We start from the raw sequence: 115,343 nt of genomic DNA, 5'->3' as shown, positions 1-115,343 counted from the left end.
TGGCAATTCTACACCAGCTTCGGCGGTCTCATGGAGGACGATGGCGAGCTCGTCTTCGACAAGGCGGCCATGAAGCGTGCCTACCAGTATTTTGCCGATCTCGTCGCAGCCGGCGTCACCAAGAAGAACCACATCGGCACGCCGGGCGACCAGTGGTGGAAGGAAGTCGCGACCGGCAAGGCGGGCATCTGGCACGGCGGCACCTGGCACTATGCGCGCCTTGTCAACCAGGAAGGCCTCAAGGACTTCTTCGACAACGTTCAGTTCACCTTGATCCCGGCCGGCGAGGGCGGCAAGGCCAACACGCTCACTCATCCGCTGACTTATCTGCTGATGGCCGGCCACGATGAGGCGACGACGCAAATCGCCGCCGATCTCGTCAAGATCGCCTCCGAGCCGCGCATCAACGCGCTGCATGCAATCAAGTCCGCGCATCTCGGTATCTCGCAGGCCGAAACCAAGGTCGACCTCTACGCTTCCGACCGCTGGGCGAGCGAAGCGACGGAGCGTCTTCTGCCGCACGCGAACGCCATGCCCAACAATGCCGAGTTCGGTAAGTATTGGACGATCATGTGGAAGAACCTCGAAGCGTCCTGGACAGGCGCGAAGACGGTCGACGCGGCGGTCAGCGACGCGGAGACCGAGCTGAAGGCGACGCTCGGCGACGCGATCGTCATCCGCTGATCCCAGGCGAACATCGCTCTCCGGCGAGCGGCGCTGGCTCCGCCGCTTGCCTTACCTTCGAGGCCCCGCCATGAGAACGTCACGAACGCTGGGACTGATCATGATCGCACCGGCGGCGATCATGATCCTCCTGTTCTTCCTGATGCCGGTCGTCCTGACCGCCGTCTTCTCGTTGACCAATATGAGCACGGCGACCGGCATTTCCGGTGGCGCCTACCAGGTGACGCAGGCTGCCGTGAACCGGCTGACGACCGATATGCCCGAGCTGGCCGCGGCGATTTCCGAACCGCGCTTCGTGATCGATGGGGAAGGGGTAGCGGCGCTCGAGGCGCTCCAGTTGAAACCCCACTCCGCCGCCGAACTGCGCTCAGAGCATCTGGGTGAGGTCTTTGCCTCGCGGCGCGAGGCGGAGCGGGTCATCAAGGCGCTCAAGGAGCGGCCCTCCACCCGCGAGGTCAAGCGGATCTCCGACCTCTTCAACCGTTCGGTTCTCAACACCCGCTTCGAGACGCGCGAGGCGCTCCTGGAAAGCCTCCGCAAGCTCGGTTTCGACCTTACGTCCGAGGAGCAGGACGCGGTCGCCACGGCGACCTATACCGGCTGGGTGTGGACTGCCGACAATTTCCGGATCATCGGCAATTCGCCGGATATGGCGCAGGTCTTTCTCAACACTGCCTTCTATGTCGCGGTGACGCTGCTCCTCTTCAATGTCGGTTACGCGCTGTTCCTTGCCGTCACCACCCACTACATGACGGCCTCGACCGCCTCGATCTTCCGCGCTGTCTGGCTGCTGCCGCGCATCACGCCGGTCGTCATCTACGTCCTGATGTGGAAGTGGCTCACCTGGGACAATGGTTTCCTTTCCCTGTTCATGGGCCAGTTCGGCTATCCCGCGAAGAACTATCTCCTGGACAATGCCCGAGACGCCTGGTTCTTCGTGATCCTACTCAACGGCTTCATCGGCGCGTCCATGGGCATGCTGGTCTTCTCCTCGGCGATCAAGGCGATCCCTGAGACGCAGTTCCACGCGAGCGAGATGGATGGCGCCAGCCGCTGGCAGCAGATCCGCTACATCATCCTGCCGCAGCTTAGATGGCCGATCCTGTTCGTCACCTGCTACCAGACGCTCTCGCTGCTCGCCTCCTTCAACGAGATCCTGCTTTCGACCCGCGGCGGGCCGGGGCGGGCGACAGAAGTGTGGTCGCTCGCCGCCTATCACACCGCCCTACAGAACTATACCGGCAACCTCGAATACGGGCTCGGCGCCGCCATGGCACTGGTGCTGGTGGTGATCGGGGTGATCCTGTCGCTGATCTATCTGCGCGTCTTCCGCTACGACACGCTGATCTCCAAGCCGTTGATCGAGGACTGACCATGATCGGGAAGACGAGAGTTTCCGCGAATTTCTCGAGCGTCCCGGTCGTGCTGCTGCTCGGGCTCCTGAGCCTGCCGCTGGTGCTGATGTATGCCTATCTCTTCATCGACACGATCAGCAATTCCGACGCCGGCTCGTTGATTCCAAGCGAGTTCACGCTCCAGCATTGGAGCTTCCTCTGGGAGACGAAACCCGGCAAGCCGAACATCTGGCTGGTGACGCTCAACACCTTCGTCTTCACTTCCGTTATCACCGCGGTGATCCTTCTCGTCTCCTCGATGGCCGGCTATGTGCTTTCGCGCCTCAATGTCCCCGCGCGCGGCTTCTTTCTCGCCGGCGTCATGGTGTTGCACGCCTTTCCGTCCGTGACGCTGATCATCGCGATCTTCATCGTGCTCCAGTATCTCGGCCTCTACAATTCGCTGCTCGGGGTCATCCTGGTGAAGGCGGCAATCGACCTGCCGCTCGGCATCTGGCTGATGAAGGGCTTCTACGACACAGTGCCGTGGGAGATCGAGATGGCCGGCATCGTCGATGGCGCCTCCCGCTTCACCGTCTGGCGCCGGCTCGTCCTGCCGCAGATCCGGCCGGCCGTTATGGCGCTCGGCCTCTTTTCCTTCCTCTCCGGCTGGAGCGAATTCATCCTACCGCAGGTGCTGGCGCCCCGCGCTCAGGTCCAGGTGCTCTCCGTCTATCTGGCGAGCCTGATCGCCGACGACAACAATTTCGATTTCGCCACCTTCAAGGCCGTAGGCGTCTTCTACGTCATTCCGGTCCTGATCCTCTACGTCTTCTTCCAGAAGCATCTCATGAACATCTACGGCGGAGGCACGAAAGGCTGATGCGTATCCTGCTCGACAAGTTTTCGAAGAGCTTCGGCACCACCAAGGTCATCGAGGGCATGGACCTCGAAGTGGGTTCCGGCGAAATGCTGGCGCTGCTCGGCCCCTCCGGCTGCGGTAAATCCACGACGCTTTTTGCCATTTGTGGCATCCACCGGCCGACATCGGGCCGCATCCTGTTCGGCGACAAGGACGTCACCGGCCTGCCGAGCCAGGAGCGCAATGTCGGCGTCGTCTTTCAATCCTATGCGCTCTATCCGCATATGACGGTGGCGGAGAATATCGGCTTCCCGCTCACGGTCCGGCGCCTGGCTGCCGCCGACATCAGGAAAGAGGTGGCGGAGATCGCAGCGCTTGTTCATATCGACAATCTGCTCGACCGGCGCCCATCGCAGCTTTCTGGCGGCCAGCAGCAGCGCGTCGCCCTTGCCCGCGCGCTCATCCGCCGCCCGGACGTCCTCTTACTCGATGAACCGCTCGCCAACCTCGACGCCAAGCTCAGGCTCGAAATGCGCTCGGAGATCCGACGCCTGCAGAAGGAGACCGGCATCACCGCGATTCTTGTCACGCACGACCAGGTCGAGGCGATGTCCATGTGCGACCGTATCGCAATCATGAAGGCCGGTGAGATCGTACAGATCGCCACGCCGTCCGGGATGTACAACGATCCTCGCTCGGCCTTCGTCGCCGGCTTCCTGGGCAATCCGCCGATCTCCTTCCTGAAAGGCAGGGCGGAACAGGGCGCCTTCGTATTCGCAAACGGCATCCGGTTGTCGCTTGCCATCCTCGGCGGAATTCCGGACGGCACCGTGCTTACACTCGGCGTGCGGCCGGAGCACTTCGGGACATCAGGAGATATTGCGGTGGAGGGCAAGATTGCCTTCGCGGAGACGCAGGGCCGCGAGAACCTCTATGATGTCATTTTGCCGGACGGTTCGGTGCTGCGCTCCATCCAGTCGGTGCGCAACGACGTGGCAGTCGGCGATGCAGTTCGCTGGAGCCTCGACAGCAAGGCGGCCCTCGTCTTTGCCGAAGACGGCCGGAGACTTTGAGCATGCGGGACTTTTCAGCCTTCTTCGGCCGCTTCGGCTGGCCGACAAACAGGGGCAGGCTGCCGTTGTGTATCGGCCATCGCGGCGCAAGCGGGCACGAGCGGGAAAACACCCTCGTCGCCTTCCGCCGGGCTGCGGAACTCGGCGCCGAGATGTGGGAACTCGATACCCAGATGACGATCGACGACGTCGTGGTCGTTGCGCATGACGACCATTTGGAGTGCGTTTTCGGCAAGGACCTGCACATCTCCCACATGACGTTTGCGGAGCTGCGCGCCGCCGTTCCGGATGTGCCGAGCTTCGAGGAGGTCTCAGCGCTCGGCCGCGAGACGGGCTGCGGGCTCTACGTCGAGCTGAAGCGGCCGGGCACCGGGCCGCTCTGCTGGCAGCACCTGAAGGCGATGAACCAGTCTTTCGCCTGCCTCGGTTCGTTCGATGTGGCGCAAGTGCGGGAATTGCGCAACATCGGCTGCGACTACCCGCTCTCTGTGCTGGTCCGGATCGGCGCCGATCCGCATGCGCTCGGCGAGGCGTCCGGCGCCGATATCCTCCATCTCTGCTGGGAACGGGCGAGCGACACGCCGCAGGACCTCGTCACTGCGGAATTGATCGGGAAGGCCTTCGGCGACGGCAAGGAACTGGTGCTCTGGCACGAGGAGCGGCCAGAGGTGCTCAAGGATCTGATGGCGCTGCCGGTGCTCGGCATCTGCACCGACCTGCCGGACCTGATGCGCCCGAGGGAGACGAGCGGTGGCGCTCGCGAGCTGCGCCGGGTGACCTCCTTCGACGTGGCGCGTGCGGCGGGTGTTTCCCGTGCCGCCGTCTCGCGCGCCTTCACACCCGATGCCAGCGTCTCGAAGAAGACCAGGGAGAAGGTCTACCAGGCGGCCAAGGAACTTGGCTACCGGGTGAACTATCTCGCGCGAAGCCTGACGAACAAACGTTCCGATCTCGTGGGCCTCGTAGCGGCGGGTCTCGACAATCCGTTCCGCACCCGCCAGCTCGACCACCTCGCCCGTGCATTGATTGCCCGTAACTACCGGCCGATCCTGCTACCGACATCCAAGGAGGTGGATACTTCCACCGTGATCGGGCAGCTGCTGCACTACGCCGTTTCCGGCGTCATCGTCACCTCCGACGCGCCGCCCTCACATATCTGCGAGGAATGCGCCGCCGAAGGCGTCCCGATCGTACTCGTCAACAAGGGCGAGGATTTTGCCTTCGTCGATCGCGTCGTCTCCGACGATCGAATGTCGGGCTACACCGCCGCCGAGCACCTCTTGGCAGCCGGTGCGAAAAGGCTGGGCGTCATCGCCGGCACCGCCGTTTCCTATACCGCCCGCCGCCGGGCCGAAGCGTTCCGGAGCCGCTGCTCCATGCTGGGTGCCGAGACGCAGCTGATCCCCGTTGCGCTCAACGACTACCAGCACGGCCGTGACGTGGCGCCGCAACTGCTCGACCTCGGCATCGACGGCGTCTTTTCCGTAAACGACTACATGACCTGCGGCGTTCTCGATGGACTTGTTAGCGCCGGCAATGGCGATGGTTCGGTCAAGGTCATCGGTCATGACGACATCCCGCAAGCAAGCTGGTCGGCCTACGAACTCACCACCTTCCTGCAGCCAGCCGATCTGCAGGCGGAGCAGGTAGTCGACCTGCTCATCAGCCGCATGGCCGAGCCCGATGCGGTTGCACGCGTGGAGTTCACGCCGGTGACCTTGATCAAGAGAAGAAGTGCTTAAATGTCAGCTCCGTTCGACATCTCCTCCTTGCGGGCCCGCGCCGAGGCCGCGATCCGTGTCGCCCGCCGTGTCGGCAGGGAGGCGGCTGCTTTCAGGGCGGAGGCCCCGCCCGAGATGCTGGCTGTCGAGAACAAGGGCTTGCAGGATTTCGTCACCGCTGCCGACAGGCGCGCCGAACAGGCAATCCGTACGACGCTCGCCGGTGAGTTCCCCGATGACGCGGTCATCGGCGAGGAGGGCGGTGGTCACGCCCGCGACAGCGGCACCTGGGTGGTCGATCCGATCGACGGCACCACGAATTTCATCCGCGGTTTCCGCCACTGGGGTGTGTCGATGGCTTTCATCGCCGGCGGAGAGCTCCTGATCGGGGTGATTTACGACGCCACACAAGACAAGGTGTTCCACGCGATCCGCGGGGAGGGCAGTTTCAAGGAAGGTCAGCCGATTGCGGCCGCGAAGACCAGCGATCCGGCCCAGGCGATCGCCATGCTGGGGCATTCCCGCCGCACGGATTTCGAGGACTATCTGGCCGTCTCGCGCAGGCTCTACGAGCGCGGCATCGACTACCGCCGCATGGGCGCTGCCGCGATCGGACTGGTCCGTGTGGCCGAGGGTATCGCGGACCTTTACTACGAGCGGCATCTGGCCGCGTGGGATATGCTGGCAGGGGCCCTGATCGCAAGGGAGGCGGGAGCAATCGTCGCCATGCCGCCGCTTGAGCAGCTTCTCGAGCGCGGCGGGCCGGTCGTCGTCTGCGCGCCGCTGATTGCCGATGAGTTCGCGTTCCTGGGGGAGATGGAACGTCTTCCCACCGGCGGTTAGGTTTCAGCCAGCCTCCACCCGCCGAAGCCAGGCACGTTCGATGGCAGGAGCGACATCCGTGGTGATCTGGTCGGGCCTTCGCGCCATCAGGGACGAGAATTCCTGCCATTCTTCTTCGGCGAAGCCAGCGTCGGGCTTATCGAGATTGTAGGTCCAGGCGTCGACGCGTGTTCCCTTGTCGTGGCAGAGACCAATCAGGTCCAGACCATTCCGCGCCGCCTGCAGCACCAACCCCCAGGCAAGATAGATGGTATCGGGCTCGGTCGGGCCGTCGAGGTCGGCAATCAATTCCCGTTCCACCGCTGCCAGGCCGGCGTAGCTATGGATCTCGATCAGCCTGTCGGTTGGGTCGATGCCGCGCTTGAGATCCGGAAGTCGTCGTTTGATGGCGAGGATGAGATCCAGGTCCGCGCCGCTGACGATGATCTGCCGGCCAACGTCGCGGAAGTGGAGGCTAAGATGCTCGACGCCGCGTTCGCCGACAGTCGCGAAGTCGTCCTTCATGTCGAATTGCAGAAGTGCATCCGGGTGTGCCTCTGTCAGCATCGTGGCCAGATCCTCGCTGAGCGTGATGGCATGCCCGCCTGTCTTCATTCTCAGGGGACGAAGATCCGCTGCTGCCATGCGATGGACGGGCCCCGAACCGGTCGTTTCGCCGTCCAGCACATCGTCGTGAAGAACGGCGAACCCGCCGTCCGCCCGCACCCGCAGGTCGATTTCCATCGATGCTCCCAGCCGAAAACCCTCTGTCATCACCGCGGGCGAGAACAGCGGGTCGCCGCGATGCCTGCGCAGGCGGTGCCACTTGAGCCGGGTTATGTGCCCCAGGTGGGTCAAGCTGAGGCCGGAGAATACATTCATGAGGCACCGGATGGAATGGATGGAACATAGGGGACGCCGAGGCTCGTCGACTTGCACCTCGTTCGGCTTGCCTCCCCTAAAGCGGAAGGATGTCAGGGATATAACAAACGAACGGCGGGGGATGTCATGTCTGTTGCGCGACCTCCCGAACCACGCCCCGAAGCCACTGGTGGCCGGGATCTGCGTCATGACGCGCGTGCCAAGCCTGAACGACCCGAAAGGGAGGAATATCGATCGGGGGCGGAAAGAACCGAAGCGGCAGCCGACTGGCGCAGGTCCCGAAAAGGCGGCGGGGTTCGGTGGCCAGGAGATCCGAGGAATCAACCAGCAACGGCGCCATCAGGAAGTGGCCGACGGTGACGGCGACGCTTCTCTTTAGCCCGCGTTCTGCGAGGACGGCATCGACATAACCGTGCGGATTGCCACTCGTCGACACCTGGAGATGCCGAAGGGACAGGTAGCCGTCGAGGTCGAGGGGAGTTGCAAGGGCAGGGTGATCGCCCCGGCCAGCACAGACAAAATCCTCTTCGTAAAGCAATTCCTCGCGCATGTGCGAAGGTGGTCCGGGAAAGTTGCCGGCGATGAGTTCGACGGATCCCTCATCCAGCATCGGCAGGCCGACACCGTGACTGGTGTTGCGGATCACAAGCGATATGTTCGGCGCTTCGCGTTCTATCCGCGCGGTCAGCCGCGGCAGGAGCACGAAGGCGGCATAATCGGACAGGCCAAGGACGAATTGTCGTCTGCTCTCTTCTGGCTCGAACGCCCGACCACCGCGAAGCACGCCTTCAACCTGCTCGAGGATCGACCGGATGGCCGGCGCGGCGTCCAGTGCAGCCGGCGTCGGCACCATGCCGCGCGGAGAGCGGACGAAGAGCGGATCTCCGAACAGGGCGCGCAACCGATTGAGCGCGTGACTGACTGCCGGCTGAGTGAGTCCAACCCGCCCGGCGGCGCGGGTGGCATGCCCTTCGGCCACCAGAGCGTCGAAGATCACCAAAAGGTTGAGGTCGATGGTCGCGATATTAATCGTTTTCATGATGATAATACTAACTATTCATTGGATTTATCGCAACCGCTCGGCAATCAATGTCTCAGCCTTCGGTCGCCCGTGGCCGAACAGGAAATCGCTCTCGGGCGGCCCAAAGTTGATCACGTTCTGAAGGAGAAGAAACAGTGCTCCGCCATGCCACAATTTCCGGTCGGATGAAGACCACGACCGCCGCGGTGATGATTCATCTGGCTGTCTTTATGGGCTCCACCGTCAACCTCGGGGTCGTCTCCCCTGCGGCTGCGCAGATGAACGCCGGTGCGGTTCCTCCGGAGGCGATCACCGCAGCAAGGACCAGCGTGACGGATGCGCTTGAAGCAGGCCGGCGTGTCTTGCTAGTGGAGCTCCATGGCACCACGCTTTACGTCTTCAACGCCAGCAACAACGTTGGCGGACCCGTCTTGCGTGTTCTCGAAGAACTGGGGTTCACGCCCGTTCTGCCGGAAGGGATCGATGTCGGCGCTTCAGGCGTGACGTCCTTGTCCATCGATCAGCTGCAGGGCGCCAGCGCCGATCACGTTTTCTTCCTTAATTTCTCGACTTCCATGGAGACCGTACGGGAAGTCGAGGGCGCGCTGCGGCGTATTTCGAGCGGCCGCTTCCATCGACTGGACACGACCACCTCCGTCGCGCTCTCGGAGGACTGGACCGAATCCTATCTGGTCCCTCGTGTGGCCGACGCCATCCAGGCGGACGGCTGACGTCTTGCATAGAGGCATCAGCGATCTAGGCGCCATGCCAGTCACCTGCCCCCGGATAGACCGGACCTTGCTGCCAATCTGCAGACGGTCATTCGGCCTCGTCAATCAAAGGGAATGAACTGATGAAGACACGTAAACTCGGCCCTGATCTCACGGTTTCGGCAGTCGGGCTCGGCTGCATGGGCATGAGCCACGCCTACGGCGGTCAGGACGAACAGGAGTCGATCCGCACCCTTCATCGTGCCGTCGATATTGGCGTCACCTTCTTCGATACGGCCGAGATCTATGGTCCGTTCGAGAATGAAATCCTTCTGGGCAAAGCGTTGAAGCCCCATCGGGACAAGGTGGTCATCGCGACGAAATTCGGCTTCCGGATCGATGCCGGCAAGCAGGGTGTGGAAGCCATGTCCGGGGTAGACAGCCGGCCGGAACATGTCCGCGAAGTGGCCGAAGCATCATTGAAACGGCTTGGAGTCGACGTCATCGACCTTTTCTACCAGCACCGCGTCGACCCGCAGGTACCGATCGAAGACACCGTCGGTGCCATGGCCGATCTTGTGAAGGAAGGTAAAGTGCGTTCGCTCGGCCTCTCCGAGGCGGGAGCCGCCATCATCCGGCGAGCCCATGCCGTTCATCCGATTTCCGCTCTGCAGAGCGAATATTCGCTCTGGACCCGCGACCCGGAAGGCGAGATCCTCGACACCTGCCGGGAACTTGGCGTCGGCTTCGTGCCGTTCAGCCCACTCGGCCGCGGGTTCCTGACCGGCAAGATCGAGAAGCCGGAGGACTTCGCTGCCGGCGACTTCCGCCGGACGCTTCCCCGCTTCAGTTCCGAGAATATGGCGGGCAACGTCCTGCTCGTGAAAAGGCTGGAGGAGATGGCGGCGGACAAGGGCGCGACGGCCGCCCAGCTTGCGCTTGCCTGGGTCCTCAACCAGGGAGAATTCATTGTGCCCATTCCCGGTGCACGGAAGATCCCGCATCTGGAACAGAACGTCGCCGCCGCGGACGTCACACTGACGCCAGAGGAGCTTGTGTTGCTCGGCGACATGCTGGCGCCGGAGAAATTCGCCGGCGCCCGCTACGGCACCGCCGGCGCTTGGGTCAGCAACAAGTGAGTTGCCCCGACGAAAGCTAAGACTTGCCGCAATAGACGAAGGACACTCTGGACATGACCAAGACATGGAAAGATGCCGCGCCCGCTGCGGACGGCACAACAGATCAGGACAGGCGAACCATGCTCAAGACATCCATGGGACTGATGACCGTTGCCGCCCTCGGCCATTCCGCGTCTGCCCATGCGGCCGGTGCGCCAGCCGATGATCGCCGCGCACGGGGCCTCGAAGCACTCAGGGCCGTCGGCGGCGGGGACTTCGGCCGGATCCTGGATCCGCTTTTGGCGCCGCCGCTTTCCGGCAGCGCGATCGCTTTGTTCTGAGATCTTAAGCTGGAGCGCGGCAGAGATGCGAGCGAGGTTTGTTCAAAATTGCCGCCGCCGCCGCTATACTCGGCGTTATAGCCGGGAGGGAGTTCATGCCTCGACTAGCCCAGTGCCAAGCGTTGCTGGCCGTGGTTCTCGCGAGCGCAGCCGCCATGGTTTCGACGTCCGCGCCCGCTCAGGACCGCTTCGCTGAGCGTGCGGCCATGGTCGAAACGATCAAAGGGCACGCCCGCTCAGCGCCGTCAGCGGTCGAGGGGCAAGGCATCGATCCGGCGGTGCTGGAGACGATGGGAAAGGTGCCGCGCCACCTTTTCGTGCCCGAGGAGCAGCGCGGCGCGGCCTATCGAGATCGGCCACTGCCGATTGGATACGGTCAGACCATCTCGCAGCCCTTCATCGTTGCGCTGATGACCGACCTGATCAACGTCGGGCCTGGCGATGTTGTCCTCGAGATCGGTACCGGCTCGGGCTATCAGGCAGCCGTCTTGTCTCCGTTTGCAGCGAAGGTTTACTCGATTGAGATCATACCGGAACTGGGCGAAAGGGCGGCCGCCCGCCTCGCGGAGCTCCGCTTCGACAATGTCGAGGTGAAGGTGGGCGACGGTTACTATGGTTGGCCTGCGCACGCACCTTTCGACGGCATCGTGGTGACTGCCGCTGCCAGTCACATCCCGCCGCCGCTGGTCGAGCAGCTCGCCAAAGGTGGCCGGATGGTCGTCCCCGTGGGAGGTCCCTTCGCGACCCAGTTTCTCATGCTGGTCGAGAAGCGACGGGACGGAAGCATCACCACCCGGCAGCTGCTGCCGGTGGCTTTTGTGCCGCTGAGGGGAGGTAGGGCCCGATGAGAGCGGGGCGCCTGCTGCCGATTGGTCTCATATCGGCGGCAACCCTTGCCCACGAAGTGCTGCTGATAAGGCTCTTTTCGATCATTCAGTGGCATCATTTTGCCTATATGATGATAAGCATCGCGCTCCTGGGCTTTGGCGCGAGCGGTACATTCGTTGCGTTGGCCCGCCGCCCCCTGGTGGAACGGTACCCGGTCGCCTTCGCAGCGTCGGCAGCGCTGTTCGGCATTGCTGCGGTTGCCAGCTTCGCCTGTGCCGAACGCCTGCCGTTCAACGCGCTGGAGATCGTCTGGAACCCGCGGCAGCTCGGTTGGCTCGCGGCCATCTATGCTCTCCTGATCCTGCCGTTCTTTTTCGGTGCAACCTGTATCGGCCTTGCCTTCTGCCGCCATCCTGGCCAGATCGGACGCGTCTATGCCTTCGACCTGGTCGGCGCTGGGGTCGGTGCACTGGGCATCGTCGGACTCTTGTTCCTGGTCTCTCCCTCCGAGGCGCTGCGCTTCGTCGCGGCGTTGGGATTCGTGGCGGCTGCCCTCGCCGCGACGGGCATGGCTCGCCATCGGTGGTTCGCCGCGGGCAGCCTCGGGCTTGCAGCCGCGGTCATAGCCGTGTGGCTGCCGCCGTCCTTTACGGCTACCGGCCCGCACATGTCGCAGTACAAGGGCCTGCGCATGGCTCTCGAAGTGCCGAACGCGCGGGTGGTCGAGGAGCGATCGAGCCCGCTCGGACTACTGACGGTCGTCGAGAGCCCGACCGTCCCTTTCCGGCACGCGCCGGGCCTCAGTCTCGCCAACACCCAAGAGCCGCCCGTGCAACTCGCCGTCTTCACCGATGGCGACGGTATTACGGCGATCACCGCCTATGGCGGCGACCCGGCGACAGTCGCCTATCTCGACCGGACAACGGCGGCGCTCCCGTATCGCATCCTTGAGCGGCCGCGAATGCTAATCCTCGGTGCCGGCGGGGGCGAGCAGGTGCTGCTGGCGCTGCGCGCCGGAGCCGATATCGTGGATGTTGTAGAGGTCAACCCGCAGATGATCGACCTGGCTCGAAACCGCTTCGCGGACTTCGTCGGCGGCATCTTCAGCCGACCGAACGTGCATCTGCGTTTAGCCGAGGCGCGCGCCTTCGCAGCGTCTACTGGCGAGCGTTACGACCTGATTCAGATGCCGCTCCTTGACTCCTTCAGCGCGGCCGCGGGCGGCGTGCAGAGCATGCATGAGAACTATACCTACACCGTCGAGGCACTGCGGGATTACTTAGCGGTGCTGAGACCAGATGGAGTCGTCGCGATCACGCGGTGGCTGCGGGTGCCGCCGCGCGACGTCCTCAAGCTGTTCGCCACTGCTGCCGTTGCGCTTGAAGCGAATGGCGTGGCCCAGCCAGGCCGGCACCTGGTGCTGATCCGGAGTTGGAACACTGCGACCCTGCTCGTCGCCAAGTCGCCGTTCACGGGCGAAGACGTCGCAGCCACCCGCGGCTTCGCGGCCGAGAATTTCTTTGACATCTCCTGGGCGCCGGGTATCTCCGCGAGCGACGTAAACCGCTACAACCAGCTCGACCAGGAATATCTCTACGAGGGGGCCCTCGCTCTCCTCGGCCCTGATCGCGCTGACTTCACCGAGCGCTACAAGTTCGATATTGCACCGGCCACTGACAATCGGCCCTATTTCTTCGACTTCTTCCGCTGGCGCGCGCTGCCCGAACTCCTGACGCTGCGCACCCAAGGTGGGGCGGCGATGCTCGACTGGGGCTACCTGATCCTGGTAACGACGCTCGTCCAGGCCGCGACCCTCAGCGCCGTCCTGATCCTGCTGCCGCTCTGGCTTCGCCGACGCGCACTCGGGAGAGCCGTACACCGGTTGCGCTTCGGGCTCTATTTCCTTGCCTTGGGCCTGGCCTTCCTCTTCATCGAGATCGCCTTCATCCAGCGCTTCGTGCTGTTCCTCGGCCATCCGCTCTACGCTGTCGCTGTCGTGCTTGCGGGTTTCCTTGCCTTCGCCGGTCTCGGTAGCGCCATGGCTGCACGCTGGATGGCGGCGGTCGGACGTGGATCACCGGTGCGCGGCATTGCCCTCGCCGTCGTGGTGATCGCATTCCTGGCTGCGATGTACCTACTCGCGCTGCCGTTAATATTCGAACGGCTGCTGGCGCTCCCGGATGCCGCGAAGATCGCGATCACACTCCTCCTTATAGCGCCGCTCGCCGTCTTTATGGGTATGCCGCTCCCCCTCGGCCTCGGCTACGTCGGTGCACGCTCGGACGAGTTTATTCCTTGGGCGTGGGGGATCAATGGCTGTGCGTCGGTGCTGGGCGCGATCCTCGCCGCACTGCTTGCGATGCATGCCGGGTTCACAGGCGTCGTGACGATCGCCACCATCCTTTATCTTGTCGCCCCGGCCTTACTCGCAGGGGTGTCGGATCGAGATCGCAACCCTTCGCCAACCGCCTGAAAGCCCGACGCGGCTATCGGGCGCGCCGGGTGGCGGATTGCGGTCGCCAGGGTCGGCGCGCGGGTCATCAGCAAATGTTTGCTTTGCGATCAGGGCTTTCCCTCCAAATATCTGTCGGGGAAGATCCGAGAGGGGGCGGTTTCCTTTCACGGGGCGCCATCCATTTGCCTCTGCCTTCTCAGTCCGGCTTCGCGCACGATGTCGGCGATCCGAGTGAACTGCGTCGACAGTGGATTGGTCTTTCGCCAGACCATCCCGATCGTTCGGGTGGGGCGGGGGCCGGCAAGCCGGGACACGCAGACCGAAGAGGACCGCGTTTCGGTCTCGATGGCCATCTGCGGAATAAGCGTCACACCTATGCCCGCACCCACCATCTGAACGAGCGTCGAAAGCGAACTCCCCTCCATTACATCGCGCGTCGATGCGGTCGTGATGTTGCAGACGGACAAGGCCTGATCCCGGAAGCAATGCCCCTCCTCCAGCAGAAGCAGGCGCATCTCGTGAAGCCTCTCCGACGCCGGCACCGGCTTTCCCGCATCCTCCAGCGGCCGCACCAGCACGAATTCCTCGTCAAAGAGTGGGATTTCCTCCAGGGCAGGCTCCGAAATCGGCAGAGCGACGATGGCGATATCCAGTTTCGCCTCCGCCAGGTCCTCGATCAGTCTTCGCGTGATCGCCTCGCGCGGCCGCGGATCGAGCCCCGGATAGAGCTGTGTGAGCGCCATTATGATGCTTGGTAGCAGATACGGCGCGACCGTTGGAATGATGCCGAGGCGAAGGCGGCCCGCGAGCGGGCCGTGCGCAGCCCGTCCGAGGTCTTCCAGTTCGTCAACAGCGCGCAGGATAGCGCGGGTACGGCCAACGAACTCCTCGCCGAGACCCGTCAGCCGTATGCTGCGCCCACCTCTTTCCACAAGCGGCGCGCCGAGCAGTTCCTCCAGTTCCCGTATCTGCACGGACAGCGCGGGCTGCGAGATGGCGCAGCTCTCCGCGGCGCGGCCGAAATGGCCGATCCGGGCAAGGGCGTCAAAATAGCGGAGATGTTTCATGGTTAGGCCATTCATAACCTCAGCATATCGCAGCCTTTAGAATATACAATTGGAAATTATGGAATGGGCTTGCTAATCATTGGCCACTTGGAAGACACTTTCCCGTGGCGCTGACCCAAGAGGCGTGCCCGCGAAGCTCTTCTAGTGTCCGTAGATTGAAGAAAATCCATTGGAGGACCAAATGGATACGAAGACAACGACGACCGGCAAGTGTCCGGTCATGCACGGCGGCGCCACGGCTCTCGGCAACTCCGTCATGGAATGGTGGCCCAACGCGCTCAACCTCGACATCCTGCACCAGCACGACAGCAAGACCAATCCGCTGGGCAAGGGCTTTAACTATCGCGAAGAACTCAAGAAGCTGGACGTGCAAGCGCTGAAGGCGGACCTGCGCGCCCTGATGACGGACAGCCAGGAATGGTGGCCGGCCGACTGGGGCAGCTATGTCGGCATGATGGCGCGCGTCACGTGGCACGCGGCCGGCTCCTACCGCGTCGCCGACGGCCGAGGCGGTGCCAACACCGGCAACCAGCGCTTCGCCCCGCTCAATTCCTGGCCGGACAATGTCAACACCGACAAGGGTCGTCGCCTGCTTTGGCCGATCAAGAAGAAATACGGCAACAAAATCTCCTGGGCCGACCTGATCGCGTTTGCCGGCACCATCGCCTACGACGTCGCCGGCCTGAAGACCTTCGGCTTCGCCTTCGGCCGCGAGGACATCTGGGCGCCGGAAAAGGACGTCTACTGGGGTGACGAGAAGCAGTGGCTCGCCCCGAGCGACGGCCGCTACGGCGACGTCTCCAAGCCCGAAACGCTGGAAAACCCACTTGCCGCCGTGCAGATGGGCCTCATCTACGTCAACCCGGAAGGCGTGAACGGCAAGTCCGATCCGCTGGCGACCGCCGCGCAGATGCGCGAGACCTTCGCGCGTATGGGCATGGACGACGAGGAAACCGTCGCACTCACCGCCGGCGGCCACACCATCGGCAAGTCCCACGGCAACGGCAACCCGGGCGATCTCAGCCCCGATCCGGAAACCGCGGGCCCGGAATTCCAGGGCCTCGGCTGGATGAACACCAAGGGCCGCGGCATCGGCCGCAACACGGTCGTCTCGGGCATCGAGGGCGCCTGGACCTCCGAGCCGACGAAGTGGGACAACGGCTTCTTCGACATGCTGTTCAAGCATGAATGGACGCTGACGCGCAGCCCCGCGGGCGCCTCTCAGTGGGCGCCGATCACCATCGCAGAGGAAGACAAGCCGGTCGACGTCGAGGATCCCTCGATCCGCACCATTCCGATGATGACCGATGCGGATATGGCGCTGAAGGTGGACCCGATCTACCGCGAAATCTCGCTGCGCTTCAGCAACGACTTCACGGCCTTCTCGGATGCCTTCGCCCGCGCCTGGTTCAAGCTGACGCATCGCGACATGGGTCCGAAGTCCCGTTATCTCGGCCCGGACGTGCCGGCCGAAGACCTCGTCTGGCAGGATCCGATCCCGGCCGGCCGCAAGGACTATGATATCGGGGGCGTCAAGGCGAAGATCGCGGCGTCCGGTCTTTCCATCTCGGATCTGGTCGCCTCGGCGTGGGACAGCGCCCGCACCTTCCGCGGTTCGGATTTCCGCGGCGGCGCGAACGGCGCCCGCATCCGCCTTGCCCCGCAGAAGGACTGGGAGGGCAATGAGCCGGCGCGTCTGGCCCGTGTTCTTTCCGTTCTGGAGCCGATCGCCGCGGCGTCGGGCGCCAGCCTCGCCGACGTTATCGTGCTCGCCGGCAACTACGGCGTCGAGCAGGCGGCAAAAGCTGCAGGGTTCGATATCGAAGTGCCCTTCGCCGCAGGGCGCGGCGATGCGACCGCCGAGCAGACAGACGCGGGCGGCTTCGCCCCGCTCGAGCCGCTGGCCGACGGTTTCCGCAACTGGCAGAAGAAGGACTATGTGGTGAGCCCGGAAGAGTTGCTGCTCGATCGCGCGCAGCTCATGGGCCTGACTGCGCCGGAGATGACAGCACTCGTCGGCGGTCTGCGCGTCATCGGCACGAACCACGCCGGCACGGCGCACGGCGTCTTCACGAGCCAGGTCGGCGCGTTGACGACGGACTTCTTCGCCACGCTGACCGACATGAGCTATTCGTGGGTGCCGACCGGCAACAACCTGTACGAAATCCGCGACCGCAAGACCGGCGCGACCAAATACACGGCGACCCGGGTCGACCTCGTCTTCGGCTCGAACTCCGTTCTTCGCGCCTATGCGGAGGTCTATGCCCAGGATGACAACAGGGAGAAGTTCGTCAAGGACTTCGTTGCGGCCTGGACCAAGGTCATGAACGCCGATCGTTTCGATCTGGCTGCATGACCCCTGGGATTTCCCAGCAACGCCTTCCCCCGTCAAACGGGGGGAGGCTGTCCGGTTCGCCGTCTCTGGAGATCGGCTCATCCGCACTCAGATCACGGCAAACCCTCGAATGGACTATCGGGTGGCTGCCGGCACGACCGATTTGAGCTGCCAGGCGCGATCCGGGATGGCCGGGCTGTGCTGCTCGAACAGGTGATCGGCCGCGCACGCCATTGCCGTTGGAAGGCGGTGTTAGAAGCGCACACTGACACCCACTCTGCCGCCCGCGGACTGTTCGCCATCTTCCTCGATGTTGAAGAGCAAGGCCGCGTCCAGATTCCAATTGATGTCGTTGGACAGATCGATGCCCGCGGAGAGCGCGCCGAAGGCGCCGCTGTTGTCGAGTGCAGCAAATCCGACGCTGGCTCCCATCCGTGGGGTGAGCGTCAATCCGCTTTCAAGCTCGTATCTGCGCTCGATTTCCGCGCCGCCGCTGAGACGCCATTGCTGCTCGGTAAAGCCCTCGAGCGATACCGTTCCGCCGGTGGCGTTGGAGACGGCATAGTCATCGACCTTTTCGTTGAAGAAGACCGCTCTGAGTTTTGGTGTGAGGATGGTCTCCTCATCGATCAGCCATTGCCCCTGCAGCTTGGTATCCCACAGCCAGCGGGTCGTATCGAAGGAGCCGTCGAAGAACGCGGTGTCGATGTCGTTCCACGAACCGCCGTAGAGCAGGCTTGTGTCGAGGAACACGCCCTTGCCGATCTCGAAGGAGGCGTAGGGGCCGGCGAGCCAGCCGTTGCCCGTTAGCTCCGCATCTTCATCTGTGGGGTCGCTCATGCGGTCGAAATGGAACGACAGACCGACCAGCGCCTTTTCGTTGATGAGGTAGTCGGCGCCAGCTGAAAACAGCCCGAAGTTGCCCCATTGGCCCTCGTTCTCATCACGCTTGTGCATCAGGAATGTGCCGTCGATCCAGACGTCGAACGGCGAGAGAGTGGGATCCGCTTGCGTTCCACCCCCTTCGGCAGTCTTGCGCGCCGCGTCGATCTGCGAAAGGCTGGCGGCGAAACCGAGGGTAACTCCATCGGCAGAGGGCGACACGCGGGTGGTGACGGGTTCGTTGCTCGTCGCGTTTCTCCGTCGATCGAGCAGACCCGGCACCTTAAGCGTCGAGGAAATAAGGTTCTGCCGCGTTTCGACGAACCCACGCACGAGGCCGTCGATTTCGTCGGCGACTTGCTGCGCATCAAAACCGATGCGGTAGGAAATGCTGGCGACGTTCGACGCGCCGGTGGCGCTCGTCAGCGTGTAGCCGACGACGGCGGTGCCGGAGAAGGCGGGATTTGGCGTGAATTTCAGGTAGAGGCCGACGGGTGTGAAACTGCCTGTTGCTGCAAGTTCGCCTTCGATGATCTCCGCCGTCCCCGCGTTCGGCGGCTGCACGAATGCAACGGCGCCTGAGGCGAACGGTCCGCCGGTCGCGCCGTTGTTCAGATAGACATTCGGCGGCGCGGAGCCGGCGGGAACGTTGACCGTCCTGTCGGGCGCCGTCACTTCGCGCGCCTTGACCGTTATGGAGTATGACGCCGTGCCGCTGTTGCCGGCAGTGTCCGTTGCCGTGATCCTGAAGCTGTGTTCACCGATGGTCGCATCCGCGTCGAGCGGGCCGGTCAGCGCGCCGGTCGAGACGTTCAGGATCATTCCTTTGGGCAGACTTCCGGCGCTGATGCCGTAGAGTGTCGCGCCAACACCCCCGTTTGCCACTATGCCGACGCTGTAGTTCTCGCCGGCCATGGCTGCCGGGAGGGCTCCCTGCGCCGGCGCGAAGGACAACGCGATCGGTGCCGGATTGATCACCAGCGCGTATGTGGCGGATCCGCTTGCCCCATATGCATCGGTGGCTGTGATGGTGAAGCTGGTGCTGCCGGCGGCAGCCGGGGTGCCGGACAGGGTTCCGTCGGCCGCCACAGTGAGACCCGCCGGCAGCGCGCCCGATGTCAGCGAATAGGAATAGGGAGCCGTTCCGCCGCTGGCGGTGACCGTCTGGCTGTAGGCGGCGCCGGCTGTTCCGTTGGCAAGGCTTGTCGGTGTGAGCACGATCGTCGGGGTATCGACGGACAAGGTGTAGGTCTGCGCTCCGGTGCTTCCGAAGGCATCGGTCGCCTGGATGCTGAACGTGAAGTTTCCGCTTGCCGTCGGCGTGCCGGACAATGTCCCATTGGCCGCAAGGTTGAGACCTGCCGGCAGCGTGCCGGAGGTCAGGGAATAGCCGTACGGCCCGACCCCGCCGCTGGCGGTGACCGTCTGGCCATAGGCAGCGCCCAGCATCCCTGATGCAAGGCTTGTCGGCGTCATCACGATCGTCGGGGCGTTGACGGACAAAGCGTAGGTTTGTGCTCCGGTCCTTCCGAAGGCATCGGTCGCCCGGACGTCGAACGTGAAGTTTCCGGCTGCAGTCGGAGTGCCGGACAATGTCCCGTTGGCGGCAAGGTCGAGACCTGCCGGTAGCGTGCCGGAGGCCAGGGTATAGCCGTAGGGGCTGACGCCGCCGCTGGCACCAAGCGTTTGGCTATAGGCCGTGCCCGTCGACGCGGAAGGCAAAGTCGCAGGCGAGAGCGTGATCGTGGGCACACCGATCACCAGCGCATAGGCGCGATCGCCGGAATAGGGGCCGGTTCCGCTGGAACTGTCGGTGGCTCGAATGGTGACGTTGAAGGTCCCGCTCGCCGTCGGGGTGCCGGACAAGGTGCCGTTGGCGGCCAGGGTGAGACCTGCCGGCAACGCGCCCGATGCCACCGAATAGCTATACTGCGCGGTTCCGCCACTGGCCGTCATCGATTGATTGTAGGCGACACCGATTTCCCCTGTCGCGAGGCTTGCCGGAGAAACGACGATCGCTGGCAGGTCGACGGCGAGCGTATAGGCCTGGATACCCGTGCTGCCGAAGGCATCGGTCGCTTGCACGCTGAACGAGAAGCTCCCCCCGGCCGTTGCGGTACCCGACAACGTTCCGCCGACCAATGTGATGCCGGGTGGGAGCGCGCCTGATGATATTGCATAGGTGTAGGGTCCGGTTCCACCTGTAGCCGCGATCGTCTGGCTGTAGGCGGCGCCAGTCGAGGCGGCCGGCAAAGTCGCAGGCGAGAAGGTGATCGTGGGCACGCCGATCACCAGCGTGTAGTTCTGCTCGCTGAAATACGGGCCGGTGCCGCTGGAACGGTCGGTGGCTCGAATGGTGACGTTGGAGGTTCCGCTCGCCGTCGGCGTGCCGGACAAGGTGCCGTCTGCGGCGAGCGTGATCCCTGCCGGCAGTGCACCCGCCATGACCGCAAAGATGTGGGGGGTCGTTCCACCGCTGGCCGAAATGGTCTGGCTGTAGGTCGCGCCGACGGTGCCACCTGCAAGGCTCGTCGGAGACATGGCAATAGCCGGAGCGTTGACGTTCAGGGTGTAGGCCAGGGTCCCGGTGCTGTTGAACGCGTCGGTCGCCTGGATCGTGAACGGGAAACTTCCTCCGGCCGTTGCCGTGCCCGACAACGTCCCGTCGCCAGCCAAAGCCATGCCCGCCGGGAGCGAGCCAGATGTGACCGCAAAAGTGTAGGGACCGACCCCGCCGCTGGCGGCGATCGTTTGGCTGTAGGACGTGCCTACGATGGACACAGGCAAAGCCGCTGGTGAAATCGCAATCGCCGGTGCCACGATTTCAACGGAGTATGCCGTCGGGGCGGTATCGTTGTGGCCGTCCCTTGCCTCAATCGAGAACGAGAAGGTACCGGCTGCCGTCGGCGTGCCCGAGAGCACACCCGCCGCCGAGAGGGTCAATCCGGTCGGAAGCGCGCCGGTCGAAACGGAATATGTATACGGCGACAATCCCCCGGAGGCGCTGAAAGACAGGCCATAGGCCGAGCCGACGGTGCCGCCCGCCAAGGTGCCGGCCGGAGGCGATAGGGCCAATGGCGTGCCGCGGGTTACGGCGACCGAATAGGTCTTTTGAGTGGAACGGTCCTGCGCGGTGACGGTGACGGAGACGGAATTCGAGCCGACACCCAGAGAGATTGCGCCTGAAGGCGAGCCGCTTGCGACCGGATTGCTATTGACTGAGACGGTCGCTCCGCTGTCGGTGGTCGTGGGGGTGACGGTCAGCGACGAGACGCTGTTGGGAACAGTGACGGAATAGTTCGTTGTCGTTGACGCGAACGAGGGTGAAAGTGATCCCGTGCTCAGCGACAGGAGGCTGAGCGTTGCGTCGGTTGATGGCGCGATGTAGGTGAACCCACTGGTAAGCGTTCCTGAACCTGCCGGGTTGGTGACGACGATGTCGACGGCGCCAGCCGCATGCGCCGGTGTGACGGCCCTGATCTGCGTTTCGTTGACGACCGTGACCGACGTGGCCGCAGCGCCGCCGAAAGTCACGCTCGTCGTCCCGGTAAAGTTGGAGCCGTCAATCGTCACGTCGGTCGTGTCCAATGTCAGGCCGGAAGCAGGCGAAATCGACGAGATCACCGGCGGCAGCAGCGTGGAACGGCACGTAACGGTGACCGTAGCGACGCCACTCTCGTAGCCGCCCATGACATACATCCAATATGTCTGCGCCGGATCGAGCGTGATGCTCCCGGACCGCGTGAAGTCGTTCGGCTCGGTCGGGCCGATGGAGTGCTCTACGACCGTTATGTCATATTGCCCGCCTTTTGAGACGCCAAACGAGGCGCCGGCATAGCCACCGCTTTTCTCCAAGGCACTGCTGTTGGTCGTGGTGACCGTGTAGGAGAGTTCCTCGCCTTGCTCGAACGACGCATAGTAACCCTCGAACCATGCGTTCTGCACGCCACGCGAAATATTCGACCAGTTGGCGTTGATTTCATTGCAGGCGTTCGAAAGGGCGTAGGCGTTGCCCGCCATCAACAACGCAATGAGGAACGTTGCGAACCGCATGGCGATCGCCTTGCTTGAGCGCGCCGGGCCCGCCAGCGCTAGCAGGCGGGAAATGGGATGAAATGCTGGAGAACTGTCGTGTGTTGCAATGACGTCTTGCTCAGAGTCACGACAGAAATACGTCATCGGAAAAAGCCCCACTACAAAATCCCGGGCGCAAACGTACCCGCCGAAAAGGCAGGGCCTTCGGCGCGCGCTTCTTGCGTCTGGATTGTCCCCCGATTGCCACGGCCCTCTTGCCACCAACAGAACCAAAGCAAATATAGTGATACTTATTGCCGGTTCGGCCACGTAAGGCTGTGGCCGTCCTGCAACACACGCGCAGATTTTATGATTTCGCCCAGGGCATTTGCGCTTGTCGGTAGAATGCGGAATCGGGGGCGGGGCGCTACGGCGAGTGAAGCACGACGATCCCGGAAACATCGCGCCTGATAATTTGTGGCTAACACAAGGTTGCACCGAAGACGACGGCCTGAACATGGAATCAGGCCGTCCCCTCCTGGCGGTCGGTTGATGTCTGGTTCGGCAAAAAGACTGTCGTCATGCCTCGGGGGCGTAGCCGAAGACGACGGCCGGATTTTCTGATGTCTCAACCCATACGCTTTTCGTCTGCGTATAGGCCAAAAGCGCATCCCGCCCGCTGGAGCGGCCATAGCCGGAGCGGCCGAAACCGCCGAAGGGCGACATGACGCTGATCGTCTTGTAGCCATTGATCCAGAACGTGCCGGCGCGTACGCGCGCCGCCATGCGGTGGGCGCGCCCGACATCCTTTGTCCAGACCGCGCCGGCGAGGCCATAGGGGTTGTCGTTGGCAAGCGCCACGGCTTCGTCCTCGTCCTCAAAGACGGTGACGCCGACGACCGGGCCGAAGACCTCCTCGCGCGCGATGGTCATGTCGGGTTTGACGTTGTCGAGGATCGTCGGGGCGAAGAAGAAGCCGCCGGAGGAGGAAAGCGCCTCCGGTTTCGTGCCGCCGGTTGCAAGCGTCGCGCCCTCGGCAACGCCCTGGCGCACCATCTCGTCGATCTTTGCCCATTGACGGGCATTGTTGATCGGGCCGATCTGGGTGGCGTCGAGATAGGGATCGCCGACGGGGATGCGCTCGGCGGCGCGGGCATAGCGCTCGACGAATTGCTGGTGCACCGAGCGGTGGATCAAGAGGCGGGAACCGGCGACGCAGCTTTGGCCGGCGCCCGAGAAGATGGCCGACTGCGCACCGACGATCGCACGGTCGAGATCCGCGTCGGCAAAGACGATGTTGCCGGACTTGCCGCCGAGTTCGAGAATGCAGGGGACGACATTTTTCGCAGCTGCGGCCGCAGTGGCAGAGCCGGCCTCAGCAGAGCCGACGAAGACGACGAGGGCCGTTTTCGGGTGGGCAACCATGGCAGCGCCTGCGGTCAGGCCCTGGCCGGCGATGACGTTGACGAGGCCGCGCGGTGCGCCGCCCGCTTCGCAAAGCGCGCCGAGGACCAGCGTGCTGAGCGGCGTCAGTTCCGACGGCTTGATGACGACGCCGTTGCCGGCGCAGATCGCCGGCGCGATCTGCCAGCCGCCGGTGAAGAGAGGTGCGTTCCAGGGCGTGATCTGCGCAACGACGCCGACCGGTTCGTGCCTGATATAGTTCAGGTGCGACGTTGGCACGGGAATGACGTCGCCGTGCAGCTTGTCGCACCAGCCGGCATAATATTCGAACATCTCGGCGACACGCAGCGCTTCGCCGCGGATGTCGCGGATCGGCCGGCCGGCGGAGCGGCTTTCAAGCTCGGCCAGTTCCGGTGCGCGCTCGCGGATCTTGCGGGCGATCTCGTTCATCACGCGGCCACGCGCCGACGCCGTCATCGCCATCCATTCGCGCTGGGCGCGCGTCGCCGCTTCCATCGCCGCATCGATGACGTCGTTGCCGGCGTCCTTGAACGTCGCGAAAACCTCGCCCGTTGCCGGATCGGTCAGATCCTGCTCAGGCCCGGAGCCCGCCACCAGCGCGCCGTCGACATAGCTGCCGATCTCGCTGCCGGGCAGGAAACCATGAAACAGCGTGCGGATGCGCTCGGCCTTGGCGGCCGGCATGGTCATGTCGTTCATCGTCTTCCCCTTGTCTTGTCAGTTGTCGTTGGCCGCGGCGCGGAAGGCGCCCATGCGGGTGAAATCGTCGGCATTGTCGAGCGGGCTTTCGGCCCAGAGCCGGGCGACGGCGGCCGAAAGCGGTAGTGCTGCGCCGGTGCGCGCGGCGAGCTCGCTTGCAAGCCGCACGTCCTTGCGCATCAGCCCCATGGTGAAGCCGCTGTCGAAGCGGTCGTTCATCACCCATGTCGGAAAATGCACTTCGCTGATCATCGACTTGCCCGAAGCGGCGTTCAGCACCTTCAGCGCCTGTTCGGGCTCAAGCCCGGCCGAAAGCGCAAGCTTCAGGCCCTCGCCCGTCGTCACCATGTGGGCGGCCGCAAGCAGGTTGTTGACGAGCTTGGCGACATTGCCGGCGCCGCTCTGTCCGACATGCAGGGCCTTGGCCGACATCGCATCGATCACCTCTGCCGCACGCGCGACATCGGCGTCGCTGCCGCCGATCATCATCGTCAGCTTGCCGCTTGCCGCTCCCGCCGGCCCACCGGAAACGGGTGCATCGAGGAAACCATGGCCAAGCGCATTCAAGCCGGCGGCGAGATCGCGCGAAACGTCGGGCTCAGACGTGGAGGTGTCGATGATGACGACACGCTCCTTGGCACCCTTCAGGGCGTCGAGATTGGCTTCGACGACGGCTGCGACGTCCTTGGCCGTCGGCAGCGAGAAGACGATGAAACCGGTATCGACGAAGACATCGCAGAGCGTTTCGCAAGCCGTCACGCCGCCTTCGCCAGCCAGTCTGCGTCTGCTGTCGGAGAGGTCGAAGCCCTTCACGGCAAAGCCGTGGCTTGCGAGCGTGGTCGCCATTCCGAGCCCCATGGCTCCAAGCCCGACCACGCCTATCGCTGTCTCTTTCGTCGTCATGTCCGGTGTCACCCTCAGCGTTTGTTTTGGTGCTGTGAAGGTGGCACGGGGTATCCGGGGCGGGTAGACGGCGGGTCCGGTACACTGCGTTGCTTGCTCCGCAACGTCGGTGTTTCGCCGGAGACCGACCCGAGGCATCGCGTGTTTCCGGTTTAGATAAAGTCGCAGCAACGCTCGATCTCTTTGTTTTACGCATTACCGTCAGACCGTCACGACGATCTTGCCGAATTGTTCGTTCGTCTCGAGATAGCGATGCGCCTCGACGATCTGCTCGAACGGAAAGGTCCTTGCGATCGTCGGCTGCAACGAGCCCGAGGCGAGGCCGTCGAGAATGAAGGTCTTGGCCGCCTGCAATCGCTGGGGATCGGCAATGATCTCGTGGACGAGGTAGCCTCGCAACGTCAACGTCTTGCTGAGGACGGCAAACAGCGGAAAAGGCGTGGGTTCGGGGCTGAGGCCGCCATACTCGATCAGGATGCCGCCACGCGACATTGCCGCCGTCAACGGCTCGAATATCGGCCCGCCTATGGGGTCAAACACCACACGGATTCCTTGCGGGCCGGCAATCTCCTTCAATCGGGCTTCTAGGTCTTCCTCGGTTGAGGCGACCACATGCGCGGCGCCGAAATCGAGCAGGGCCTGCTTCTTGGCGGAGGTCCGCGTGACCGCGATCGCCGTTGCGCCGACCATGTTGGCGATCTGGATGGCCGCCAGTCCGACGCTGCTCGAGGCTGCGGTGATCACGACCATATCCCCCTTACCGAGCTTGGCGATGTCGATCAGGGCGCCATAGGCCGTCAGATACTGCATCCAGACCGCTGCGGCCGCTTCCCAACCGAGCGTCGGCGGGTGTTTGACGACCTGGGAAGCAGGGAAGGTGGCAAGCTCGCCATAGGCCGGCCAACGGACCATTGATATCGGTGGGATGACGCTGACGGCGTCACCGGGCTTGAGGTCGTCGACCCCGTCGCCGACCGCCTCGATGGGGCCTGCAGCCTCAAGGCCGAGACCGGAAGGCAGCGTCGGCGTCTCGATATACCGGCCCGAGCGCAGCAGCGCCTCGGCGCGATTGAGGCCGAGCGCCTTGACGCGAATGCGGACCTCGCCGGGGCCGGGGGCGGCAACATCCCGATCCTCGATGCGCAATACCTCGGGACCACCATGCTCATGAAAACGAACGACGCGTGCCATCAGCCGTAAACTCCGTATTGATTGAACTGAATAAGCTATGCGCGTCCGCTTCTTTTCGATAAATGACGGATTTGGCAGAGTAGCAGGAACCAGGAGTTTCGAATATGGATCGCCTTACGAGCATGGCGGTGTTCGTCAAAGCCGTGGATCTCGGCTCGTTTGCAGCCGCATCGGTCGCTCTCGATCTTTCCGGGCCGATGGTCGGCAAACATGTCCGGTTTCTGGAAGAACGGCTCGGCGTGCGTCTGATCAACCGCACGACCCGCCGACAGAGCCTGACCGAATTCGGACGCGCCTATTATGACCGCTGCCGCGTTATCCTTGCGGAAGCGGAAGCGGCGGATGCACTTGCGGCCGACCAGCTTTCCGAGCCGCGTGGCCGGCTGCGCGTCACCATGCCGGCTCTGCTCGGCCGGCGGTGCGTCGCACCCATCCTCATGGAGTTCGCGCGGAAATACCCAAGGCTCGAGCTCGAGCTCTCGTTCGGCGATCGCATCGTCGATCTCGCCGAGGATGGCTACGACCTTGCCATCCGCACCGGCACTCTGGAGGACCGGTCCGGCCTCATCGCCCGTCGCCTCGCCAGCCACAGCATGGTCGTTTGCGCATCGCCGTCCTATGTCGCGAAATACGGCGCCCCAAGGCAGATCGACGACCTGAGTGGCCATCATGCAGTGACGTATAATCGACCGGGATGGGTGCATCCCTGGCTGTTCCCGCGGGACGGCCAGCCGGCACGGGAAGTGACGCCCGCCAATCGGATGCGCCTCGACGACCTCGAGGCCATCGCCGATGCGGCGACCGCCGGGATGGGGCTGGTGTGGCTGCCGTCATGGCTCGTTCGCCATCGCATCAAGGCTGGTGTCCTTGTCGAAGTTTTGCAAGGCGAGCCTGAATATGTGTTCGACAACTATGCCCTGTGGCTGCGCACGCCGCATTTGCCGCTGAAAGTCCGCCTTGCAGCCGATGCACTGGCGGCGGCCCTGCCCAAGGCGATGATCTAGGCCGTGAACCCATAAACCGGATGAGGAGTGGGGTCCGGTCCGTCCGCTTGGTCAAAGGTTTCCGGTCGGCGAAGCTGAGTGCAGAAGTGGCCCCACTTGTAAGCCCGTTTGGGAAGCGTCAGTCTCGAAAAGACTGCATTTCCAGCGCGAGATGCTGGCCGAGTTTTTCCACCGAGAGCGGCAAACGGCGATGGGCCCGCACCATCAGATGGGCACTCGCCTCGCGCAGCAGCGGATCTTCGAGGTCGACTGCCTGCATGATGCCGCGACCGATTTCGCCGGAGACGGCGGCGCGGGGCAGGAAGGTGACGCCAAGACCGGAGGCGACGAAGCGGCGCAGCACTTCGATCGAGTGGGTTTCGAGCAACGGCGCCAGCGCCATGCCGGCGTCGGCGGCGACGCGGGCGACGAGCTGGGTCACGCCATTGCCCTTGCCGAGCAGGGCTGAGGGCGCGGTCAGACAGTCCGCCAGTTTCAGATCGGTACGGTTGGAGAGGGCGTGCCCGTTCGGCACGATGACGCAAAGCGGCTGCCGGGCGATCGCCAGCGCCCGGATGCGCGGATCGGTCAACGGCGTGTAAGCGATGCCGATATCCGCGTCGCTGTTGGCGATGGCATCGACCACGTCCTCGGTGCTGCCGAGTTCGACGATGTAGCGGACATAGGAATGCGCCTTGGAGAAGGACGACAGCCCGTGTTCGACAAGATCGGCCATGAAGCCTTCGCCGCAGCGAATGCGGATGCGCGTCTGCTGTACACCGCGGATCTGGTCGAGCTGTTCGGCAAGCAGGCCGTTGTCTTCCACGACTCGTTTGCCGTGTTCGAGAACGAGTTCGCCGGCATCCGTCAACACTGTGCCGCGCGCGGTGCGCTCGAACAGCGCCAGGCCGATCTCGCGTTCGGTGTCGGCGATCTGGCGGCTGACGACCGATGGCGCCAACCCCATATGTTCGGCAGCGCCGCGGATCGAACCGATACGGGCGACTGCCATAAAAATCTTGAGCGCTTTCGCGTCGAGCACGTCCATGGCGGTCATGGTTGCGATGGAAATCGTTTGAGGTCAACGACCAAGAGAGGTCGCGATCAGTCGTGTCCAGAGGTTGACACCTTGCGCGATGATCGCATCGTTGAAGTCGTAGTGCGGCGAATGCAGGCCGGGATTGGCGCCGTCGCGGCGGGCGCCAAGCCAGAGGTAGCAGCCGGGGCGTTCCTCCAACATGAAGGCAAAATCTTCCGCGGCCATGCTGGGCGCGGCATCGACGACCGAAAGCGCGTTGTCTTGGGCTGCGACCGAACGCACGAAGGCCGCCGACGCCGCATCATTGATCGTGGCGGGGTAGCGATATTGATAGTCGAGATCGGCGCTGCAGCCGAGACCTTCGGCGATGGCCGCCGTCAGCGTCCGCATGCGCTTTTCGAGGATGTCGCCGACCTCTTTCGCGAACCAGCGTGTGGTGCCGCGAATGACGGCATCCTGCGGGATGACGTTCCAGGCGTCGCCGCCGTGGATCTGGGTCACAGAGACCACGGCTGCGTCGAGAGGCGAGACGTTGCGGCTGGCAATCGTCTGCAGCGCTGAAACGATCTGGGCTGCGGCAACCAGTGGATCGGCGCCCTCATGCGGCATGGCGCCGTGGGCGCCCCTGCCGGTAACACGGATTTCGAACACGCCGAAGGCGGCCATCATCGCTTCGTCGCGGGCAACGCAGGAGCCGACGTCGAGTGCCGGCCAATTGTGCAGCGCATAGACGGCGTCGGCTGGAAAGTCACGGAACAGACCGTCGGCAACCATGGCGCGCGCGCCGCCCTCGGCTTCTTCGGCCGGCTGGAAGATGAAGTGGACCGTCCCGTCGAAATCGATCTCGCAGGCCTGTCGCGCGGCGGCGAGAAGCATCGAGACGTGGCCGTCATGGCCGCAGGCATGCATCTTGCCCGGGGTTTTCGACGCGTAGGCGACGCCGCTTGCCTCGACGATCGGCAGCGCGTCCATGTCGGCGCGGATGGCGATGGTTCGGGGCGAGGTACCACGCGAGAGCGTGCCAATGAGGCCGGTGCCGCCATAGCCGCCTTTGACGGCGATGCCCCACTCAGTGAGCCTGCCGGCGATGAAGGCTGACGTTTCCCGTTCCTCGAAGGCGAGCTCCGGATGGGCGTGCAGATGGTGGCGCCAGGCGATCGTTTCCGCGATGCGGTCGGGGCTGATGTCGTGGCGGCACATCTCATTCATCCTGTATCTGCAAATTGAGGGCCGGCCGCAAAGGCGGCCGGCCCGGTTCTGTTCTATTCTATCCTACTGGCCGAGCCTCAGGAACAGATCGGCGACGACGACGGAGCCCATATAGGTTCCGATCATCACGCAGATCGCCACGATCACGATCTTCCAGCCCGAGCGGCGGGCGATCGCAAATTCGCTGGCCGTCAGTGCAAGGCCGCCATAGGCGAGCGCCGGCGTGGCGAGCGCCAGGAAGTTCAGGTGTTCGACCTGTTCGCTGACCCAGGCAGCGCCCGGGACGCCGGGGATAGTGATCAGGATCGCGATCAGCGAGACCCAGGCGACGCTTGGCAGATAGAAAGGCACGAAGCGTGCAAAGCCGAGGCCGATGATGCAGGCGACATAGAGTACCGCCATGCCAGGCAGGGCGACGAGCGGCGAGGTTCCCGTTCCGACCCAGTTGGCGACCAGGCCGATCGCGCAGGCAATCAGCAGCAGTCCGGAGTGGCGGACGAGATCGATCTTGCGCTCGTCTTCCGCATTCAGCGGCAGGTCGTCGGCAAGATTTGCGGTGGTGTTGATTTGGTTGGCCATTGTTCCGGTCTCCCCGATCAGGCTGTTGCGCGTTCGGACGGGCGGGCTTTGTTGTAAAGCCATTCCGTCAGCGGCAGGGCGACGAACATGCCGACATAAAGGCCGGTCGCGTAGGTCAGGATGTTGCTGGCTGCGGCCAGCGCCAGGATGATGTCCTTCTGGTCAGGAACGACGGCGACGAGACCGCCAGTACAGGCGGCAAGCATCGAGCCCGAGCCGACGCCACAGGACATGGCGAGCGCGCGCACGTCGAAGATGCCGAGACCATGGACGAGCGGCGGCATGATGGCAAAGACGAATGTGCCGATCAGCGTGCCGGTGGCATAGACGCCCATGGCGCCAGCGCCTTCCGGCGAGTTGAGGCCGTATTTGTCGGCGATCAGCGCGAGGTTAGGCTCGCGGTCGATCGAGTAGGTGGCGCCGACGGCTTCGCGGCCCATCTTCAGAAGGAACACGGCGACCGGGAAGGCGATGAGGATCGTGCCGAGATTGCCGATTTCCTGCAGCACGAGCGCCGGTCCGGCCTCGATGATCTTGGAGATCTGCGGTCCGACCGTCGTGCCGAACTTGGCGATGAAGGGCATGATCGCAATGGTGATCATGGCGCCGGAGAGCTTGACCGCATCCTTGGAAAGGAACTTGGCGCTTGCCTTGAAAATGGCGGGATTGAGCAGGATGCCGAGCGCGAAGGCGTAAAGGATCGGCAGGAAGATCACGGTGCCGAGGCCGATCGACAGGCGTTGGATGCCGATCAGCTCGCAGGCGATGACGATCGCGAGCACAAGGATGTGCAGATAGAGCCCGCCCGTGGCGGCTCCGGGTTTTCCGGTCATGATGTTCTCCTCTGGTTGGGGACCAGTTGTTGTTCTTTGCCCAGATTTCACACTATGGGGTGAGGGCAAATTCCGGCTAGCCGGTCGGCGAGCAACGAAGTGTTGCCGTTCCAGCAACAGCCACCGAGCTGAAGGCGGCCTTCGCAAAGCCGCTCGTCGCGTTTTGTCATTTCATCGTCACAGTCCTGCTCGGGTCGAGTGCGGATGCGAATCGCGCTTTCGCTTTGTCCTGGCTTTTGCATGTGCAGCCTCGATGGCCAAGGCCACATCCGACCAAGTCGGGGCGAGCGACAGGGAAAGCGCCAGCTTTCCCCAGCAAACCCGCCGATCGGCCCGGCCAACTCCGGGCATTTGCAGATTCGATATGTAGATCTGAAAAACCCTTCAGAAATCACTGAAAATCAGCATTGAAATCGATTACATTTTCTGGCTTCATAGCCCTCGCAAGATTTTGGGAGGATCTTATGAAGAAGCTTATCGCCATAGCACTCGGCACCGTCGCATCCATTGCCATCTCCGCTTCGCTCGCCAATGCAGAGACCTTCAAGATTGGTCTGTCCAATGGTTGGGTCGGCAGCGAGTGGCGCACGCAGATGATCGATGAGGCCAAGGCGGCTGCGGAAAAATGGAAGGAAAAGGGCGTCGACGTCGAAGTCTCCGTCCAGAGCGCCAATGTGGATGTGCCCGGGCAGATCGCCCATGTGCGCAACTTCATTGCCGAGGGCGTCAACGCCATCATCGTCAACCCCAACAGCCCGACGGCCTTCGACCCGATCTTCGCGCAGGCGAAGGAAGCCGGCATTCTGGTGATCGCCACCGATGCCGAAGTCTCGTCGCCGGATGCGACCTATGTTGGTATCGACCAGACGGCGTGGGGTGCGGCCGGCGCCAAGTGGCTTGCCGAAACGCTCGGCGGCAAGGGCAAGGTCGTCGCCATCAACGGCGTCGCGGGCCACCCGGCAAACGAGATGCGCGTCGCCGGCTACAAGCAGGTCTTCAAGGACTACCCGGATATCCAGGTGGTCAACGAGGTCAACGCCAACTGGGATCAGGCGCAGGGCCAGCAGGCCATGCAGAACATCCTGGCGACCTACCCTGATGTCAACGGCGTCGTCGTCCAGGACGGCATGGCTGCCGGCGCCTGGAAGTCGATCATGGATGCAGGCAAGACGGGCCAGATCGCTGCAACCGGCGAGATCCGCAAGGACTTCATCGATCTCTGGAGCAAGGACAAGCTGAACTCCGGCGCGACCGTCAATCCGCCCGGCGTCATGGCAAGCGCGCTCAACGTCGCTGTCCTCATGCTGCAGGGCAAGGAACTGAAGGAGCCGGCGACGGCTGGCCAGTACAAGAACGCCATGTACCTGCCGATCCCGTTCATCGACTCGAAAAACCTGGCGGACGCCGCCAAGCAGGTCGACGGCAAGCCCGGCTACTATTCCTACACCAGCGCTCTTTCGATCGAAGACGCCGAAGCGCTCTTCAAGTAAGCGCTTGAGCCGAGCGGATGTCGTCATCCGCTCGGCGCCCCGGACCCGATTTTACGGACGACACCCCATGTCGAAACTCAAACTGAACGGCGTAAGCAAGGCTTACGGCGCCACCCTGGCTTTGCGCCGCGGCGACCTCGAGATCGCCGCCGGCGAAGTTCATGTGCTCATGGGCTCGAACGGCTCGGGCAAGAGCACATTGTGCAAGATCATTGCCGGCAGCGTGCGGCCCGATGGCGGGGAGATCCTCATCGACGGCCGGCCGGTTACGATTTCCGGTCCGCAATCGGCGCGTGCGCAGGGCATTGGCATCTTCTACCAGGAGCTCAGCCTGGCCGGGAACCGCTCGGTCGAGGAGAACATCTGCCTGGCCATGCTGCCGGTGAAAGCCGGGCTCTTCATCGACCGTGCCGCCCTGAAGGCGCGCGCCGCGCGCTACATCGACCTTTTCTCTGGAGTTTTCGGTGACGGATTTGCGGCCGAGACGCTCGTCGGCAATCTGCGTGCCGATCAGCGACAGCTTGTCGAGATCATGAAGGCACTGGCCAGCGAAGCCCCGATCCTGATCTTCGATGAGCCGACCTCGGCACTCGATCGGGCGCAGGTCGACCGCTTCTTCGATATTCTGCGCGGGCTGAAGCGCGACGGCCGCGGCATCATCTTCATTTCGCACCGCATGGACGAGATCACCGCGATTGGCGATCGGGTGACGATCATCCGCGATGGCGAGACGATCAAGACGCTCAACCTGAACGAGACCGATCCTGCGGCGGTCATCCGGCTGATGGTGGGCGGCGCTGGCGACATGCCGGCTTCGCGGTCGTCCGCGCCTGCCGTGGCGAGCTTTGCCACCGGTGCCGCCATGACCGTCGACAAGCTTTCCGGTGCCGGTTTCCGCAATGTCAGCTTCGAGGTCGCCAAGGGCGAGATCCTCGGTCTCGGCGGCCTACACGGCCAGGGGCAATCGGCGATGTTGCGTGCAATCTTCGGCGCAGGTGCCATAACATCTGGCGGGATCCGCATCGGTGGCGATCATTTCGATGCCAGGAGCCCGCGCGACGCCATCCGGCGCGGCTGCGCCTATGTCTCGGGCGACCGCGGTCGCGACGGTGTCATTGTCGGCAGGCCGATCATCGAGAATGTGACGCCCATCCACTACCTGCGCGATCGGCTGATGATTGCGCATCCGCGAAGCCTTAAGGAAAAGGCGATGCCGGCGCTCGCAGTCATGCACACGAAGTTCGCGAGTCTCCTGCATCCGATCAACTCGCTTTCCGGCGGCAACCAGCAGAAGGTGATCATTGCCCGCTGGCTGATCGACCGGCCGGATGTGTTGCTGCTCGACGATCCGACCAAGGGCATCGACCTCTCGGCCAAGGCCGATCTCTTCGCCCTCATTCGCCAGCTGGCGGCAGACGGGCTCGGCATTCTGCTCTACTCCTCGGAGGACGCCGAATTGCTTGGGAACGCCAACCGCATCCTCGTCTTCAACGGCGGGTCGGTGACGCGCGAGCTCACCGGCGAGGATCGCACCCGCTACAATCTCTACCAGGCTGCATACGAGGCCGCGTGATGACACCGACCACGACAGAAACTCTATCTTCGCACGCTGGCGGCCTGAAGCTGTGGCTTGAACGCTATCCGTTCCTGCCGGCGCTGATCATCGTCGTCGCGCTTCTGGCGCTGAACGGCGCGTTCTCGCCGAACAGCCTCGGCTACCGCTCGTTGACGGGCCTCCTCAGCACCTACATGGCGCTGATCATGCTGGCGATCGCCCAGACCTATGTCGTCTCGGCCGGGGACATCGACCTTTCGGCCGGTGCGACGCTGTCGCTCGTCAATGTCGCGATTGTCGTGCTGATGGAGAAATGGGGTGGCGGCGCCGGCGCCGTTGTCGGCGCCATGCTATTAGGCGTTCTGCTCGGACTCGTCTGCGGCGTGATCAACGGCATCGTCGTCGCAGCGCTGCGATTGCAGGCGATTGTCGCCACCTTTGCGACCAGCATCTTCTTCACCGGCGTTGCGCTCTATGTCATGCCGGTGGCCGGCACACCGGCCCCGGCACTGTTCTGGCGCACCTATGGTGGCCGGTTGCTCGGCCTTCCCTTTGTCTTCTATGTCCTTGCAGCACTCGCCCTTCTGCTCTTCCTGTTGTCGCGCACCCGTCTCGTCACCCAGCTTCTGGCCGTCGGCGACGACCAGCAGGCGGCCTACCAGACCGGCCTTCCCGTGGTTCTGATCCGCATCAAGGGTTATGCGCTGTGCGGTCTGTTTTCGGCGCTCGCAGCGTTCTGCCTGACCGGCGACACCGCCAGCGGCGACCCGCTGGTCGGCGGCAAGATGACGCTCTACAGCGTCGCGGCCGTCGTGCTCGGGGGCAGCGCGCTTGCGGGCGGCTGGACGACCGTGGTCGGCTCGCTGCTCGGCGCGCTGACGATCGGTCTCGTCAATTCGCTCGTCTTCTTCATGGGCACGCCGTCGGAGTGGCAGAACTTCGTCCAGGGCCTCGCCATCCTTTTCGTCTTGATGGCAGGCGTGCTTGCCGGCCGGAGGGCACGCGCATGAACGTCGCCATTTCCTTCCTCAAGAAGCCGCTGGTCATCGCGCTGCTGTTGATCGTCGCGCTGCTCTATCTCGGCGAGGGCCTGTCGCCGGGCTTTGCCTCGGCCGACCAGATCCTGCGCCTGCTGATCGTTGCTTCGCTGCTCGGCATTGTCGCTGCCGGCCAGAATGTCGTCATCCTCGGTGGCCGCGAAGGCATCGATCTTTCGGTTGGCGGCGTCGTTTCCCTGTCGGCGATCATTGCCGGCAATGTCATGAACGGCGCTGACGGCGGCATCCTGCCGGCGGTCCTTGCCTGCCTTGCGGCCGGTGCCTTCTTCGGCCTCCTGAACGGGCTTGGCGTCACGCTGCTGCGCATCCCGCCGCTGGTGATGACGCTCGGCATGCTCGGCGTGCTCCAGGGCCTGCTCGTCGTCATCCGCAACGGCATTCCCTCCGGGCGTGCAGCGCCTGGTCTCTCCGCCTTCGTCACGCAGCCGCTGGTGCTCGGCATTCCAGGCATCATCTGGCTCTGGATCGCCATCGGCCTGTTCATGGCCTTCATGCTCAGCCGTACCGTCTTCGGCCACCGCATCTATGCGATCGGTTCCAACGAGCATGCGGCCTATATGGCCGGCGTGCCGGTGCGGCGCATGCGCATCGGGCTGTTCATGATCTCCGGCATGTTTGCGGCCGTCGCCGGCCTATGCCTGCTCGGCTATTCCGGCTCGTCCTTTGCCAATGTCGGCGAGCAATACATGCTCTCCTCGATCATCGCTGTCGTCTTCGGCGGAACGTCGCTTGCCGGCGGCAAGGGCGGGTACACCGGCACCATGGCCGGCGCGCTGTTGCTGGTGATCCTCCAGGGCATCCTGACCACCGTCAACATCGACGAATCCGGCCGCCAGATGGTGTTCGGCGCGACGTTGCTACTGCTGATGCTGTTCTATGGACGGGGAAGGGCGATGCGCGCATGAGCGAGCGGCCGAAGATCAAGGATATCGCCGAGCGGGCCGGCGTTTCGGTTGCAACCGTGTCGCGGGCGCTGAGCGATTCCGGCCTGGTAACGGCCGAGACGCGCCAGCGCATCCATGCTCTTGCCCGTGAACTCAACTATCGGCCGAATGTCAGCGCGCGCAACCTGCGCACCCGCAAGTCGATGTCGGTGCTGCTGGTCGTGCGCGACGTCGGCAACCCGTTCTATCTCGACATTCTCAAGGGCGTCGAGGCGACGGCGCGCGAGGCCGGCTATTCCGTGCTGATGGGCAACACCGAGAATGACCCGGATCGCGAGACGGAATATTTCAACATGCTGCGCGACGGTCATGCCGATGGCATGATCCTGATGACCGGCAAGCTGCCGCCGGCGGGGCATGATGCTGGTGTCGACCTTGCGCGCCTGCCTGTCGTCGTCGCACTGGAAATGATCGAGGCCGCGGGGCTGCCGCATGTGCAGGTCGACAACCTTGCTGCCGCGAAGGCCGCAGTCGAGCATCTGATCGCGCTTGGCCACCGCAGGATCGCCCATATCGCCGGGCCGCTGCCCGAGGTCATGGCCATTCACCGCCGCGACGGCTATCGCGCCGCCATGCACGATGCCGGCCTTGCGATCCCGGACGGCTACGAGGTCCGCGGCGACTACCTGCTCGAAACCGGCCAGCTCTGCTGCGGTCAACTGTTTGCCCTATCCGAACCGCCGACGGCGCTTTTCGCCGCGAACGACGAAATGGCCTATGGCGCCATTCACGAGTTGCGTCGCCTCGGTCGCGACGTGCCGGGTGACGTTTCGGTCGTCGGTTTCGACGATCTCTACCTGAGCAAGGCCTTCTATCCGCCCCTGACCACCGTCAACCAGCCGCGCGCCGACATCGGCCGAACGGCAATGTCGTTGTTGCTGCGCATCCTTTCTGGCGAGGAGGTGGCCCTTGCCGCGCCCATCGTGCTGCCGACGGCCTTGAGCATCCGGGCCAGCACCGCCTCGCCACGTCACTTTTAAGTCGAGCATGATGTCGACCGAAAACCGCCTACACTTTTCGGCATCATGCTCCAGCCGAAAATCTGGGAGAAGAGAATGACACAGCTACCGAAGCAGACGCTGCGCGTGGGATTCGTCGGAACCGGCTTCATCGCCCATTTCCACCTGAAGTCGATGATCGGCGTGCGCAACGTCGAGGTGACGGGTGCCTTCAGCCGCAAGGCGGAAAACCGCGAGAAATTTGCGCGCGAAGTGGAAGCACTCGGGCTCGGCATCTGCCGCACGCATGAGAGCCTGGAAGCGCTGCTTGTCGCCGATGACGTCGACGCGATCTGGATCCTTTCGCCGAACTATACGCGCCTCGAGGTCATGCGCTCGCTGCACGGGGCAATCAAATCCGGTCGGAGCAAGGTGTTTGCGGTCGCCTGCGAGAAGCCGTTGGCGCGCACGGTGGCGGAAGCCCGCGAGATGCTGACGCTGGCCGAGGATGCCGGCCTCAACCACGGCTATCTCGAAAACCAGGTGTTCTGCACGCCGGTATTGCGCGGCAAGGAGATTATCTGGCGTCGCGCCGCATCCACCACCGGCAGGCCCTATCTCGCCCGGGCGGCAGAGGAGCATTCCGGCCCGCACGAGCCCTGGTTCTGGCAGGGCGACAAGCAGGGCGGCGGCGTTCTCTCCGACATGATGTGCCACAGCGTCGAGGTGGCGCGCTATCTGCTGACTGCGCCCGGTGCGCCGCGCAATTCGCTGAAGATCAAGGCCGTCAACGGCACCGTCGCCAACCTGAAGTGGACGCGCCCCAACTATGCCGAACAGTTGCGCAAGCGTTTCGGCAACGACGTCGACTATCGCAACCGTCCTTCGGAAGACTTTGCGCGCGCGACGGTGACGCTCGAGGACCAGGACGGCAACGAACTGATGATCGAGGCGACGACCTCCTGGGCCTATGTGGGCGCCGGCCTGCGCATCCAGCTCGAATTGCTCGGCCCGGAATATGCGCTCGAATACAATTCGCTGAGTACCGGTCTGAAGATCTTCATGTCTCGCGAGGTCACAGGTTCGGAAGGCGAGGATCTTGTCGAGAAGCAGAATGCCGAGCAGGGCCTGATGCCGGTGCTCGAGGACGAGGCCGGCGTCTACGGTTATACCGACGAAAACCGCCACATGGTCGAATGCTTCCGCAAGGGCGAGAAGCCGCTCGAGACCTTCGAGGATGGTCTTGCCGTGGTCGAGATGCTGATGGGGCTCTATCGCTCCGCCGAGATCAACGCCACCTTGCAGTTCCCGGCGCCGGAACTCGAACATTACGTGCCCGTCGTCGCGCGCAAGGGCGCGTAACAGGGCACGCCCGAGATCGGCGGGAGAGCGGCAAGGCCGGCTCCCGCCACCCGCTCCATGACGAGCTGGCCTTTCGCCATGGTTCCAAAGGCAGCCGCGGGATCTGTCGAGCCGCGCTCCCGGGCAACCGACGCCGACAAATTCGGTGCTTTCGAACCGTCGTCGGGAATAAACCGCGACGGCTGCCGTTATGCCCCATCGAGAAAACGCAACGACCGGATGACACAGGCGACATTCGCCACGAACCGGTCGAGAAGAAGCAAAGGATTGGGCCATCATGACCAGCGTTCGAGCACTTGCACCGGGCAAGGACATCGTCATCTCTTCCGACAACGAAGTGGGCGATTTCGGCGGTCAGATGCCGCTGCGCCAGGTGCGGCTGTTGACCGGGTCGATGCTGCTCACCTTCGAGGCGATCCTGATCTTTCTTGCAGCCGATGGGCTGACCATGCCGATGCGCGTGGCGCTGATGGTGTTTGCGACAACACTTGTCTGCTGGACGATCTTCGATCTTCCGGAAACGCCGGTGGCGCTTGCCGGCGCATTGGTCCTCGGCGCCACGGGCACCGTCAGCGAAGAGGCAGTGTTCGCAGCGCTCGGCAACGATATCGTCTGGAGGACATAGCGTTGGTTTCCCGCTATCCAACGCTAAGGGGGATCAAATCACGAACGCGAAGCAGAAGGCGCCTAACGTCGCATTTGAGTGTAGAGAGAGGAAGTCGAACCGCATACCCGGACGGCGGCTTGGCGGACACGGCCTCGATTTCAAGCCACCGCTCGGTAGAAATGACAACGGTCGAGTAGCAAAGTGTTGGTCTGACACTGGCTACGATTTCCGCCCCCTTCGGAATGATCAGAATGTTGGGCACCATCATGGGGACTTGGCAGATCGTCGAGCGCTTGGTCATGACAGTTAATCGCCGTTACATCGACCGCCCATTGGAAAGATCGCGCCCATTGGAAAGGATATCGATCTGTAATGGTACGCGTGACGCTACATCTGAAAGTTGCGTGGTGACAGCTTTGCCGATCTGTCCGAGACCCCAGAAACCTGAGAGCTCATGCACTCGCCTTTTGCGCAAATCGGATAGACAATGCCAAGACCTGATGCCCGGTTGGTTCGGATGGGAGCTGATGTCGAACAAGTACTGAGGAAAGATTGCCGGCCCTCGCCTTCATTTCAGGCGCCGCCGCAACATGCTAGCCTGCGAAGGTCGGGGCGTGTGTGCCGGGTAGCACAGGGACATTGATACAGAGATAGGGGCGAGGGGCATTTTGGATGTTCGCCAGCCCGGAATTTCTACTTTGGGTATTGGTACAGCTATACGTTGACCGGTGACAATCATCAACGAACTGTTCTTGCGCGAAATGCCGGACAAACCGCTGAGCAAGGGGGAGACAGGACTGATGGACAAGAACGCTGATAACAAGGCCGGTCATATCGGCCCAAAGGGGTTTACGCGACGGGCAATGCTCACGACTGGCGGCTCGCTGGCGGCGGCGCAACTCGCTGGCAGGATTGGTGTGCGCGGATTGGCCGCCGCGCTTGCTTCCGGAACTGCCGCGTTGGCACAGTCGGCCAAGCCCAATATTGTTTTCATCCTGGCCGACGATTTGGGCTGGAAGGATGTCGGATTTCACGGCTCTGACATAAAGACGCCAAACATCGACGAACTGGCGGAGAAAGGCGCCCGGCTTGAGCAATACTACGCCCAGCCCATGTGCACGCCCACCCGGGCAGCGTTCATGACGGGCCGCTACCCGTTCCGCTACGGCATGCAAACCGCCGTCATTCCCCAGGGCGGTACCTACGGTCTGGCGCTCGACGACTATCTCTTGCCGGAACTACTGAAGGAGGCAGGCTATGCCACCGCCGCGAGCGGCAAGTGGCACCTCGGCCACGCGAAGGCGGCGTTCTGGCCGCGCCAGCGCGGATTCGATTCATTCTATGGTGCTCTGCTTGGCGAGATCGATCACTTCACGCACAAGTCGGCAAACGGTAATGCCGACTGGTACCGGAACAACGGCGCTCTCGAGGAGGAAGGGTTCGACAACATCCTCTTCGCTAGCGAAGCCGTGCGAGTGATCAACGAGCACGATCAGTCAAAACCTTTGTTCCTGTATCTGGCCTTCACGTCGCCGCATACGCCCTTCCAGGCGCCGAAGGAATATCTTGAACGCAACAGCCATATCACCGACGAGAGCCGGCGAAACTATGCAGCGATGATCTCGGTGATGGACGATGGCATCGGCAGAGTCGTCGATGCTCTCGAAACGCGCGGCATGCGCGAGAATACGCTCATTCTCTTTCACAGCGACAATGGCGGCGTGGTCAATGCTTTCTTTGCGGGGGAAAGCGATGTCAAGGGCAAGCTTCCGGCCGACAACGGTCCTTACCGGGAGGGCAAGGGGACGACCTATGAAGGAGGTACGCGCGTCGTTGGCCTGGTCAACTGGCCGGGAAAGATCGAGCCTGGCACTGCCGACGGAATGATGCATGTCGTTGACATGTACCCGACCTTGGCGGCTCTGGCCGGCGCTGAGCTCGGCAAGAATAAGCCGCTGGACGGGATGGACATGTGGCCGATGCTTGGCGAAGGAAAGCCATCGCCACGCACCGAGATCGTCTACAACATCGAACCAATGACGGCCGCCGTGCGCCAGGGCGATTGGAAGCTTGTGTGGAAGACGACGTTGCCGCCGAAAGTCGAACTCTTCGATCTTTCGAAGGATACGTCCGAGACCACAAACCTTGCCGATCAGAACCCCGAAATGGTGCAGAAACTGCAGGCGCGGGTCATCGAGCTCGCCTCACAGATGTCTCCTCCTCTCATCCTGCAGGACGCCGTGCGATTGCTCTTGCACTCGGACACCGTACTGCCCGACGCGGCCGAAATGTTCAATGTTGGAGATTGAGTGATTTGGCGGCTCATTCCGAGGACGAGCGGCGTGCCGGGGCCGTTCGCCTGCCGGAATGCCGGAGGCTGGCAGACGCAACTGGCTATCGTGATGCCGGAAAGCGGCGAAGGTTTCGCGCCGGCCTCGTCGCTTGAAACCGTCGACGCCTATCTGACATCGATCGGTGCCGGTGCTCCATTGGAGGCTGACGCGGAGAAGAAGGCGCTTGCCGGCCGGCAATAGTGTTCAACGCGGCCTCTCCACCGGCACGGAAAGGCCGACCTTGACGCGATCCATGGTCACGAAGGTTCTAAAGCGCCGGATGTTGGGGTTGCCGAAGAACATGCGCCGAGTGAAGGCCTCGTAATCGCCCATCGTCGGCACGATCACGACCAGCATGAAGTCCACATCGCCCGTGACGTAGTAGCATTGCTGTACCTCGGGAGCGGCCGAAAACGCCGCCTTGGCGGCGTCGAGCAGGTCGATCTGCTCGCTTTCCACCTCCACTTCGACAAGGATCGTCAGGGCCTGGTTGACGCGGGCCGGGTCGATCACCGCCACATTGCTGCGGATGACGCCGGTTTCTTCCATGCGCTTGATCCGCCGTTGCACGGCCGGGGCGGACAGGTTGACGGCCTCACCGATCTGCCGCTGCGGCGTCGTGTTGTCCTTCTGCAGGATTGAAAGGATTGCCAGATCGAAGCGATCGAGCTCTGCCGGTGCGGTCTTTGAAGCGGCCATCGTCTCCTCGTCATTGTTTACAAACTTGCATTCGAAGTCGCCATTTAGAGCGCATTTCTCTCGTGCAGTGAAATATAACTTCATCGAACAGGGAGATTGCCGACATGCTCATTCGCAACCACCATGCCGATTTCGGATCGTCGCTGCTGCCGGAAGATGCCGAGATACTTTCGATACCGGCGGCTGCCGAGGTCGAGCGTCAGCTTTCCCGCCGCGACGACCACCGGCCGACGCCGCTTCATTCCTTGCCGGCGCTTGCAGGCGAGCTTGGGGTCGGCGCGATCTTCGTCAAGGACGAGGGCCATCGGCTCGGGCTCGGCAGCTTCAAGGCGCTCGGCGGATCCTATGCGGTGATCCGGCTGGTGCTCGACGAGGCTCGAAAGCAGACCGGCCTTGACGTCGACATCGACGATCTCGCGCGCCCGGACGTTCGTGCGGTCGCCCGCGAGATGACGTTCGGCTGCGCCACGGACGGCAATCATGGTCGATCGGTGGCAATGGGGGCACAGCTCGTCGGGGCGAAGTCGGTGATCTTCGTACATTCCGGCGTCAGCCAGAAACGCATAGAGGCGATCGCGCATTACGGCGCCGAGATCGTCCGGGTCGAAGGAACCTATGACGACTCGGTCGAGTTTGCGGCGAAGGTCTGCGCAGAGCGCGGCTGGACGGTCGTCTCGGACACGTCCTGGCCGGGATACGAGTACATTCCCGGCCTGGTCATGCAGGGCTATACGGCACTCCTGTGCGAGGCCCTGCGGGAGGTCGGCGTACGGCCGACCCATGTCTTTGTCCAGGCCGGCGTCGGCGGTATCGCCGCGGCAACGGCTGGCCATATGGCGCTGCGCTACGGCCGCGACCGGCCACGCTTCGTCGTCGTCGAGCCGGCCCGGGCGGCCTGCCTGCTCGAAACCGCAAAGGCCGGGCGACCGGTGAAAGTGGCGCATGGCGAGCCGACCGTCATGGCGATGCTCGAATGTTACGAGCCTTCGCTTGTCGCCTGGCGCATCCTGTCGCGCGTCGCCGACGCCTTCATGACCGTCGACGAGGAGGACGCCGTATCGATCATGAACCGCCTCGCCCGCCCAACGGGCGGCGATCCGGCAATCATTGCGGGCGAAAGCGGCGGCGTCGGGCTGGCCGGCCTTGTCGCAGTCGCTGGAGATCCGAACAAGCGTGCTGCCCTCGGCCTTGATGCCAATTCGCGGATCCTGGTGATCAATACGGAAGGCGCCACGGATCCTGAGCGCTACGAAGAACTGGTTGGTCTCGCACCGGTGCACGTCGCCGGGGCTTTGAACGCGGAGGGGGTGTGACGCGGATGGCAAGCACGGATGTCGACAAGCTTGTGGCGGAGATGAGGGCGTGGCGTCATGACCTGCATGCCCATCCGGAATTCGGCTTCGAAGAGAAACGAACGGCCGCCTTTGTTTCCGCCAAGCTGCGGGAGTTCGGCCTGGACGAGGTCACCGAAGGCATCGGTGGCACCGGGGTGGTCGGCACGCTGCGGCGTGGAACGGGAAACCGCGCCATAGCGCTGCGGGCCGATATGGATGCGTTGCGCATTGCGGAACAGGGCACGGCTTCCTATTGCTCCACCCAGCCCGGTACGATGCATGCCTGCGGCCATGACGGCCATACGGCAATGCTGCTCGGCGCGGCGAAGCTGCTGGCCGAGGAGGGCGGCTTCGATGGGACGGTGCGCTTTGTTTTCCAGCCTGCTGAAGAATGGGGGAAGGGTGCTCTTGCCATGCTTGCCGATGGCCTGCTGGAGCGCTTTCCCTTTGACGAGATCTATGGCCTGCACAATATGCCGGGCCTGCCGGTCGGAAAATTCGAGACACGTGTGGGCGCCATCATGTCGGCTGAGGACAATTTCGAGATCACGCTCAAAGGCGTCGGCGGCCATGCCGCCCGCCCCCATTGGGGGAATGAGACGCTGGTCGCTGCCTGTGCCACGGTCGTCAGTCTGCAGACGATCGTCTCGCGTCGCCTGTCGCCGACGGATATCGCCGTTGTCTCCGTGACCGAATTGGTCACGGACGGCACGCGCAACGCCTTGCCCGGTCTGGCACGCATTCTCGGCGATGCCCGCAGCTTTCGACCCGAGGTGAGCGCCAGGATCGAGCAGCAGATGCGCACCATCGCCAAGGGGACGGCGGATGCCTATGGCTGCGAGGTCGATGTGAACTATACGCGCGAATTCGTGCCATTGCTCAATGATCCGGCTGTCGTCGATCAGGCATTCGCTGCGGCCGGCGTGGTGTTCGGGGCGGAGAACGTCGCTGTTGCCGCCGAGCCGATGACCGGCTCGGAGGATTTTGCGCGGTTTCTCGCGCATGTGCCGGGCTGCTTTGCCTTTATCGGCAACGGCAGGGATTCCGCGCCGCTGCACAATCCGCATTACGACTTCAATGACGACGCATTGATCTTCGGTGCCCGGTTCCACGCCGAAATTGCCCGGCAGCGACTGGCCGCGCCGGATGCCGGGTTATGACTGTCGTGATGCCCCGTATCAGCACAATCGAAGGCGACGCCGTCATGTCTCATCCTTCCATCAATGCCGAGCGCCTGCTTGCGCGCATCGGCGAACTCGGCGCGATCGGGCGCGACGATCGGGACCAGTTGACACGGCTTGCAGCGTCCGACGCGGAAAAGCTGGGGCGGGACCGTCTGGTCGGCTGGATCGAGACGGCGGGGCTGGATGTCGCTGTCGACCGCATCGGCAACATTTTCGGCATCTGGTCCAATCGGGATAACGCCGAGCAACTACCGCTTATGCTCGGTTCCCATATCGACACGGTGATCAATGCCGGCATCTACGATGGCTGCTACGGCGTGCTTGCCGCGCTTGAAGTCATCGAGACCCTGAAGGAGCAGGGGTCTATATCGGAACGCCCGATCGTTGTGGCGGCCTTTACCAACGAAGAGGGCGTCCGCTACGCACCCGATATGCTGGGGTCGCTGGTCCATGTCGGCGGTCTTGCGGTTGAGGCGGCCCTTGCGACCCTCGGGACTGATGGCACGACGCTCGGATCGGAACTCGTGCGCATCGGCTACGCCGGCAGCGTCGAGCCCGGCTCCTTGAAACCCCATGCCTATGTCGAACTGCACATTGAGCAGGGACCGGTGTTGGAGCGCGAGGCGACAACGATCGGCGCCGTCGAAAACCTGCAGGGCATCTCCTGGCAGCGCGTCACGATCGACGGGGTTGCCAATCATGCCGGCACGACGCCGATGGCGATGCGCTGCGATGCCGGCCTTGCGGCCGCGCGTGTCGGCCTGTTCCTGCGCGAGCACATCGCGCGCTCGAACGCGCCGAGCGTGGCGACGATCGGGACCATGCGCTTCGAGCCGAACGCGATCAACGTCATTCCTTCGCGTGCGGTCTTTACCGTCGACCTGCGCGACCCGGACGAGGATCGCCTGCGGATGCTTGAGGCGGCGCTTTCCGACTTTCTCCGCCGCCTTGAGCAGGAGGAGCATGTGAAGATATCTGTCGAGCGTCTCGCCCGGTTCGAGCCGGTCATCTTCGACAGCGCGATCGTCGAGGCGATCGAAGTTTCGGCGACGGCCCGTGGGTTGAGGAGCCGGCGGATGACCTCCGGCGCCGGCCACGACGCCCAGATGATCGCGCGCATCGCGCCGGCGGCGATGATCTTCGTTCCGAGCCGTGACGGGATCAGCCACAATCCGCGCGAACATACGGATCCGGCCGACCTCGTCGCAGGAGCCAATGTTCTGCTCGATGTTGCTACGCGGCTTGTAGGTAGCCGCTAGAGCGCCGGAATAGAGGCATCCTCTCCACCGTCATGCTCGGGCTTGACCCGAGCATCCAGCCGCCATCTTTGCGGCCGCGTGTCGACAAGTTGCGGCCCCAGACGTGGATGCTCGGGTCAAGCCCGAGCATGACGGAGGGAGAGGGGGGCCTTCAGTTAATACAGAGCCGAAATCCTACGCCAGAAGGGGCGGTTCGCCGCCCCTTCTGGCGTGGTCGTTATCGCTGCACTACGGCGTCGTCGCCGACCGGCAGATAGAGATCGCCGCCGTCGCGATACTTGGCTGCCATCGCCTGCAGACCTTCCTTCTGCGCCTCGGCGCGGATGTCGTGCGAGATCCGCATCGAGCAGAATTTCGGCCCGCACATCGAGCAGAAATGCGCGACCTTGTGCGCCTCCTTCGGCAAGGTCTCGTCGTGGAAGGAGCGCGCGGTCTCCGGGTCGAGCGACAGGTTGAACTGGTCCTCCCAGCGGAACTCGAAACGGGCGCGCGACAGGGCGTCGTCCCGGGTGCGGGCCGCCGGATGTCCCTTGGCGAGATCAGCTGCGTGGGCTGCGATCTTGTAGGTGATGACCCCGGTCTTGACGTCGTTGCGATCCGGCAGGCCCAGGTGCTCCTTCGGCGTCACGTAGCAGAGCATGGCCGTGCCGAACCAGCCGATCATCGCAGCACCTATGCCCGACGTGATGTGGTCGTAGCCGGGCGCGATGTCGGTCGTCAGGGGCCCAAGCGTATAGAACGGCGCCTCGCCACAGACGGCGAGCTGCTTGTCCATGTTTTCCTTGATCTTGTGCATCGGCACGTGGCCCGGCCCCTCGATCATCACCTGGCAATCCTTGGCCCAGGCGATCTTCGTCAACTCGCCCAGCGTTTCCAGTTCGGCAAATTGGGCGGCGTCGTTGGCATCGGCGATCGAGCCCGGGCGCAGGCCGTCACCGAGCGAAAACGAGACGTCGTAGGCACGGCAGATATCGCAGATCTCTTCGAAGTGCTCGTAGAGAAAGCTCTCCTTGTGATGGTGCAGGCACCACTTGGCCATGATCGAGCCGCCGCGCGAGACGATGCCCGTGACCCGGTCGACCGTCAGCGGGATATAGTGAAGCCGGACACCGGCATGGATTGTGAAGTAGTCGACGCCCTGTTCCGCCTGTTCGATCAGCGTGTCGCGATAGACCTCCCAGGTCAGGTCCTCGGCGATGCCGTTGACCTTTTCGAGCGCCTGGTAGAGCGGCACGGTGCCGATCGGCACCGGCGAATTGCGGATGATCCATTCGCGGATGTTGTGGATGTTGCGGCCGGTCGAAAGGTCCATGACCGTGTCTGCGCCCCAACGCGTTGCCCAGACCATCTTTTCGACTTCCTCGGCCATCGAAGAGGTGACGGCGGAGTTGCCGATATTGGCATTGATCTTCACCAGGAAGTTCCGGCCGATGATCATCGGTTCGCATTCCGGATGGTTGATGTTGGCGGGCAGGACGGCGCGGCCGCTGGCGATTTCCTGGCGGACGAATTCGGGCGTGACGTGATCGGGAATATGGGCGCCGAAGCTTTCGCCGTCGCGCTGCGTGGCGCGCGCGGCGTCGCGGCCGAGGTTTTCGCGGATGGCGACGAACTCCATCTCGGGCGTGATGATGCCGGCCCGTGCATAGGCAAGTTGCGTCACGGCGCGCCGGCCGGTGGCACGCAAGGGCGCATGACGGACGGGAAAGGTTGGCGTCAGCCGGTCTCCGGAGGCAAAGCCGTTGTCTTCCGGCCGGACGCTGCGCCCGTCATAGGCTTCGACATCGCCACGTGCGATGATCCAGTTGCGGCGCGGCCGTGGCAGCCCTTCCTCGATGCGGATGTTGGCGTCTTCCACGGTATAGGGCCCGGAGGCATCATAGACCGTGACCGGCGGCTCGCCCGACGTGGGGTGCAGGGCGATTTCGCGCATCGGCACGCGGATATCAGGATGGATCGTGCCTGGTTTGTAGACCTTCTTCGAGGCGGGAAGCGGGCCTTTGGTGACCGTGAGGTCTGCGGGTTTGGTGACAATATTCATGATGAGGCTCCAAGTTTGCGGTTGGAGACCCAGTTCTGAAGCCGGAAGGAAAAGACAGGTCCGCCCGGATTTCCGCGCGATTGACGGACCCGTGGCGTCGATGTCTGCACCGTCCCTACGCCAGTATGAACTGGATCAGGTTCAACGGGTCACTGCGCCTCGGTCGGCAAAGCCGATCCGCCCAGCAGTATCTCAGCCCCTTGACGGGACCCCCCTGGTGAATGCCTAGAGATAGCCATCGATCCGGATGCGCAGTCAAGCGCTAATCCGAAGGTCGCGTGTCAGGCCTGTTGATCGCTTACTAGCGGCCCGGCTTTTCGACTGACGGGCGATCGGCATAATCCGCCCGGTTGATGCCGTGCCGCTGCAGCTTGTCGTAGAAGGTCTTGCGCGGAATGCCCAGTGCCTCGATCGTCGCCTTGACGTCGCCGCGCTGCGCCCGCAGCGCTTCTTTCAGAATTTCTGCCTCGTAGCGCTCGAGTCGTTCGGGCAGGGCGGCACCGGTTGGCACTGCGGCGGCGGTCGGCTGTCCGAGCGCCCCTTCGACGCCAAGGGCGACGCGCTCGGCGAAATGCGAGAGTTCGCGCACATTGCCGGGCCAGGAATGGGACATCAGATAGTGGTGCACCGCCGGCGAAACCGTCGGCACGTCGCGCTTGAACCGCTCGCCCGCGCGCGTCAGGAAATGCGAAAAGAGAAGCGGGATGTCGTCCCGGCGTTCGCGCAGCGGCGGGATCGACAGGGTGACGACGTTCAGCCGGAAATAGAGATCCTCGCGAAAGTCGCCCCGCTGGGCCGGGTCACCAAGGTCGATCTTGGCGGCGGCGATCACGCGGATATCCACCGGTCGCACGACATTGGTGCCGAGCGGCGTGATTTCGCGGGCTTCGAGAACACGCAGCATCTTGACCTGCGTTGCCGGCGGCATCGCTTCGATTTCATCGAGGAAAAGCGTGCCGCCACTTGCATGCTCGATACGGCCGATGCGCTTCTTCAAGGCGCCGGTAAAGGCGCCCTGCTCGTGGCCGAAAAGCTCGCTTTCGATCACCGTTTCCGGCAGTGCGCCGCAGTTGAGCGCCACGAAGTTGCCGTCGCGGCGCCGGCTCCAATTGTGCAGCAGCGTCGCCACCACCTCCTTGCCGCTGCCGGTTTCGCCGGCAACGAGCACATCCACGTCGGTGTCGGCGATATGCTGCAAGGTCTGGCGCAGCCGTTCCATGACCGGCGTCTGGCCAATCAGCGGCAGGCTTTCGCCGGCGACTTCCGCTGCACGCTTCAGGGCACGGTTTTCCATCACCAGCCGGCGCTTTTCCAGGGCGCGGCGCGCGCTCTGCACAAGACGGTCGGCGGCAAAAGGTTTCGGAATGAAGTCGTAGACGCCGTCCTGCATGGCCTGAACGGCCATCGGAATATCGCCGTGCCCGGTCACCAGAATGACCGGCAGGTCGGGGTCGAAATCGGCGATGCGGCGAAAGAGTGTCAGGCCATCGATCCCCGGCATGCGGATATCGCTGATGACGATGCCGTCGAAGCCCGGGCCGAGGAGTATGAGCGCTTCCGCCGCGCCGGGAAAGGCGGAGACGGTGAGGCCGGCAAGCTCCAGCGTCTGCTTCATCGCCTTCCTGAGCTCGCTGTCGTCGTCGACGAGGCATACGGATTGTTGCATCGCTCAGGCCCTCTTCAAGCGAACGGTGAAGACGGTACCGTCGGGGCCGGTCTTGACCTCGATGTCGCCGCCATAGTCGACGACGATTTCCTTGGAGATGGCAAGGCCGAGACCGAGGCCCTCATCCTTGGACGTGTTGAACGGGGTGAACAGATCCTCGAGGATATCGGGCCTGATGCCCGGGCCATTGTCGGCGACAACAAGGGAAACAGTGTCGGAGGCGCCTATCTCGCACCGCACACGGATCTCCGCGTCTGCCCGGTCGCCAAGGGCTTCCAGGGCATTCTGCAGCAGGTTGATCAGCACCTGTTCAATCCGGATACGGTTGCCGAGCACGCTGAGCCCGTTCTCCGGCAGATCGATGACGATCGCGTCCATGCGGCCGGCAAAGCGGCTGCGCAGCAGCATTCGTGCGCCTTCGATCACCTCTGGCACGGACGTCGGTTCGGCGACGAATCGTCCCTTGCGCGCAAAACTGCGCAGCTCGTCGGTGATGGTGCCGACCCGCTCGGTCAGCGCGGCGATGCTTTCGAGGTTTTCGACCGCTGTCTCCTGCTGGCCGCGATCGAGGAAGGTGCGCGCATTGTCGGCATAGGCGCGGATGGTCGCGACCGGCTGGTTGATCTCGTGGGCGACGCCGGCTGCCACCTGGCCGAGGATCGCCAGTCGGTTGGCCTGGACCAGTTCCTGCTGCACCGTCTGAAGCCTTTCGCCCGTGCGCCGGTGGTCGGCGATTTCGGTTTCGAGGTGATCGCGCGCCAGGCTCAGGTCGTGCGTGCGCTCGGTGACGCGTCGCTCCAGTTCGTCGCGCGCGGCGCGCTCGTTGGCCGCGACCAGCGTCAGCGCCTGGCGCCGGCGAAGGAGGAATGCGGCAAGCGCCAGCAGCGGCACAATGACGGCAAGCGCCAGCAGCCGTGCCTCACGGCTCGCGGCACCAAGGGCGGCGTCCAGCGGGGCCAATTGCTCCAGCCGCCAACTGGTCGAGGGAACCATGGTCTCGACCCTGAGGTATTGCTTCTCGCTGCTGCCGGGCAGAAGTGCTGTCAGCATGCTCGACCCATCGCTCATCGGTTCGATACGGCGGAACGGCAGGGGCAGCAGCGAAGCATCGCCGAACTGCAGGCTGTCGCGGATGGCGGCGAGACGATCCCCGGGGATGTTGCGGGTCGTCATGAAGCGCCAGGACGGGAAGCTGGTGATCAGCACGATGCCGCGCCGGTCGGTGACATAGACCGGCTTGCCGGAGGCAAGCCAATCGGCCTCGACACCGTCGAATTCGAGTTTTGCGACCACGACACCGATGGGGCCGTCAGGACCGTCGACACGTCTTGATATGTAGAGGCCCGGCCGCTTGCTGACTGTGCCCATGGCGAAATGCTCGGCCTTGCCGTCGCGCATCGCCATCCGGAAATATTCGCGGAAGGCGTAGTCATTGCCGACGAAGCTGGTCGGCTCGCGCCAGTTGCTGGCCGCGATCGCCACACCGTCGAGGCCGATCGCGTAGATCACCGCCGCATCAGTATTGGTGGCCAGCGCCTCGAGCTTTTGATTGAGCCGCTGCAACGGCTGGTTGCCACCTCGCTCGAGCGCGGCTTTCACCTCGACGTCGTCGGCCAGCACCAGGGGCAGCGCGCGCTGCCGCTCCAGCACCGCCCTCAGCAGCGAAGCCTTGAGATTGGCATCGATGCGGCTTTGGATATCGACGGATTCGAGCGCCTTGTTTCGCCCATATTCGCCGGCGACAAAGAGCCCCGCTACCAACAGCCCCAATGCGACCGCGGCAAAAATCAGCCAGGCGCGGCGCATCTGCCGGTGAAGATCCGCTGGATCGATGGGGGTGGGGGCGGGCATGGACATGGCCGAATTGTGCATTATTCCGCCCAGATTTCCAGACGACCTGTGCGGATATCCGCTCAAATATTTGTGTGCCCGACCCGGGTTCTCTTGAAATGTGCTGATATTTCAATAGCCTGATGAGCCGTGCTGCGATCTGGCACGCCTATTGCAAATGACATCCTCATGACAGCCCGAGCTGTCGCGCTTCGGAAATATGGCCCGGGAGGCCCGGCATGACGCCGGACTGGGCCGAGTGGAGGATATCATGATTATCGACCAATCCGCGGAACCGCGCGGCAAGACACCTTTCTATCGTCATCTCTATGTCCAGGTTCTGGCGGCGATCGCCGCGGGCATCCTGCTCGGACATTTCTATCCGGAAATCGGCACGCAGCTGAAGCCGCTCGGCGATGCCTTCATCCGGCTCGTCAAGATGATCATTGCTCCGGTCATCTTCCTGACCGTTGCCACCGGCATCGCCGGCATGACCGACCTTGCCAAGGTCGGGCGGGTCGCCGGCAAGGCGATGATCTACTTCCTGACCTTCTCGACGCTTGCGCTCATCATCGGCCTGATCGTGGCCAATGTGGTGCAGCCGGGCGCCGGCATGCACATCGATCCCGCCTCACTCGACGTCAAGGCGGTCACCTCCTACAGCGAAAAGGCGCATGAGCAGTCGATCACCGGCTTCCTGATGAACATCATCCCGACCACGCTCGTCGGTGCATTCGCCGAGGGCGATATCCTGCAGGTGCTGTTCATCTCCGTCCTGTTCGGTCTCGCGCTCGCCATGGTCGGCAAGAAGGCGGAGCCCGTCGTCGACTTCCTGCACGCGCTGACGCTGCCGATCTTCAAGCTGGTGGCGATCCTGATGAAGGCCGCGCCGATCGGCGCATTCGGCGCCATGGCCTTCACCATCGGCAAGTATGGCGTTGGTTCGATCGCCAACCTCGCCATGCTGATCGGCACCTTCTACGTCACCTCGCTGCTCTTCGTCTTCGTCGTGCTCGGCGCCGTCGCCCGCTACAACGGCTTCTCGATCGTCGCTCTCATCCGCTACATCAAGGAAGAGCTGCTCTTGGTTCTCGGCACGTCCTCCTCGGAAGCAGCGCTTCCGGGCCTGATGAGCAAGATGGAGAAGGCCGGCTGCAAGCGCTCGGTCGTCGGACTGGTCATCCCGACCGGTTATTCCTTCAATCTCGACGGCACCAACATCTACATGACGCTCGCGGCTCTCTTCATCGCCCAGGCGACCGACATTCCGTTGTCGCTCGGCGACCAGGTGTTGCTGCTACTGGTGGCGATGCTGAGTTCCAAGGGTGCGGCCGGTATCACCGGCGCCGGCTTCATCACGCTCGCGGCCACGCTATCGGTCGTTCCGGCCGTACCGGTCGCCGGCATGGCGCTGATCCTCGGTATCGACCGTTTCATGTCGGAATGCCGGGCGCTGACCAACTTTGTCGGCAATGCCGTCGCGACCATCGTCGTTGCGAAGTGGGAAGGCGAACTGGACGAGACCCAACTCGCCACGACCCTTGGCGGCCGGGCGCTGCCGGAAAGCTCGGTTCAGGGCCTTCAGCCGGCCGAATAGAGCTGCCTCCCAGGGCAAGACCGCATCTTGGTGCGGCAAGGCGTGGTTCACCTTCCGGTGGGCCACGCCTTTTTCTTTTTGGGGATTCGCCTCGTGGCGTTGCCGCCCTACTGCATAATTCCTTAAATCGGAATCGATTTAAGGAATTATGCAGCAACTCAAAGTGTTACAGCGACCTTTGCGCGTCTAAATAGACGCGCGGCGCTGTAAGTCAAATAGGCCGGTGGCCTGTTGCCGGCTTGTCGAGGATGTTGTGATTTTCTCGTTTACCCCACTTTACTGTACCGTCTGGACGGTATAGTAACTTGTCATCGCTGATCGAGGCAAAACGTTTTCTGGGGAGGAGACGAGAATGCATTGGACGAAGTGCGTGAAGGCGGCCGCCTTGGCCACCGCGGCGTTTGCCGCATTTCCGGCGGCTGCGGCCGAAGTGTCGATTTTCTGCAGCTCGGCCGGCGCCGAGCTTGAACTCTGCCAGTCGGCCTCCGAGGCCTGGGCCAAAGAGACCGGCAATACCGTCAAGATCAACAAGATGCCGGCCAACTGGGGTGAGGCGCTGCCGCTCTACCAGCAGCTGCTCGCCGGAAAATCCGGCGACGTCGATGTCCTGACCCTCGACAATATCTGGGTCGGCACGCTCGCTTCGCACCTCGTCGATCTCCGGCAGAAGGTGCCGGCCGACGAGGTTTCCAGCCACTTTGAATCGTCGCTTGCCGACGCGACGATCAACGGCCAGCTTCTGGCAATGCCGTGGTTCGTCGATGCCGGCCTGATGTTCTATCGCAAGGATCTTCTGGAGAAGCACGGCAGGGCCGAGCCGAAGACCTGGCAGGAACTCACGGAGACGGCGAAGTTCATCCAGGACAAGGAGCGGGCATCGGGCAGCCCCGATATGTGGGGCTATGTCTGGCAGGGGCGGGCCTATGAGGGCCTGACCTGCGACGCGCTCGAATGGGTGTCATCCTTCGGCGGCGGAACCTTCATCTCGCCGGAGGGCGAGATCACCGCCAACAATCCGAAGGCCGCTGAAGCGCTCGATCTTGCCCGGTCCTGGATCGGTGGCATCAGCCCGGAAGGCGTGTTGAACTACGACGAGGAAGGCTCGCGCGGCGTCTTCGAGGCCGGCAACTCGGTCTTCCATCGCAATTGGAGCTACGTCTGGGGTACGACGCAGGCCGACGGATCGTCGCTCCGCGGCAAGATCGGCGTCATGGCGCTGCCGGTCGGGGCCGAGGGCGGGAAGTCGAGCGGATGTTATGGGGCGGGCCTTCTCGGCGTGTCCAAATATGCCGACGACGTCGACGCGGCCGTCAGCCTGGTCCGCTACCTGACCGGCGCCAAGGAGCAGAAGCGCCGCGCGCTTCAGGCCTATAGCCCGACGCTGAAGGCGCTCTACGAAGACAAGGACATTCTGGCCGCCAACCCATCGCTGCAATTTGCCGAGAAGGCCTATGCCGAAAGCGCCTCGCGTCCATCGCAGGTGACCGGCGCGTCCTACAACCGTGTGTCCCAGCGGATCTTCAATGGCGTGCACAATGTGCTGAGCGGCAAGGAAAGCGCGGGCGATGCCCTGGCCAAGGTCGCGAGCGACCTGGAACGTCTGAAGGCGCGGGGCTGGTAAGCCCCGCCCATCTTCTAGAGCGTTTCCGGTTTAAATGAAGTCGAAGAAACGCTCTAGCTCATTGTTTTTTACGCATTTCCTGACGGAAAACCGCTTCGCACTTTTCCTGAAAATGCTCTGGAGATCGAGGACATCACCCGTGAACATTGCGATAGCACCGTGCTGCTGGGGCGTTTACTGGCCCGAGGGCAACGACATCAGCTGGACCGATTATCTCGACCGCATCAAGGCGGCCGGATACCGGCACACCGAACTCGGGCCATACGGTTTCTTTACCACCGATCCCGCGGCGCTTTCGTCCGAGCTTGGCAGTCGCGGCCTGTCGGTCGTCGCGGCCGCCCATGTCCACACGCTCGCCGATCCCGCCTCCTGGCCGGTTCTTGAGGAAAAGACGCAGGCGATCTGCCGGCTGTTGTCTGAAATCGGCGCGACGCATTTCATCCTGATGGACGAGTCCGAGTTCTATCCGAAGGACAAGATGGGGGTGGTCGATGAGACGGGCTGGCGCTCCGTCGTCGAGCAGACCATGGGTGCCGCGCGTATCGCCCGCTCGCACGGGCTGGAGTTCAGCTTTCACCCGCATGTCGGAACATGTGTCGAGTCTGAGCCGCAGATCGAGCGCCTGCTTGCCGAGACGGAGCCGGGCCTTGTCGGCCTTTGCCTCGACACCGGTCATCACGCCTATTGGAAGGCCGATCCGACCGCCTTCTTCAAGCGTCACCGGGATCGGATCAACGCAATCCACCTGAAGAACGTCGACGGTGCCTACCGCGAACGGGTTCTGGCTGAAGGCATTCACAGCGATCGCGCCTTCGAAGAGGGTATCATGACCGACCTCGATCGCGGCGTCGTCGACATTGCCGCTTTCGTCGCCGAATTGCTGGCGACCGGCTACGACGGCCCGCTCGTGGTCGAGCAGGATTTGGCGCGCGGCCATCCCGACGCGCCGGAAACCATCGCGGAACGGAATTTCCGCTTCGTTTCCGAGCTTCTCGCTGAGCGGGCAAGAGCATGAAGGTCGAAATCCACGATACGCCGCTGTCGATCGGCGAGCACCTCGCTGGCCGGATCATCGATGGCATCCGGACGCGGGGCTCGGAGGGCCGCGCTTATGTGCTCGGTTGCCCGGGCGGGCGCAGTCCCATGCCGGTCTATGAGGCGATCGGCCGACGGCTTGCGGTCGAGCCCGTCGATTGCTCGCGGCTGGTCATCGTGATGATGGACGAATACCTGCAGACCACCGGCGACAATACCCTGACGCCGCCACCCTCGTCGGCGCATTTCTCCTGCCGCGGGTTCGGCGAGCGCGAGATCGTCGGGCGGTTGAACGCCGCGCTTCCTCAGGCGTTCCGCGTGCCTCCCGCAAACTTCTGGATGCCGGACCCAAGCAATCCCGGCGACTACGATGCCCGCATTGCTGCTATCGGCGGCATCGATCTTTTTCTGCTCGCATCCGGTGCCGGCGACGGTCACATCGCGTTCAATCCGCCGGGCTCGGCGCGTGACAGCCGGACGCGGGTGCTCACCCTTGCCGAGCAGACGCGGCGCGACAATCTCGCGACCTTTCCCGACTTTCGCGGCATCGACGAGGTGCCCTCGCACGGCGTGACCATCGGCATCGGCTCGATCGTGGAGCTGTCGAAATCCGTGGCGATGATTGCCTGGGGCGAGGGCAAGCGCCATGCCTGCGAACGCATGCTCGCTGCCACGGCCTACGACGCCACATGGCCGGCAACGATCGTATCCGAATGCCGGGCCGCCGAATTGCACGTCGATGCGGCGGCTGCCGGTCGATGAGGAGTGCGCCTGTGAGCCAGCACGCGATCGGCATCGATGTCGGCGGAACGAAGACCAAGGCCTGCCTTGTGCGCCTGGCCGATGGTGCCGTCGTCACCGAGCGCACGGAGGCGACGCCCTGCCAGGCAGGCGGTCGAGCGGTGCTCGAATTGGTCGGCGTGCTTGCCGAGGCCATGGAAGCCGAAGGCCAGGCGCGCGAGCTTGAGACCGCAGGGCTCGGCCTTTGCCTGCCGGAACTGGTCACCGGTGCCGGCGAGCCGGCATCGGCCTGGAATTTCGATTGGCGCGATCTCGACTATCGCCAGCATCTCAGCCGCCTCGGCGCCGTCCATATCGACAGCGATGTCCGCGCCGCGGCTTTCGCCGAAGGCTGGATCGGTGCCGGCGTCGACGCGGACCCCTTCGTCTATGTGACGATTTCGACCGGCCTGTCGCATTCGCTGGTGATCGGCGGAACGCCCTATGCCGGCGCCCGCGGTTTCGCCATCCATTTTTCCGGCAGCGACATCGTGGCGTTTGCCGGCGAAGATCAGGACCAGCCGGTGCGCCACAATCTCGAGCTTTTCGCCAGCGGCAAGGCGCTCGGCGAGCGTTATGGCAAGCTCCTCGACCGCCCCGGCACGACCGCGCTGCAGCTTTTCGAAGCGGAAGCGCGCGATCCGAAAGCGGCCAAGATGGTCGGTGACGCGCTTTTGTCGCTTGCCTCCTATCTCGGGCAGCTCGTCAATACGCTCGACCCGGCAATCCTCATTCTCGGCGGCGGCATCGGCAGCGACCCGTCAGTCAATGCGCGGCTTGCTAGCCTGACGCGGCCATTCATCTGGGCCGACGGCGCCCGGGATCTTCCCATCATCAGAAGCGTTCTCGGCGACACGGCCTGTGCGGTCGGCGTGGCGGCGCTTGCAAACAGGGCTCGCAAACAGGCGGTGCGCATATGAGCGGAATTGACCTAACCGATGTCGTCAAGCGTTTCGGTGCGCTGACCGTGATCGACAAAGTCAACCTGAGGGTTGGCGAAGGCGAGTTCGTGGTGTTCGTCGGCCCTTCGGGCTGCGGCAAGTCGACGCTTCTGCGGATGATTGCCGGGCTCGAGGAAATCTCCGACGGCGAACTGCAGATCGGCGGCAAGCGCATGAACGAAACGCCGCCGGCAGAGCGCGGCATCGCCATGGTGTTCCAGTCCTACGCGCTCTATCCGCACATGAGCGTCGAGCGCAACCTCGGCTTCGCGCTGGAGACGGCGCGGCTTGCGGCAGGCGAAATCAAGGAGCGGGTGAGCAAGGTCGCGCGCTTCCTCAAGATCGAACATCTGCTGCATCGCCGGCCCGCCCAGCTCTCCGGCGGACAGCAGCAGCGGGTCGCCATCGGCCGCGCGCTGGTGCGCTCGCAAAAGCTCTTTCTCTTCGACGAGCCGCTCTCCAACCTCGATGCGGATCTGCGCATGGAGATGCGGGTGGAGATTGCCCGTATCCATCGCGAGCTCAAGGCAACGACCGTCTACGTCACCCACGACCAGCTGGAGGCAATGACGCTTGCCGATCGCATCGTCGTCCTGAAGGACGGCCGGATTGCCCAGGTCGGGACGCCGATGGAGCTCTACGAACGGCCGGCAAGCAAATTCGTCGCCAGCTTCATCGGCGCACCGCGCATGAATTTTCTGCCGGGCACGCTGCGCCGCGACACGGCCGCGAGCCGCCTGGAGGTCATGGGCGTCACCCATACGCTCGGCCGTATCGACTATGACGGCGAGATCAGCATCGGCCTGCGGCCCGAGGATCTGATCCTTGGCGGTGGCGAGGTGCAGATCCCGGCACAGGTGCTGCTCGTCGAGCCGCTCGGCGGCGAGGCGCTGGTCCATGCGCGCGTCGGCGATGGCCAGATGCTGGTGATGAAGGTGCAGGGCAAGCCGGATCTCCGGCCGAATGCCGACATCACCGTCGGCTGGATGCGGTCAAAGGCGCACCTGTTCGGCGCCGACGAGTTGGCGCTTCGTGCGGCGGAGGCCTGAGACAATGGTGTCAGGTGTCTTGATGAAATCTCTCGGCTTGCGTCAAGCCCGCGCCCGCACCGCCTGGTGGTTCCTGGCGCCGAGCCTGTTGGTGTTGACGGCCGTTGCCCTCTGGCCGCTCGGGCGCACCTTCGTCTTTTCCTTCACCGACGCGCTGCTAACGGAGCCGGACTTCTACAGTTACATCGGCTTCGACAATTATCGGGCGCTGTTCGAAGATCCGCTGTGGTGGCAATCGGTTCGCAACACGCTGTATTTCACCGTCATTTCGGTGTCGATCGAGACCGTTCTCGGGCTGACGATCGCGCTTCTCCTCAATTCCCACATCGCCGGGCGCGGCGCCATGCGGGCGATCATTCTCATCCCCTGGTCGATCCCGGTCGTGGTCAGCGCCCGCATGTGGCAGTGGATGCTGCACGACCAGTTCGGCATCGTGAACCACGTGCTGAAAATGGCAGGTTTCATCGACAGTGGCATCGCCTGGACCGCCAATGCCTCCCTGGTCATGCCGGTGATCATCGCGGTCGATGTCTGGATCACCACGCCCTTCATGGTGCTGCTGATCCTGGCGGGGCTGCAGATGCTGCCGCGCGGCATCTACGAGGTCGCGGCAATCGACGGCGTGCCGGCGTGGAAGCAGTTCACCTCGCTGACGCTGCCGCTGCTGGCGCCGAGCATTGCGGTTGCCGTGCTCTTCCGCCTGCTCGATGCGCTGCGCATGTTCGATTTGAGCTTCGTGCTGTCGTCCAACAGCGACGACACCAAGACGGTGTCGATTTATGCCCGCGAGGTCCTCGTCAACTTCCAGGACATGGGCGTGGGCTCCGCCGCCAGTACCGCCGTCTTCCTGATGATCGCCGTCGTTACCGCGATCTATGTCACCGTCTTCCGTCTCAATCGCCGCCTTTTGGGAGTTTGACATGGTCCGAAGCAACACCCGCAAACGCCTGCATCAGGTCGCGATCTACAGCCTCTTCGGCATCGTCGCGCTCTATACGCTGTTTCCGTTCTACTGGATGATCGCGTCGTCGCTGAAGTCGGGCCAGGCGATCTTCGACGTGACGTTCTTCCCGGACCTGAAATTCAACAACTACGCGGCCATCCTGTCGGACGGCGTTTTCCTGCGCAGCCTCTTGAATTCGCTGATCGTCGCCTTCTCGGTCGTGGCCCTTTCGCTCGTGCTGGCGATCGCCGCTGCCTATGCGCTCGGCCGGATCGACTTTCGCGGTCGTTCGCCGATCATGCTTCTGGTGCTCGCGGTCTCGATGTTTCCGCAGATCGCGCTTTTGTCCGGCCTGTTCGAGATGATCCGCTGGCTCGGGCTCTACAACACCGTCGGCTCGCTGATCTTCGCCTACATGATCTTCACGCTGCCTTTCAACATCTGGGTTCTGACCACCTTCATGCGCGATCTGCCGAAGCAGATCGAGGAGGCGGCGATCATGGATGGCTGCTCGCCTTTGCGGATTGTGCGCTGCATCTTCCTGCCGATGATGGGGCCGGCACTGATCTCGACGGGCCTGCTTGCCTTCATCGCCTCGTGGAACGAGTTCATGTTCGCGCTGACCTTCATCCTGACGGACGAGAACCGCACGGTGCCGGTGGCGATCGCGCTGATCTCGGGCTCCAGCCGCTATGAATTCCCCTATGGCGCGATCATGGCGGCGTCGACGATCGTCACCGTTCCATTGGTCATCCTCGCTCTCATCTTCCAGAAACATATCGTCTCCGGCCTGACAGCCGGTGCGGTCAAGGGTTGAATTGTTGCCTCACCCAGAGGCGGAAAGGTTGCTTTCATGCGTGTCGTTCGCGTTGGTTTGATCGGGCTTGGCGAAGTCAGCCAGCTCATGCATCTACCGATCCTGGCGGATCACCGGAACCTGTTTGAAATCGTCGGCGTCTATGACGTGTCGCCAAGCCTGACGGCCTATTGTTCGGCGCGCTATCCCGGCGCAAGGCCGTTCGAAACGGCCGAAGCGCTGGTTGCCGCACCCGATATCGATGCCGTGTTCATCCTCACCCCGGACCAGACGCACAGTTTCTATCTCGAACTGGCGCTGAAAGCGGGCAAACATGTCTTCCTGGAGAAGCCGGCCTGCCTTACCCTTGGCGAGATCGACGCGGTCGCGCCGCTTGCCAGGGCCACCGACCGCCTGTTGTTCGTCGCCTATATGCGCCGCTATTCGCCGAGCTTCCTCAGGGCCAAGGCGATGATGCCGGAGCAGGAAGCGGTCCGCTACGTCCGCGTGCGCGACATCATCTGCGAGGGGCCGTTCTTCATCAAGCAGACCCGCAACATCTTCTACCCCAAAGATCTCGACGCTGCGTTCCTGGCCGAATCCCGTGCGCAGACGGCCGCACTTCTCAAGCAGGTGGTTGGCCAGGATGCGCCTGCCGACCTGATGCGCGCCTATCAGGTGCTGACCGGGCTATCGTCGCACAGCCTTTCGGCGATGCGCGAGCTGATCGGCCTGCCGAAGCGGGTGATCGCCGCCCACCACAAGGCCAACGGCGAATCCATTGTCGCGCTTTTCGACTATGGCCATTTCACCGCGGTTTACGAGGCGCTGATCGACAACGTCGCCCGCTTCGATGCCCGCATCGAAATCCTGTCCGACCGGCGCCAACTGCGGGTCAGCTACGACACGCCCTATATCCGCAACCTGCCGACCTCGCTGGAGGTCATCGATTCGACCGACACCGAGACGGAGACGCGGGTCTTCGGTCCTGACTATACCGATCCCTTCGCGCTCGAACTGCGTGCCTTCCACGATCATCTGGTCAAGGGCACGCAGCCGAAGACCACGCTCGACGATTCGCGCAACGATCTGGCGCTGATGGCCGAGATCGTCGATCGCCTGCGGGAGAGTTCACGGATATAGCGTGCGCTGAGTTTTTCAACACTGGATTGTACCGACATGGCAAAACGTGAAAGCGCACGGGACCGTATTCTGACTGCCGCCGAGGCGATCGTGGTGGGTAAGGGCGTATCCTCGCTGACCTTCGACGAGGTCGCAGAGCAGACGGGCCTGAGCAAGGGCGGCATCCTCTATCATTTCGCCAGCAAGGATGCCCTGGTGCGCGCCATGGTCGAACGGTTCGTCTATCGCTTCGAGACCGGTCTTGCCGGCATCGAGAAGGAAGACGAGGATCCGCACGGCCGCTACACAAGGGCCTATGTCGGCGCGACGCTCGGCGAAGCCGCAAGCACCGGCGAGCAGTACGACCGCCTCGGCGCCAGCATCACGGCGGCGCTCTCCAACTTTCCTGATCTGCTGGAGATCGTGCGCCAGCAGAACATCCGTTGCCAGGCGGCGGTCGAAGGCGACGGCCTCGATCCGGTCGACGCCACGATCATCCGCCTTGCCGTCGAGGGCCTGTGGATGGCGGAGGTCTTCAACGTCATGCATCTCGACCCAGACATGAAGCGCAAGGTCACTGCCCGACTGATCGAGCGGACGCGCGCGCCATCAACCACAAAATAGCGCGCCACCGCGCGCCCGCAGCCAAGGAGTTACCGATGGGCTACAAGCCTTCACCGCGTCCCGTATTCGATCGCGCCAGCCACATTCCCTATGCTGATGTCACCCGCCACCTCTGGGGGGAGGAGAATGCCGGCCTCGTCGACGACTGGATCTATGCATCCACCGACAGCATCCACCAGATCGTCTTCGGCATGCAGCCCGGTGGCTGCTTCAAGCATACCGAAGCCTTTCGCACGATCTTTGGCGCCGATGAAGTGCTCTATGTGCTGAGCGGCACGCTCGGCCTTGCCAACCCGGAAACCGGGGAATTCTGCATCGCGCAGAAGGGCGAGGCGTTGTTCTTCCGCAAGGATACCTGGCATCACGGCTTCAACCTCGGCAACGAGCAGGTCCGGGTGCTGGAATTCTTTGCGCCGCCACCGGCGAAGGGCACGTCCGGCCCCTATGCCCGCACCAAGCCTTATCTCGAGCTTGCGCAGTCGCGCTACAGCCAAAGCGAATTTATCGGACGCTGGCCAATGGAAGCAAAAGCCCGGCGCGATGGACGTACGATCCACCCGATGCGCGATGCCGACCTGCTGTGGAGTCTGGATCAGGCGACACAAGGCGCCTTTACCGGCCTCTACTGCGCCACCGACCAGCTGACGGTCGGCAAGACGACGCTGCTTGCCGGCAAGCGCACCGGCGTCGAACGCCACAAGGGCGACGAATGCCTCTACGTCGTTTCCGGAATGCTCAACATCCATGTCCCGGATGCGGAAGGTCAGGCCTGGTTCGAGCTCAACCCGCGGGACGGCTTCTACATTCCGGCCGGAACCGATCACCAATATTACAACATGTCGGGCGAGCAGGTGGAGTTCGTCTTCGGCGTGGCGCCGGACTTCTGAGCGCCACTTAAACACCGTCAGCGGTATCTGCGGCGTCGGCCTATCCCTTGGGGCGGGTTGGCGCCGCGTCCGTTGTGCCGGCGTTCATGCGGGCAATGAACTCGCGCAGCATCGGCACACGGCGCGGACGGAAGCTGTCGCCGGTCGGCTTCATGTCGGCGATGCGGTCGATGCGGAACTTGCGGAAGTCCTGACGGAGACAACACCAGCCGAGCAGCACCAGGACATGCTCGAGATAGACGATCCCGAGCGGCAGGACACGCCTTTCGCTGTGGCGGCGCTCGGCGTCGACATAGTCGATGACGATTGCCCGTTCCTGCCAGCAGGCCTCGCGAAGCAGCCCGACGTCGATATCGGGCGCGGACCTCTGCTCGAAACGGTGAACCTGTGAGACGGCATGGATCGTCTGCTGCTGCAATCGATCCGGCAGGGTCGCGGTTATCTTCGAAAGCACCGAGTCGGCGGCCCGCGCAAGCTCGGGTTCGCCCATGTGGCGAACTTCGGCCAAACCCAGCACGAGGGCTTCGATTTCAAGACGCGTGAAGGTCTGGGGCGGAAGGGCGATATCCTCGGTCAGGCGATAGCCAAAACCGCGCTCGCCGTCGATGACCGCGCCGGCCGTGCGCAGGCTGTCGATGTCGCGGTAGAGCGAGCGTAGCGACACGCCGGTTTCCTCCGCCAGCCGCGCGGCAGTCACCGGCGGCGGCAGGCTGCGAAGCGCCTGGAGAAGACGAAACAAACGATCGCTGCGCGCCATGAGCCTACTGACGGAAATCGGCAGTTGGGTCGGTTTATAAAGAGCGCAGACAGAAACCGCAATCGAGGATCCTTCAATGTTGACGCTCTATCACGCCCCGCGCTCCCGCTCTTCGCGCATCATCACCTTGCTTCGCGAACTGGATGCGCTCGACAAGGTGAACATCGAAATCGTCGACATCACCCGCGGCGACGGAAGCGGCGCCAAGGACCCGAAAAACCCGCACCCGGAAGGCAAGGTGCCGCTTCTCGTGCACGATGGTGTCGTCATCTGGGAAAGCATTGCCATCATCCAGTATCTGACCGATCTTTTCCCGGCAAAGAACCTGGCGCCGCTTCCCGGCGATCCCAAGCGCGGCCGTTATCTGAGCTGGCTCGCCTGGTATGCCGGTGTCGTCGAGCCGGTGCTGATCGTCGAGGCGGCCGGGCTCTCGCATCCCTATCTGCAGTCCACGTTCCGCGGATCCGCCGAGATGGCGCGCCAGCTGGAAACGGCGCTCACGGCAAGCCCCTATCTCATGGGCGACCAGTTCTCGGCCGCCGACCTGCTGCTCTATTCGCCATTTGCGTGGTTTCCGGAAGCAGCGCCCGATGTGCCTGCCGTCAAGGCCTGGATCGGACGCTGCGCCGCACGGCCATCGGTCCAGTGGGCGGCAGAGTTCGATGCGTCATCGCTCGCTGCGGCTTAGGCACGAAATCGGTGTGAGATACAATGAAGCGCCGCGCGTCAGATAGGACGCGCGGCGCTTCATTGTTTGAACTGGCGGCTTAACTTCGGCGCTCGGCCCGTTCTGGTTCTACGCGTTCCGTGGGCGGGATCGGGTGCGGGGTAAAGGTGATTGTGCCGACAAGGCTTTGGTCATGCTCAAGGATTGAAAGGCCACCAAAACCCGGAAGGTGATGGCCGTTCGGCAGGTGCGTCATCGGCTCAAAGCAAAAGAAGTCTGCGTCCGCAGGCGAATAGAGCATGAAGTGACGGAAGGGCGCCCGCGCTTCGATCTCCAGGCAGAGGTCGTGTTCCGGCCACTTGATGATGGCCTTGCCGTCCCAGTCCTCATAGGCATTGTTCAGCCATCGTGGCGCGATGGGATTGCCCATTTCGAAGTCAAGAGCATCCGGTATCGGCCCGGGCTGGTCGGGCAGGTGACCTGCTCTCTCCGTCCAGAAGCGATCGGCCTTCGCGATCAGCCGTGTGCCGGCGGTTTTCGGGAAGAAGGGGTGGTGACCGAGGCCCATGGGCAAAGCGTGGCGCGATCTGTTGGTGACGGAGAGCGTGACGGAGAGGCGCTCGCCGACAATCCTGAAATGCTGAACGGCCTCATAGGCATAGGGGTTTGGCGCCGCTGCCTCGTGCACATAGCGCAGGCATGCTTCGGTTTCGCTGTGCGAGACCGCCTCCCATGTCGCCAGCCAGCCGTCGCCATGCAGATAACAGGGGTCGCTTGAGTTGGCGGTGAGGACGAAGCGATTGCAGGCGATGCTGAAGCTGTTGCCCTCTAGCCGGTTGCCGAAGGGAACGAGCGGAAAGCTTGCCTCGGCACCGTGGTGTTGCGAGGCAAGACCGCCTGCCGACCTGGGTTGGAAGATCGGCACGCCGCGATAGGAGCCCGACAGGATCGAGCCGCCGAAGCGGCTCAATTCGATCGAAAGCTCCCCATTGCCAAGCTGCAGAACGTCCGCAGACATGGCGCAGCTACGCCCGGCGACCGACCGCGGACGAGCGCAGGTTGTCGAGCAGCACGGCAAGCAGCAGGATCAGGCCGCGCACGACATACTGGTAGAAGGCCTGGATGTTGAGCAGGTTCATGACATTCTCGGCAATGCCCATGATCAGCACGCCGACGATCACGCCGGTCATGGCCGCCCGTCCGCCGGCAAGCGACACGCCGCCCAGCACGCAGGCGGAGATCACCGAAAGCTCGAGGCCGGTCGCCGCGTTTGGTTGGCCCGAAGTGATGCGCGATGCCAGCAGCACGCCGGCAACGGCGCAGACGAGACCCTGCAGCGCAAAAATCCAGATGCGCATGCGCGCAACGTCGACGCCGGCAAGGCGCGACGCCTCCGGATTACCGCCGATCGCCAGCGTGTTCTTGCCGAAGACGGTGCGGTTCAACAGGAAGCCGAAGGCGACGAAGAACAGCGCCATGACCCAGATCGGCGTCGGGATGCCGAGGAAGCGCGAAAGCGCCAGCTGGTAGAAGCTCGGATCGTTGATGCCGACGGCGCGGCCGTCCGATGCGATCAGCGCCAGGCCGCGCACGATCTGCATCGTGGCAAGCGTGGTGATCAGCGCGTTGATGCGGAAGCGGGCGATGACGACGCCGTTGACCGTTCCGACGAGACCGCCGCACACCAGGGCGGCGACGAGGCCGAGCAGGATCGAGCCGGTCGCATTCGATGCCATGACGGCGACCATGCCGGAAAAGGCAACCGTCGAGCCGACCGAAAGGTCGAAGTCGCGCGAGGCGAGGCAGAACATCATGGTGCAGGCGACGATGCCGATGGTGACCACCGACTGCAGCAGGCCCAGCATGTTGCGCTCGGTCAGGAAGTTGGGGACGGTGAGCGACACGACAAGAAAGGCCAGCGCGAAGATGACGACGAGGCCCTGTTCGCCGAGAAGGAGTTTTTTCAAGGAGGTCATCGTCACCGTACCTGTGCGTGAGGAAGAGTGTTGCTGTTTTGAACGTCCGGCAAGGCGGCGGCGAGAATACGCCGCTCGTCGAATTCCGCCCTTGGAATGTCGGCGGCGACGCGACCCTCGCACATCACCATGATGCGGTCGGCGATGCCCATGACTTCGGGCAGTTCGCTGGAGATCACCACGATCGCCATGCCGTCGGCGGCCAGTTCGTAGAGGATTTCGTAGATTTCCGATTTGGCGCCGACATCGATGCCGCGTGTCGGCTCGTCGATAACAAGCACCTTGACGCCCTCTTCGGACAGCCATCGGCCGAGGATCACCTTCTGCTGGTTGCCGCCCGACAGATTGATGATGTCCTGGCGCCGCGACGGCGTGCGCACGCGAAGCTTGGCGATGAACTTGTCGGCAAGCGCGCCCTCTTTTGCGGGATTGATAAGGCCGAAGGGGGAGAAATGGCGACGCGAGGAGATCGTCATGTTTTCCTCAATCGAACGTCCCTGGACGATGCCGTCGAACTTGCGGTCCTCCGGGCAGAGCACGATGCCGGAGCGGATGGAATGGGGTGGGCTGTCGGCCTCAATGGCGACGCCGTCGACCGACACCGTGCCCGTGTCGCGGGCGTCGGCGCCATAGACGAGGCGGGCCATTTCGCTGCGGCCGGCGCCGATCAGGCCGAAGAAGCCGAGGATCTCGCCGCGCCGGACGGAAAAGCTCAAGGGATTGCGAAGCTTCGGTCCCGCGATGCCGTCGACGCGCAGCCGCTCTTCGCCAAGGCTGCGCTCGCGCCAGCCCCAGATGTTGGCGATCTCGCGGCCGACCATTTCGGAAATGATCTGGTCGCGCGTCACCTTCGAGATATCAGGATGATGGGCGGCAAGTTTTCCATCGCGCAGCACCGTCAGGCTGTCGCAGAGGCGGAAGATCTCGTCGAGGCGATGGGAGACATAGAGAATGACCGTGCCGTTGGCGCGCAGGCGGTCGATGAGGGCGAAGAGGATCTCGCTTTCCCGCGAGGACAGCGACGATGTCGGCTCGTCAAGCGCGATAACGCGCGCATCGAGCATGACCGCCTTGGCGATTTCGACCATCTGCCGTTCGCCGATCGAAAGCGAGGCGACCTTCGCGGCCGGATCGACCTCGATGCCGATCTCGGCCAACTTCCGGGAAACGACGCCGGTCAGTTGCTGGCGATCGATGACGCCGGCTTTGCCCGGAAAGCGCCCGAGCCAGAGGTTTTCCGCGACCGTCAGTTCCGGGACAAGCTGCAATTCTTGGTGGATGACGATGACGCCGGCGTGGAAGGCGTCGCGTACCGAACGGTAGTGCTGCTGTTCCCCGTCGATCAGGATTTCGCCGGTGTCGGCGGACTGGTCGCCGGAGAGGACGCGGATCAGCGTCGACTTGCCGGCGCCGTTCTCGCCCATCAGCCCGTGGACGGCGCCTTTTCTGACCGAGAACGAGACGTTCGACAGTGCCTGGACGCCGGGGTAGCCCTTGGAGATGGATCGGAATTCAAGGAAGTCTTGCATCTGCGGCGCTCCGGGAATGGGGCGCCCGGCGATGATAAACCGCCGGGCTCAAAGTCATCGAAGACGACGATTATTCGATGCCGAGGTCCTTGCGAACCGCCTCGTAGGTATCACGCAGGGCAACCTGGCCGGCGGTCAGCGTCAGCTTTTCCGGCTCCTTGGCGTTGGCTACCCACTCATACATGTTGAGCGCGGTCTCATAGCCGTGGCGCTTCGGCGAGATGATCACGGTACCGAAGAAGCCGGTTGCGGCGGGCTTCTTGAACTCGTTGATGGCCGAGTCCGCACCGCCGATGCCGACGCCGATCATGCTGTCGGCGGCAATGCCGACGCTTTCGGTGGCGCGCACGGCGCCGAGGACCGCTTCGTCATTGAGGCCGACGGCGACCCACTTCTTGATGCCGGCATTCTTGTTGAGAACGACGGTCGAGGCGTTGAGGGCTGCTTCCGTATCGGTTTTTGCCTGCGGCGCGTCGAAGATGTTGGCTTCCGGGAAGCCGTTTGCCTTCAGGACCGAGAGCGCGCCTTCGACGCGGTCGACGGCGGTCGGCAGTTGGTCGTAGGAAACGCGGATCGCACCGACGTCCTTCATGTCCCAACCACGCTTCTTGATCTCGTCGACGATCGACTGACCGACGGCTTCGCCGATCTTGGTGGCGGAAATGCCCATATGCGGCACGTCTTCGATCGGGCTGCCATCGGCGTTGACGAGGCGGTCATCGACGGTCATCAGCTTGAGGTCGTTGGCGGCTGCCTTGGCGATGATGCCCGGGCCGAGTTTGACATCAGGCGTGCAGATGATGAAACCCTGCGCGCCCTGTGCGCCGAGATTGTCGATCGCCGATTGAACCTTCTCGCCATCTTCCGCGCCGATCTTGACCAGCGTGAAGCCCTTTTCCTTGGCGGCGACGTCGGCGAACTTCCATTCATCCTGGAACCACGGTTCCTCGGGCTGCTTGACGATGAAGCCGATCTTGACGTCGGCGGCGAAGGCGGACGTTGCGGCGAATACGGCGACGGTGCCAGCCAAGATGGCGGCCTTGAAGAAGCGCATGATTTCTCTCCCTGGTGAAACTGCCTCCTGCAGTTCTCATTTGTGTATGATGAATCATCATATCCGTCAATTGCCATTGTATGATGATTGAGATAGTGATGTATAACCATTGCCGAAGCGCCTCCCTGATCCCTGTCGCGAGGGAAGGTGATATGGGGTAAAGGCGTCGGCGGAACTGAAGGGATGGGTGGAGATGCAGATGGAAGGACAGGAGCCGCAGGGCGCGGCAGAGGAGCAAGTGCAACGCCGGCCGCGTGTCCAGAAGAACGTGACGCGGACCATCGCCTCCGACATCTGCGCCGATATCTTTCCGGTCGGCTCCTATCTGCCGCGGGAAAACGATCTCTGCGAGCGTTACGGCGTCAGCCGGACGGTTATCCGGGAATCGCTGAAGATCCTCGAATCGAAGGGCATGGTGCGTGGCCGTTCGCGTGTCGGCACTATCGTTTGCGGCAAGGATGAGTGGAACATCCTCGATGCGCAGGTGCTCGAGTGGATCGGCGAACGCATCTTCGAATTCGACCTGTTGAACTGCATCCTGGAAGCGCGCCGGGCGATCGAGCCGGTTGCGGCCGAATTCGCCGCCGAGCGTGCGACCGTCCAGGAAATCGCCGATCTCGAGCGGGCCTGGCAGGCAATGCGTGACGGCGAGCGCGATATTGCCGGCTTCACCGATGCCGACGTTGCCTTCCACACCTGCCTGCTCAAGGCCAGCCATAACCAGGTTTTCCTGCAGCTCGTCGGTATCATCCAGGCGGCGCTCAAGTTTTCGCTGCATGCCTCCAACGAAGCCGCCGAGCGGCGCGACGAGGCTATCGACATCCATCGTGAACTGGTCGAGGCACTGCGCATGCGCGACAAGGCGGCCGCGCGCGACTGCTCGACGCGCATGCTGAATCTCGCCGCACGCGACCTGGCGACGGCGGTCCAGCAACATCGCCCCGTGAAATCCGCTTTCTAACGTTCCCGATCGCGATCCGCCTGCCACGGTTGATCGCGACAACTCATCCCCACCGAACTGGACATCAACCCATGAAGATCACCAAGCTCACGACCTATATCGTCCCGCCGCGCTGGCTGTTTCTCAAGGTGGAGACCGACGAAGGCATCGTCGGCTGGGGTGAGCCTGTCGTCGAAGGACGGGCGCTGACGGTCGAGGCGGCAGTGCACGAGCTTTCCGACTACCTCGTCGGCAAGGATCCGTTCCTGATCGAGGACCACTGGAACGTGATGTACCGCGGCGGTTTCTACCGCGGCGGCGCCATTCACATGAGCGCGCTTGCCGGCATCGACCAAGCGCTTTGGGACATCAAGGGCAAGGCGCTGGGCCAGCCCGTACACTCCCTGCTTGGCGGACAGTGCCGCGACAAGATCAAGGTGTATTCCTGGATCGGCGGCGACCGCCCGAGCGACGTCGCCCGCAACGCCAAGGACGTGGTGGCGCGCGGTTTCAAGGCGATCAAGCTCAACGGCTGCGAGGAACTGCAGATCGTCGACACCAACGAGAAGATCGACAAGGCGGTGGAGACCATCGGTACCATCCGCGATGCGATCGGCCCGAACATCGGTATCGGCGTCGACTTCCACGGCCGGGTCCACCGGCCGATGGCCAAGGTGCTGGCCAAGGAGCTCGAGCAGTTCAAGCTGATGTTCATCGAGGAGCCGGTGCTTTCGGAAAACCGCGAGGCGCTGAAGGAAATCGCCAACCATTGCTCGACGCCGATCGCGCTTGGTGAGCGCCTCTATTCCCGCTGGGACTTCAAGTCGGTGCTTGCGGACGGCTATGTCGACATCATCCAGCCGGATCTTTCCCATGCCGGCGGCATCACCGAATGCCGCAAGATCGCGGCCATGGCCGAGGCCTATGACGTGGCGCTGGCGCCGCATTGCCCGCTCGGCCCGATCGCGCTTGCCGCCTGCCTGCAGATCGACGCCGTCAGCTACAACGCCTTCATCCAGGAGCAGAGCCTCGGCATTCACTACAACGAAGCCAACGACATTCTCGACTACGTCTCCAACAAGGACGTCTTCCACTATGAGGACGGCTTCGTGTCGATCCCGCAAGGGCCTGGCCTCGGCGTCGAGGTCGACGAGGCCTATGTCATCGAGCGCGCCAAAGAGGGGCATCGCTGGCGCAATCCGATCTGGCGCCATGAGGACGGCAGCGTCGCCGAGTGGTGACGGCTGCGCGGGATCATCGGCTGAGGGAGGCGGAAAATATGAGCAAGCGGCTAGCTGGAAAGCGCATCGTCATCACCGGGGCAGCCCAGGGCATCGGTCTCGCCATGGCCGAGGCGTTCCTGAAGGAGGGGGCGAGCCTCTTTCTGATCGATCGCGACGGGCCGCTGCTCGATAGGGAGACGGCAAGGCTCAGAGATGAAGGCGGCACGCTTGCATCGACGACGGCCGATATTACCGATGTCGATGCAATCGCCGGCGCCATCCGCCAGGCCGAAAACACCATCGGCAGGCCGAATGCGCTCGTCAACAATGCCGGTATCAACGTCTTTGCGGAGCCGCTGGCAACGACGGATGCGGACTGGCAGCGCTGTTTCGACGTCAATCTCAAAGGTGCGTGGAATTGCAGCCGCGCTGTGCTTCCCGGCATGATCGAGGAGGGCGGCGGCGTCATCCTCAACATTGCCTCAACGCACGCCTTCACGATCATCCCGCATACATTTCCCTATCCGGTGGCGAAGCATGCGCTTCTCGGCATGACCAAGTCGCTCGGGATCGAATATGCCTCACGGGGCATCCGGGTGAACGCGCTTGCCCCGGGTTACGTTCTGACACAGAAGGCCGTCGAATACTGGAACAGCTTTCCGGACCCGGTCGCCGCCGAGGCGGAAACGATGAAGCTGCATCCCGGCGGACGGATCGCAACAGCTGATGAAATCGCCCGCGCCGCGCTCTTCCTGGTGTCCGACGAATGCACCTTCATCAACGCCACGTGCCTGACCGTCGACGGTGGGCTGAGCGTCCTGCATCATCCCTGAGCCAGGCCACGCGGCTCTGCCTCAATAGAAATGCGTACGACCGCGTCACTTGCGGTGCAGGTTGATCTCGCTGGTGACGACCTTGTCGCCGGATGCCGGATCGACGTCGACCGTCGTCAGCCGCATCCCGTTCACCCCCACCTTCTGCAGCGTCAGGTTGGCGCTGCGGTCGCCGTTGACTTCCTTTTCCCAACGAATAGTGAGGTTGATGGCGTTGCCGCGGCGGTTGCCGCTCAGGCCCGCCCGTCCTCCCCGTGGCCCGAGGTAGGATCCGCTGTATTTCGACCCGCTGAACCGCAGCTTGGCATCGATGGAGCGTGAAATCAGGATCAAGCCGCGGCACACGCCTTCCATCGACAGCGCCAGCCCTTCGGACTGAGAATCGAAGTTGCAGGAGACGTTGATCGGCGACATGTGGGCGCGGATCCTGACTGTTCCTTCGCCCGTCCAACTGCCTTGAAGCGATTTCAGGAACGCGCCTTCATCCGCTCGCGCGCCGCCGGCGAGTGATGTCGTCGCGGCGGCAAGCACTAGCCATCGCAGCATGTCGCAACCCTCCGTTCAGAGCCCGCGATGGTACACCAGGAAAGGCCGGGATCACCAGCGGCAAGGTGATCCCGATCGCTCTCCGGCTTTTCAGGCGCCTTAACCGCCCTTCTCGCGCGCCAGGCGGACGCGGAAACGGCCAGCACAACGGGGGCCCGAAAGCATGGGCGGCGCGCGTGGCATCGCCGCCGCCTGCTTCTTCCCGGAAGCGGCAAGGGGTTGTCGCCGGCTAAATCCCGTGCAGGACCTGTGTCGCCTTGACCGCGGCCGAGGCGCGGTTTTCGACGCCGAGCTTCACATAGATCTGTTCGAGATGCTTGGTGACGGTGCGCGAACTCAAGCCGAGGATCTCGCCGATATCGCGGTTGGATTTCCCCTTGGCGATCCAAAGCAGCACTTCGGATTCGCGTTGGGTCAGCGCGAAATGCTGCCGCAGCATCTCGTCGTCGCTCCGTCGGCTTTCGGCCGTCAGGCGGAAGAGATACTCGTTGGCGCCGATCGCGCCGAGAAACGAGATCTGCAGTCCGGATTGCCCGGGTTCTTCCAGAGTAAAACTATTCTCCCGCTTGCCGCCGGCTCCGGTCTTCTCCAGCCAGGCGGCGATACGGTGTGCGATCGTCGCGAGGCCCTCGTCGCTGCCGGTTGCGGCGTTGACGAGGCGAGCTGCCTGCGGTGTCGACCAGCGAACACCGCCATCCGAGCGCACGGCGAGCAGATGGCGCCCGGCGGCATCGAGCGCGACGCGCGCGCTTTGCGCCGAGCGGGCGTTGGAGAGGTGAACGCGGATGCGAGCCCTCAGCTCATCGATGTTGATCGGCTTTGTCAGGTAGTCGACGCCACCGGCCTCGAGTGCATGAACCACATGCTCGGTCTCCGTCAGCCCGGTCATGAACAGCACCGGCGTTTGGCCGACGGATGCGTTGGCCTTCAGTCTCAGGCAGGTTTCGAACCCGTCCATGCCGGGCATGACCGCGTCCAGCAGAATGACGTCGGGCGTGATCCGCTCGGCAATCGATAGGGCGGCATGGCCCGAAGTGGCGATCAGCACGGAGAAGCCCGACTGCTCCAGCGCTTCGGTCAGAAAACCGAGCGCTTCGGGAGAATCGTCCACCAGCAGCACGATGTCGCGACGAGCGTAAGTCTCAACCACGGGTGACGGCTCCATTCTCCGCTTTTTCCCTCAGGAAGGCATCGTAGCCCGAGAGGTCGAAGGCCTGGACATAGGCGCGGGCTGCATCGACGAAGAGCTGATGTTCCGGTTTGAGAGCGATTTCCATCAGCTTGGCCTCGATGCCTCTGACGTAGCCGATCTCGCCGAGCCGGATCAACTCCTCGACATGGTGCTGACCGGGCAACGTCATGGCACCCGCCTTTACAGCCCTCGGTTCCTCGAACGCGTCGCCCTCATGGACAAACGTCAGGCCGAGCTGAACGGCGAGCTTGTCGGCGAGTTGGCCGACGCCGAAGGGTTTGGCGAGCGTATCGTTGTGACCGACAAGGGCGCCGGTGGTCGAGCCGTCGCCGATATTGGCGGAAAGCATGATGATCGGCGCCGTCTGCCCGCCTCTGCGCAGTCTGTCGACGAGTTCCCAACCGTTCATATCAGGCATGGAGATGTCGACCAGGAAGATGTCCGGCGCCAGCGCCTCAACCATCGCAAGGCATTGCTTGCCGCTTTCGGCTGCAAGCACGGTGAAGTCCATCGGCTGCAGAATTTCACGCATCAGGTCGCGGTGGTCGGCGTTGTCGTCGACGACCATGATCGTGCGCCGCGGGCCGAGATAGGATGTGATCCGGCGCACCGCCACCAGCGGCGCCGGCCGATCGACGGCGGAAAGCATCAGCCGGACCTTGAAGGTCGTGCCCTTGTTCGGCTCGCTGGTCACGGATATTTCGCCACCAAGCGTCTGGGTCAGCAAACGGGTGATGGTCAATCCGAGGCCCAAGCCCGGCATGCTGCCGAGGTGCTCCGCTTCGCCGCGCTGGAACGGATCGAAGATGCGCGGCAGGTCCTTCTCGGCGATGCCGCGGCCGCTGTCACTGATCGTGAACGTCGCGACCTGGCTGCGATAGTCGATGTCGAAGCGGATCTCGCCGCGTTCGGTGAACTTCAGCGCATTGGACAGCAGATTGACGAGGATCTGGCGCAGCCGTTTTTCGTCGGTCTTGACGTAGCGCGGCAAGGCGGCAGCACGCCGATGTTCGAAGGCGATGCCCTTGGCCTGCGCCTGCGGGCGGAACATGTCGACGACCTGATCGAGGAAGTCGTGAATGTTGATCTCGTTGGAATAGACCTGCAGCTTGCCGGCCTCGATCTTGGAAATGTCGAGAAGCCCGTCGATGAGGCCGGAGAGGTGGTCGGCGCTGCGCCTGATCACCTTGATCGCGCCCTGTCGCGCCGGCGGGATCGTTTCGTCGCGCTCGAGCACCTGCGCGTAACCCAGCACCGCGTTGAGCGGCGTACGCAGCTCATGGCTGAGGCCGACGACATAGCGGCTTTTGGCGCGATTGGCCGCCTCGGCAGTCTCCTTTGCCTGCTGCAGGGCCGCATCGGTCTTCTTGTGCGCGGCGATTTCCTTCAGGAGCAGCGTGTTCTGTCGCGATGATTCTTCCTCGGCAACGACGCGGCTGTCGTGGGCGAGCACATAGAACCAGCAGACGATACCGGCGAGCACGGCAAAGACGAAGAAAACGACGGCAATCGTTCGCTCGACGACTACAGCGGTTTCCGGCGAGGCGTTGCCTGTCTGGTGCGCGATCATCGCCAGGATCAGACCTATGCCCGCGATCGAGAGCACCGCCGAAATGGCGTAACGACCGAGCCGCGTCGCCAGCTTGGCGGTCACCGTTTCAGGCAAAAGGGCGTGCGCGACCGTTGCCACCTGCGCATTGAACCGCGCCTTCGGCTTGCACATGTCGTGGCAGCGGCTGTCGAGGGAGCAACAGAGCGAGCAGATCGGTGCGGCATAGGCGGGACACCAGGCCATGTCCTCCGGCTCGAAGGGATGCTCGCAGATCGAGCAGGTGATCTCGCTCTCTCTCGCCCAGCTCTTTCTCGGCTTGCGGGCGAGATAATATTTGCCGCCGGTCGCCCAGGCGATCAGCGGCGAGGCGATGAAGGCGATGATCAGGGCAATGTAAGGCGCAAGCGATGCGGCGATGGCGCCGAAGGCGCCGAAATGCGCCGTCAGCGCGATCGTTGCCGAAAGCGCCATGGCGCCGAGCCCGACAGGGTTGATGTCGTAGAGATGGGCGCGCTTGAACTCGATGCCGGGCGGAGAGAGACCGAGCGGTTTGTTGACGAAGAGATCGGCCGAAATGGTGCAGAGCCAGGCCATCGCAATGATGGAGAAGACGCCGAGCGTCTCCTCGAGCAGCCGGTAGATACCGAGCTCCATCAAGAGCAGCGCGATGGCCACATTGAACACCAGCCACACGACCCGGCCGGGATGACTGTGGGTGAGGCGGGAGAAGAAATTGGACCAGGCGAGCGACCCGGCATAGGCGTTCATGACGTTGATCTTCAACTGCGAGACGACGACGAAAGCGACCATCAGCAGGAGGGCGGCCGTCTCAGACGGGATCATGTAACCGAAGGCGGTGTAGTACATCTGTGCCGGGTCCGCGGCCCGCGTCGATGGAACGCCGGATGAGAGGGCGAGCACGACGAGAAAGGAGCCGGCCAAAAGCTTTGGCGCACCGACCAGCACCCAGCCGGAACCGGCCAGGAAGACGGCGATGCGATGATGCAGTTTGCGCTGGCCGTCCGGCGGCAGAAAGCGCAGGAAGTCGACCTGCTCGCCGATCTGCGCCATCAGCGCGAAGATCACCGCGGAGGCGGCCCCGAACTCGATGAGGTCGAAGGGGGCGAGCGTGCCCGGCGGTCCGGACGCATGATGGATCCCGGCATAGGCGAGCCAGATGCCGACCTTCTCCCAGTCGGCAAAGGCGATGAAGACGAAGGGCAGGACGTTGAGCACGATCCAGAAGGGCTGGGTGACCAACTGGAACTTGCTGATAAGGCGCACGCCGTGGGTGACGAGAGGGATGACGACGGCCGCGCTGACGATGTAGCCGACCCAAAGCGGCATGCCAAGCGCAAGCTCGAGCGCCCCCGACATGATCGAGGCTTCGATCGCGAAGAGGATGAAGGTGAAGCTGGCATAGATCAGCGAGGTCAGCGTCGAGCCGATGTAACCGAAGCTTGCGCCACGGGTCAGAAGGTCGATGTCGACGCCGTGGCGGATCGCGTAGCGGCTGATCGGCAGGCCGACCGTCAGGATCATCAGGCTGGCGATCAGAATGGCGACGATGGCGTTGGTCGTACCGTAGGACATGGTGATCGCGCCGCCGATCGCCTCCAGCGCCAGGAACGAGATCGCGCCGATCGCGGTCTGCGAAATGCGCCCGGAGGAAAAGCGCCGCGCACTCTTGGCCGTGAAGCGCAGCGCATAGTCTTCGAGCGTCTGGTCGGCGACCCAGCGATTGTATTCTCGTCGAACGGGAATGATACGCTGGCGTGCCGCCATGTTGCCTCGTCATCTCTCGCATTGCCGGCAGGTGGCTGCCTATTTTCACGGCATTGACATCCTGTGCGTGAAATTTATGCAATGCGGAGAAGGCGAAAGCAAGCTTGAAAGGGTCATCCACTCACGGCGGTCGTGTCGACGACGACAAAATCATGCGTGATCGTCGCGGACTTGGCGAGCATCGCTGACGCCGAGCAGTATTTTTCCAAGGACAGGGCGATCGCGCGCTCGACCTTTTTCTCCGCGAGGCCACGTCCCTTGACCACGAAGTGCATATGGATGCGGGTAAAGACCCGGGGGTCCTCTTCGGCGCGGTCTGCGTCGAGCTCCACGGTGCAATCCTCGACCGGCTCGCGGCCCTTTTCAAGGATATGAACCACGTCGTAGGCCGAACAGCCGCCGGCGCCGATCAGCATCAGCTCCATCGGGCTTGGGCCCGGAGTACGCCCCTCAGGACCGGAGGCCGTTCCGAGGACGATCTTGTGACCGCTTCCGGATTCGCCGACGAATGTCCGCTCTTCAACCCATTTGATTCGTGCCTTCATGATCTTTCACCTGTGTTGAGCTGCTCGTCACGGCCGGCTGGCCGTCGAAGCTTCTCAATAGCCGTAAAACGCATGCTCCGGCCATACGGGCAGGCGCATTTCGATCTCGTCGTCTCCGCGCAATGACGCCAAACCCGCATCGCTCCCAGCGGCTGCTTCCACTTTGCCCCCTCGGCCTACGTAGAATGACGTATGTGCAGTGCAGCAGGACTGGCGGATGATCCCTCAAGCAACGGTCAAAAGGAACGAAGCCTCGTTGCGGCGACCAGAACGAGAGGGGTTCAATCAGATGAATATCAAGGCACGCGTCACCGGCGCCTTCCTGGCAACGGTCCTGTCGACAACGGCATTCAACGGCGCCTTTGCGGCCGACGACACGATCAAGGTCGGCATTCTGCATTCGCTGTCGGGAACCATGGCGATCTCAGAGACGACCTTGAAGGACGCCATGCTCATGCTCATCGACGAGCAGAACAAGAAGGGCGGCCTGCTCGGCAAAAAGCTTGAAGCGGTTGTCGTCGACCCGGCGTCAGACTGGCCGCTCTTTGCCGAAAAGGCACGCGAACTCGTTTCCGTCGACAAGGTTTCGGCCGTGTTCGGCTGCTGGACGTCGGTGTCGCGCAAGTCCGTCCTGCCGGTGTTCGAGGAGCTGAATTCGATCCTGTTCTACCCCGTTCAATACGAGGGTGAGGAAAGCCAGCGCAACGTCTTCTACACCGGTGCCGCACCGAACCAGCAGGCGGTTCCGGCCGTCGACTATCTGATGGAAAACGAAAGCGTCGAACGCTGGGTGCTGGCCGGCACCGACTACGTCTATCCCCGCACGACCAACAAGATCCTCGAGGCCTATCTCATCTCCAAGGGCGTCAAGCCCGAAGACATCATGATCAACTACACGCCGTTCGGCCATTCCGACTGGCAGACGATCGTGTCCGACATCAAGAAATTCGGTTCCGCCGGCAAGAAGACCGCCGTCGTCTCGACGATCAACGGCGACGCGAACGTGCCGTTCTACAAGGAACTGGCAAACCAGGGCGTCAAGGCCGAGGATATCCCCGTCGTCGCCTTCTCCGTCGGCGAAGAGGAACTCGCTGGTCTCGATACGGCCCCGCTCGTCGGCCATCTCGCCGCCTGGAACTACTTCCAGTCGGTCGATACCGCTGCCAATGCCGAGTTCATCAAGACCTGGAAGGCCTATACCAAGAACGACAAGCGCGTCACCAACGACCCGATGGAAGCCCATTACATCGGCTTCAACATGTGGCTGAAGGCTGTCGAGAAGGCCGGCACCACCGACACCGACGCGGTGCTTGACGCCATGATCGGCGTCTCGGTGCCCAACCTTTCCGGCGGTTACTCGACGATGATGCCGAACCACCACATCACCAAGCCGGTGCTGATCGGCGAGATCCAGGACGACGGCCAGTTCGAGACGGTCTGGGAAACGCCCGGCCTCGTGGTCGGCGACGAATGGTCCGACTATCTGCCCGACTCCAAAGACCTGATCGCCGATTGGCGCGCGCCGATGTCCTGCGGCAACTTCAACGTTGCCACCGGCAAGTGCGGCGGCAAGGGCTCCTGATTTCATCACGTAGCGATAGTTTCCGGATCGCGGCAGCTGCCTCGCTCCCCTTTGCATGACGAAATCATAGGCAGGCATACCCTTCGCCCAACGCTCCCGCTGGGCGAAGGGATCTCGAAATTCCATGCCGCGATGGCGGCGCCTGCCTTGCGCTCGCGCGGGCGAGCGAAACCGAGCGAGAGGCGATGTACCGCATTCTGCAAACCCTGTTGATCACCCTGTGCCTATTGGTTTCGGCCCATGTCACGGGCTTGCGCGCCGCGGACGATCTCGGCGCCCTGATCAGTGCGCTCGGAACGGCCAAGCTGGCAGAATTGGACGATCGCATTGCCGCGCTTGCTAAGAGCGGCGATCCGCGCGTCATCCCGGTTCTCGAAGCGCTCGGCGAAGGCAATCTCTACGCCCGAAAAGCCGATGGCGGCGTGTTCCTGACCACGGAGAAGGGCACGAACCTTGTTCTTGTCGATCCGCTTGATGGCGCGGACATCGGCGAAGTGCCGAAAGGCGAGCTGCAGAAAATCAAGGTCAACAACGCTGTCCGGCGTGCCGTTCGAAGCGCGCTCGGCGGCCTGACGCTTTTCAGCGCCGATGCGGAGGCAAGGCTGAAGGCGGCGCAATCCATGCGCCAGACCCCGAACGCTGGCGCGCTCGAGGCGATCGAGACGGCGCTTGCGGCTGAAAAGGACGCCGCCGTGCGCAAGACGCTCGACGAGGCGCGCGCGGTCACGCTTCTGGTCTCGGATCGGCCCGACGACGATAAGCGCGCGGCGATCAAGGCGCTGGCGGAAGGCGGTGGTCGCGAGGCACTTGGCGTGCTGACCTCCGCACTTTCTTCGGCGGATGCGAGCCTGAAACCGGATATCGAAGCCGCACTGCAGCGCATCGAGCAGGCGCAGGCATTCTGGAACGCCGGCCAGAATGTCTGGTATGGCCTGTCGCTCGGCTCGGTGCTGCTGCTGGCGGCCATCGGCCTTGCCATCACCTTCGGCGTCATGGGCATCATCAACATGGCGCATGGCGAGATGGTCATGCTCGGCGCCTATACGACATTCCTGGTCCAGGACGTCATCCGCGGCTCCTATCCGGCGCTGTTCGACTGGTCGCTGGCGATCGCCCTGCCGCTCGCCTTTCTCGTCACCGGGATCGTCGGCCTTGCCATCGAGCGCAGCGTCATCCGCTTTCTCTATGGTCGGCCGCTCGAAACTTTGCTGGCAACCTGGGGGATTTCGCTGATCCTGCAGCAATCGGTGCGCTCGATCTTCGGGCCGACCAATCGCGAGGTCGGCAACCCCTCCTGGATGGCGGGCGCCTTCGAACTCGGCGGTCTGACGATCACCTGGAACCGGCTCTGGATCATCGTATTTGCACTTGCCGTCTTCGCGGCACTTCTGTTCCTGCTGAAACGTACGTCGATGGGCCTCAGGATGCGCGCCGTGACACAGAACCGGCGCATGGCGTCATCCATGGGCATTCGCACCCCATGGGTGGACGCTCTAACCTTTGCACTTGGTTCCGGCATCGCCGGCATGGCCGGCGTCGCGCTGTCGCAGATCGACAATGTCTCGCCCAATCTCGGCCAGGGCTACATCATCGACAGCTTCATGGTCGTGGTCTTCGGCGGCGTCGGCAATCTCTGGGGGACGCTGGTCGGCGCGTTTTCGCTCGGCATCCTCAACAAGTTCCTCGAGCCCTATGCGGGCGCCGTCCTCGGCAAGATCCTCGTTCTGGTGCTGATCATCCTCTTTATCCAGAAGAAGCCGCGCGGTCTCTTCGCACTCAAGGGAAGGGCGGTGGAAGCATGATCACGTCGTTTCTGCTCAAGTCGCTCGATCGCAGCATCGTCGTCGTCGTGGCGATCCTGCTGGGGCTTGCCATCGCCATTCCGGCCCTCAATCTGCTGACTGCGCCGGACCACCCGCTGCACGTGCCGACCTTTCTGGTTTCGCTGTTCGGCAAGTACCTGACCTATGCCTTGCTGGCGCTGGCGCTCGATCTCGTCTGGGGTTTCTGCGGCATCCTCTCGCTCGGCCATGCCGCGTTCTTCGCGCTCGGTGGTTATGCCATGGGCATGTATCTCATGCGCCAGATCGGCGCGCGCGGCTCCTATGGCAATCCGTTGCTGCCGGATTTCATGGTGTTCCTCAATTGGAAGGAGTTGCCATGGTTCTGGCAAGGCTTCGACATGTTCTGGTTTGCGGCGCTGATGGTGGTGCTGGTGCCCGGCCTGCTTGCCTTCGTCTTCGGCTGGTTTGCCTTCCGCTCGCGGGTCAACGGGGTCTACCTCTCGATCATCACCCAGGCGATGACCTATGCGCTGCTGCTTGCCTTCTTCCGCAACGACATGGGTTTTGGCGGCAATAATGGCCTGACCGACTTCAAGGACATTCTCGGCTTCAACATCCAGGCCGACGGCACGCGGGCAGCCCTTTTTGCCGCATCCGCGCTGACGCTCGCCTTATGTCTGGTGCTGACGACGGCGATCGTTCGCTCGAAATACGGCAAGGTGCTGGTCGCGGTGCGGGATGCGGAAAGCCGCACGCGTTTTCTCGGCTACCGTGTCGAGCACATCAAGCTCTTTGCCTTCACCGTCTCGGCGATGATGGCGGGCATCGCCGGCGCGCTTTACGTGCCGCAGGTCGGCATCATCAATCCCGGCGAGTTCGAACCGGGCAATTCCATCGAAGTCGTCATCTGGACGGCGGTCGGCGGGCGCGGCACGTTGATCGGGCCGATCGTCGGGGCAATCCTGGTCAATGGCGGCAAGAGCATTTTCACCGCGGCGTTTCCCGAGTTCTGGCTGTTTGCGCTCGGCGGACTGTTCGTCTTTGTCACGCTGTTCCTGCCGAAAGGCGTCGTTGGCACGGCGAGCGCCTATCTCGCCCGCCGCAAGGCTCACCGCCGGGCGGCCGATGCCGAGAACGCGCGCGACAACCTTGTCGCTGAACCCATGGCGGCGGAGTAATTGCCATGAACCAGACCATCAGCCAGACGAAACCGAAAAGCCTTCTCTATCTCGATGGCGTCTCCGTCTCCTTCGACGGCTTCAAGGCGCTCAATTCGCTCTCCTTCGTGATCGAGCCGGGCGAGCTTCGCGCCATCATCGGCCCGAACGGCGCCGGCAAGACCACGATGATGGACATCATCACCGGCAAGACGCGGCCCGACGAAGGGCAGGTCTTCTTCAAGGGCGATATTGACCTCACCAAGCGCGACGAAGCCGAAATCGCCAGTCTCGGCATCGGCCGCAAGTTCCAGAAGCCGACGGTCTTTGAAAGCCACACCATCTGGGACAATCTGGAACTGGCGCTCAACCGCAGCCGCGGTGTCTTCCCGACGCTGTTCTATCGGCTGACGGCGGGCGACAAGGCGCGGATCGAGGAGATCCTGTCGACCGTTCGGCTCAGCGCGCGCCGCGATGATCTTGCCGCCAACCTGTCGCATGGGCAGAAGCAATGGCTGGAGATCGGCATGCTGCTCGCGCAGGAACCGGAGCTGCTTTTGGTCGACGAGCCGGTGGCTGGCATGACCGACGCGGAGACGGCCGAAACGGCGATCCTGCTCAAGGAGATCGCGAGAACGCGGTCGGTCGTCGTCGTCGAACACGACATGGGCTTCATCCGCGAGCTTGGCGTCAAGGTCACGTGTCTGGCCGAAGGGGCGGTGCTTGCCGAAGGCTCGATCGACTTCGTCAGCAGTGATGCGAAGGTGATCGAAAACTATCTCGGCCGCTGACGCCGACCGCAACAGTCTAAGGAAAGGACGCCTTCATGCTGAGCGTCGAAAACGTCAACCTCCACTATGGCGCAGCACAGGCGCTGCGCAACGTCTCGATCGGCGCCGAGATGGGCAAGATCACCTGCGTGCTTGGCCGCAACGGCGTCGGCAAGTCGAGCCTGCTCAGGGCCATCACCGGGCAGCATCCGGTCAGTGCCGGGGCAATCACCTTCAATGGCGTGACGCTCGGCGGCATGGCGCCCTTTCGCCGTGCCAAGGAGGGTATCGGCTATGTGCCACAGGGCCGCGAGATCTTTCCACTGCTCACCGTCAAGGAGAACCTGGAGACCGGCTACGCGCCGGTCAAGCGCGGCGACCGCTCGATACCGGAAGATGTCTTCAATCTTTTCCCCGTGCTTCGCTCGATGCTCGGGCGGCGCGGCGGCGATCTCTCCGGCGGCCAGCAGCAGCAACTGGCGATCGGCCGGGCGCTCGTCACGCGGCCGCGCATCCTGGTGCTCGACGAACCGACCGAGGGGATCCAGCCGTCGATCATCAAGGATATCGGTCGGGCGATCCGCTATCTTCGGGATTCGACGGGCATGGCGATCCTTCTGGTCGAGCAGTATCTCGATTTCTGCCGCGAGCTCGCGGACCATGTCTACATCATGGACCGCGGCGCCGTGGTGCATGAGGGGCCGCCGGAGACCTTGGACACAGTCGAGGCCAGGCGTCACCTGACGGTCTGATCTCGGACTCAACCACCATATTCGATAATTGCGAGCCCGGCATTGTAGTCGGTCGCATAGATGATGCCGGCCGCATCGACAAAGACATCGGCCGACTGGATGACGCGGGGTCGCCCGGCGCGTCGGTCGGTCATTTCGATCGGCCCGGCCGGGACGAGCGCGCCGGTCTGGCGCGGGCGGTAAGGGTCGGTGATGTCGAAGGCGCGGATGCCGGCATTCTGCCAGGTGGCGAAGATCAGTGTCTCCGAAACGAACGAGCCCGGCCGGTTTTCGTGCAGGTTGTGCGGCCCGAAATGCCCGCCCTTGGCGACGTAGTCGGCCTCAGAAGGAATCGGGAAGGTCGAGATGCTGACCGGGTTCGAGGGTTCGCGGATATCGAAGATCCAGGTGTGCTTGCGGTCGTCTTCCTCGTGATCGAGCACGGCCTCGTCGGCGACGACAAGCAGATCGCGACCGGGCAGCGGCAAGGGCGAGTGCGTTCCGCCGCCGAAGGGGGGCGACCAGTTGCGGTGGGCAATGAGCTTCGGGTTGGCGTGGTCCTTGACGTCGAGCAGCGTCAGGCCGCCGTCGCGCCAGCAGGCATAGGCCGTGTCGCCGGAAACAAGCGCGTGATGCAGCGCATAGCGCTTGCCGTCCGGCGCAGTGGAGACTTCGCCTGCCGCCTTGTTCATCCCCGGCAGCCACCAGCGGCCGACGATTTCGGGCCTGGTCGGATCGATCATGTCGATGGTGACGAAGATGTAGTCGTTGAAGCCGTCGAACAGAGCCGAGGCATAGGCATAGCGGCCGCCGACATACCAGAGGCGATGGAAGCCGACGCCCTCGATATTCAGTTCGCCGATCTTGCGCGGGCGATCCGGAATAGAAATGTCGAAGACCGACATGCCGGCGCTCCAGGCACGCTTGCGGCCGCTGCCGGCGACGGTGTCGCCGACGGATTTGGTGTAGTAGGTCTTCTCGTCGGCGAAGGTCTCGACATCGGCAAACAGGTCAAGCGCATTGATGACCAGCAGTAGGTCGTCATGCGTCTGCAGGTGGATGTTCCAGGTATTGGCCGGTGCCGGCACATAGGTCACCGCACCCGGCCGCTTCGGATCGCGCACGTCGACGATCGAAAAGCCCTGCGACCACGGGTGGGCGACATAGGCGAAACCGCGATGCACCATCAACTGCAGGCCATCGCCGCGCCCGCCGATCGGCGAATGGCCGATCAGTTTCATGTTGTTTGCAAAATCGGGCGTGGGAAGGTCGATGCCGCTCATGGTCTTTCCAGTCTCAGTCCGCGAGAAAAACGCCGCGCGGATCGGCGCGGCGCCTCAATTTCAATAGCGATCAATTGGTGGCTGTGGGGACCCACTCGGCGGTCGCCGCATCGCTCTTGCGGAAGGCCGGGAATTTTTCCTGCAGGTCCTCGATCGACTTGATCTCGCCCTTGGCGAGATCATCGCGGGTGACGAGCGTCGGCTGCAACAGGACCGACTGGCCGGGGAACTGGCCGGCGATCGCAAGCGAAACGGCGCGCACCGAGACTTCACCGACAACGGCGGCGTTGGTGGCGGCTGTCGCCTGCCAGGCGCTATCCGGCTCGTTCATCAGCTGGATGTCGGCCGTCGAGATATCGACGCCGTAGATCTTCACCTTGCCGGCAACGCCGAGTTCGTCGATTGCAAGCTTTACGCCCTTGGCGAATTCGTCCCAGGGGGTGAAGATCACCGAAATATCCGGGTTGGCGGTCAGCACGGCCTTGGTCTGGTCGGCGACGGAGGCCGGAACCGTGTCGTTGACGACGCCCCAGGTGGCCTTTTCCGTCAGGTTGTGCTTGGCGACGAAGTCCTTCCAGACGCCATAGCGACGGTCGAGCGGTGCGAAGCCGGCGACATAGACGGCGCCGCCGACGAAGCCGTCGCCCTTGTCCTTGACGGCCTGCTCCAGCACCAGCCGCGCCATGTCCTTGTCGCTCTGCTCGATCTGCGGGATCTGCGGATTGTCGAGATTGACGTCATAGGCGACGACCTTGATGCCGGCATCGAGCGCCTTCTGGGCTACGTCCTTCAAGACCTCCGGGCGACCATTGTTGATGATGATGCCATCGACGCCGAGGTTGATTGCCTGCTCGATGAGGCTACGCTGGATGTCGTTGTCGTTGCGCGCCTGCGAGACCGTCAGGTTGACGTGAAGCGCGTCCGCCTGGCGCTTGACACCGGCCTCGAAGGCCTGCAGCCAGTCGCCACCGCTGAGGAAGCTGACGACGGCGATGTCGACGTCGCCCTTGTCGAACGGGGCAGGTGCACCGTCAATGCCGGCGGAAAAGGCAGGGGCCGCCATCAGCGAAGCGGCAACAAGGCTGCCGAGAATGGTGCGCGTCAGGTGTTTCATGGTCAGTATCCTCGCTCTGTTGGAATGGATGGTCAGCGCGCCTGGCTGCGGCCAAGGCCGTAGGTGAGCGCCAGCGCTCCGACGAGCACGGCGCCCTTGACGAAGTCCTGGGTGTAATAGGGGGCGTTGAGCATCGTCAGGCCGTTGAGCAAAAGGCCGACGAAGACCGCGCCGACGATGGTGCCGAAGACGTTCGGTCGGCGCAGGCCGAGAACGGCAAAGCCGATCAGAGCGGCGGCGACCGAATCCATCAGCAGTGAGGCACCGGACGAGACGTCGCCGCGGCCGACACGGGCAGCGACAATGATGCCGCCGAGCGAGGCGAGCGTGCCAGAAAGCACATAGGCAAGCGTCTTCAGGCGCGGGACCGAGGCGCCGGCAAGCCGGGTCGCCAGTTCGTTGCCGCCGGTGGCAAACAGCAGGCGGCCGAGGCGGGTGCGCTCGGTCAGGACGAACAGGATGATGGCGACGAGCACCATGATGACGACGGGGGCGGGGACGATGCCAAAGAAGCTCGAGCGCCCGATCAGCAGGAAGGCCGGGTCGTAAGCGCCTGTAGCCGTCGAACCGTCGGGCAGGATGAGCCCGGCGGATATCGACCGCCCGGCGGTCGGGATCAGCTGCAGGCCGGTCAGCAGAAACATCATCGCCAGCGTTGTCAGCAGATCGGGCACACGCAGGCGCACGATCAGGAAGGCGTTGACGAGGCCGACGAGTGCTCCAAACAGCAACACCAGCGGCACGGTCTCGTAGACGCCAAGGCCCCAGACGATCATCGCGTAGCTCGCCGCCATGACGCTCGAGGCGGCGACCGCGCCAATGGAGAGATCGAAGCCACCGACGGCAAGTGTGACCGTAACGCCAGCACCCAGAATGGCGACGACGGAAACGGCCTGCAGTATGCTCATCAGATTGGTGACGTTGATGTAGGCGGGCTGGGCGAGCGCGAAGCCGGCGACCATGACGATAAGCAGAATGAAGACGGCGCTGGCGCGGATGGCGGCGCTGACGCGTTCGCCCATCGGGTTTTGGCTTTCGGTGTTGAGGGTGGTCATCCGGTCAGGCCTCGATTGCTTCAGCCGCCGGCTCCCCTTGCGGAGCCGGCGTCAAACTGTGGTGGTCGATGATGAGAATCCGGTCGGCGACTTCCAGCGCCTCTTCCGGATCCGAAGTGGCGATCAGGGTGGCGCGGTCGGTGTTGGCGCGGATCGCGGTGATGATGTCATGGCGGGCGCCGACGTCGACGCCCTGGAACGGTTCGTCGAGCAAAAGCACGCGGCTCGGCTCGGCGTTCCAGCGGCCAAGGATCACCTTCTGCTGGTTGCCGCCGGAAAGCGACGCTATCGGCGCCTCAGGCCCGCTGGCCTTGATGCCTAGGGTATCGATGGCGCGCTGCGCCTCGTGCTTTTCGCGCGCGCCTAGCAGGAAGCCCAACGGATACCACCTCGCCACATGAGGCAGGCTGATCGTCGGGGCCAGCGTGCTTCCGGGCCAATCCGAAGGCATCAGCGACGAGCGGTGCCGGTCTTCGCCGGCCATGAAAACACCGGCTTTGATCGCGTCGGCGGGTGTCGCCGGACGGTAGGCCCTGCCGTCGAGCCGCATCGTTCCCGCCGCAGGCGTGCGCGTGCCGAAGATCGCCTGCAGCAACCGGCTCTTGCCCGCACCCAGCACGCCGGTGACGGCCACCACTTCACCCGCGTGAAGCGCAAGGTCGAACGGGGTGCTGCCGGCAACGAGCTGAATACCGGCCATCTCCAGCACCGGCGCGCGATGGAAGGAGCGCGCATCCGGGCGGGCCGCGCGCAAGGGGCGCCCGATCATCGTCTCGACGGCGCGATCGAAGTCGATCGGCCGGCCGAATTCTCCAACGACGGTGCCGCCGCGCATGACGACGGCGCGGTCGGCGAGTGCATTGAGATCGGCGATGCGGTGCGAAATGAACAGGATCGCCAGACCCTCGTCACGAAGGCGCCGGAGGATCGCGTAAAGCCGCTCGGACTCTCGTCCCGAAATGCTCGCCGTCGGCTCGTCCAGGATCAGCAACGACGCCCGGCGCGACAGGGCGCGCGCAGTGGCCACGAGTTGCCTGTCTGCCGCGGTCAGGTCTGCAAAGTCTCGGTCCAGCGGCAGCTCGAAGCCGGCATTCCGAAGCATCTCTGCCGCCTTGCGGCGGACACTAGAGCGGCTGAGGAAGAAAGGTGTCGAGCCATCCGCGTAAGCATGCAGCAGTAACGCATCGGCGACCGTCAGTCCCGGCGCGCCGACGCGCTCGGTCGACTGGTGAACGGTCGCGACGCCGGCTTCCGTCGCCTCGGCGGGGGAGCGGGGAGCATAGGGCCGCCCGGCCAGCGTCATCGTTCCCTGATCCGCTGCCAGCGTTCCGGCGAGCACATTGACCAGGGTTGATTTGCCGGCGCCGTTCGCTCCCATGAGCGCGACGATCTCGCCCGAGCGGATTACCAGGGAGGCTCCGGCAAGCGCCTTCGTCGGCCCGAAAGCGTGGGCAAGTCCGTCGATGCGGAGGAGGGGCATTGCTAAAACCAATTCGTCGTTGCGCTGCAATAACGCAGAAAAGTATGCATTTTCAGTAGAGAAGAACAGCGCAACAAACGAAAGTTGGTCCCAAACATGCGCTAATATGTCGCAAAAATATCCCAGGTTTACGCAATAATCGGAATTTTTCTCCTGGCACTGTTGAGAGCCGTTTCGCGCGGGGCCTACCGCAGCACAACTTCTGCTGCCAGACCGGCTGCTGTGAGCAAGGCGTTCCGCTCACGGCAGCGGGATTGGAATGTGTTTATTGTACATAAAAATTGTAGATTATACCATGCGGTCGACGGCTGATAGTCAGCTGCACAGGTTGAGATTCAACAGGAGGTCGACAATGCGGTGCAATTTGAAGCGCGCGGCGATAACGCTCATGACTTTGGGGTTTGCGGGCGGCGCGTCAGCCGCAGGGCTGGAGGGCGCGCCGGCGCCTTTCGACAAGGGCGGGGTAAAGGTGGCGCTCATCTCCTACATTTCTTCCGGCGATTTCTTCCAGGCCTATCAGGCCGGTGCCGAGGCGCAGGCCAAGGCGCTAGGCATTGATCTCAGGGTCTTTCCCGGCAAGCAGAATGCCGCGGAGCAACGCGAGCAGGTCCAGCAGGCGATCAATCTCGGCGTTCACGGCATCGTCGTCGACCACGGTCTGCCGGAGTCGCTCGGCGATGTCGTGCAGCAGGCTGTCGACGCTGGCGTGAAGGTGGTGGCCTTCGACGTCAATCTGAACAATCCGGCCGTGCCGCAGGTCGAGCAGAGCGACCATGAACTGGCGCGCCTGGCACTGGAGCAGGCGGTCAAGGACAATGGCACAAGCTTCAATGCCGGTTACGTCTATGTCGCCGGTTTCGCGCCGCTCGACCGCCGCAATGAGGTATGGGACAAGTTTAGGGCGGACAATCCGGGCGTGGTCGAAAAGGCGCGCTTCGGCAATGTCAGCGACACCACGGCAACGAGTACGGGGGATCAGGCAAAAGCCGCCTTTGCGGCCAACCCGGACATATCAGTCGTCTTCGCGCCCTATGACGAGTTCGCCCGCGGCGTGAAGCTTGCCGCCGCCGATCTGGGTATAACCGACAGGCTGAAGATCTATTCCGCCGATGTTTCGACCGCCGATATCCAGGAGATCGTCGAAGAGGGCAGCCCTTGGGTAGCGACCGTCGCGACCAATCCGGCCGTCGTCGGCGCCGTCTCGGTCCGTGCGGTTGCGCTCAAGATCGCCGGTCAGCACGTGCCGGAACGGATCCTGGTCAAGCCGGCGCTGTTGACACAAGAGGCGCTGCGCCAGGCGGGCGTGAAGACGATCGAGGAGCTGGCGGCAAAGGTTCCGGCTTTCAGCGCAAGCGATGCCGTGACTGCCGATTGGATCCCCGCCAAGCTTTTCTAGCGTTCTGCGATGACGTGGCGTCGGCAGAGATGAGCAAATCATTGCTGCTCCGCCTTGAATTCGACAATAAAATTCACAAAATCTATGCAGAAACTTACGTAATTTCTTGAGAATGGCCCGGTTTGGGTGTATGGCATCCTAAGCGAAACAGTGCGGCCGTCACAACCCGTTGCCTCCGGTGATACCAACGTCGGTGCGGAACGGATTTGTGGCGGCCTTCCTTGTTCAGGAGAGCGAAGTGCAATGTTGACCAAGAAGGGTAAATATGGGCTGAAGGCCCTTGTCGACCTGGCTCAACTGGAGCCTGGCGAAACCGCCTTCATTACTGAAATCGCCACCCGCAACAATATTCCGAAAAAATTCCTCGACGCGATCCTGCTCGAGCTTCGCAATGCCGGGATCCTGCGGTCGAAAAAGGGCCCTGGCGGTGGCTATTCGCTTTCCAGACCGGCGTCCGATATTCGCATCGGCCAGGTCATCCGCACGCTTGACGGACCCTTGGCCCCGATCCGCTGCGCCAGCCGGACGGCGTTCGAAGCCTGTGACGACTGTTCCGACCCGGTCAACTGTCACGTGCGTAAATCGATGAGTGACGTGCGCGATGCCGTGGCCTCGATCCTCGACAATATGACGCTCGAACAGTTTGCAGCCAACGACAACGCCACCGAGATCGTGGCGCTGAGAGACGTGGAAGCCGGCTGACCTTCTGGAGGTCGACGGCCGTCTTCGCGTCAGGGGCGGGTAGGACTTTCCCGCTTGCGGCTCCGAGTTGAAATTCGTTTGCTGTTATTGTCTATAGAATAAATGCACTATTTCGCCTCAACCAATGGAGAGAGGCGAATGAGCAACGTGCATTTCCTCCGGGAGCCCGAACCGGCCAATACCGAACAGCAAGAAAAGCGCCAGCATCTGTATGCGCAGGCGACCGAACTGTCGGGTGAGCTTGCCCGAGGCGGTGCCGAGCTCGATCGCCTCGGCTTGCCGCCACGCGACGAAATCGAAGCGCTGCGTCGGGCGGGACTGCTGTCGGCACTGCACGCGCCTGAAGTCGGTGGCTCGGGCTTAAGCTGGGTGGACGGGTTGCGTCTCGTGCGGATCATATCGCGCGGGGAAAGCTCGATCGGCCAATTGCTCGGCTACCACTATGTCAACAGCCAGTATGCCTACTGGGCGGCGGCGGATCCGAACCAGGCTTGGGTGCTCGGCGCCGAAACGGTCGAGCGGCAGCTCTATTGGGGTGCGGCAGTCAACCCGCGCGACCCCGGGCTGGTGCTGGAGCGGCGTGGCGGCCACTATGTGCTCAACGGTCGCAAGACCTTTTCGACCGGCGCGCATGTCTCCGATCGCATCAACGTCAACGCGACGCTCAATGGCAGGATCGCCAATTTCGTCGTGCCGACGGATCGGCCGGGTTATGTCGCCCATGACGATTGGGATAATATCGGCCAGCGCCTGTCCGACAGCGGCAGCGTCGAGTTTCGCGACTTTCCCGTCTACGAGCGTGATTTTATCCTGCCCCTTGCCGACCCGTCCGATCCGCCCCCGGTGCAGGCGACGTTCAACACGCCGCTGATCCAGCTTGTCTTCGTCAATTTCTATCTCGGCACGGCTGAAGGCGCGCTGGCTGCTGCGCTCGACTACATCAGAACTACCACGCGACCCTGGATCACGTCGGGCGTCACGCGAGCCAGCGAGGACCCCTACATTCTCGAACGTGTCGGCGAATTGCAGGCCGCCTTGAAGGCGTCTGTGGCTTTGGCCGACGTGGCGGCGGGCGTTGTCGAAGCGGCGCTGTCGAAGGGGCGGTCGGTCACGGAGCGCGAGCGCGGGGAAGCCGCGATCGAAGCCTATGCCGCCAAGGTCAATGCTACCCATGTGGCGCTCGATGTGACGGCCAAGGTTTTCGAACTGATGGGCGCGCGCGCCACGGCCGCGCATTATGGGTTCGATCGCTATTGGCGCAATGTCCGCACCCACACTCTGCATGACCCCGTGTTCTACAAGGCACGCGAGGTTGGCGACTTTGCGCTGAATGGCCGGATCCCGCCTGTGAGCCTTTACAGCTGATTGGGAGGGGTAGGGCCTGGTGGAAGAACCACCGAGCCTCAATACACGATGGAGAACGCCCGGCTTTTTCTGGGCGGCCAGCCTGCTGACAGGGTCCGGTCGGCTGACCGTGGCCGGCCGGCGGTCGTATTGATCGGCGTCTGTTCTATTCTCTCCGTCATGCTCGGGCTTGACCCGAGCATCCATCCGCCTCGGGCCTTTGGGTCCAGATCGCCTTTCTCGCCACGGACGCACCGCGCGTGGATCCTCGGGTCAAGCCCGAGGATGACGGCACGAGAGGCTGGGCGTCATGTCCGCTTGGTCATCCGCGGGCCCGACCGAGTCCTCGGGCTTGACCCGAGGATCCAGTCGCCGCCAACCTCCGGGTGGTTTTCCGTCGGGGGTTGTTCCTATGCGGAAGCCGCGATCGCGTGGCCATTCCCGGCGAGTTCCCGATAGCTCGCACCGGGATGGGGTGCCACGAGCCTCGGGCCGCCGCCGAACAGCTTTTCGCGCAGCGTGCCTTCGCGATAGGCGGTCTTGTAGACGCCGCGCTTCTGCAGTTCCGGCACCAGCAGGTCGACCGCATCCTCGAATGTCTCGGGCGTGACGGCATAGGCCAGGTTGAAGCCGTCGACATCGGTGTCTTCGACCCACTCCTGCAGGAGGTCGGCGACCGTTTGCGGGGAGCCGACGAAGACGGGACCGAAGCCGCCGATGCCGACCCAATTGGCCATTTCGCGCACGGTCCAGACCTTGTCCGGGTCGATGGTCGTAAAGGTTTCGACCGCCGACTGGACCGCATTGGTGTAGCGATGGCGGAGCGGCTCGTCCGGTGCGAACTGGCCGAAATCGATGCCGGTCCATCCAGAGATCAGCGCCAGCGCGCCCTCATAGGAGACATGTTTGCGATAGTCCTCGAACTTCTTTTTCGCGTCCGCGTCGGTTTCGCCGAGGATCACGGTTTGCAGATTGAAGGTGAGGAGGTCGCGCGGATCGCGCCCTGCGCGCTCGGCCGCTTCGCGGACATTGGCCACGTATCGCTTCAGGACCGTTTTCGAGGGGGCCGCGACGAAGACGCACTCCGCGTGGGCGCCGGCAAAATCCTTGCCGCGGCTCGAAGCTCCGGCCTGGTAGAGAACGGGCGTGCGCTGCGGTGACGGCTCGCTCAGGTGGATGCCCGGGACGGTGAAATGCCGTCCGTGGTGGTCGATCGGATGCACCTTGCCGGGATGGGTGAAGAGGCCGCTAGCCCGGTCGCGCACGACCGCTCCGTCTTCCCAGCTGCCTTCCCAGAGCTTGTAACAGACCTCGAGATATTCTTCCGCGATATCGTAGCGATCGTCGTGCCGTGTCTGCTGTGCCTGGCCGATATTGAGCGCACCGCTGTTGAGATAGGAGGTGACGATATTCCAGCCGACGCGGCCCTTGGTCAGGTGGTCGAGCGTCGAGATCCGTCGCGCAAAGGTGTAGGGGTGTTCGAACGACAGCGAGGCCGTGAGCCCGAAGCCGAGATGTTCCGTCGCATGCGCCATGGTCGGCACCAGCTGCAGCGGATCGTTGACCGGAACCTGCGCGGAATGCCGGAGTGCCGCTTCCACATTGCCGTTCAGCACGTCGTAGACGCCGAGCACATCGGCAATGAACAGGCCGTCGAACTTGCCGCGTTCGAGCGTCGTTGCCAGATGCACCCAGTAGTCGAGATCCTTGTAACGCCAGGACTGGTCGCGCGGATGCGTCCAAAGGCCTGGAGATTGATGGCCGACACAGTTCATGTCGAAGGCATTCAGCCGGATTTCGCGGCTCATATCCGTCTCCTCATGGAAATCTGCATGCACGCCCCCGGAGATCGGTGCCGATCTCCGGGGGAAGGGCGGCATCAGGGTAAGGCGTCAGAGAGCGCCGTTCTTCGGCGGCGCGACACCATTCAGGTGATAGTTGCCGACGACGTGGTATTTCCAGCGCACCGGGTCATGCAGCGTGTGCGTGCGGGCATTGCGCCAGTGCCGGTCGAGATTGAGGCCTATGCGGGTGGCCGATGTGCCGGCGAGTTCGAACAGGGTGTTGGTGGCTTCGAGCGCGATTTCGGTCGTTAGCACTTTGGCGGCGGCGACGGCGAGCGTCGCCTCGACCACGCTCTCCTCGGTGCCGTTGATCTGGGCGATGTCGACCTTCTTGCCAGCGCGCTCGACAATGGCGGTCGCGGCCTCAAGCCGGATTGCAAGCTGTCCGACGCGCGCGATGGTCAGCGGGTCGTCCGCTGCCCGCTCGACGCCGCTATCCATCCAGGGGCGCGCCCGGTTGCGCACGAAATCGAGCGTGTCAGTGAAGGCGGCGCGCGCGATGCCGAGATCGATGCCGGCATGAATGATCTGACCGACCGCGCCGATCGTCGTCGGGCGTTCGAAACCGCGGTGATGGCGCACGACCGCGTCGGCCGTCACGTACACGTTCTGCAGTACCGTCGTTCCACTGCCAGTGGTGCGCTGTCCGAACCCGTCCCAATCGTCGATGATCTGCAGGCCGTCGGCGCTGCGCGGCACGAAGGACATGGTGAGTTTTTCGTCCTGATCGAGCGCGAACACGACGATCCATTCGGCAAAGAGCACGCCGGTCGAATAGAACTTGCGGCCGTTGAGGCGGTATCCGAGACCGTCCGGCGTCAGGCGCGTCGCATAGTCGCCGACGGTTTTCGTGTCTTTCTCGGAAAGCGCGTTGCCGAAGCGGTCGCCGGCCAAAGCCCGTCCGAAGAAGAATTTCTTCTGTTCTTCCGTGCCGTCCGTGCGCAGCGCCTCGAGGATATAGAAATGGTTCTGTGGGATCTGGCCGATCGAGCTATCGGCTTCAGACAGGATGGCGGTGATTTCCGCCAGTACGGCGTTGGAAACGTCGATGCCGTCATAGTCGGAAGGCACGGTGATCGCCAGCAGCCCTGATTGGGCAAGGGTGTCGAGCTCGTCGAAGGGCAGGATCCGGTCGGTATCCCGTTCGTTCGATCGTTTGGCGAATTCGCCCGCGAGGTCCCGGGCGATCTCCAGCGCCTCTTCCTCACTTGCGATCCGGTGTGCCGAGAGCTTTGTCTTTTCGGAAAGCTGCGAGATCGTCCCCATGTGATTGCTCCATGTCGATAGTGGCGCATATCTGTGAATTATCTGGCGTCTTCAGGTAAGATCGTATATTCTATGGAATATATGGATATTAGTTTTTCGTTCCTCAGGCTTTAGCGAACATTCGCCATTTCGAGGCTGATACTGCCGAATGGGGCACGAAATAGCTGCCGATCGGGCATGATCGCCGTTGCACCCAGAACGGCCGTCTTGCGAAAACTTCAAAAAAAGTCGCCGGTCGCTTGGAACCATTGCCACGTTTTTGCATTTCGCCATGGCCTGCAGTCCACCGATTGTGTGGTCGTCAAGGTACCGGCCACACGGCACGATGACAAATACATGCTGACAGTATTGGCCATTCGCGTTTCCCGGCCTTAACCACTGAAGGAGACACAAATGACGAATTTGCTGCCCGCTCTTCATGAAGGGCATGCCTCCATCATCCTGCAGAATCTCTTTCGAGATGCCCTCGAGGCCTATGATGATTGGGGCGAGGGGATGCCTGAACCCGTGGTTTCGTTCGAAGGCAAGCTGCTGCCAGTCAGGGTCGTCTTCGACTGGATGAAACCTTGCACCGACATCATGCCCGCAAACATGATCGGCATCGTCACCGATCGGTTGAGCAAACCCTGGAGTGGCGACGGTCCGCTCGATGAGATGACGTTCTCGACGGCGGCGCGTGTGATGTCCGTTCTGACCAAGCGCCAGTTGCGTCGTTATGGCAGCGGCTCGATCGAGGTCTTTGCCGAGCGCTTCAACCAATCGCTGCGCGTCGACACCTGATCGACGACAAGGCGGCCTGAACAAGCCGGAGAGCGCACGCGTGCTCTTCGGCGAATGCCCCCAATATTTCCGGGCCATCCGCACCCTGGCGCGTCACCGCGGCGTCAGACGAGCGCCGCCGTCGAATCCGGCTTCCTTGATTCGTCGCCTTTTCGTAAGCACGAAGGAGAAGACGGTAATGGGATGGATGCGGGGTCGGCATGAATTTTCGACAATTGGAAGTGTTGCGGACCCTGCTTGCCACCGGCTCGACGATCGCGGCGGCAAAAACCATGGGGCTCAGCCAGTCCGGTGTCAGCCGGCTCCTGCAACAACTGGAGGAGGACCTGTCGCTGACGCTGTTTGCACGCGACAAGGGCCGGCTGATCCCGACGCCGGAGGCGCTAAAACTGTCCGAGGATGCCGAACACATTTTGCTCGGGATCGATCGCTTTACCAATCTTGCCCAGGACCTTCGCAGTGGCGCCGTCGGCCCGGAAGTCGTGCGCATCGGCCTGCCGAACAGTATGTCCGAAAACTTCGCGCCTGCGATGCTGGCCGACTATGCCAAGGATTTCCCCGGCGTGCGTGTCGAAACCTTCTTCGATACGACGGTTGCGATTGCCCGCCTTGTGGAGCAGCGCGTCATCGATTTCGGCTTCCTGCGCTACGAGGGTCAATTGAGCGCCAGCCTCGAAATGCAGCCGGTGGCAGCCGGCGTCAGCGTCTGCGTCATGGCGAGGAACCATCCGTTGACGGCGCTCGACCACGTCACCCCAAGGGAACTCCGAGGCATACCGCTGATCCTGATCGGTCGCCGCCGGCCGACCCGGGTCATGCTCGACGAGATCTTTCGAAAGGCAGGCGTGCCGCAGAAGGTCAAGATCGAAACGCACAGCAACAGCTCGGCCTGCGCCTATGCCGCCCATGATCTCGGCGTGGCGATCATCAGCAGCTTCTTCGCCAACCTTCATCGGCATCTGCCGATCGAGATCAGAAGCTTTTCGCCCCACCTGACCCAGGACTTCGGTGTCGCAACCGCCGCCGGCGTGCCGCTGTCGATTGCGGCGCAGGCGATGATCGATTGCCTTAAAAGGCAAGTCGCCGCTTCACAGCAGCCATGAGCGCCTTGTTCGTCATCGGCGCAGATCCGCTGCAATTGGCAAAATGTCGAGCGCGACACTACATTGCCTGTCCACGCATTGAGAGAGTGAAGAGATCATGTTCCAGCCAGCGGCCATCGACACAGGCGACAAGACCGAATTCTACAGGCAATTGGCGCAGCAACTCGAATCCCTGCTGCAGGGTGAGCCGAACATGATCGCCAATGCGGCCAACACCTCGGCACTGATGTTCCAGACGATGCCCGACCTCAATTGGGCCGGCTTCTATTTTCTCGATTCCGATGACGAACTTGTGCTCGGGCCATTTCAGGGCAAGCCTGCCTGCGTCCGCATTCCTGTCGGCCGCGGCGTCTGCGGCACGGCCGTCAAAGAAGGGCAATCGATCCTCGTGGAAGACGTTCACGCCTTCCCGGGCCATATCGCCTGCGATGCGGCGTCCCGCTCCGAGCTCGTGGTTCCTGTCCGACGCCATGGCCGGGTGATCGGTGTCATCGACCTCGACAGCCCGGAACCAGCGCGCTTCGACCAGGACGACCAGGCCGGCATCGAAAAACTGGCGGCGATCTTCGCTGCGGCGATTGGCTGAGGGCCACCGACCGTGGATGTTCTGACAGGGAACGATCGGCCCTCGATTTTAGCCGCGCGATGACGGAGATCCGGCACGCCTTTCCACCCGTCGTCGAGACCGAAACGCATGCGCGCGTGGCCCGCAAGATCGACATCGTCGTCATCGGTGCCGGGCAGGCGGGTCTGTCTTCGGGCTACCACCTGAGCCGGCTCGGGCTGTCGCCTCAGATGCAATACGTCGTTATCGACCGGTCGCCGGAGCCGGGAGGCGCCTGGCAGTTCCGCTGGCCGTCGCTGACGCTGAGCACCGTCAATGGAATTCACGATCTTCCCGGCATGAAATTCGCCGACGCCGTCGACACGAGCAATGGGGAAGTCCATGCGGCGGTTGCGGTGCCGCAATATTACAGCGCCTACGAGAAGGCATTCGACCTTCCCGTTCGCCGACCGGTTGCCGTCAAGGTCGTGTGCGAGAGGGGTGAACGTTTCCGGGTCGAGACCGACGCCGGCGTCTATGCCGCGCGTGGCATCATCAACGCGACCGGCACCTGGGAGTCTCCCTACATTCCGCCCTATCCGGGATCGGATCTCTTTAGGGGGCGCCAGCTGCACACAAAGGATTATCAGACCGCCGAGCAGTTTGCCGGACAGCATGTGCTGGTGGTCGGTGGCGGCATTTCGGCAATCCAGCTGCTGGACGAAATATCCCAGGTGACATCGACCACATGGGTAACGCGGGAGGAGCCGGCGTTCCGTGACGAGCCGTTTACTTCAGAGGTCGGGCGTGCGGCCGTCGCGATGGTCGAAGACCGTGTCCGCCGCGGCCTGCCGCCGGGCTCGGTCGTCTCCGTAACCGGCATTCCGGTGACGCCGGCGATCCTCGCTGCCCGTGCGCGCGGTGCGCTCGATCGCCAGCCGATGTTTGCCGAGATCACCGAGCGCGGCGTGCGCTGGCAGGACGGGCGCGAGCAGGCCGTCGACGTCATTCTCTGGAGCACCGGCTTTCGAAGTGCGCTCGATCATCTGGCACCGCTGCAGCTGCGCAATGCCGACGGCGGCATCCTGATGGCCGGTCGGCTTGCGACACAGGTGGCAAAGGACCCGAGAATTCATCTCGTCGGTTACGGCCCCTCGGCGTCCACCATCGGTGCGAACCGGGCGGGAGGGGCTGCCGCTCGCGAGCTCGCCGATTGCCTCCATCTGCTTTAATCGCCCGCTGCTACGATCCCTTCGGAGTTGACGGTCGAGGTGCGCATAGCGTGTGGCAGACATAGGCATCGGCTCTTCGCAGCGCCGACCTTTGGGCATACGTCCAATGGATGCGATCTGCGGTATCAGCCTAAAAATTCCGCTTGAGCCGAACCTTGCGTCATACCTTAAGCACGATTCCCGAAGGCGCTTTGAATAGCCAGGCGTCGAGCGAAGGCGACCAAGCTTGCGGGAATTTGCTCCGGCGAGTGCGCCGATGCTGATGGCGTTTCGCTTCACCGGGCAGTGACACCACAGATTTCGTCTGGGCGGACTCGAGGGTGACGCGGAAGGATACGGTCGCGGATGATGTTGCAGGCAACGCAGAAGAAGCGCCAACCGGCTGGCACAACAGTTCGAATTGTGGTTGTCGGCATCGTCTTCGCCTTGTTCCTGGTCGGTATTGCGTCTGCCGTCAGCGCCACCGGCACGCGCGGCGGGCACCTGTTTCCCGATCTCAAGATGGGCTTCAACATTCGCTGGTGACCCAAGGTCCAGTGTGGACAGCCTTTGTGCTGCGGCATCGCGGCGCAATCCTCCTTGATAGCTGGCGCCCACCTTCACTCGCAGTCCGGAGCTTTTGATCCTGACCCGTCGCGTTTTGGCGTAACCGGCCCCTACCGTCATGCGACGCCATGCTTGATCGGTTCCGTCGGCTGACCGCATGTCATGCCTTCGTCATAGAGCTATGACGATTCCTCATAATATTGCGCGGTTTTTTCCATTCGATCATAGTCGTGTCAAGAAAAGCCGGCAGGAGGGCCGAATCGCGATGTCGCGCCGGGCCGTTCTCAGTACGGGGAACCCATGATCAAGTTCATACTCAATCGCCTCGTGATGGCGATACCGACGATCGTCATCGTCTCGGTTGCCGTCTTCACGCTCATCCGTCTCATCCCCGGCGATCCGGCTGCGCTGATGCTCGGCGATATGGCCGAGCCGCAGCAGATCGCCGAAATGCGAAGCGTGCTCGGCCTCGATCGCAGCATCCCCGAGCAGTTCGTCATCTGGGCCGGCAACATCCTGTCCGGCGATTTCGGCCGCTCGATCGTCACCGACGAGCCGGTTCTTCACCTGGTGCTGAGCCGCTTCATGGTGAGCGCCGAGATCGTCGTCATCGCCGTGTTCCTCGCGAGCCTGATCGCCGTTCCCGCCGGCGTCATCGCCGCCTGGCGGCAGAACAGCCTGACGGATCTGTCGCTGGTCGGCACGGCCACCGTGCTTCTGTCGATCCCGACCTTCTGGCTGGGTCTGCTGCTGCTGCTTGCCTTTGGCTTGAAGCTGGGCTGGCTGCCGGTGTTGGGCTACGTGCCGATCTCGGAAAACTGGAAGGCGGGCCTTCTCTACCTCGTTCTGCCCGTCATGACGTTGGTCATCCACGAAATGGGCGTGATCATCCGCATGGCGCGCGCCTCGACGCTCGAGGTTCTCCGGCTCGATTACATCACCCATGCGCGGGCCAAGGGGCTGTCGGAGAGCGCCGTCCTCTGGAAACATGCTTTCAAGAACGCGTTCGGTCCGACCTGGACGATGATCGGCCTGATCCTCGGCAATCTGCTCGGTGGCATCGCAGTCATTGAGACGGTCTTTACCATCCCTGGCCTCGGCCGCCTGATGGTCGACAGCATCTTCCAGCGGGACTATCCGGTGATCCAGGGCTGCCTGCTGCTCGTCGCTTTCTCCTATGTCGTCGTCAACTTCGTGGTCGACCTTCTCTATCCTCTCTTCGATCCGCGGGTGGTGGCAGAATGAGAAAGCTCACTTTCAACGGCGTCATCGGTGGCGGTCTCATCGCGGCGCTCGTCCTCACCGCGCTGATCGGCGTGTTCTGGACGCCCTACGATCCGATGGCGCTTGGCTTCACCTCGCGTCTTGCAGCGCCCGGCGCGCAGCATTGGCTCGGCACCGATGAGTTCGGACGCGACGTTGCCAGCCGCCTGATGATCGGCGCCCGCGCCAGCGTCTGGATCGGCTGCCTGACGGTCGCTTTCGCGGTCGTCTGCGGCACGCTGATCGGCCTCATCAGCGGCTATGCCCGCGGCTGGGTCGATGGCGTCATCATGGCGGTCAACAACGCGCTGCTCGCCTTCCCTGGTATCCTTCTGGCGCTCGGACTGCTCGCAGTCTTCGGGGCCAACCAATATGGCATCATCTTCGCGCTTGGCATTGCCTACACGCCATCGATGGCGCGTGTCGTGCGCGGCGCCGTGCTGTCGCTGCGCGAACGCGAATTCATCGAGGCGTCGCGCGTCATGGGGAATGGCGAAATTTACACCATGCTGCGCCACATCCTGCCGAACTGCCTGGCACCCATTACGGTGCTTGCGACTTCAATGTTCGGCTGGGCGATCCTGTCGGAAAGCGCGCTGTCGTTTCTCGGCCTCGGCGTGCCGCCACCGGCGCCGACCTGGGGCAACATGCTGGCCGCCGGTCGCCCGTTCATCGAGCAGGCCGTCTGGCTCGGTTTCTTCCCCGGCCTTTGCATCGCGCTGACGCTGCTCGGCATCAACCTTCTCGGCGACGCGCTCCGCGACAAGCTCGACCCCCGCATGCGAGGCCTGAAATGACCGGCAGTTCCCTACTCAGCGTTCGCGACCTGTCGCTGGCCGTCGCCCATAGCGGCAACCAGGTGGTGAGGAACGTCAGCTTCGACGTCGGCCCCGGCGAAATCGTCGGCATCGTCGGCGAATCCGGCTCCGGCAAGACGCTCGCGACGCGTGCGATTATCGGCCTGATCCCCCCGGCGGTACGCCATGTCGGCGGCACGATCAGCTATCGCGGGCGGGATGTACTGGCGATGAGGGATCACGATATCCGGCAGTTGCGCGGCGGCGAGATCGGCGTCGTGTTCCAGGAGCCGATGACCTCGCTCAACCCGTCGATGACCATCGGCAGGCAGCTCGAAGAAGGGCTGATCCTGCATACGAAGAAGAACGCCGACGAGCGTCGGGCCGCCATCCTCGACATGCTGAAGCGAGTCGGCCTGCGCGAGCCGGAGCGGGCGCTAGCCGCCTATCCGCACGAGTTTTCCGGCGGCATGCGCCAGCGCATCATGCTCGCCTCCGTCATGTTGCTGAAACCGGCCCTGCTGATTGCCGACGAGCCGACGACGGCGCTCGACGCCGTCGTGCAGCGCGACGTCATGGAACTGATGGTCGAACTCACCAAGGCCGAGGGCACGGCCGTTCTCCTGATCAGCCACGATCTGCCGATGGTCGCGCGCTATACCAATCGCTTCGTCGTCATGGAAAAGGGCATGATTGTCGAGCAGGGCACGACCGAGGACATTCTAAGCGCGCCGGAGCATCCCTACACCCGCAAGCTCCTGTCCTCGCTGCCGTTTCGCGCGGCACCGCGCAGGCTCGACATGTCGCGGACACCCATGGTGTCGGCGCGCAACATCGTGGTGGAATATCCCGGTCGCAAGGGGCTCTTCCGCAAGCAGGCGCCGAAGCGCGCGCTTCACGGCGTCAGCGTCGACATCCATGTCGGCGAGGTCGTAGCCCTCGTCGGCGGCTCCGGTTCGGGCAAGACGACGCTTGGCCGCACGATCGCCGGCCTTGTCGAGCAGAGCGAAGGCGAGATCCTCTTCCGGGGGCGCGAGCGCAGTGCCGACTGGCGTGACTACCGGCTGAATTGCCAGATGGTTTTCCAGGACCCCTATTCCTCGCTCGATCCGCGCATGACGATACAGGCGCTGGTCGAAGAGGCGCTGCGGCTGGTGCCCGATCTGGATGGTGCAGCCAAGCGCAAGCGGGCGCTCGAAACGCTTGACGAAGTCGGTCTTGGCGGCGATTTCGCCGGCCGTTATCCGCATGAGCTTTCCGGTGGCCAGCGTCAGCGCGTCGCCATTGCCCGAGCAATCGCCCGACGGCCGAAGTTCCTGATCGCCGACGAACCGGTCTCTGCGCTCGACGTCACGGTGCGGGCGCAGGTGCTCGAACTCTTCTCCGACCTGCAGAAGCGCTACGGGTTTTCCTGCCTGTTCATCAGCCATGACCTCGGCGTCGTCGAGCAGGTCGCCGACCGGGTGATCGTCATGCAGGACGGCCGCATCGTCGAACAGGGCGACCGCGACCGGATCTTCGACCAGCCGCAGGAAGCCTATACCCGCAAGCTGCTCTCGGCGATCCCGGCGCTCGATCTCAATCAGAGGGGTGGCGTCACCCTCAAATGGCGGCTGGAGGCCTGACATGACTGTAGCAATGAAAGCCGCGACAATGGCCGAACGGCTTCATGCGATTGCCGACGCCCAGCCGTTCATCACCCGTTTCCTCGTCCGCAATCTTGAGACTGGCGAGACGATAGGGCGGGGCGAGAACGAAGAGACGCCTTCGGCCAGCACCCGCAAGACCTCGATCATGATGGCGGCACTGAAGGCGGCGCACGAAGGCCGGCTCGATCTCGACGCAGGCATCACCTACGAGGAGAGGCTGAAGCACGAGGTCGCGAGCGGCATGTTCCGCTACATGACGCCGGGCCTCGTCATCCCGCTGCGCGACGCCATCGTCGGCATGATGGTGCTCAGCGACAATGTCTGCACCAAGATGGTGCTGGAGCGGCTGACGCTCGAAGAGGTCGACAGCTACTGCAAGGCGATCGGCATGGCCGGCACCCACCATCGCTTTCTGATCCCGCCGCTCGGCCTGAAGCCGGACCATTCGCTCGGCGAGGTGACGACGACGACGGCGAGCGACCAGATGTTGCTGCTCGAACTGATCCTCGCCGCGCAGGACGATGAGGCTGCTGCGGCACGTCTCGGCACTTCCGTCGAGCTTTGCCGCTTCGCGCTGCGGACGTTGAAGAACCAGGTGCTGCGCTACGGCATCCGCTCGCGGCTGCCTTTCGAGACGGTCGTCGCCAGCAAGTCCGGGCGCGGCAAACGCGGGCGCATGGACGCCGGGCTCGTCTATCGCAACAGTCGGCCGCTCTACGGTATCGCCATCTTTACCGACGCCGTGCCGCAGCTGATGCCCGATGGCACGCCCGGCTACGCCATCGCGCTCGAAACCATCGGTCGGCTGTCGCAGGCCTGCTGGGACGCGTTCTGACCGAAATCAACCGCAACAAACCAACAAGAAACAACTGGAGAAGAGTGGAACCATGAAAAACATATTCCTTGCCGGCACCATCCTGATGAGTGGCGTCGGCTTTGCCGAGGCGCGTGACCTGGTGGTTGCGCAGAGCTCTGACATCCGCAGCAACGTGCCGGGCGTCAACCGCGACGGCAACACCGATTCCGTGATCTTTCACATTGTCGAAGGCCTCGTCGGCTACGCCGAGAACGGCGAGGTGAAGCCGCTCGTCGCCAAGACCTTCGAGGTGTCTCCTGATGGATTGACCTATACGTTCAAGCTGCGCGAAGACGTGAAGTTCCACAATGGCAATGCGGTCACGGCCGACGATGTCGTGTGGAACTGGAACCGCTACATGGGCGCCGACACCAAGTGGACCTGCGCCGGCGATTTCGACGGCAGCAAGACCATCAAGGTATCCGCCGTCACGGCTGTCGATCCGAGCACGGTGACGATGACGATCGAAAAGCCGTCGGCCGTCTTTCTCGGCCTGATGGCGCGTCCGGAATGCGGATATACCGGCATCATCGCCAAGGATTCGGTCGGCGCCGACGGCGCCTTCGTTGCTCCTGTTGGTACCGGGCCGTTCAAATGGGCCGAATGGAAGAAGGGCGAATATGTCCGTCTCTTAAAGAACGAGGCCTATGTCTCGCCTGCCAATGACGGCAAGCCGGACGGCATGGTCGGCTCGAAGCGGCCGCTGGTCGACGGCATCAAGTTCATGGTCATCCCCGATGCATCGACGGTAAAAACCGGCCTGCTGTCGGGCGCCCTCGATACGGCCGAAGTTTCTGCCGACCTGATTTCGGAGTTCAAGGACAGCGAGACGATGCAGTTGATCGTCAAGCGCAACAACGGCAAGAACCTGCTTTACTTCCAGACCCGCGACAAGGTGTTGAGCAACGTCGGGGTACGCCGCGCCATGGCCGAAGCGCTCGACCTCGACCAGCTGGTTGCCGCCGTCTCCAACGGCACTGGCGAGGCCAATGCCTCGATGGTTTCGGCGGACTCGATCTTCTACTCGGATGCGCAGAAGACGAAGACCCCGATGGACCTGGAAAAGGCCAAGAAGGATCTGGCAGACGCCGGCTACAAGGGCGAGGCGATTACCATCATCGCCAACAAGCGCGGCAACGTGCCGAGCTTCCCGGCTGCGGTCGTCGCCCAGGCGATGATGCAGCAGGTCGGTCTCAATGTGCAGATCGAAGTGCTCGACTATGCGACCCAGGTCGACCGCCGCCGCTCGGGCAACTACCAGGTGATTTCGCAGTCGGTTGCACCGCGTCTCGATCCCGCGCTGATGTACGGCTTCTACGTCGGCAACAAGGACAAGAACGCGTCGCTGATGTGGGATAACCCGAAGGCGGTCGAGCTGATGAAGGCGGCCTATGTCGAGGCCGATCAGGCAAAGCGCCAGGCGATCTTCGACGAATTCCACAAGCTGATGCTCGAGGAAGTCCCGGGGATCTTCATGTACGACATGGTCGACATCTGGGGCGCGACGAAGAAGTTGCACGGCGAGCCCGTCTGGCAGTCGAACACCCGGCTCTGGGAAGTTACGCTCGACGACTAAGTCAAGCTCGGCCGGAACTCGTATCCGGTGGCGGCGACCGTGCCGCCACCCTCCACCTAAAGACAGAAATGCCAATGCGGCCGGCTCCCATGTCGCCGCAAGAGGAATACCTATGCCCCAGCCATCCGTCGTCGCCGCTCTTTCCGACATCGTCGAAGAGCTGAAGTCCGAATTCACTGCGATGAGCGACGCGATCTGGGACTATGCCGAGCTGAGCTTTCGCGAGCACAAGTCGGCGGCAATGCAGGTAGCGATGCTGGAGAAACATGGGTTTCGTATTGCGCGCGGAACGGCCGATATCGAAACGGCCTTTACCGGCGAAGCCGGCGAGGGCGGTCCGCTGATCGCCCTTCTCGGAGAGTTCGATGCGCTTGCCGGTTTGAGCCAGATCGCCGGCGTTGCCGAGGCAAAACCGCTTGAGGACGGAGGCACCGGACACGGCTGCGGCCACAATCTGCTCGGCACCGGCTCCCTGCTGGCCGCAGTCGCGCTTGCCCGCTACCTGCGCGAAAACAATCTGCCGGGAACGGTCCGTTACTATGGCTGCCCCGGCGAAGAGGGTGGCTCGGGCAAGACCTTCATGGCGCGTGCTGGCGCCTTTGCCGATGTCGATACCGCGCTCACCTGGCATCCAGCACCTTTCAATGGCGTGCGCTCGACCAACAATCTCGCGGTCCTCGAAATCTACTATCGTTTCAAGGGTGTCGCCGCACATGCCTCGAACGGCGCCCATCTTGGACGCAGCGCCCTCGATGCGCTGGAACTGATGAATATCGGCGTCAACTTCCTGCGCGAGCACATGCCGCAGGATTGCCGCGTGCATTATGCGATCACCGATGCAGGCGGCAAGGCGGCCAATGTCGTCCAGGCACGCGCCGAAGCGCTCTATCTTGTCCGCGCGCCACAAATGCCGGAAGCGCTTGCGCTGGCTGCCCGCATTGACAAGGTCGCCAAGGGCGCCGCGATGATGACGGAGACGCAGGTCGAGGTCGTCTTCGATCGGGCGGCAACCAACCTGTTGCCGAACATCACGCTGGAAACGGCGATCCACCAGAACATGGTTGCGCTCGGGCCGGTTCCCTTTGACGAGGCGGACCTTGATTTTGCCCGCGAGATCCAGCAGACCATGACGCCGGAGGCGATCGCCAGCAGCATCCGGCTCTACCAGATCAAGGGCGACGTGTTCTCCAACAGCCGGATGGATGGATCGAGCGGTCTGCACCTCGGGCTTCGCGATTTCGAGGGGCAGTCGCATTTCCGCGCCGGTTCGACCGATGTCGGCGATGTCAGCTGGGTCACGCCGACGGCGCAATGCTGGGCGCCCGCCTGGGCGATCGGTACTGCCCCGCACACCTGGCAGGTGGTCGCGCAGGGCAAGAGCCCCGCGGCCCACAAGGCCCTCGCCCATGCCGCCAAGTCGTTGGCAGCGACAGGCCTCGATCTCATTCTCGATCCGGAATTGCTTGCGCAGGCAAAGGCCGAGTGGCGTGAAAAGACCGAGGGCAAGCCTTACCAGTGCCCGATCCCGGATCATATCGGTCCCAAGCTCTGATCATTCGCGCGATTGCCGTCACGCGCTGCAACGACGAAGTCGCCGCCCTCGGGCCGGCGGCTTTTTCGTTTCCTCCGGGTCGCGATAGCGCAGGACCATGCCGGCCGGGATGTGCGAAATCGGCCCGACGCCTTGACGCGAATCATTGTCTGCGGCATCCCTGTTACGGAATTTTCTGAATATATGCTGTTTAGGCGTATCTCAATTAAATCTCTGTTAGTGCCTCCCGGTGTCAATGATGCGGGAGGGCACGCAAGGAGTATGGCGGGAATGGACATGACGGTAACACAGACGCGACCCGGGACGGATCTTTCCCACACCCGGCAGCCAGCCGACGAAGCCATCGCAGCCGATGCACGCGCCCTTTCCGAACAGCTGAAGGCAATGCGCGAGCGGCTGTTCCCGCCGACCGCGATGAAGACGCTTCGCAGCTTCACCTCCGGCGAGGCTGCCAAGCTGATCGGCGTTTCCGATGGCTACCTGCGCCAGCTGTCACTTGCGGGCGAGGGGCCGCAACCCGATACCGGCACCGGCGGGCGCCGTTCCTATTCGCTGTCCGACATCAACGCGCTGCGCCGCCACCTGGCCGAGCAGGCGCTTGCCAAGGGCAATGCCGCCAAGGCGCGCAGCTACCTGAAATGGCGCGACCGCGAGCGCGGCGAGCACCTGCAGGTGATTTCCGTCACCAACTTCAAGGGCGGCTCCGGCAAGACCACCTCGTCGGTCCACATCGCGCAATATCTGGCCATGACCGGCCACCGGGTTCTCGCCGTCGACCTCGACCCGCAGGCGTCGCTTTCGGCGCTTTTCGGCTACCAGCCGGAACTGGACCTCACCGGCAACGACACGCTCTATGGCGCCATTCGCTACGATGCCGAAGCTCGGCCGCTGAAGGACATCATCCGTCCGACCTATTTTGACGGGCTCGACCTGGTGCCCGGCAATCTGGAACTGCAGGAATTCGAACATACGACGCCGCAGGCGCTCAGCGCCCGCCATAACGGTTCAGATGCCGGCCCGCTGTTCTTCGCGCGGGTGCAGTCGGCGCTGGCAAGCGTGGCCGACGACTACGACGTCGTCGTCATCGATTGCCCGCCGCAGCTGGGCTATCTCACGCTGTCGGCGCTTTGCGCCTCGACCTCGGTGCTCGTCACCGTGCATCCGCAGATGCTCGACGTCGCGTCGATGAACCAGTTCCTCTACATGACCTCGGACTTGCTCAGTGTCGTGCGCGAAGCGGGCGGCGAGCTCAATTTCGACTTCCTGCGCTATCTCGTGACCCGCTTTGAGCCGAACGACGGCCCGCAGGCGCAGATCGTCGGTTTCATGCGTTCGCTGTTCGGAGATCGTGTCCTGACCTCGGCGATGGTCAAATCGACCGCGGTTTCCGATGCGGGTCTCACCAAGCAGACGCTTTACGAGGTCGGGCGGGAAAACTTCACCCGCGCCACCTACGACCGCGCGATCGAATCGCTGAATGCCGTCAACGGCGAGATCGAAGCTCTCATTCATGCGGCCTGGGGGCGCTAAAAGACATGGCTGGCAACCGCAAGAACGAACTGCGCGCACTCTTTTCCGGAAACGTGGCGCCGGTAGCACCCGCGCCTTCGGCCGAAGCGAATGCAGCAACGTCCGCTGAGGCAACGGCACTGACACCCGCGACGCCTCCGGCCGATACGCCACGGGCTGCCTCGGGCGCCATCAAGGCCATGGGCCTTTCCCTTGGCAGCATCACCAGGGAGGCCGAGGAGGCCCGATCGCTGCGCGAGGCGCTGCATCAGGGCGAGCGTGTCGTGGAACTCGATCCCGATCTGGTGGACGCCTCCTTCGTCGGCGACCGTCTGACCGACGGCGAACTCGATGATCCGGACTTTCTCGCTCTCGGCGACAGCATCCGCGAGAACGGCCAGCAGTCGCCGATCCTGGTGCGACCGCACCCGGAAAAGCAGGGGCGCTATCAAACCGCCTATGGCCACCGCCGGCTGAATGCCGTCCGCAGCCTCGGCATCAAGGTCAAGGCCATCGTCCGGTCCTTGACCGATGACGAACTCGTGCTGGCGCAGGGCAAGGAAAACGCCGAACGCCGCAACCTGTCATTTATCGAGCGGGCGCTGTTTGCCTCGGCCCTGGCCGAGCGCGGCTTTGATCGCAAGGTCATCGGCGATGCGCTTGCTGTCCAGAAGAGCGAACTGTCGCGGCTGATCCAGGTCGCCGAAAGCGTTCCGTTGGCAATCGCCCGGGCGATCGGTCCCGCGCCCAAGGTTGGTCGCGAACGCTGGATGGCGATCGGCGGCCTGCTCGAGGGCGAGGCAGCGTTACAGAAGGCGCAGGAAGAGATCGGCCTGAGGCGTTTCCTCGAGGCCGACAGCGACCGGCGCTTCCAGCTCGTCTTTGCGCGCCTGTCACGCACCGACAGGCAGGATCCGGCGAAGCCCGAGGTTCTCACCGACGAGAACGGCCGGGCCTTTGCCAAGTTGAAGCGAGACGGAAAGAGTGCCCGGATCGAGTTCTCGGCCGATGTCAGCCCGGTCTTTGTCGATGAGGCGATCGAGCGCCTTGCCGAGCATCACGCGGCTTTCGTGGCTGCGCGCCGGAGCTGATTGCTCGCGATTTTCGCAAGCCTGTCGCAGTCTTTATCGGGCCGGCGTGACGAGGTCACGCCGGCCCGATTCGTTGTGGCCTGTATCTGCGACCGAAGCGCATCACGTCGTTGTGCCGCGGCGTCCCAAAATGACGATCCGGAAGAAATATTTTCGACCACGTGCCGCCGGCGACAGAATGGCGCGATGCCCTTGAGCGGGATGGGGATTGCGGCCGTTTCAGAGGCTGTCTTGCCGGATTGAACGGGGCGCCCGATGTCTTTCAAGCGGCCCTTGGAAGGGACTTGTTAACCTTCATTTTCTATCGCTTAGCAGGCCCCTCGGCGATGTCTCTAGCTCTTCCAGGACCCATGCGTATTCCCAGGACAAACTTCTCTCAGGCAGCTTTGCATGATGCAAACCAGGCGGATTATCATGACGATCCGCAGGACGGTGCGTTGAGCGATATGCCTCCCCATGACGCGGATCCCGTCGATCCCTACCAGTTGTACGAGGCGCCCGCAGCGCCTCGCAGGCCCGCCAACCAGCAATCGGACGCGACGGCGCATGTCGGCCGTGCTGCCCGCCTTTATGGCCAGGGCACGGCCTATGCCCCCGCCCAAGTGACGACGTCGACCGACGAACCGCTGCCGACCCTGTCGGAGATCGCCGGCCACTACGGCGACGCGACGTGGGAGAGCCATTTCTTCCTGGCGCCGAATGTGCGTTTCACCCGCACGCCGGAACGGGAGTTTACCAAGCGCCGCGCGCCTTCGGGCAGCGAGAGCGATGTCGCGCCCGAAGAAGACATCGCGCCCGGCGAAAATGCCGTCGTCGAGACCGCGCCAGCAGACGTGGCGCCCGTGGCCATCGAGATCGCCGTCCCCGCCGCATCGCCGGTGGTGGTCGACGTCGCACCAGAGTTCGAGCCTGAGCCGGCGTTGCCATCCTACAGCCCGTCTGAACTGCTGCGTGTGCTCACGAGCCAATTGCCGCATTGGTCGTCGGCACCAAAGGCGGACGCTGCCAACGCGGCGTCCGGCGCTACCGTTGCTGATGCTGCAGTCGCTCCCAGCCTGGCGGAGCAGTCCGCAAACGAAGCGCCTGCAGCCAGCGCGACGCCGGCTGCACCCGTTGAGCCGGCGCCGATCGTCGAGCCAATGCCAGCCATGGCAGAGACCCAGGCCGACACGCGCTTGTCGTTCCTGTCGGATTTTGCGTTCTTCGAATTCGGTCCGTCCGCCCTGGATGACGGTTCGCTCGAGGCAGCCACTGTGCAGCCGAAGCCCTTTGTCGAAACGGCGGTGCCCGCTTCCTTTACTCCCGCTCCGGTCGTGTCTATGTCGCCCCCGGCAGCCGTCAAGGCGGTGGAAATCAGGCGCATGCCGCCGACGGCGATCACGTCGCTTTTCCGCGTTGTCGAATGCCGACCGGCAGCGGTCGCGCCAGCGACCCCAGCCGCCGCTGTGGCAGCGCTGGAAGAGCCCGTGTCCGTAGAACCCGCGCGCGAAGCGCCGGCGCCGGTGGTCGTTCCGTCGGAAATCGCATCCGTTCCGCCGGCTGCGGTCGAACCGGCCGAGATCACCCCGCTGATGGCCGTGGAAGAGCCGGTCCGCACGGTCGCGACGGTGTCGAAGGCTGCGATCACCATGCCCGCGCAGGTCTCGCGCGCACCCTCGCTGCTGCCGCCGATTGGCGCGACCGAGCGTTTCGCTCACGCCGACGGTTATGAGTTTCCGGCCGAGGATCTGTTGCAGGAGCCGCCGGAAGGCCGCGGCTTCTTCATGTCACAGGAGCAACTCGAGCAGAACGCCGGGCTTCTCGAAAGCGTGCTCGAAGATTTCGGCGTGCGCGGCGAGATCATCCATGTCCGCCCAGGCCCGGTCGTCACGCTTTACGAGTTCGAGCCGGCCCCCGGCGTCAAGTCTTCCCGCGTGATCAATCTGGCCGATGACATCGCCCGCTCGATGTCGGCACTGTCCGCTCGTGTGGCGGTCGTACCCGGCCGCAACGTCATCGGCATCGAGCTGCCGAACGCGACCCGCGAGACCGTCTATTTCCGCGAGCTGATCGAATCCGTCGATTTCCGCAAGACAAATTGCAAGCTGGCGCTGTGCCTGGGCAAGACGATCGGCGGTGAACCCGTCATCGCTGAGCTTGCAAAGATGCCGCATCTGCTCGTTGCCGGCACCACCGGTTCGGGCAAGTCGGTGGCGATCAACACCATGATCCTGTCGCTGCTCTACCGGCTGAAGCCGGAAGAGTGCCGCATGATCATGGTCGATCCGAAGATGCTCGAACTCTCGGTCTATGACGGCATCCCGCATCTGCTGACCCCCGTCGTTACCGATCCGAAGAAGGCGGTGATGGCGCTGAAATGGGCGGTGCGCGAGATGGAGGATCGCTATCGCAAGATGTCGCGCCTCGGCGTGCGCAACATCGACGGCTACAACCAGCGCGCCGCCGCGGCCCGTGAAATGGGCGAGCCGGTGATGTGCACGGTCCAGACCGGCTTCGAGAAGGGCACCGGCGAGGCGCTGTTCGAGCAGCAGGAAATGGATCTGGCGCCGATGCCCTATATCGTCGTCATCGTCGACGAGATGGCCGACCTGATGATGGTCGCCGGCAAGGAGATCGAAGGCGCTATCCAGCGGTTGGCGCAGATGGCGCGCGCTGCCGGCATCCACCTGATCATGGCGACGCAGCGCCCCTCGGTCGACGTTATCACCGGCACGATCAAGGCCAACTTCCCGACGCGTATCTCCTTCCAGGTGACCTCGAAGATCGACAGCCGCACGATCCTTGGCGAACAGGGTGCCGAACAGCTGCTCGGTCAGGGCGACATGCTGCACATGCAAGGCGGCGGCCGCATCGCCCGTGTCCACGGACCGTTCGTTTCGGACCAGGAAGTCGAACATGTCGTCGCCCACCTCAAGACGCAAGGCCGGCCCGAATACCTCGAAACCGTCACGGCGGACGAGGAGGAAGAGGAGCCTGCGGAAGAGCAGGGCGCCGTCTTCGACAAGACCGGCATGGCCTCGGAGGACGGCAACGAACTCTACGACCAGGCCGTCAAGGTGGTGCTGCGCGACAAGAAGTGCTCCACGTCCTACATCCAGCGCCGCCTGGGTATCGGCTACAACCGCGCCGCTTCGCTCGTCGAACGCATGGAAAAGGAAGGCCTTGTGGGTGCCGCCAACCATGTCGGCAAGCGCGAAATCATCCATGGCAACCGCGATCATACGATCGCGCCTGACAGCGACGACATGGATTGAGAAAGCGGCCCGCACGGCGCGGAGTAATGCTTAGTAAAAGACCGCGAAGCGACTGCTTCGCGGTCTTTTTCATGCGCGTGAAATTTTCCTCGGTTGAAATGTCGTGACGCGCGGCGACCAGATGGAGGCGCGGTCTAGGGCCTTGGTGCGGTGGTCGCCGAGCGGCCTGCCGACACCGTCCTCCCCGTTCGCGGTTCCATCCGTATTGCCGCTCAGGTCGACCTATCGGCCCGCGCGACTAAAGATGTTGTCGAACTAAAGTTCTCCCCACATCAAAATAAAAACGTTTTTATTTTTCTTGAAAACGTTTTTATTGGCTGTTACGCATATGCTCAGAGTGAGCCAAGGGACCTGGGAGGGTGCATGGCAGCGCATATGCACAAAACCAGGCGCACACCCGCGCCGACGATCAAGACGCTGGCCGAGATCACCGGCTATTCCATCGCAACGATCTCGAAAGCGCTCAGGGATTCGCCAGTCGTGGCGCCCGTTACCCGTGATCTCATCTTCAAGGCGGCGCGCGAAGTCGGCTATCAGGCCAACGCGCGCGGCATGGCGCTTCGCACCGGAAAGAGCTTCCAGGCGGCAGTGCTGATGCCGGTGACGGCAGCGCGCGACTATGAGTGGGACGGCGTCGAATATACCCAGGTCTTGAGCGGCGTCAGCCAGGCGCTTGAAGGCACGGACTACCGCATGTCCGTGCATGTCATCCGTGATGCCGCCGACGGCGTCGAAACGGCGCGCCGTATCGTCGATCAGGGCCTTGCCGACGGGTTGATCTTCTCGGGCATCCTTGCCGACGACCCGCGCATCGATCTGCTGGTCGACCAGCACTTCCCCTTCGTTTCGATGGGGCGTTGCCGCAAGGACCTCGACTACGCCCATGTCGACATCGACAACGAATGGGCGGCCCACGCCGCCACCGCGCGGTTGCTCGCCGGCGGCCATCGCCGCATCGCGCTCGTCAATCCCGAGCGCCGGCTCTCCTATGCACTGGACAGGCTGGATGGTTTTGCCCGTGCCTTCCGAGAGGCCGGCATTGCCGCCTCTGTCGATCTCGTTGTCGAAGGCGATCTTTCGACCCATTTCGGCCGGCAGAGCGTGATTGATCTCCTGCAGGCGGCCGAGCCGCCGACCGCCTTCGTCTGCATCAACGAATCGACGACGCTCGGCGTGCTTTCCGGCCTCGGCAGTCTTGGGCGGCAGGTGGGCGTCGACGTCGACGTGATCGCCTATGACGATATCAACGTCAGCGCTTATTTCACGCCGCCGATCACCACCTTCTATCAACCGATCGAGGTCCTCGGACGGACACTCGGGCAATTCCTGTTGAAGCGCATGGAGGGCGAGGACCCGAAGGCGTTGCGGCAGGTCTTCAGGCCAACCCTGATCGAAAGGCAGCCGGACAATCTCGGCGGCCGGCTGGTCTGAGCATTCATCATCCAAGGAGGAGAACCATGAAAAAACTGATTATAGCGCTGACCTTTGCGGCTCTTGCCTCAAGCGTTTCCCACGCCGCCGACCTCGGCGGCAAGCTGCTCAAGGTGGGGTCCGACACAACCTCGCCGCCAATGGAAAGCGTCGATCCGGCGAGTGGCCAGATCGTCGGCTTCGACGTCGACGTGGTCAATGCCGTCTGCGCCAAGATCAACTGCCAGGCCGAGTTCGTCACCACCGGTTGGGATGGCATCTTTGCCGCGCTCGATCAGGGCAATTTCGACCTCGTCGCCTCGGGCGTCTCGATCACCGAGGAACGCAAGAAAGCCATGGATTTCTCCGATCCCTACATCGTCAACAGCCAGGCCGTGCTGATGCGGGTTGAAGACCAGGGCATCACGCTGGACGCCTTCAAGGCGGCCGGCAGAAAGCTCTCCGCCCAGGCGAACACGACCGATGCGCAGGTCGCCGAAGGTGTTGTCGGCAAGGAGAACGTTGCCGCCTATGACAGCTTCAGCGCCGCCATCATCGCGCTCAAGAACAAGGACGTCGACGGCGTCGTCATCAACGGCGCCAATGCGGCCGCCTACGAGCGCGAATTCGCCGGCGAACTGGTGGTCGCCATCAAGGATCTGGAATCCGATCCGCTCGGCCTCGTCTTCCGCAAGGGCGATGAGAACGTCGCGGCCTTCAACGAAGGCCTGAAGATGATCAAGGACGACGGCACGCTCGACCAGCTGGTCAACAAGTACTGGGGCCTGAAGTAAGCCTTCCGCAATTCCCCCGGAGCGCCGATGCGCGCTTCGGGGACTAGCCTTTTCAACAGCAATACCCGGAGGAATGAATGTCGTTCCTGAGAAGCGTGCGTCCGAGCAATCTCATCATCCTGACCGCGCTGCCCTTCATCATCTATCTCTTCGTATCCTCCGGAGACTACCAGCGGTCGCTTCGCGCCATCCTTGGCGTCGAGAATGGCTCGTCAGCCTTCGTGCCCGGTTTTCTCGCATTGGCAATTGCCTTTTCGGCCGGACTTGGCGTGCTCCTGTTCTCGCGGCCCAAGGCGGGCCGCCAGAAATGGGCCGTTGCCGCGGCGGTGCTGAACGTTGCCGCCGCCTTCGTCCTGTTGCTCGGGCAGAGCATTCATCCATTCATCGCTTCGGTGGTGGCAAACGGTGTCGATCCGTTCAAGTCGGAGCTGATCGTCAAGGGCGTGACGCCGCGGCAACTGACGGAGGCGGCCGATCTGTGGGTTCGCAGCGTCGAGGCGTGGCTGTTCCCGGGATACCTCGTGTTGAGCATTCTCGGTCTTGGGCTGTTTTTCGCCGGCGAGCGCGCCGGTGAG

95 protein-coding genes, 1 pseudogene and 1 riboswitch (2 of these 97 running past the window's edge) are annotated in these 115,343 nt (G+C 63.2%); of the genes and pseudogenes, 66 read left to right on the top strand and 30 right to left on the bottom strand.

What is annotated here, in order from left to right; translation table 11 throughout:
• From BC363_RS04985 to BC363_RS04955, 7 genes and pseudogenes are all read left to right on the top strand, one after another.
• Positions 1-684: the 3' portion of an extracellular solute-binding protein gene (locus BC363_RS04985; RefSeq protein ID WP_065785804.1), read on the top strand. It extends 663 nt beyond the left edge of the window; only the last 684 of its 1,347 coding nucleotides appear in the window; the start codon falls outside the window, past its left edge; it ends in the stop codon at positions 682-684.
• 70 nt (positions 685-754) lie between these two features.
• Complete coding sequence (locus BC363_RS04980; RefSeq protein WP_065785803.1) at positions 755-2,056, top strand: sugar ABC transporter permease; 1,302 nt, start codon at positions 755-757, stop codon at positions 2,054-2,056.
• Positions 2,057-2,058: 2 nt separating this feature from the next.
• A complete protein-coding gene (locus tag BC363_RS04975) occupies positions 2,059-2,901 on the top strand; it encodes a carbohydrate ABC transporter permease (protein WP_065785802.1) in 843 nt (280 codons plus the stop codon).
• Positions 2,901-3,953 (top strand): ABC transporter ATP-binding protein, encoded by a 1,053-nt coding sequence (locus BC363_RS04970; protein WP_065785801.1) that lies wholly within the window; start codon positions 2,901-2,903, stop codon positions 3,951-3,953. The genes BC363_RS04975 and BC363_RS04970 overlap by 1 nt, the downstream gene beginning before the upstream one ends.
• 2 nt (positions 3,954-3,955) lie before the next feature.
• Positions 3,956-4,690, top strand: a pseudogene (locus tag BC363_RS35325) (glycerophosphodiester phosphodiesterase); the annotation flags it as partial.
• Positions 4,682-5,695 carry a LacI family DNA-binding transcriptional regulator gene (locus tag BC363_RS34150; RefSeq protein ID WP_065785856.1) on the top strand — a complete coding sequence of 338 codons (1,014 nt, stop codon included), beginning with the start codon at positions 4,682-4,684 and terminating at the stop codon, positions 5,693-5,695. The pseudogene BC363_RS35325 and the gene BC363_RS34150, both read left to right, overlap by 9 nt.
• Positions 5,696-6,517 (top strand): inositol monophosphatase family protein, encoded by an 822-nt coding sequence (locus BC363_RS04955; RefSeq protein WP_065785800.1) that lies wholly within the window; start codon positions 5,696-5,698, stop codon positions 6,515-6,517.
• A gap of 3 nt (positions 6,518-6,520) precedes the next feature.
• On the opposite strand, the gene BC363_RS04950 is transcribed toward BC363_RS04955, so the two are convergent.
• Positions 6,521-7,390 carry a glycerophosphodiester phosphodiesterase family protein gene (locus tag BC363_RS04950; RefSeq protein ID WP_141690224.1) on the bottom strand — a complete coding sequence of 290 codons (870 nt, stop codon included), beginning with the start codon at positions 7,388-7,390 and terminating at the stop codon, positions 6,521-6,523.
• Between the two features lie 112 nt (positions 7,391-7,502).
• Positions 7,503-8,375 (bottom strand): LysR family transcriptional regulator, encoded by an 873-nt coding sequence (locus tag BC363_RS04945; protein ID WP_244519806.1) that lies wholly within the window; start codon positions 8,373-8,375, stop codon positions 7,503-7,505.
• 209 nt (positions 8,376-8,584) lie between these two features.
• Between BC363_RS04945 and BC363_RS04940 the strand changes: the two genes are divergently transcribed.
• The 5 genes from BC363_RS04940 to BC363_RS04920 all read left to right on the top strand — a co-directional run bounded on the left by BC363_RS04940 (position 8,585) and on the right by BC363_RS04920 (position 13,869).
• On the top strand, positions 8,585-9,130 hold the full coding sequence (locus tag BC363_RS04940) for a hypothetical protein (RefSeq protein ID WP_141690220.1): 546 nt from the start codon (positions 8,585-8,587) through the stop codon (positions 9,128-9,130).
• Positions 9,131-9,252: 122 nt separating this feature from the next.
• The gene (locus tag BC363_RS04935; RefSeq protein ID WP_065785796.1) at positions 9,253-10,248 is read left to right on the top strand and encodes an aldo/keto reductase; all 996 of its coding nucleotides are present in this window, start codon (positions 9,253-9,255) and stop codon (positions 10,246-10,248) included.
• Between the two features lie 119 nt (positions 10,249-10,367).
• On the top strand, positions 10,368-10,568 hold the full coding sequence (locus tag BC363_RS04930; protein ID WP_202618537.1) for a hypothetical protein: 201 nt from the start codon (positions 10,368-10,370) through the stop codon (positions 10,566-10,568).
• Positions 10,569-10,663: 95 nt separating this feature from the next.
• Positions 10,664-11,416, top strand: a complete 753-nt coding sequence (locus tag BC363_RS04925) for a protein-L-isoaspartate(D-aspartate) O-methyltransferase (RefSeq protein WP_065785794.1) — start codon at positions 10,664-10,666, stop codon at positions 11,414-11,416.
• A complete protein-coding gene (locus tag BC363_RS04920; RefSeq protein WP_065785793.1) occupies positions 11,413-13,869 on the top strand; it encodes a spermidine synthase in 2,457 nt (818 codons plus the stop codon). The genes BC363_RS04925 and BC363_RS04920 overlap by 4 nt, the downstream gene beginning before the upstream one ends.
• Positions 13,870-14,015: 146 nt before the next feature.
• Here the strand turns inward: BC363_RS04920 and BC363_RS04915 are convergent, their stop codons facing one another.
• Positions 14,016-14,933: a hydrogen peroxide-inducible genes activator gene (locus tag BC363_RS04915; RefSeq protein ID WP_065785792.1), complete on the bottom strand. Its 918-nt coding sequence runs from the start codon at positions 14,931-14,933 to the stop codon at positions 14,016-14,018.
• 166 nt (positions 14,934-15,099) lie between these two features.
• Here BC363_RS04915 and katG point away from each other — a divergent pair, with 166 nt between their 5' ends.
• Positions 15,100-17,274, top strand: a complete 2,175-nt coding sequence (katG, locus tag BC363_RS04910; RefSeq protein WP_065785791.1) for a catalase/peroxidase HPI — start codon at positions 15,100-15,102, stop codon at positions 17,272-17,274.
• A gap of 231 nt (positions 17,275-17,505) precedes the next feature.
• On the opposite strand, the gene BC363_RS04905 is transcribed toward katG, so the two are convergent.
• The 4 genes from BC363_RS04905 to BC363_RS04890 all read right to left on the bottom strand — a co-directional run bounded on the left by BC363_RS04905 (position 17,506) and on the right by BC363_RS04890 (position 26,367).
• Positions 17,506-22,188 carry a putative Ig domain-containing protein gene (locus BC363_RS04905; protein WP_065785790.1) on the bottom strand — a complete coding sequence of 1,561 codons (4,683 nt, stop codon included), beginning with the start codon at positions 22,186-22,188 and terminating at the stop codon, positions 17,506-17,508.
• Positions 22,189-22,728: 540 nt separating this feature from the next.
• Positions 22,729-24,258, bottom strand: coding sequence for an aldehyde dehydrogenase family protein (locus BC363_RS04900; protein WP_244519805.1), 1,530 nt, complete (start codon positions 24,256-24,258; stop codon positions 22,729-22,731).
• 33 nt (positions 24,259-24,291) lie between these two features.
• On the bottom strand, positions 24,292-25,176 hold the full coding sequence (locus BC363_RS04895) for an NAD(P)-dependent oxidoreductase (protein ID WP_065785788.1): 885 nt from the start codon (positions 25,174-25,176) through the stop codon (positions 24,292-24,294).
• A 201-nt stretch (positions 25,177-25,377) separates the two neighbouring features.
• Positions 25,378-26,367, bottom strand: coding sequence for a zinc-dependent alcohol dehydrogenase family protein (locus BC363_RS04890; RefSeq protein WP_065785787.1), 990 nt, complete (start codon positions 26,365-26,367; stop codon positions 25,378-25,380).
• 104 nt (positions 26,368-26,471) lie between these two features.
• On the opposite strand from BC363_RS04890, the gene BC363_RS04885 reads away from it, so the two are divergent.
• Positions 26,472-27,371 carry a LysR family transcriptional regulator gene (locus BC363_RS04885; protein ID WP_065785786.1) on the top strand — a complete coding sequence of 300 codons (900 nt, stop codon included), beginning with the start codon at positions 26,472-26,474 and terminating at the stop codon, positions 27,369-27,371.
• Between the two features lie 118 nt (positions 27,372-27,489).
• Here the strand turns inward: BC363_RS04885 and BC363_RS04880 are convergent, their stop codons facing one another.
• The 4 genes from BC363_RS04880 to BC363_RS04865 form a co-directional block, all read right to left on the bottom strand.
• Positions 27,490-28,407, bottom strand: coding sequence for a LysR family transcriptional regulator (locus tag BC363_RS04880; RefSeq protein ID WP_244519801.1), 918 nt, complete (start codon positions 28,405-28,407; stop codon positions 27,490-27,492).
• 24 nt (positions 28,408-28,431) lie between these two features.
• Positions 28,432-29,589: a M20 aminoacylase family protein gene (locus BC363_RS04875; RefSeq protein WP_065785785.1), complete on the bottom strand. Its 1,158-nt coding sequence runs from the start codon at positions 29,587-29,589 to the stop codon at positions 28,432-28,434.
• A gap of 72 nt (positions 29,590-29,661) precedes the next feature.
• The gene (locus tag BC363_RS04870) at positions 29,662-30,177 is read right to left on the bottom strand and encodes a hypothetical protein (protein WP_065785784.1); all 516 of its coding nucleotides are present in this window, start codon (positions 30,175-30,177) and stop codon (positions 29,662-29,664) included.
• Between the two features lie 17 nt (positions 30,178-30,194).
• A complete protein-coding gene (locus BC363_RS04865) occupies positions 30,195-31,010 on the bottom strand; it encodes a DUF3100 domain-containing protein (protein ID WP_065785782.1) in 816 nt (271 codons plus the stop codon).
• 464 nt (positions 31,011-31,474) lie between these two features.
• On the opposite strand from BC363_RS04865, the gene BC363_RS04860 reads away from it, so the two are divergent.
• The 9 genes from BC363_RS04860 to BC363_RS36285 all read left to right on the top strand — a co-directional run bounded on the left by BC363_RS04860 (position 31,475) and on the right by BC363_RS36285 (position 41,498).
• Complete coding sequence (locus BC363_RS04860; RefSeq protein WP_065785780.1) at positions 31,475-32,500, top strand: ABC transporter substrate-binding protein; 1,026 nt, start codon at positions 31,475-31,477, stop codon at positions 32,498-32,500.
• A 67-nt stretch (positions 32,501-32,567) separates the two neighbouring features.
• Positions 32,568-34,073, top strand: a complete 1,506-nt coding sequence (locus BC363_RS04855) for a sugar ABC transporter ATP-binding protein (RefSeq protein ID WP_065785779.1) — start codon at positions 32,568-32,570, stop codon at positions 34,071-34,073.
• Positions 34,073-35,065 (top strand): ABC transporter permease, encoded by a 993-nt coding sequence (locus BC363_RS04850; RefSeq protein ID WP_065785778.1) that lies wholly within the window; start codon positions 34,073-34,075, stop codon positions 35,063-35,065. The genes BC363_RS04855 and BC363_RS04850 overlap by 1 nt, the downstream gene beginning before the upstream one ends.
• On the top strand, positions 35,062-36,018 hold the full coding sequence (locus tag BC363_RS04845; protein WP_065785776.1) for an ABC transporter permease: 957 nt from the start codon (positions 35,062-35,064) through the stop codon (positions 36,016-36,018). The genes BC363_RS04850 and BC363_RS04845 overlap by 4 nt, the downstream gene beginning before the upstream one ends.
• Positions 36,015-37,037: a LacI family DNA-binding transcriptional regulator gene (locus tag BC363_RS04840; protein ID WP_065785774.1), complete on the top strand. Its 1,023-nt coding sequence runs from the start codon at positions 36,015-36,017 to the stop codon at positions 37,035-37,037. The genes BC363_RS04845 and BC363_RS04840 overlap by 4 nt, the downstream gene beginning before the upstream one ends.
• Before the next feature lie 75 nt (positions 37,038-37,112).
• On the top strand, positions 37,113-38,357 hold the full coding sequence (locus tag BC363_RS04835) for a Gfo/Idh/MocA family oxidoreductase (RefSeq protein ID WP_065785772.1): 1,245 nt from the start codon (positions 37,113-37,115) through the stop codon (positions 38,355-38,357).
• A 277-nt stretch (positions 38,358-38,634) separates the two neighbouring features.
• Positions 38,635-38,982 carry a hypothetical protein gene (locus tag BC363_RS04830; protein WP_065785770.1) on the top strand — a complete coding sequence of 116 codons (348 nt, stop codon included), beginning with the start codon at positions 38,635-38,637 and terminating at the stop codon, positions 38,980-38,982.
• A 782-nt stretch (positions 38,983-39,764) separates the two neighbouring features.
• Positions 39,765-41,273 carry an arylsulfatase gene (locus BC363_RS04820; protein ID WP_065785854.1) on the top strand — a complete coding sequence of 503 codons (1,509 nt, stop codon included), beginning with the start codon at positions 39,765-39,767 and terminating at the stop codon, positions 41,271-41,273.
• Positions 41,274-41,498, top strand: a complete 225-nt coding sequence (locus BC363_RS36285) for a hypothetical protein (RefSeq protein WP_065785768.1) — start codon at positions 41,274-41,276, stop codon at positions 41,496-41,498.
• 3 nt (positions 41,499-41,501) lie between these two features.
• Here BC363_RS36285 and BC363_RS04810 read toward each other — a convergent pair whose 3' ends face one another.
• The gene (locus BC363_RS04810) at positions 41,502-41,996 is read right to left on the bottom strand and encodes an Lrp/AsnC family transcriptional regulator (RefSeq protein ID WP_065785766.1); all 495 of its coding nucleotides are present in this window, start codon (positions 41,994-41,996) and stop codon (positions 41,502-41,504) included.
• Positions 41,997-42,100: 104 nt separating this feature from the next.
• Between BC363_RS04810 and BC363_RS04805 the strand changes: the two genes are divergently transcribed.
• Genes BC363_RS04805 through BC363_RS04795 form a run of 3 tightly spaced genes read left to right on the top strand, consistent with a single transcriptional unit; the run spans position 42,101 to position 45,773 of the window.
• A complete protein-coding gene (locus BC363_RS04805; RefSeq protein ID WP_065785765.1) occupies positions 42,101-43,309 on the top strand; it encodes a diaminopropionate ammonia-lyase in 1,209 nt (402 codons plus the stop codon).
• Between the two features lie 5 nt (positions 43,310-43,314).
• Positions 43,315-44,490 (top strand): M20 aminoacylase family protein, encoded by a 1,176-nt coding sequence (locus BC363_RS04800; protein WP_065785764.1) that lies wholly within the window; start codon positions 43,315-43,317, stop codon positions 44,488-44,490.
• Positions 44,491-44,534: 44 nt separating this feature from the next.
• A complete protein-coding gene (locus BC363_RS04795) occupies positions 44,535-45,773 on the top strand; it encodes a Zn-dependent hydrolase (protein WP_065785853.1) in 1,239 nt (412 codons plus the stop codon).
• Between the two features lie 217 nt (positions 45,774-45,990).
• Here BC363_RS04795 and thiC read toward each other — a convergent pair whose 3' ends face one another.
• From thiC to BC363_RS04780, 3 genes are all read right to left on the bottom strand, one after another.
• Entirely contained in the window at positions 45,991-47,814 is a 1,824-nt protein-coding gene (thiC, locus tag BC363_RS04790) for a phosphomethylpyrimidine synthase ThiC (protein WP_065785763.1), read from the bottom strand.
• A gap of 94 nt (positions 47,815-47,908) precedes the next feature.
• Positions 47,909-48,040: riboswitch (TPP riboswitch) on the bottom strand.
• A 75-nt stretch (positions 48,041-48,115) separates the two neighbouring features.
• Positions 48,116-49,480, bottom strand: a complete 1,365-nt coding sequence (locus tag BC363_RS04785; RefSeq protein ID WP_065785761.1) for a sigma-54 dependent transcriptional regulator — start codon at positions 49,478-49,480, stop codon at positions 48,116-48,118.
• 3 nt (positions 49,481-49,483) lie between these two features.
• Positions 49,484-51,352 carry a sensor histidine kinase gene (locus BC363_RS04780; protein ID WP_065785759.1) on the bottom strand — a complete coding sequence of 623 codons (1,869 nt, stop codon included), beginning with the start codon at positions 51,350-51,352 and terminating at the stop codon, positions 49,484-49,486.
• A gap of 229 nt (positions 51,353-51,581) precedes the next feature.
• Here BC363_RS04780 and BC363_RS04775 point away from each other — a divergent pair, with 229 nt between their 5' ends.
• The 11 genes from BC363_RS04775 (at position 51,582) to BC363_RS04725 (ending at position 62,705) form a co-directional block, all read left to right on the top strand.
• Positions 51,582-52,907, top strand: a complete 1,326-nt coding sequence (locus BC363_RS04775; protein WP_065785757.1) for a dicarboxylate/amino acid:cation symporter — start codon at positions 51,582-51,584, stop codon at positions 52,905-52,907.
• Positions 52,908-53,259: 352 nt separating this feature from the next.
• Positions 53,260-54,528, top strand: coding sequence for an ABC transporter substrate-binding protein (locus tag BC363_RS04770; protein ID WP_065785755.1), 1,269 nt, complete (start codon positions 53,260-53,262; stop codon positions 54,526-54,528).
• A 139-nt stretch (positions 54,529-54,667) separates the two neighbouring features.
• Positions 54,668-55,543, top strand: a complete 876-nt coding sequence (locus BC363_RS04765) for a sugar phosphate isomerase/epimerase (protein WP_161952435.1) — start codon at positions 54,668-54,670, stop codon at positions 55,541-55,543.
• A complete protein-coding gene (locus BC363_RS04760; RefSeq protein ID WP_065785753.1) occupies positions 55,540-56,325 on the top strand; it encodes a 6-phosphogluconolactonase in 786 nt (261 codons plus the stop codon). Before BC363_RS04765 ends, BC363_RS04760 begins: the two co-directional genes overlap by 4 nt.
• A gap of 11 nt (positions 56,326-56,336) precedes the next feature.
• Positions 56,337-57,263: an ROK family protein gene (locus tag BC363_RS04755; protein WP_065785751.1), complete on the top strand. Its 927-nt coding sequence runs from the start codon at positions 56,337-56,339 to the stop codon at positions 57,261-57,263.
• Positions 57,260-58,333, top strand: a complete 1,074-nt coding sequence (gene ugpC / locus BC363_RS04750; protein ID WP_065785750.1) for a sn-glycerol-3-phosphate ABC transporter ATP-binding protein UgpC — start codon at positions 57,260-57,262, stop codon at positions 58,331-58,333. Before BC363_RS04755 ends, ugpC begins: the two co-directional genes overlap by 4 nt.
• 22 nt (positions 58,334-58,355) lie before the next feature.
• Entirely contained in the window at positions 58,356-59,252 is an 897-nt protein-coding gene (locus BC363_RS04745; RefSeq protein ID WP_065785851.1) for a sugar ABC transporter permease, read from the top strand.
• Position 59,253: 1 nt separating this feature from the next.
• Positions 59,254-60,093 carry a carbohydrate ABC transporter permease gene (locus BC363_RS04740; protein WP_065785749.1) on the top strand — a complete coding sequence of 280 codons (840 nt, stop codon included), beginning with the start codon at positions 59,254-59,256 and terminating at the stop codon, positions 60,091-60,093.
• A gap of 36 nt (positions 60,094-60,129) precedes the next feature.
• Positions 60,130-61,215: a Gfo/Idh/MocA family oxidoreductase gene (locus BC363_RS04735; RefSeq protein WP_065785747.1), complete on the top strand. Its 1,086-nt coding sequence runs from the start codon at positions 60,130-60,132 to the stop codon at positions 61,213-61,215.
• Between the two features lie 36 nt (positions 61,216-61,251).
• The gene (locus BC363_RS04730; RefSeq protein ID WP_065785746.1) at positions 61,252-61,818 is read left to right on the top strand and encodes a TetR/AcrR family transcriptional regulator; all 567 of its coding nucleotides are present in this window, start codon (positions 61,252-61,254) and stop codon (positions 61,816-61,818) included.
• Positions 61,819-61,853: 35 nt separating this feature from the next.
• Positions 61,854-62,705, top strand: coding sequence for a cupin domain-containing protein (locus tag BC363_RS04725; protein WP_065785744.1), 852 nt, complete (start codon positions 61,854-61,856; stop codon positions 62,703-62,705).
• 40 nt (positions 62,706-62,745) lie between these two features.
• On the opposite strand, the gene BC363_RS04720 is transcribed toward BC363_RS04725, so the two are convergent.
• Positions 62,746-63,462, bottom strand: coding sequence for a YafY family protein (locus tag BC363_RS04720; protein ID WP_065785741.1), 717 nt, complete (start codon positions 63,460-63,462; stop codon positions 62,746-62,748).
• Positions 63,463-63,538: 76 nt separating this feature from the next.
• On the opposite strand from BC363_RS04720, the gene BC363_RS04715 reads away from it, so the two are divergent.
• Positions 63,539-64,150: a glutathione S-transferase family protein gene (locus BC363_RS04715; protein ID WP_065785738.1), complete on the top strand. Its 612-nt coding sequence runs from the start codon at positions 63,539-63,541 to the stop codon at positions 64,148-64,150.
• A gap of 79 nt (positions 64,151-64,229) precedes the next feature.
• Here the strand turns inward: BC363_RS04715 and BC363_RS04710 are convergent, their stop codons facing one another.
• From BC363_RS04710 to BC363_RS04695, 4 genes are all read right to left on the bottom strand, one after another.
• The gene (locus tag BC363_RS04710; RefSeq protein WP_065785737.1) at positions 64,230-65,147 is read right to left on the bottom strand and encodes an aldose 1-epimerase; all 918 of its coding nucleotides are present in this window, start codon (positions 65,145-65,147) and stop codon (positions 64,230-64,232) included.
• Positions 65,148-65,154: 7 nt separating this feature from the next.
• Entirely contained in the window at positions 65,155-66,105 is a 951-nt protein-coding gene (gene araH / locus BC363_RS04705; protein WP_065785734.1) for an L-arabinose ABC transporter permease AraH, read from the bottom strand.
• A gap of 2 nt (positions 66,106-66,107) precedes the next feature.
• Positions 66,108-67,634, bottom strand: coding sequence for an L-arabinose ABC transporter ATP-binding protein AraG (gene araG / locus BC363_RS04700; RefSeq protein ID WP_065785733.1), 1,527 nt, complete (start codon positions 67,632-67,634; stop codon positions 66,108-66,110).
• 70 nt (positions 67,635-67,704) lie between these two features.
• Positions 67,705-68,688 (bottom strand): arabinose ABC transporter substrate-binding protein, encoded by a 984-nt coding sequence (locus tag BC363_RS04695; RefSeq protein WP_065785732.1) that lies wholly within the window; start codon positions 68,686-68,688, stop codon positions 67,705-67,707.
• A 199-nt stretch (positions 68,689-68,887) separates the two neighbouring features.
• Between BC363_RS04695 and BC363_RS04690 the strand changes: the two genes are divergently transcribed.
• Genes BC363_RS04690 through BC363_RS04680 form a run of 3 tightly spaced genes read left to right on the top strand, consistent with a single transcriptional unit; the run spans position 68,888 to position 71,684 of the window.
• Positions 68,888-69,649 (top strand): FadR/GntR family transcriptional regulator, encoded by a 762-nt coding sequence (locus BC363_RS04690; protein ID WP_065785730.1) that lies wholly within the window; start codon positions 68,888-68,890, stop codon positions 69,647-69,649.
• Positions 69,650-69,681: 32 nt separating this feature from the next.
• Positions 69,682-70,869, top strand: a complete 1,188-nt coding sequence (gene dgoD / locus BC363_RS04685) for a galactonate dehydratase (RefSeq protein WP_274533961.1) — start codon at positions 69,682-69,684, stop codon at positions 70,867-70,869.
• A 38-nt stretch (positions 70,870-70,907) separates the two neighbouring features.
• On the top strand, positions 70,908-71,684 hold the full coding sequence (locus BC363_RS04680; RefSeq protein WP_065785726.1) for an SDR family oxidoreductase: 777 nt from the start codon (positions 70,908-70,910) through the stop codon (positions 71,682-71,684).
• A 45-nt stretch (positions 71,685-71,729) separates the two neighbouring features.
• Here BC363_RS04680 and BC363_RS04675 read toward each other — a convergent pair whose 3' ends face one another.
• The 4 genes from BC363_RS04675 to BC363_RS04660 form a co-directional block, all read right to left on the bottom strand.
• On the bottom strand, positions 71,730-72,230 hold the full coding sequence (locus BC363_RS04675) for a hypothetical protein (RefSeq protein WP_065785724.1): 501 nt from the start codon (positions 72,228-72,230) through the stop codon (positions 71,730-71,732).
• 229 nt (positions 72,231-72,459) lie between these two features.
• Positions 72,460-73,380, bottom strand: coding sequence for a response regulator (locus BC363_RS04670; RefSeq protein ID WP_244519800.1), 921 nt, complete (start codon positions 73,378-73,380; stop codon positions 72,460-72,462).
• On the bottom strand, positions 73,373-76,759 hold the full coding sequence (locus tag BC363_RS04665) for an ATP-binding protein (protein ID WP_065785722.1): 3,387 nt from the start codon (positions 76,757-76,759) through the stop codon (positions 73,373-73,375). The genes BC363_RS04670 and BC363_RS04665 overlap by 8 nt, the downstream gene beginning before the upstream one ends.
• Positions 76,760-76,872: 113 nt before the next feature.
• Entirely contained in the window at positions 76,873-77,304 is a 432-nt protein-coding gene (locus BC363_RS04660) for an OsmC family protein (RefSeq protein ID WP_065785721.1), read from the bottom strand.
• Between the two features lie 289 nt (positions 77,305-77,593).
• On the opposite strand from BC363_RS04660, the gene urtA reads away from it, so the two are divergent.
• From urtA to urtE, 5 genes are all read left to right on the top strand, one after another.
• The gene (gene urtA, locus BC363_RS04655) at positions 77,594-78,886 is read left to right on the top strand and encodes an urea ABC transporter substrate-binding protein (protein ID WP_065785720.1); all 1,293 of its coding nucleotides are present in this window, start codon (positions 77,594-77,596) and stop codon (positions 78,884-78,886) included.
• A 185-nt stretch (positions 78,887-79,071) separates the two neighbouring features.
• Positions 79,072-80,688, top strand: a complete 1,617-nt coding sequence (gene urtB, locus BC363_RS04650) for an urea ABC transporter permease subunit UrtB (RefSeq protein WP_065785719.1) — start codon at positions 79,072-79,074, stop codon at positions 80,686-80,688.
• Entirely contained in the window at positions 80,685-81,848 is a 1,164-nt protein-coding gene (gene urtC, locus BC363_RS04645) for an urea ABC transporter permease subunit UrtC (protein ID WP_065785718.1), read from the top strand. The genes urtB and urtC overlap by 4 nt, the downstream gene beginning before the upstream one ends.
• Positions 81,849-81,853: 5 nt before the next feature.
• The gene (gene urtD, locus BC363_RS04640; RefSeq protein ID WP_065785717.1) at positions 81,854-82,618 is read left to right on the top strand and encodes an urea ABC transporter ATP-binding protein UrtD; all 765 of its coding nucleotides are present in this window, start codon (positions 81,854-81,856) and stop codon (positions 82,616-82,618) included.
• Between the two features lie 35 nt (positions 82,619-82,653).
• Complete coding sequence (gene urtE / locus BC363_RS04635; protein ID WP_065785716.1) at positions 82,654-83,349, top strand: urea ABC transporter ATP-binding subunit UrtE; 696 nt, start codon at positions 82,654-82,656, stop codon at positions 83,347-83,349.
• Positions 83,350-83,357: 8 nt separating this feature from the next.
• Here the strand turns inward: urtE and BC363_RS04630 are convergent, their stop codons facing one another.
• The 4 genes from BC363_RS04630 to BC363_RS04615 all read right to left on the bottom strand — a co-directional run bounded on the left by BC363_RS04630 (position 83,358) and on the right by BC363_RS04615 (position 88,260).
• Positions 83,358-84,611 carry a hypothetical protein gene (locus BC363_RS04630; protein ID WP_065785715.1) on the bottom strand — a complete coding sequence of 418 codons (1,254 nt, stop codon included), beginning with the start codon at positions 84,609-84,611 and terminating at the stop codon, positions 83,358-83,360.
• A gap of 70 nt (positions 84,612-84,681) precedes the next feature.
• Entirely contained in the window at positions 84,682-85,725 is a 1,044-nt protein-coding gene (locus BC363_RS04625) for a substrate-binding domain-containing protein (RefSeq protein ID WP_065785714.1), read from the bottom strand.
• Positions 85,726-85,757: 32 nt separating this feature from the next.
• Positions 85,758-86,780, bottom strand: coding sequence for an ABC transporter permease (locus tag BC363_RS04620; protein ID WP_065785713.1), 1,023 nt, complete (start codon positions 86,778-86,780; stop codon positions 85,758-85,760).
• 4 nt (positions 86,781-86,784) lie between these two features.
• Positions 86,785-88,260, bottom strand: coding sequence for a sugar ABC transporter ATP-binding protein (locus tag BC363_RS04615; RefSeq protein ID WP_065785850.1), 1,476 nt, complete (start codon positions 88,258-88,260; stop codon positions 86,785-86,787).
• A gap of 388 nt (positions 88,261-88,648) precedes the next feature.
• Here BC363_RS04615 and BC363_RS04610 point away from each other — a divergent pair, with 388 nt between their 5' ends.
• From BC363_RS04610 to BC363_RS04600, 3 genes are all read left to right on the top strand, one after another.
• Complete coding sequence (locus tag BC363_RS04610) at positions 88,649-89,656, top strand: substrate-binding domain-containing protein (protein WP_244519804.1); 1,008 nt, start codon at positions 88,649-88,651, stop codon at positions 89,654-89,656.
• A 243-nt stretch (positions 89,657-89,899) separates the two neighbouring features.
• Entirely contained in the window at positions 89,900-90,358 is a 459-nt protein-coding gene (locus BC363_RS04605; protein ID WP_065785711.1) for an Rrf2 family transcriptional regulator, read from the top strand.
• A gap of 138 nt (positions 90,359-90,496) precedes the next feature.
• Entirely contained in the window at positions 90,497-91,723 is a 1,227-nt protein-coding gene (locus BC363_RS04600) for an acyl-CoA dehydrogenase family protein (protein WP_065785710.1), read from the top strand.
• 389 nt (positions 91,724-92,112) lie between these two features.
• Here the strand turns inward: BC363_RS04600 and BC363_RS04595 are convergent, their stop codons facing one another.
• A complete protein-coding gene (locus tag BC363_RS04595; protein WP_065785709.1) occupies positions 92,113-93,510 on the bottom strand; it encodes an LLM class flavin-dependent oxidoreductase in 1,398 nt (465 codons plus the stop codon).
• 84 nt (positions 93,511-93,594) lie between these two features.
• Positions 93,595-94,812, bottom strand: a complete 1,218-nt coding sequence (locus tag BC363_RS04590; RefSeq protein ID WP_065785708.1) for an SfnB family sulfur acquisition oxidoreductase — start codon at positions 94,810-94,812, stop codon at positions 93,595-93,597.
• 393 nt (positions 94,813-95,205) lie between these two features.
• Here BC363_RS04590 and BC363_RS04585 point away from each other — a divergent pair, with 393 nt between their 5' ends.
• From BC363_RS04585 to BC363_RS04505, 17 genes are all read left to right on the top strand, one after another.
• Complete coding sequence (locus tag BC363_RS04585) at positions 95,206-95,592, top strand: hypothetical protein (protein WP_065785707.1); 387 nt, start codon at positions 95,206-95,208, stop codon at positions 95,590-95,592.
• A 200-nt stretch (positions 95,593-95,792) separates the two neighbouring features.
• Positions 95,793-96,695 (top strand): LysR family transcriptional regulator, encoded by a 903-nt coding sequence (locus BC363_RS04580; RefSeq protein WP_065785706.1) that lies wholly within the window; start codon positions 95,793-95,795, stop codon positions 96,693-96,695.
• Between the two features lie 97 nt (positions 96,696-96,792).
• Entirely contained in the window at positions 96,793-97,281 is a 489-nt protein-coding gene (locus BC363_RS04575; protein WP_065785705.1) for a GAF domain-containing protein, read from the top strand.
• 59 nt (positions 97,282-97,340) lie between these two features.
• Entirely contained in the window at positions 97,341-98,471 is a 1,131-nt protein-coding gene (locus BC363_RS04570) for an NAD(P)-binding domain-containing protein (RefSeq protein ID WP_065785704.1), read from the top strand.
• 345 nt (positions 98,472-98,816) lie between these two features.
• Positions 98,817-98,996 carry a hypothetical protein gene (locus BC363_RS04565; RefSeq protein ID WP_065785703.1) on the top strand — a complete coding sequence of 60 codons (180 nt, stop codon included), beginning with the start codon at positions 98,817-98,819 and terminating at the stop codon, positions 98,994-98,996.
• A gap of 321 nt (positions 98,997-99,317) precedes the next feature.
• Positions 99,318-100,262 carry an ABC transporter permease gene (locus BC363_RS04560; protein WP_065785702.1) on the top strand — a complete coding sequence of 315 codons (945 nt, stop codon included), beginning with the start codon at positions 99,318-99,320 and terminating at the stop codon, positions 100,260-100,262.
• Positions 100,259-101,077: an ABC transporter permease gene (locus tag BC363_RS04555; protein WP_065785701.1), complete on the top strand. Its 819-nt coding sequence runs from the start codon at positions 100,259-100,261 to the stop codon at positions 101,075-101,077. Before BC363_RS04560 ends, BC363_RS04555 begins: the two co-directional genes overlap by 4 nt.
• The gene (locus BC363_RS04550) at positions 101,074-102,702 is read left to right on the top strand and encodes an ABC transporter ATP-binding protein (protein ID WP_065785700.1); all 1,629 of its coding nucleotides are present in this window, start codon (positions 101,074-101,076) and stop codon (positions 102,700-102,702) included. The genes BC363_RS04555 and BC363_RS04550 overlap by 4 nt, the downstream gene beginning before the upstream one ends.
• 1 nt (position 102,703) lies before the next feature.
• Positions 102,704-103,561 (top strand): serine hydrolase, encoded by an 858-nt coding sequence (locus BC363_RS04545; protein ID WP_065785699.1) that lies wholly within the window; start codon positions 102,704-102,706, stop codon positions 103,559-103,561.
• A gap of 52 nt (positions 103,562-103,613) precedes the next feature.
• Complete coding sequence (locus BC363_RS04540) at positions 103,614-105,158, top strand: ABC transporter substrate-binding protein (protein ID WP_065785698.1); 1,545 nt, start codon at positions 103,614-103,616, stop codon at positions 105,156-105,158.
• A 112-nt stretch (positions 105,159-105,270) separates the two neighbouring features.
• Positions 105,271-106,710, top strand: a complete 1,440-nt coding sequence (locus BC363_RS04535; protein WP_065785697.1) for a M20 family metallopeptidase — start codon at positions 105,271-105,273, stop codon at positions 106,708-106,710.
• A gap of 276 nt (positions 106,711-106,986) precedes the next feature.
• Positions 106,987-108,240: a plasmid partitioning protein RepA gene (gene repA, locus BC363_RS04530; protein WP_141690219.1), complete on the top strand. Its 1,254-nt coding sequence runs from the start codon at positions 106,987-106,989 to the stop codon at positions 108,238-108,240.
• Positions 108,241-108,245: 5 nt separating this feature from the next.
• On the top strand, positions 108,246-109,310 hold the full coding sequence (gene repB / locus BC363_RS04525) for a plasmid partitioning protein RepB (RefSeq protein ID WP_065785695.1): 1,065 nt from the start codon (positions 108,246-108,248) through the stop codon (positions 109,308-109,310).
• A 350-nt stretch (positions 109,311-109,660) separates the two neighbouring features.
• A complete protein-coding gene (locus BC363_RS04520) occupies positions 109,661-112,564 on the top strand; it encodes a DNA translocase FtsK (RefSeq protein ID WP_065785694.1) in 2,904 nt (967 codons plus the stop codon).
• Between the two features lie 363 nt (positions 112,565-112,927).
• Positions 112,928-113,995, top strand: coding sequence for a LacI family transcriptional regulator (locus tag BC363_RS04515; protein WP_065785693.1), 1,068 nt, complete (start codon positions 112,928-112,930; stop codon positions 113,993-113,995).
• A gap of 26 nt (positions 113,996-114,021) precedes the next feature.
• Entirely contained in the window at positions 114,022-114,768 is a 747-nt protein-coding gene (locus BC363_RS04510; protein ID WP_065785692.1) for a transporter substrate-binding domain-containing protein, read from the top strand.
• A 77-nt stretch (positions 114,769-114,845) separates the two neighbouring features.
• Positions 114,846-115,343, top strand: partial view of an amino acid ABC transporter permease gene (locus tag BC363_RS04505; RefSeq protein WP_065785691.1) — the beginning only. Its footprint extends 1,158 nt past the window's final position; the window shows 498 of its 1,656 coding nt (coding positions 1-498); the start codon lies at positions 114,846-114,848; its stop codon lies off the right edge, out of view.

Source organism: Ensifer sp. LC384, from assembly GCF_001695865.1.
Taxonomy (GTDB): domain Bacteria; phylum Pseudomonadota; class Alphaproteobacteria; order Rhizobiales; family Rhizobiaceae; genus Ensifer.
This window is presented reverse-complemented; position numbering and strand designations above follow the sequence as displayed.

Bases quoted from the DNA above. Each gene is read 5' to 3' on its own strand.
- BC363_RS04980 (WP_065785803.1), top strand. From the start codon at position 755: ATGAGAACGTCACGAACGCTGGGACTGATCATGATCGCACCGGCGGCG.
- BC363_RS04975 (WP_065785802.1), top strand. From the start codon at position 2,059: ATGATCGGGAAGACGAGAGTTTCCGCGAATTTCTCGAGCGTCCCGGTC.
- BC363_RS04970 (WP_065785801.1), top strand. From the start codon at position 2,901: ATGCGTATCCTGCTCGACAAGTTTTCGAAGAGCTTCGGCACCACCAAG.
- BC363_RS34150 (WP_065785856.1), top strand. From the start codon at position 4,682: ATGCGCCCGAGGGAGACGAGCGGTGGCGCTCGCGAGCTGCGCCGGGTG.
- BC363_RS04955 (WP_065785800.1), top strand. From the start codon at position 5,696: ATGTCAGCTCCGTTCGACATCTCCTCCTTGCGGGCCCGCGCCGAGGCC.
- BC363_RS04940 (WP_141690220.1), top strand. From the start codon at position 8,585: ATGAAGACCACGACCGCCGCGGTGATGATTCATCTGGCTGTCTTTATG.
- BC363_RS04935 (WP_065785796.1), top strand. From the start codon at position 9,253: ATGAAGACACGTAAACTCGGCCCTGATCTCACGGTTTCGGCAGTCGGG.
- BC363_RS04930 (WP_202618537.1), top strand. From the start codon at position 10,368: ATGCTCAAGACATCCATGGGACTGATGACCGTTGCCGCCCTCGGCCAT.
- BC363_RS04925 (WP_065785794.1), top strand. From the start codon at position 10,664: ATGCCTCGACTAGCCCAGTGCCAAGCGTTGCTGGCCGTGGTTCTCGCG.
- BC363_RS04920 (WP_065785793.1), top strand. From the start codon at position 11,413: ATGAGAGCGGGGCGCCTGCTGCCGATTGGTCTCATATCGGCGGCAACC.
- BC363_RS04915 (WP_065785792.1), bottom strand. From the start codon at position 14,933: ATGAATGGCCTAACCATGAAACATCTCCGCTATTTTGACGCCCTTGCC.
- katG (WP_065785791.1), top strand. From the start codon at position 15,100: ATGGATACGAAGACAACGACGACCGGCAAGTGTCCGGTCATGCACGGC.
- BC363_RS04905 (WP_065785790.1), bottom strand. From the start codon at position 22,188: ATGCGGTTCGCAACGTTCCTCATTGCGTTGTTGATGGCGGGCAACGCC.
- BC363_RS04900 (WP_244519805.1), bottom strand. From the start codon at position 24,258: ATGCCGGCCGCCAAGGCCGAGCGCATCCGCACGCTGTTTCATGGTTTC.
- BC363_RS04895 (WP_065785788.1), bottom strand. From the start codon at position 25,176: ATGACGACGAAAGAGACAGCGATAGGCGTGGTCGGGCTTGGAGCCATG.
- BC363_RS04890 (WP_065785787.1), bottom strand. From the start codon at position 26,367: ATGGCACGCGTCGTTCGTTTTCATGAGCATGGTGGTCCCGAGGTATTG.
- BC363_RS04885 (WP_065785786.1), top strand. From the start codon at position 26,472: ATGGATCGCCTTACGAGCATGGCGGTGTTCGTCAAAGCCGTGGATCTC.
- BC363_RS04880 (WP_244519801.1), bottom strand. From the start codon at position 28,407: ATGACCGCCATGGACGTGCTCGACGCGAAAGCGCTCAAGATTTTTATG.
- BC363_RS04875 (WP_065785785.1), bottom strand. From the start codon at position 29,589: ATGTGCCGCCACGACATCAGCCCCGACCGCATCGCGGAAACGATCGCC.
- BC363_RS04870 (WP_065785784.1), bottom strand. From the start codon at position 30,177: ATGGCCAACCAAATCAACACCACCGCAAATCTTGCCGACGACCTGCCG.
- BC363_RS04865 (WP_065785782.1), bottom strand. From the start codon at position 31,010: ATGACCGGAAAACCCGGAGCCGCCACGGGCGGGCTCTATCTGCACATC.
- BC363_RS04860 (WP_065785780.1), top strand. From the start codon at position 31,475: ATGAAGAAGCTTATCGCCATAGCACTCGGCACCGTCGCATCCATTGCC.
- BC363_RS04855 (WP_065785779.1), top strand. From the start codon at position 32,568: ATGTCGAAACTCAAACTGAACGGCGTAAGCAAGGCTTACGGCGCCACC.
- BC363_RS04850 (WP_065785778.1), top strand. From the start codon at position 34,073: ATGACACCGACCACGACAGAAACTCTATCTTCGCACGCTGGCGGCCTG.
- BC363_RS04845 (WP_065785776.1), top strand. From the start codon at position 35,062: ATGAACGTCGCCATTTCCTTCCTCAAGAAGCCGCTGGTCATCGCGCTG.
- BC363_RS04840 (WP_065785774.1), top strand. From the start codon at position 36,015: ATGAGCGAGCGGCCGAAGATCAAGGATATCGCCGAGCGGGCCGGCGTT.
- BC363_RS04835 (WP_065785772.1), top strand. From the start codon at position 37,113: ATGACACAGCTACCGAAGCAGACGCTGCGCGTGGGATTCGTCGGAACC.
- BC363_RS04830 (WP_065785770.1), top strand. From the start codon at position 38,635: ATGACCAGCGTTCGAGCACTTGCACCGGGCAAGGACATCGTCATCTCT.
- BC363_RS04820 (WP_065785854.1), top strand. From the start codon at position 39,765: ATGGACAAGAACGCTGATAACAAGGCCGGTCATATCGGCCCAAAGGGG.
- BC363_RS04810 (WP_065785766.1), bottom strand. From the start codon at position 41,996: ATGGCCGCTTCAAAGACCGCACCGGCAGAGCTCGATCGCTTCGATCTG.
- BC363_RS04805 (WP_065785765.1), top strand. From the start codon at position 42,101: ATGCTCATTCGCAACCACCATGCCGATTTCGGATCGTCGCTGCTGCCG.
- BC363_RS04800 (WP_065785764.1), top strand. From the start codon at position 43,315: ATGGCAAGCACGGATGTCGACAAGCTTGTGGCGGAGATGAGGGCGTGG.
- BC363_RS04795 (WP_065785853.1), top strand. From the start codon at position 44,535: ATGTCTCATCCTTCCATCAATGCCGAGCGCCTGCTTGCGCGCATCGGC.
- thiC (WP_065785763.1), bottom strand. From the start codon at position 47,814: ATGAATATTGTCACCAAACCCGCAGACCTCACGGTCACCAAAGGCCCG.
- BC363_RS04785 (WP_065785761.1), bottom strand. From the start codon at position 49,480: ATGCAACAATCCGTATGCCTCGTCGACGACGACAGCGAGCTCAGGAAG.
- BC363_RS04780 (WP_065785759.1), bottom strand. From the start codon at position 51,352: ATGCACAATTCGGCCATGTCCATGCCCGCCCCCACCCCCATCGATCCA.
- BC363_RS04775 (WP_065785757.1), top strand. From the start codon at position 51,582: ATGATTATCGACCAATCCGCGGAACCGCGCGGCAAGACACCTTTCTAT.
- BC363_RS04770 (WP_065785755.1), top strand. From the start codon at position 53,260: ATGCATTGGACGAAGTGCGTGAAGGCGGCCGCCTTGGCCACCGCGGCG.
- BC363_RS04760 (WP_065785753.1), top strand. From the start codon at position 55,540: ATGAAGGTCGAAATCCACGATACGCCGCTGTCGATCGGCGAGCACCTC.
- ugpC (WP_065785750.1), top strand. From the start codon at position 57,260: ATGAGCGGAATTGACCTAACCGATGTCGTCAAGCGTTTCGGTGCGCTG.
- BC363_RS04745 (WP_065785851.1), top strand. From the start codon at position 58,356: ATGAAATCTCTCGGCTTGCGTCAAGCCCGCGCCCGCACCGCCTGGTGG.
- BC363_RS04740 (WP_065785749.1), top strand. From the start codon at position 59,254: ATGGTCCGAAGCAACACCCGCAAACGCCTGCATCAGGTCGCGATCTAC.
- BC363_RS04735 (WP_065785747.1), top strand. From the start codon at position 60,130: ATGCGTGTCGTTCGCGTTGGTTTGATCGGGCTTGGCGAAGTCAGCCAG.
- BC363_RS04730 (WP_065785746.1), top strand. From the start codon at position 61,252: ATGGCAAAACGTGAAAGCGCACGGGACCGTATTCTGACTGCCGCCGAG.
- BC363_RS04725 (WP_065785744.1), top strand. From the start codon at position 61,854: ATGGGCTACAAGCCTTCACCGCGTCCCGTATTCGATCGCGCCAGCCAC.
- BC363_RS04720 (WP_065785741.1), bottom strand. From the start codon at position 63,462: ATGGCGCGCAGCGATCGTTTGTTTCGTCTTCTCCAGGCGCTTCGCAGC.
- BC363_RS04715 (WP_065785738.1), top strand. From the start codon at position 63,539: ATGTTGACGCTCTATCACGCCCCGCGCTCCCGCTCTTCGCGCATCATC.
- BC363_RS04710 (WP_065785737.1), bottom strand. From the start codon at position 65,147: ATGTCTGCGGACGTTCTGCAGCTTGGCAATGGGGAGCTTTCGATCGAA.
- araH (WP_065785734.1), bottom strand. From the start codon at position 66,105: ATGACCTCCTTGAAAAAACTCCTTCTCGGCGAACAGGGCCTCGTCGTC.
- araG (WP_065785733.1), bottom strand. From the start codon at position 67,634: ATGCAAGACTTCCTTGAATTCCGATCCATCTCCAAGGGCTACCCCGGC.
- BC363_RS04695 (WP_065785732.1), bottom strand. From the start codon at position 68,688: ATGCGCTTCTTCAAGGCCGCCATCTTGGCTGGCACCGTCGCCGTATTC.
- BC363_RS04690 (WP_065785730.1), top strand. From the start codon at position 68,888: ATGGAAGGACAGGAGCCGCAGGGCGCGGCAGAGGAGCAAGTGCAACGC.
- BC363_RS04680 (WP_065785726.1), top strand. From the start codon at position 70,908: ATGAGCAAGCGGCTAGCTGGAAAGCGCATCGTCATCACCGGGGCAGCC.
- BC363_RS04675 (WP_065785724.1), bottom strand. From the start codon at position 72,230: ATGCTGCGATGGCTAGTGCTTGCCGCCGCGACGACATCACTCGCCGGC.
- BC363_RS04665 (WP_065785722.1), bottom strand. From the start codon at position 76,759: ATGGCGGCACGCCAGCGTATCATTCCCGTTCGACGAGAATACAATCGC.
- BC363_RS04660 (WP_065785721.1), bottom strand. From the start codon at position 77,304: ATGAAGGCACGAATCAAATGGGTTGAAGAGCGGACATTCGTCGGCGAA.
- urtA (WP_065785720.1), top strand. From the start codon at position 77,594: ATGAATATCAAGGCACGCGTCACCGGCGCCTTCCTGGCAACGGTCCTG.
- urtB (WP_065785719.1), top strand. From the start codon at position 79,072: ATGTACCGCATTCTGCAAACCCTGTTGATCACCCTGTGCCTATTGGTT.
- urtC (WP_065785718.1), top strand. From the start codon at position 80,685: ATGATCACGTCGTTTCTGCTCAAGTCGCTCGATCGCAGCATCGTCGTC.
- urtD (WP_065785717.1), top strand. From the start codon at position 81,854: ATGAACCAGACCATCAGCCAGACGAAACCGAAAAGCCTTCTCTATCTC.
- urtE (WP_065785716.1), top strand. From the start codon at position 82,654: ATGCTGAGCGTCGAAAACGTCAACCTCCACTATGGCGCAGCACAGGCG.
- BC363_RS04630 (WP_065785715.1), bottom strand. From the start codon at position 84,611: ATGAGCGGCATCGACCTTCCCACGCCCGATTTTGCAAACAACATGAAA.
- BC363_RS04625 (WP_065785714.1), bottom strand. From the start codon at position 85,725: ATGAAACACCTGACGCGCACCATTCTCGGCAGCCTTGTTGCCGCTTCG.
- BC363_RS04620 (WP_065785713.1), bottom strand. From the start codon at position 86,780: ATGACCACCCTCAACACCGAAAGCCAAAACCCGATGGGCGAACGCGTC.
- BC363_RS04615 (WP_065785850.1), bottom strand. From the start codon at position 88,260: ATGCCCCTCCTCCGCATCGACGGACTTGCCCACGCTTTCGGGCCGACG.
- BC363_RS04610 (WP_244519804.1), top strand. From the start codon at position 88,649: ATGACTTTGGGGTTTGCGGGCGGCGCGTCAGCCGCAGGGCTGGAGGGC.
- BC363_RS04605 (WP_065785711.1), top strand. From the start codon at position 89,900: ATGTTGACCAAGAAGGGTAAATATGGGCTGAAGGCCCTTGTCGACCTG.
- BC363_RS04600 (WP_065785710.1), top strand. From the start codon at position 90,497: ATGAGCAACGTGCATTTCCTCCGGGAGCCCGAACCGGCCAATACCGAA.
- BC363_RS04595 (WP_065785709.1), bottom strand. From the start codon at position 93,510: ATGAGCCGCGAAATCCGGCTGAATGCCTTCGACATGAACTGTGTCGGC.
- BC363_RS04590 (WP_065785708.1), bottom strand. From the start codon at position 94,812: ATGGGGACGATCTCGCAGCTTTCCGAAAAGACAAAGCTCTCGGCACAC.
- BC363_RS04585 (WP_065785707.1), top strand. From the start codon at position 95,206: ATGACGAATTTGCTGCCCGCTCTTCATGAAGGGCATGCCTCCATCATC.
- BC363_RS04580 (WP_065785706.1), top strand. From the start codon at position 95,793: ATGAATTTTCGACAATTGGAAGTGTTGCGGACCCTGCTTGCCACCGGC.
- BC363_RS04575 (WP_065785705.1), top strand. From the start codon at position 96,793: ATGTTCCAGCCAGCGGCCATCGACACAGGCGACAAGACCGAATTCTAC.
- BC363_RS04570 (WP_065785704.1), top strand. From the start codon at position 97,341: ATGACGGAGATCCGGCACGCCTTTCCACCCGTCGTCGAGACCGAAACG.
- BC363_RS04565 (WP_065785703.1), top strand. From the start codon at position 98,817: ATGATGTTGCAGGCAACGCAGAAGAAGCGCCAACCGGCTGGCACAACA.
- BC363_RS04560 (WP_065785702.1), top strand. From the start codon at position 99,318: ATGATCAAGTTCATACTCAATCGCCTCGTGATGGCGATACCGACGATC.
- BC363_RS04555 (WP_065785701.1), top strand. From the start codon at position 100,259: ATGAGAAAGCTCACTTTCAACGGCGTCATCGGTGGCGGTCTCATCGCG.
- BC363_RS04550 (WP_065785700.1), top strand. From the start codon at position 101,074: ATGACCGGCAGTTCCCTACTCAGCGTTCGCGACCTGTCGCTGGCCGTC.
- BC363_RS04545 (WP_065785699.1), top strand. From the start codon at position 102,704: ATGACTGTAGCAATGAAAGCCGCGACAATGGCCGAACGGCTTCATGCG.
- BC363_RS04540 (WP_065785698.1), top strand. From the start codon at position 103,614: ATGAAAAACATATTCCTTGCCGGCACCATCCTGATGAGTGGCGTCGGC.
- BC363_RS04535 (WP_065785697.1), top strand. From the start codon at position 105,271: ATGCCCCAGCCATCCGTCGTCGCCGCTCTTTCCGACATCGTCGAAGAG.
- repA (WP_141690219.1), top strand. From the start codon at position 106,987: ATGACGGTAACACAGACGCGACCCGGGACGGATCTTTCCCACACCCGG.
- repB (WP_065785695.1), top strand. From the start codon at position 108,246: ATGGCTGGCAACCGCAAGAACGAACTGCGCGCACTCTTTTCCGGAAAC.
- BC363_RS04520 (WP_065785694.1), top strand. From the start codon at position 109,661: ATGCGTATTCCCAGGACAAACTTCTCTCAGGCAGCTTTGCATGATGCA.
- BC363_RS04515 (WP_065785693.1), top strand. From the start codon at position 112,928: ATGGCAGCGCATATGCACAAAACCAGGCGCACACCCGCGCCGACGATC.
- BC363_RS04510 (WP_065785692.1), top strand. From the start codon at position 114,022: ATGAAAAAACTGATTATAGCGCTGACCTTTGCGGCTCTTGCCTCAAGC.